The organism is Enterococcus raffinosus (assembly GCF_019175485.1).
GTDB lineage: Bacteria > Bacillota > Bacilli > Lactobacillales > Enterococcaceae > Enterococcus_A > Enterococcus_A raffinosus.
In genome coordinates this window covers 2,018,186-2,133,528 of record NZ_CP072888.1, presented here as the reverse complement: position 1 = coordinate 2,133,528, position 115,343 = coordinate 2,018,186, and the positions used below count along the sequence as shown (strand labels likewise).

Sequence of the window (115,343 nt, the reverse complement as noted above, 5' to 3'; positions counted from 1 at the left end):
AGAAGTTGTCAAGAATTCTCCTTCGAGTAAAAACCAAGTCGAAGCAGTCACAGGAGCAACCAAATCTTCTAATGCTGTAGCCACATCGGTCAAAGAAGCACTTGCGTTGTTTGAGCAAGTGACTAAGTCAGAGAAATAGGAGGGAGAACTAGTGGAAAAAGAAAAAGCATCAGCTATTTTTAGTAAAGGCTTAATCAAGGAAAATCCTGTCCTGCGTCTCATGTTAGGGACTTGTCCAACATTGGCAGTTACCACATCTGCTATTAACGGTATAGGAATGGGGATTGCAGCGACAGTAGTTCTTTTAGGCTCCAATGTCGTAATTTCTCTCTTACGTAAAGTAATTCCTAACCGTGTCCGTATTCCAGCATTCATTACCATTATCGCGGGCTTTGTGACGGTGGTTCAATTAGTAGTAAAGGCGTTGGCTCCCGCCTTAGATGCAACGTTGGGAATCTATTTACCTTTAATCGTAGTGAACTGTATTATCCTAGGGCGGGCAGAAGCTTATGCCAAAGACCACACAGTACTTCATTCAGCATTAGATGGCTTGGGTATGGGAGTCGGATTCACGATGGCGCTTCTTTGTATGGGAGGAATTCGCGAATTGTTTGGCAGTGGTACCTTGTTTGGGATGCCGATTACTGCAGGAGTGGTTCCGCCGATGACAATCATGCTCTTGCCGCCAGGTGGATTTTTCGTTTTTGGAATGCTGGTTATGGTGGCGAATAAATTAAGTGATCGCAAAACAAAAGAAATCGATTGTACAGCATGTCCCATCGCTGAAGCCTGTACGACAGTTTGTGATGAAAAGGCTGGTGATCAGTAATGCAGATTTTTGTAACGATTTTAGTAGCAGGGATTTTGACCGATAATTTTGTGTTATCGCAGTTTTTAGGTATTTGTCCATTTTTAGGAGTGTCTAAGAAATTAGATACGGCGGTCGGCATGTCATTGGCGGTAACCTTCGTTATGGTATTAGCAACATTAGTGACGTATCCAATATATGCTTCTCTATTGATTCCGTTGGGTTTGGATTATTTACAGACAATCGTTTTTATTTTAACAATTGCCGCATTGGTGCAGCTAGTAGAGGTTGTGATGAAACGCTACATGACTTCACTTTACAATGCATTAGGCATCTATTTACCTTTAATCACCACAAACTGTGCGGTATTAGGTGTAACGATTCTGAATTTTTCTAAAAATTATTCGTTCATACAATCAATGGTCAATTCCTTTGCGGCGGGTGTCGGATTTTTAGTTGCTATGGTTATCTTTGCTGGTGTACGTGGACGACTTGAAGGAAATGATATTCCAGATTCTTTGCAAGGGTTACCCATAACATTGATTGCTGCGGCTATTGTTTCATTATCATTTCTTGGTTTTGCCGGTTTGGCAGAAGGATTATTCCGTTAAGGGGGGAGAAAAAATGACAGAAATCATGATACCCATTGGCATTGTCAGCGGTATGGGATTGATCGCAGGGGTCATTCTTTCGCTCGCCACGATCATTTTTCATAAGCCGGTTGATGAAAAAGAAGAAGCTTTACGAGGTGCTCTACCCGGAATCAATTGCGGTGCTTGTGGTTTTTCTGGCTGTGATGGATATGCAAAAGCAATGGCAGAGGGGAATGCAGGGGCCACTAATTGTACCCCTGGAGGAGCGTCAACACGCCAAGCATTATCAGAGATTCTAGGTGTCGAAGTTGACGATGTACAAAAAATTGCGGCATTTGTCCGATGTAATGGAACTTGTGAGTTTACAAATAGCAAAATGGATTATACTGGGACGACTACTTGCTATGGAGCGAATCAAATTTTTGGTGGACCGCAGGATTGTCGATTTGGGTGTATGGGATTTGGTGACTGCGCGGCAGTTTGCGAATACGATGCGCTTCATATTATTGATGGGATTGCAAAGGTAGACCCAGACAAATGTGTTGGTTGCTTGAAATGTATTAACGCATGCCCTAAAAATTTGATAAAAATGCTGCCAGCAGAAAATACATCAATCGTTTCTTGTTCGAATCAAGATAAAGGCGGCAGTGTCCGAAAAATTTGCGATGTTGGTTGTATCACCTGCAATCGTTGTGTGAAAGCTTGTCCACAAAAAGCCATTAAAATGGAAAATAATGTAGCAGTAATTGATCCAGATATTTGTATTAATTGCGGCGACTGTATAGAGGCTTGCCCGCAAAATTGTATTTTGAAGATGCCAGTAAAAGAAAAGGTTCCAAATTGATTTCTTACTTAATTGGAGACTCTTTTCATTTTCTACTATTCTTTAAAGAAGGCAGGTATTGAATTGAGATTAATAGTAACAGAAAATTATGAGACATTAAGCCAACTTACGGCAGATATTGTTTTAATGAAATGGGCGGAGAATCGCCGTGTGAACTTGGCGTTAACTGCAGGTTCTTCTCCTAAGCGTGCTTATGAGATCTTGGCTGATCGGTTAAAGCAAGTGGACTTTGATAAGAGCTTGGCACATTTTTATAATTTTGATGAAATCACTTTGATGAATCAAAAATACGGGTTGACAATGCAAGCCCTACAAGAAGAGCTATATCACCCGCTAGGAATTAAAGATGAGAACATTGAAGTTTTAGACGCAGAGAACTATCAGATTTACGATCGGAAAATTGCTGAGGATGGCGGTTTAGATCTTGTATTGATGGGAATTGGTAATGATGGTCACTTTTGTGGGAATATGCCAGAATTTATGTCCTTTGATTATGGGGTGTATCGTGTCCCTATTGATCCTGCAGATGAGATGTACAAGCTAATCGATGGGATGACGCCTTATACACCAGGAAAAGAGATGGTCACATTTGGTACTCAAACGGTTCTAGGGGCGAAAGAATTAGTGTTAATTGCTAGTGGTGAAAAGAAGGCAGCTATTATTAAACAAGCTTTAGAAGGACCAATAACAGAGGATGTGCCGGCATCAGTTTTGCGCCTGCATCCTAATTTGACAGTGCTTTTAGACAAAGAGGCTGCAATTTATTTAGATTAAAATAATGTGTTAAGCTTTGAAAATGAAATTCAAATAATCTATAAAAGACTAAAGGGAACCCTCGATAGGTTCCCTTTAGTCTTTTATAGATTCTCTTCGCTTTCTTCCTCTTCTACTGTTTCAAAGTATTGTGAATGAACTTTAACCAATATAATTCCAATCAGGACCATAGCACTGGCAAAATAGAAAGTGTAGTTGCCCCCGAACTTTGTGCCGATCATTCCTGCGACAAACGGTGCTAATGAACCACCGAAGAAACGAACAAAGCTATAAGTAGAGGAAGCAATGTTACGTTTGATACCTGGAATTTCCATCGCGATAGTAGTCATCAGCGTATTAATGATTCCTTGGAAGAAGCCCGCTGCGATTAATGCCGCTGCAACAAGTGTCGGCTGATCCGCATTAATCCCCATTAACAGCAAGCAAATGACAAATCCAATAAAACCAATCATCAAAGTATAGAAGGTGCCAATTTTTCTTTCAAATCGTGTTGCTAGGAAAATTGAGGAAATTGCTAACAAAATTCCCCACCCAAAAAAGGTCATGCCAATTTCCATTTCTGAAAAGTTAGGCATCAAGAAAGGGGCATACGCGAGTAAAGTAAAAAAGCCAAAATTATATAGTAAGGCAATCAAACCGATAGAGCGTAATTTATGATTTTTTAAAGCTTTAGCACCGGCAAAAAAATCAATTTTTTCTTTGGTACTATCCTTAGGCTCTTTAAACATGATTGATATTGATAAAAAGGAGATCAGCATCAGAATGGATACACCAGCAAAAGGCAATCGCCAAGAGACAGAACCGAGTGAACCGCCAACAAGTGGTCCAATTGACATCCCTAATCCCATTGCAGCTTCATAAAGCATGATTGATTTTTCTGTTTGACCGATTAAAACACTAACGATTGCGGATAACGCGGTTGAAATAAATAACGCGTTTCCTAATCCCCAACCAGCTCTAAAGTAGATTAAAGCATTGATTGTATTAGATAATCCAGCAAAAAGAGCAAAAACGATAATAATAAATAGTCCTAACATTAAGGTTTTCTTCATACCGATTCGGCTAGAAACAAAACCAGTAAATAGCATAACAATTCCCGTTACCATCATATAACTAGTAAACAAGAGCGTTGTTTGAGCAGGTGTAGCTTGTAAAGATTTGGCGATCGAGTTCAAAATGGGATCCACTAACCCGATTCCCATAAAAGCGATCATGCAAGCAAATGCGACGACATACGCAGCTTTGCCATTTTCTTTTTCCGTTACTAAGTTTTCATTTAAATTTTCCATTAGGTCACCACTTTCCATTCAATAGTTTAATCATAATATTTATTTGTGTCAATATTTACATAAATAAATTTACATATAATTTATGATAAAAAAACACAGCTTTACTTTAAAAGCTGTGTTAACATGATTATTCAGTAAAATACTCTTCAATTCTTTCTTCTGCCCATTCGCACCAATAGAGTTCTTCCTTGCATAAACGAATCTTTCGTTCAACAATTAATTCTCTTCCAAAATTTTTTTTATACTCTTCTCCAGTGAGATCGTTCAAATTGTTCAGTACTTTTGAGTACTCATTTAATTGCTCGTTGAAGAGTTGTTTGCGTTCCATAATCAAAAATTTAGCAGTGTCACGATCTAATGCGGATATAGTAAAGATTTTTGCCAAGAACTCATCCTTTTGAGACGGTGTAGGACTTTTAATAAGTACCCATTCCTTTACTAATTTTTTTCCCGATGCAGTAATATCATAGACTTTACGTTTTCCGTCAGGAATATCAATAATTTCGATAAACCCTTGTTTGCGTAATTCTTTCAATGTCGGGTAAATCTGACTATGATGCGCCTCCCAAAAAAGATTCAAAAAACGCTTTAATTCATAGCCAGTTAGAGGTGACCGAACAAGCATAGCTAAAACAACGTAACTAATTGTATTCATGACATGCTCCTTTTGTGTGAAAGGTTTCGTTTTTAATTCTTGTTTATTGTATCATTATTTAGATAAATAGCATGAAAAAGAATAACTTTCAGACTTGCGGCGGATGTTTTTTCTTTTTATCTTTAATAAACTTGTTTTAGAGAGGAAGATCGTAATGAAAGTTTTATTTGTATTTGATGACCAAACTTGTTCAAGTTTTTTTGTCTATGACTTAACTAGCGGAGTAAACAGTTTGTTGCGGATTTCTCCAGAAATAAAAATTAAAAAAGTGACACTGGGTGAGTTGTATACTCAAGTGACGATTGAAAAATTTTTAGCCTATTTTTCACTCGCTTTTTCTATAGAAGTAAAAAAATATTTGATTTTAAAAAAAGAAGACAGCCTACTTGGTGTGAAAGAAGTGGGACTTGAAGAAGATGGTAAAATGCCAGTGACAGTTTATAAAAACTTTGTTGCTTTAAAAAATGGTCAACGGTTTACAAAAGGAAAACAACGAATGACACTAGAGGAAATTGATGCTTATATCAGTTATCAAATTGATGAAGATGGTCGAATGGATGTTTTTGAACGGCAAGAAGACATCATTCGATTGATGAAGCGAAAAACAGTGCGTCCTCGTTTATCATCTATCACTAATAATTATGGTACGGTCAAAGAGTATTCCGATAGTAATCTTAATTTAAAAGACATGTTGAAAATGGGTACAGGTTATTTAGCAAAAGGTAGTGCAAGGATGAATAAAATCAATGTACCAGAGCCCGATACTTTTTCCTTAAATGGTGATTTTCCATATTATTTAGATAGAGTGAATTGGTGTAAAAACAGCATAAAACTACGAACGGATTTGTTGAAATAAAAAAGTTATTCACAGGCAGAGATAAAAAAGCGTTTTTATCAATCAATTTAGCCGCTTACAATTACGAAAAAGTTTTTATATCAACGTTTTGTTTAGTTTCACAACTGCGAAACTTTTTTATGAAACTAATATTAGGCTATTGACAATAACCAAATATTAAAAATTAAACTGGATTTAGTATCAAGAATGGAGGGGTAATGATGATTTGGACATTAATAGTAGGTGCTGTCATTGGAGCGATAGGTGGCAGCCTTTCAGGACGTGGAAAGCAGATGGGTTGTCTCTTTAATATTATCGCTGGTTTAGCCGGTTCCTATATAGGTCAAGCGATTTTTGGTCACTGGGGTCCTCATTTAGCAGGAATGGCGTTAGTTCCTTCTATTCTAGGAGCTGTCGTAGTTGTAGCAGTCGTTTCTTTCTTCACTGGAAGACGATGATCATGAATTAACAGAAGTCGATTTTCGGCTTCTGTTTTTTTGTGAAGCTTCTATTGTTTTTCTAGACGTGTTCGTTCAGCTTTTTGACACTCTTTGTTATAATGGATAATGGGTGATAAGAATGATAAAACGAATTGAAAAATTACGTGCACTGATGAAAAAAGAAGTAATAGATGCATACTTAGTAACAAGTCCAGCTAATCTTCGTTACCTAACGAATTTTACTGGAACTGCTGGTTTAGCATTTATCACATTGAACAACGCTTTTTTTATTACCGATTTTCGTTATACTGAACAAGCGAGCGAACAAGTCCAAGGAATGACGATCCTTCAACATCAAGGGGACATTACAAGTGAGATACTCAAACTGATGGAAAGTGAGGGAGTCAATGTTCTTGGGTTTGAAGATTCGTATATCACTTATGCGGAGTATTCAATTTTTGAAGAAGCGATAGATGCTGAATTGGCTCCTGCAAGTGGACTAATTGAAAAATTAAGAGAGCAGAAAGACGCCGGTGAAATCGCCATTATTGAAAAAGCATGTGCCATTGCTGATGAAGGTTTTGAGCATGTTTTAAAAATGATTCGCCCTGGAATGACAGAGATTGAGGTGGCTAACCAGCTAGATTTCTTCATGCGTTCACTTGGTGCAACAGGAACATCGTTTGATACGATTGTTGCAAGTGGTGTACGTTCCGCTTTACCCCACGGTGTAGCCAGTGAAAAAATGATCGAGCAGGGAGATTTAATTACACTTGATTTTGGCTGTGTATATCAAGGTTACGTGTCAGACATTACACGAACTTTTGCGATAGGTGACCCTGGTCAAGAGTTAAAAGATATTTATCAAATTGTATTAGATGCGCAATTAAACGTTCTAGCTGCAGCACAAGTTGGTGTAACTGGTGCACAATTGGATGTCGTCGCTCGGAACATTATTACGGAAGCTGGATATGGTGAAGCTTTCGGACATTCTACTGGACATGGTATTGGCTTGGACATTCACGAAGGACCAAATATTAGCCGTTCCAATGAAGAGCCCTTAACGGTGGGCAATGTTATCACGGATGAACCAGGTATTTACATAGCTGGTTTAGGTGGTGTGCGAATAGAAGATGATCTAGTGATTTTAGCTGAGGGCAATCGAATCTTAACTCAATCATCAAAAGAACTGATTATTTTATAAACTTTTTGCTTTTTGTATCCCTTGTAAAAAACTTAGTGGAAACAAGGCTGTGTTTTTTGTTAAGAAATAGTTTCATTAAAAACGAATGACCTAAACAGAGTAGTGGTAGCGTAAGTAAACAAGAAATGATAAACTAGAACCAAATCTGTAAAGATGGGGTAATAGGTAGATAATCACTTCTTTTGATTATCTTTTAGTGAATTAGGAGGAAGTATCATGATTTCAGTAAACGATTTTAAAACTGGTTTGACTATCGAGGTGGATGGCGGCATTTGGCGCGTAGTTGACTTTCAACATGTAAAACCAGGTAAAGGTGCGGCCTTCGTTCGTTCAAAACTTAAAAATTTACGTACTGGAGCAGTTCAAGAAAAAACGTTCCGTGCAGGTGAAAAAGTAGCAAAAGCTCAAATTGATAATAAAAAAATGCAATACCTTTATGATGACGGAGATAACTATGTTTTCATGGATATGCAGAGCTATGAACAAATTGAGATGCCCAAACAACAAGTGGCAGAAGAAATGCTCTACGTGTTAGAAAACACTGAACTTACTGTTATTATGTATGGTAATGAGGTATTAGGGGTAGACCTTCCTAATACTGTTACTCTAGAGGTTGCAGAAACGGAGCCCAATATCAAGGGTGATACATCATCAGGTGGTTCAAAACCCGCTGTAATGGAAACTGGCTTGACAGTAAATGTACCATTCTTCGTAAACCAAGGAGATAAGCTGATTGTTAATACACAAGATGGCAGTTATGTTTCTCGAGCATAATCGTTTTTGCTGTTCTATTTTGATTAGTTGAAGATTTAGAAACGTCATTAATATTTAATTTCTTATGAATAGAGATTTTTAAATTAAATTAATTATGTATATTCTGTTAGATGATATACGATATCAGTAACGGCCTTATTTTTCTTTAGAGAAATAAGGATATTTGGAGGAATAAGGAGAGAGTAAGATGGCAGATGAAAAAAATTTAGTTTTAGGCGAAAGCCCAGAACTTGGTGAGATTATTATTGCGCCAGAAGTAATCGAAGTAATTATCGGAATTGCAGCCTCAAAAGTTGATGGTGTCTATGGCATGCGTGGTTCCTTAGCTAGCAATGTCACTGAATTGCTTGGTAAATCAGCACACGGTAAAGGCGTTTATCTTAAAAACGACGAAGATGGTTTAAAAGTCGATATCTATTCTTACTTCGATTATGGAACTTCTGTACCAAAAGTAGCGATGGCAATGCAGGAACGTGTAAAACAGCAAGTATTGTTCATGACTGATTTAGCTTTAAGTGAAGTAAACATTCATGTTGTTGGTGTAGTTGCGGAAAAATTGGAACAACCGACTCTAGAAGAATTATTTAATGATGAAGAGGAAAATAATGAGTAAAGAATTGTCACGTCACGAGATTCGGGAAAAAGCATTGCAGGCATTATTTCCCTTAGATTTTAATCAAGAGTTAACTAAAAAAGATGCGATCAACCATGCTTTAAGTATTGATCAACAAGAATTTGTCAGTGATGACGAAGAAGCATTTGTTCCCATCTATCTGGATGAATTAGTTGGTGGAGTTGTCGATCATCAAACAGAACTGGATGAAATTATTAAAAAACACCTGCGTTCTAACTGGACGATTCAACGAATTGCAAAAATGGATTTGATTATTTTGCGACTAGGAATCTATGAAATGTTGTACAACACGCAAGTACCCAATCGAGTAGTTTTAAACGAAGCAATCGAGTTAGCCAAAACTTTCAGTGACGACCAGTCAAGAAAGTTTGTCAATGGTATCTTATCTAATGTAATGAAAGAGATCGATGAAGCTGGGGCAAATAGCTAATAAAGCTATTTTTCCCAGCTTCATTTAAACTATACAGAAAAAGAAGTGGGGATTAATATGGCGCAAATTATCGATGGTAAAAAATTGGCAGAAAAACTTCAAAAAGAAACAGCAAAGCAAGTGAATACGTTGGCAGAAAAAGAAATTTATCCTGGATTGGTTGTCTTATTGGTCGGAGAAAACCCAGCTAGCCAGATCTATGTAAGAAATAAAGAACGGGCTGCTAAGAAAATTGGTATCCATTCAGAGGTAAAACGTTATCCTGAAAGTATTACTGAAACTGAGCTGATTAGAGAAATCGAACAATTTAATCAATCAGATGAATTTCATGGAATATTAGTTCAGTTACCTTTGCCAGATCATATTGATGAAGAAAAGGTTTTACTGGCAATTAATCCTTTAAAGGACGTTGATGGGTTCCATCCAATGAATATGGGAAGATTATTTGCTGGAATGCCCCATACGATTCCTTGTACTCCTTATGGCATTATGAAAATGTTTGAAGAATATGATATCCCTTTGGCAGGTAAACAGGCAGTAGTGATAGGTCGAAGCAATATTGTGGGTAAACCAATGGCGATTTTATTATTAGAGGCGGATGCAACAGTCACATTAACCCATTCAAAAACGAAAGATTTGGCAAAAGTAGCTAGTAAGGCGGATATTTTAGTTGTAGCAATCGGCAAAGGCCATTTCGTTACAAAAGAATTTGTTAAGCCAGGAGCAGTTGTCATTGATGTTGGAATGAATCGAAATGAAGATGGAAAACTAATAGGTGATGTGAAGTTGGATGAAGTCGAACCGATCGCTAGCTACATTACCCCGGTTCCTGGGGGAGTAGGCCCCATGACCATCACTATGTTAATGCAGCAAACAGTCGAATGTTGTGAGCGACAAGTACTGAATCACGAATAACAAAGAGGTGTTTAAATGGCACAAGAATATTTAACCGTCAGTGCTTTAAACAAGTATATTAAACGGAAGTTCGATGTAGACCCCTATTTAGAGCGGGTCTATTTGACCGGAGAGATATCAAATTTCCGTATGCGAGCAAACAGTCATCAATACTTTAGTTTAAAGGATGAACGTTCCAAAATAAGTGCTATTATGTTTAAAGGAGCGTTTCAAAAGCTGAGGTTTACGCCAAAAGAAGGTATGAAAGTATTAGTGGTAGGTCGCGTGGCATTGTATGAAGCTAGTGGCAACTATCAGATTTATATAGATCATATGGAGCCTGACGGTGTCGGTGCGCTCTATCAAGCATTAGCAGAATTGCGAGAGAAATTGGATAAAGAAGGATTGTTTTCTCTCCCCAAAAAGTCATTGCCTCGCTTTCCGAAACGAATCGCTGTAATCACTAGTCCTAGTGGCGCAGTGATCAGAGATATTATTACAACAGTAAAACGCCGATATCCCATTGTGCAACTGGTTTTATTTCCCACATTGGTGCAGGGAGATAAAGCTGCTGCAGATATTGTCTCAAATATCAAAAAGGCCGAGAAGTTGAATTTTGATACTATGATTATTGGTCGAGGTGGGGGATCGATTGAAGATCTTTGGCCTTTTAATGAAGAGATTGTCGCTCGAGCAATTGCAGCATCTCCGATTCCCGTCATCTCTTCAGTCGGGCACGAAACGGATACGACGATCGCTGATTTAGTTGCAGATGTCCGAGCAGCAACGCCAACAGCAGCTGCAGAATTAGCGGTACCTGTTTTATCGGAAGAAATTTTACGAGTTAAAGAGAAACAAGCACGTTTAGAACAGGCCTTTATGCATCAATTACAACGAAAAAAAGACCGTTTTGAACGTTTGCAGCAATCCTATATCTTTAGACAGCCTGCACGATTATACGAAGCGCAAAGTGTGCGATTGGATCGATTAGTGCAACAATTGCAACAAAATATGACTGTTTTAGTCAATCAGCGAGAACGCGAATTGATGCAGTACAGTAGTCGCTTGGCCCAAGCCAATCCTATCAATCGTTTGAAACAAGCGCAACAGCAAATGACATATTTACAGGAACGGCTACAGCAGCAAATGCAGGGATATATAGAAGCTCAACAGCGTAGATTACAGCAGGCAGTTATGTCTCTTGATTTATTAAGTCCACTAAAAACGATGGGACGAGGGTTTACATATACGACCCAAGATGACCAAGTAATTCGTTCTGTTAAGAATTTAAAAGAAAAAGAAATGGTCGTGCATTTTGTTGATGGAAATGTAAAGGCATCAATCTTAGAAATTGAGGAAGGGAAAAAATAATGGAAAATACAACCTTTGAAGAATCAATTACTCAACTAGAAAATATTGTGTCACAATTAGAACGTGGCGATGTGCCATTAGAAGAAGCACTTGAAGCATTTCAAAAAGGTATGGTTTTAAGCAAGCAATGTCAGGATACTTTAACGAAAGCAGAAAAGACATTAACCAAGATGATGAGTGAAGATGAAGAAGTGCCTTTTACAGGTGAGGAGGAAGCCTAATGTTACAGCAGCTTTCTGCTGAAGAGCTACCTAAAGTTGAAAAAGAAATAATTGATTTTATCAACACCTACACAACACATGAAGAGTTAAAGGAAAGTATGCTTTATTCAATTAATGCGGGGGGGAAAAGGATTCGTCCGTTAATAGTATTAGCGACAGTAAAAGCTTTTCAAAAAGAGTTGTCTTTGCCCGTTTACCAGACTGCGGGAGCATTAGAAATGATTCACACCTATTCATTAATCCATGATGATCTTCCAGCAATGGACGATGATGATTTACGACGTGGGAAACCGACGAATCATAAAATTTTCGGTGAAGCATTAGCAATTTTAGCAGGGGATGGTCTTTTAACGGGTGCGTTTCAACTGCTCAGTGAAACTATTTTAGACTCCACTGAAACTGTCTTGTTGATCCAGTTATTAGCAAAGGCTGCTGGGACTGGAGGCATGGTTGCAGGACAAGCGGGAGATATGGCGGCAGAAAAGCAGCATGTTTCATTAGACGAATTAAAGATAATTCATCGTGGGAAAACAGGTGCTTTGTTGACTTATGCTTTCGTAGCTGGAGGGATCCTTGCGAATCAAACGGAGTATGTGCTTGAACTTCTAAAAAAACTTGGTGGGCATATTGGTTTGGCTTTTCAAATTCGGGATGATTTATTGGATATTGTGAGTTCAACAGAAGAATTAGGAAAGCAAGTCGGTCAGGACGAAAAATCAGATAAAAGCACATACCCAGCATTATTGGGAGTTGAAGGGGCTATGCAGTCTCTGGTTGACGAGTTAAGTCAGGCTGAAGATACAATCCAACAATTATCAAAAGTGGCAGAAGTTCAGCCTGAAATTTTCGAAGATTTACTAGCGCTCTTTGCTCTTAAGAAATAATGTGTTGGATGAAGTTAAATCTATTATAAGAAATAGGAGATATCATGAAAAAAGAACGTGTCGACGTGTTGGCTTTTAATCAAGGACTTTTTGAAACCAGAGAAAAGGCTAAACGCGGCGTGATGGCTGGTTTAGTATATGATCAAAAAAATGAACGACTGGACAAACCTGGTGAAAAAATTTCAATTGAGACAGTTTTACAAGTAAAAGGGCAAAGCTTAGCGTATGTTTCTCGTGGTGGATTAAAATTAGAAAAGGCTCTAAAAAATTTTGATGTAGATATTGATCAAAAAATTCTGTTGGACATAGGATCTTCTACAGGCGGATTCACGGATGTTGCATTGCAAAACGGTGCTTTGTTAAGCTATGCCTTAGATGTTGGCTATAATCAATTGGCTTGGAAACTACGTCAGGATGAGCGAGTAGTTGTCATGGAACGGACGAATTTCCGTTATTCTAAGTTAGCAGATTTTGAGAAGGGACAACCAAATTTTGCAACAATTGATGTTTCCTTTATCTCTTTAAAGCTGATTTTACCTCCCTTACATGAAATTTTGATGGATAACGGAGACGTGGTCGCGTTGATTAAACCACAATTTGAAGCGGGAAGAGAATTTGTAGGGAAAAAGGGAATTGTTAAGGACCCAAAAACACATTTGATGGTGTTAAAGGAAATTACTGATTTTGCAATAGCGCATGGTTTTAATGTAGAAGAACTGACTTTTTCTCCTATTACTGGCGGGGAAGGAAACATTGAGTTTTTGGCTCATTTGAAAAAAGTACCTGAAACAGGTTGTTTAAAATCAGAAATTGATTTGGAAATGGTTGTAGCAGAGGCTCATCAGCAATTAGATAAATAATCAGGAGGAAAAGAAATGCGAAAAGACGAGCGCCATCGCATTATTACTAAGTTATTGAGCGAGTATGATGTGAGGAAGCAGGAGGAATTTGTAACAGTTCTTGCGCGAGAAGGTGTGAAAGTAACTCAAGCAACAATTTCACGTGATATCAAAGAAATGAAACTCATTAAGGTACCTTCTCCGAATGGTGGGTATCGATACAGTATGCCCCTTCAAGAACAGGAAGACGTGAATGAAAAACTGGCTGATTTGTTAAAAGATGCCATGGTTTCTATTGATCAAATGGAGAAATTTATCAGTGTTAAAACACTTCCGGGAAATGCGTCTGCCTGTGCAAATCTATTAGAAAAACAATTCATGAAAAATTTATTTACGACCTTGAATGATGATGATAGTGTTTTGATGATTGCAAGAACAGAAGACGATGCAAAATATATAAAACAAGATATCGTTGAAAAAAGCCAGAATAATTAGTAAGTCTCATTAAAAGGAGAATATGAAAATGTTGCAAGAGCTAACAATCAAAAATTTTGCGATCATTTCTTCGTTGCATTTAGGATTTACTGATGGAATGACAGCTCTAACTGGCGAAACAGGCGCTGGAAAATCAATTATTATTGACGCAGTTAGCTTGTTAGCTGGAGCTCGTTCATCCATCGAATATATTCGTCAAGGTAGTGATAAATGTTTAGTTGAGGGGCTTTTTGATTTACCTAAGCAACATGAGTTCAGTCTACTAATGGAAGAACTTGGAATTGAAGTAGATGAGGCAGGATTGATTGTTCAAAGAGATTTGAATATCTCAGGAAAAAGTGTCTCACGAGTGAACGGAAGAATTGTTACTTTGGCGAACTTACGAAGAATTGGTCAATTCTTAGTAGACATTCAAGGCCAAAACGACCACCAGGAATTGATGCATCCAGAATCGCATCTCCGTCTTTTAGATAGTTTTGGTGACTCGGCTTTTCAAGAGAAAAAAATTAGGTATCAGACCGCATATCATAGCTATATAACTTTAATGAATCAAGTTAGAAAATTTAAACAAAATGAACAATCTTTTGTTCAAAGAATAGATATGCTAACTTTTCAACAAGAAGAAATTGGAAATGCAGAGCTATCTATTGGTGAAGAAGAAAAACTGATGGAAGAGCGGGAGAAACTTACGAACTATCAGAAAATAGTAGATAGTCTTTCTTATAGTTACCAAGCTATGACAAATGAAGAAACAAACTCTTTAGATGCGATAGGTTCAGCTAGTCAGGAACTTCAAACAATAGCTTCTTTAGATACTGACTATGAAGGCATATCTGATAATGTTCATAGTGCCTACTATCTTTTGCAAGATGCGGTCAGTGAAATCGGGCGTCAATTAGATTTGCTAGAGTTAGATGAGGAGCGCTTGGATATAGTTAATGAAAGGCTTGAACTAATTCATCAACTGAAAAGAAAGTATGGAGATTCGATCGAGATCATTCTAAACTATTATGATCAGATTAGTGAAGAACTTTTGGATTCAGATTTCTCTGGAGACAAATTGGAAAGATTAGAAAAAGAACTATATGAAAAAGAAAATGAATTACAACACTTAGCTGAGATGCTACAAGCGGCGCGAAAAAAGATGGCGAAAAAATTAGAATCAGCAATCCAAAATGAACTGAAGGATTTGTACATGGAGAATGCTCGGTTTGAAGTGAGTTTTAAAGAGAGCTCTTTTAATGCAGAGGGAGTAGATGAGGTAGAGTTTTACATAACGACTAATCCTGGAGAGCCATTGAAGCCTCTAGTTAAAGTGGCATCAGGAGGAGAAATTTCTCGAGTCATGTTGGCTTTAAAGACCATTTTCTCAAAAACTCAGGGATTAACGAGTATTGTTTTTGATGAAGTAGATACTGGAGTGAGTGGGCGAGTCGCCCAAGCGATTGCAGACAAGATTTATCAAATTGGTCTGAATTCACAGGCCTTATGTATCACTCATTTACCTCAAGTAGCCGCTAAAGCTGATCATCAACTATTTATTCGTAAAGAGATAGTTGATGGAAGGACTTTAACTAAGGTAGAGGAGTTAACTGAAAGGGATCGTATTGACGAAATTGCTCGTATGTTAGCAGGAGCAGAGATTACAGATTTAACTGTCAAGCATGCAAAAGAATTATTGCAATTAGCAAAAAAATAGCCGGAGCTCATGCTCCGGCTATTTGCTTACATAATACTTAGTAGACTACTCAAAACCAATGAACCGATTGTTAAAATTAACATGGTCCAAATAACAACCTTGGTAACTTTAGAAAAAGTACTAGTAGATTTTTTGTTATTCATGCCGTCACCATCCTCAAAAAAATCTCAAATTCATCATACTTCATTTCTTGAAACTCCGCAAATAACTGAAAAAACTTTTAAAAAATACTAAGAAATCTTTTCGCGTCAATGTTGCGAATTCAATTGTTAAAACTTGCTAAATCCTTTATATTTTAAATGAATTGAAACACGAATGTAACGATAATGCAGTATAGTGAAGGTAGTAGTTAGAAGAGGAAGGACTGTATTTGTTGGCATCATTTTCACCAATTTTGTTGTTATGGTACATTTTCCCGATTATCGTCTTTTTAGCGTCTGATTATATCGTAACAACTTTTAAATTAAAACAACGCTTCAATTTGAAAACGCCAGATATTACTGTACCATTTTTAATCGTTGGAATGCACGAAATATCAAAAAGTATCAGTACGTTTTCAATTTTACCATATTTTTTGCTATCCATTCTATTACTGGGTATTAGCGTCGTCGTTTTCCAAGCCTATCGCTATCGTGAAATCATGTATGGTCGATTTTTCAAAATGTTTTGGCGCTTAACGTTTTTATTATCAGTTTTGGTCTATTTTATTTTGATTATTGCAAGTATTATTAATGCCTTATAAATGAAAAAAACTTTAAAAAAACTCTTTATTACCTACGTATTTCCCGATAAAACAATATGGTTAGAAAAGGTCAAGAAACTGTTATTTTTGTTTTTTGTAAAGTGTGGTAGATTGTGGGGGATTGTGGTAGACTAATCTCATGCGGTGGTAAAAAGGGGTGAAGTCTAGATGTTCATGGGTGAATTTCAACACAATATTGATGCAAAAGGTCGATTGATCGTCCCATCAAAATTACGTGAACAGTTAGGCGAGAAGTTTGTTGTTACCCGAGGTATGGATGGGTGTTTGTTCGGTTACCATTTAGCCGAGTGGAACCAATTAGAAACAAAGCTAAATGAAATGCCGCTTTCAAAGAAAGATGCGCGTGCATTTGTTCGTTTCTTTTACTCTGCTGCTACCGAGTGTGAGATTGATAAACAAGGTCGGATCAATATACCGGCATCTTTGCGTAGTCACGCTTCTTTGGAAAAAGAATGCGTCATCATTGGTGTAGCCAATCGCATTGAAATTTGGGATCAAGCTCGTTGGAATGATTTTACAAAAGAAACAGAAGCTAGTTTCGACGACATTGCAGAGACAATGGTCGATTTTGGATTTTAGAGAAGAGGATTATCAATGACAGACTTTCAACATACAACCGTTTTGCTTCGCGAGACAGTTGATGGTCTAGCAATCAAACCAGACGGTATTTATGTTGATTGTACATTAGGCGGTGCTGGTCACAGTGAGTACTTATTAAGCCAGTTAAACGCAGATGGACATCTTTATGCTTTTGATCAAGATCAAAAAGCGATTAATAACGCGAAAATTCGTTTGACAAAATATGTCGAAAAAAAGCAAGTGACTTTTATTAAAGCTAATTTCAGAGATCTAAAAGAAGAACTGAATTATTTAGGCGTGACAGAAGTCGATGGGATTTTATATGATTTGGGCGTTTCCTCTCCGCAACTAGATGAGGCTGAACGTGGGTTTAGTTACCATCAAGATGCTCCATTGGATATGCGGATGGATCAGGATGCTCCCTTGAGTGCCTATCAAGTTGTAAATGATTACTCTTACCATGAATTAGTAAAAATCTTCTTTCGTTACGGAGAAGAAAAATTCTCTAAACAAATCGCACGTTTGATTGAACGCAAACGTGAAGAAAAGCCAATAGAAACTACAGGCGAGCTCGTTGATATAATTAAGGAAGCTATTCCAGCTCCGGCAAGACGAAAAGGCGGTCATCCTGCAAAAAGGGTTTTCCAAGCTGTTCGGATTGCTGTGAATGATGAGCTAGGAGCAATTGAGAGTTCTTTGGAACAAGCGATTGATATGCTATCTGTTAACGGAAGAGTCAGTGTAATTACGTTTCATTCATTAGAAGACCGAATCGTGAAGACCATGTTTAAAGAATTTAGCACACCTAAGGATATGCCACCTGGCTTACCAATGGTACCGGAAGAATTTCAGCCAATGCTAAAATTAGTTAATCGAAAACCAATTATTCCTTCAGAAGAGGAATTAAATGAGAACAATCGTGCGAGAAGTGCAAAATTGCGGATCGCTGAGAAAGTGAAGAAAGGATAGGAATTATGGCAGAATTAAAAAATAAACAACCATTTCAATTTGATTCTCAGCAAAATGAGATTCAACAAACGCCAGATTCTTTCAAAGTCTTCGTTTCTCCAGGAGATCGTTTAAAGAAAATTACACGAGTAGAAAAATTTGCCGTGTTAGCTTTCTTAGTGATGTTAATTGGGCTGTCAATCGTGATGGTAAATTATCGTAATGAAATCAGCAAAACACAAAATGAAATTACTAGTATTCAAACCGATATTGATGCGAAAGAAAAAACGGCGACGCAATTACAACAAGAAAAAAGTGAATTGTCTCGATCTGATCGTTTGAAAGAAGTTGCGGAAAAAGCGGGTCTTTCTATCAATGACGCGAATTTAAGGAAAGTGAAGTAAATGAGCTTTAAAAGGCTAAGAAGAAAAATCCGAAAAAAGAATTTGACTCCGATGAACAATCGCAAAAAAGTAGGCGTTATTTTGTTTGCTACGAGTATTGGATTGTTCTTTTTATTTGCCGTTCGCATGATTTATGTGGTGGCAGGTGGACATGTAGCAGGAACATCATTAAAAGCTAAGACGGAAGAGCTTTATCATGGTGGTGAAGTTGTTAAGGCTAAACGAGGGACGATTTATGATCGTAACGGTGAGGTTATAGCAGAAGATGCTACCTCTTATTCCGTTTATGCAATTCTTTCGGAAAGCTATGTTTCAGGAAAAGATAAACTTTACGCCCAAGAGAAAAACTTTGATGAATTAGCTTCTATATTACATAAGTATTTAGGAATTAAAGAAAAAACAGCTTTGAAAACATTAAAGAGCGGCATAAATAGTGACGGGACAAGTAAGTATTACCAAGTTGAGTTTGGCAATAAGGGAAAAAACATTTCCGAGGAGACCAAACAAAATATCGAAGATGCGATGAAGAAAGCTAAAATCAAAGGACTATATTTCACCGATCACACTGATCGAATGTATCCGAATGGAAATTTTGCTTCTCACTTCATAGGTTATGCTCAACCAGATAAAAATGAAAATTTAGTTGGGATGATGGGTGTCGAAGCAGCTTACGACGATGTTTTAAAAGGGAAAGATGGAAAAGTAGTTTATCAAAAGGACGAAAACCAACGCCCAATTCCTGGTAGTGTTGCAGAAGAAAAGAAAGCAGTCGACGGAGAAGATATCTATACTACTTTAGACGCAGGCTTACAAAGCTATTTAGAAACGTTATTGGACAAAGTGAATTCAGAAGCCAATCCTACAGAGATGACGGCTATGCTGATGCAGGCGAAAACAGGGGATATTCTAGCAATGTCTCAACGACCAACATTCAACCCAGAGACTAAGGAAGGGCTCGGAGAATCTGACGCATGGCGAAACTTCTTAGTAGAAGATAGCTATGAGCCAGGATCAACTATGAAGGTTTTTACCACTGCCGCAGCCGTTAACGAAGGCGTCTTTAATGAAAATGAAAGCTACGTTTCTGGAAAGATCCAAGTGGCTGATGCGACCATTAATGACTGGGACTTAGGCAAAAAAGGAATATTAACAATGCGCCAAGCGTTATCTTGGTCTAGTAATGTCGGAATGGTGAAGTTGGAAGAAAAACTTGGGGATCGTTGGCCTGAATACGTGAAACGCTTTGGATTTGGTCAAAGTACTTATTCTGGTTTGCCTGGTGAATCAAAAGGAACTCTGCCGACGAGTAATATCGTTGACCAGGCGATGAGTTCATATGGACAAGCTATTGGGGTAACGAATTTTCAAATGATGCGCGGCTTTACTGCTGTTGCAAATGACGGGAAAATGCTGCAACCCCATTATGTTGAAAAAATAGCTAACCCTAATACAGGTAAAGAAATTATTACAAAGCCAGAAGTCGTAGGTGAACCAATTACGGCTGAGACCGCACAAAAGGTGCGTGAATACATGCGTGATACCGTAGAAAGTGAAAATTACGGTTCTGCTTATGATCAATATAAAGTACCCGGATATCATATTTCTGCTAAAACAGGGACCGCTCAAATTGCTGAGAATGGTAGATATTTGACAGGTGATACAAACTATATTTATTCAATTGCGTTGATGCTTCCTTCAGAGGATCCAGAATACATTTTATATTTAACAATGAAGCAGCCGCAGGAAAATAAGGCAGGTATTTTGGGAGACATCGCTAATCCTTTATTGAGTCGTGCAATGGAATTCCAAAATAATGAATCTGATTCTTCAGAGGAAGAAAGTAATACTAAGGTTACTGTTGAAGATTATCGTAATCTTTCAACATCAAAAGCTGCAGCAGATGCCAATAAACGTGGACTGACAGCTGTAGTAGTTGGCGATGGAGATAAGGTTGTACAGCAGTCTGCCAAACCAGGTGAAAAGGTAATGGCAAATGAACATCTTATTTTGTTGACAGACGGCAAGAAAGAGATGCCTGATGTTCGTGGCTGGTCTAAAGCAGATATTTTGAAATTGACTAATTTGCTGGATATTGATGTCACATTTAAAGGGGACGGCTACTGTGCGAAACAAAATATTGCTCCCTATTCGGAAATATCGAAGAAGAAATTGAAAATTACGTTAGGTTAGACTGGAGAGAAAAAAATGCAACCGGCACAACTATTTATCGCTTTTGCCAGTAGTTTCGCAATTACTGTTGCAGGCATGCCATTTATTATTGGCTATTTTAGGATGAAGAAACAAGGACAAGAAATTCGTGATGAAGGGCCAAAATGGCATAATACAAAAGCTGGCACACCAACGATGGGTGGTTTAGGTTTTCTAGCCGCTGCAGTGATTACATCAATCTGGTTTAGTCTTTGGACGCAGCAAATGACAACCTCGTTATTAATTCTGGTTTTCGTATTATTACTTTATGGAATCATCGGATTTCTGGACGATTTTATCAAATTAGCTAAGAAGCAAAATGAAGGATTAACTTCAAAGCAGAAATTCATTGCGCAAGTTGTTGTTGCGATAGTCTTCTATTTAATCTACCGAATGGAAGGTTATCCAAATACGTTGAATTTCTTTGGCATCGATTTACCCTTAAATATTGTCTATGGACTTTTCGTGATTTTTTGGTTGGTTGGTTTCTCAAATGCAGTAAATCTAACTGATGGAATCGACGGGCTAGTTTCAGGCCTAGGAACAATCTCATTTGCAACATACGGTATTATTGCTTGGAACCAACAACAATATGAAGTTTTAATCGTGTGTCTAGCTGTAATGGGTGGATTAGTCGGTTTCTTTCCTTACAATAGAAAACCTGCGAAAATTTTTATGGGAGATGTCGGTTCTCTTGCTTTAGGCGGATTGTTGGCAGCTGTTTCAATTGTTCTACATCAAGAATGGACGCTGCTATTAGTCGGTCTGGTATATATTTTTGAAACAGCAAGCGTGATTATTCAAGTTACTTCCTTTAAAATGACAGGGAAACGTGTTTTTAAGATGTCACCGTTGCATCATCATTTTGAGATGTCAGGTTGGTCCGAATGGAAAGTAGATACTGTATTTTGGGCAATCGGACTGATTGCATCTATTATTGTTTTATTGATCGTACTGTAGGAGATGACTAGGAAATGAAACAAATCAAACAATATGAAAACGAAAAGGTATTAGTGTTAGGATTAGCGAAGAGTGGATTTAGTGCGGCCAAGTTATTAAACGACTTGGGCGCACTTGTTACGGTAAACGATGGAAAACCTTTCGAAGAAAACCCTGAAGCACAAGGACTGTTGGAGCAGGGTGTACGAGTGATTACAGGTCACCATCCAATCGAATTACTAGATGAAGATTTTTCATTAATGGTAAAAAATCCTGGTATTCCTTATGATAATCCCTTAGTGGCGAAAGCCGAAGAATTGCATATTCCAATTTTGACCGAAGTGGAGTTGGCTTATCAAGTCGCAGAATGTCCTATCGTTGGTATTACCGGAACGAATGGGAAAACGACAACAACTACCATGATCGGTCTATTATTGAATCAAGAGAGAAAGACTGGTAAAGCACACTTAGCTGGGAATATTGGTTTTCCTGCTAGTGAAGTAGCTTCTAAGGCTACAGCAGATGACGACATCATTATGGAATTGTCGAGTTTTCAATTGATGGGAATTAAAAGCTTTAAGCCACAAATAGCAGTTATTACCAATATTTATGAAGCGCATTTAGATTATCATAAAACGCGTGAAAATTACGTAGCAGCTAAATGGGCAATCCAACAAAACATGACCGCAGATGATTATTTAGTTTTAAACTGGAATTCAACAGAATTACAAGAGTTGAGCACACAAACTGGGGCACAAATTGTTCCTTTTTCTACAATAGAAAAGTTAGATAACGGGGCTTACCTATCAGATGGACAGCTGTGTTTCAAAAAAGAAAAGATTATGGCTGCTTCTGATTTAGGTGTACCTGGCGCTCATAATATTGAGAATGCTTTGGCAGCAATTGCAGTAGCAAAATTAAAAGGTATTTCTAATGAAGGAATTCGTAAAGCGTTAAGTAATTTTCATGGTGTTCCTCATCGAACACAATACGTGGATACGATCAATGGACGCAAGTTTTACAATGATTCAAAGGCAACAAACAGCTTAGCAACCGAAATGGCGCTAAGTGGCTTTGATAATGATCGTTTAATTTTACTGGCGGGCGGCTTGGATCGTGGAAATGAATTTGATGAGCTGATTCCGTCATTAGAAGGTGTCAAAGCAGTGATTCTTTTTGGCGAAACGAAGGACAAACTGGCTGATACTGCAAGAAGAGCAGGGATTCAGACAGTTATTTTGACCTCTAATGTTGAAACGGCTGTTCCTTTGGCCTATGAACAGAGTGAAGATGGCGATAGCATTTTATTATCTCCTGCAAATGCAAGCTGGGATCAATACCCAAACTTTGAAATACGCGGAGATAAATTTATGCATGCTGTGAAACAACTAGAAAAGTAGGGAAATGAAATGAGAATACTTGTTACAGGCGGTGGCACTGGTGGACATATCTATCCAGCTCTGGCATTTATCCGTTACGTACAAAAAATCCAACCTGATTCTGAATTTCTATATGTAGGGACGCATCGAGGTTTGGAAAATAAAATCGTGCCTGAAACAGGCATCTCTTTTAAGACAATTAAAATTCAAGGATTTAAACGGAAACTTTCGTTTGATAATTTAAAAACCGTACAGCTCTTTCTAGAAAGTATCAAACGCTCGAAGGAAATATTGCGAGAATTTAAGCCAGATGTTGTGATTGGTACAGGTGGATATGTTTCTGGATCGGTTGTTTATGCCGCAGCAAGAATGAAAATTCCGACGATCGTTCACGAGCAAAATAGCGTACCGGGTATTACAAATAAATTTTTGAGCCGTTTTGCTGATAAGGTGGGCATCTGTTTTCCTGATGCTGCTCAATATTTTCCGGAAAATAAGACTGCATTAGTGGGAAATCCTCGAGCGCAAGAAGTAGTCACTAGTGGAAAATCAGACGTATTGGAACAATACAAATTGTTGCCAGATACCCCAACAGTATTAATTTTTGGCGGCAGCCAGGGTGCGCTTAAAATAAACCAAGCAGTCATACAGGCGTTACCCAAATTCTCGCAAAAAGATTATCAGGTATTATACGCTTCTGGAGACCGTTATTATAACGAGATTTCTGAAAAAATTGATGTAGAAAAAATCAGTCGCAACTTGTCGCTTCAACCTTATATAAAAAATATGACGGATGTTATGGCAAATGTAGACTTATTGATAGGTAGAGCTGGAGCAACATCCATAGCAGAGTTTACTGCATTGGGACTACCAGCCATCCTAATCCCGAGTCCATATGTTACCAATGACCACCAAACAAAAAACGCACAGAGTTTGGTAAACGCGGGTGCTGTTAAAATGATTGCAGATGCTAATTTAACAGGTGAAAATCTTGTTGAAGCGGTAGATGAAATCATGAGTAACAATGAAAAAAGAGAAATAATGGCAAAAGCTTCTCGTCAAGAAGGAATTCCTGACGCAGCTGAACGCATGTGGTCATTGGTAAACGAGATCGTTAAATAATTATTGGAGGTGAGGATCATTAGTCGTGAAGAGTTTCCAGAAGAAAATAAAGAAAAAGAAGAAAAAACAAAACAAGAGAATTTGACTCCGTGGCAACTAGCAAACATGGAGTATTTAAAGCAAAAAGCGCTCGAGAAGGGCGAACCTGAAACACCGCCGAAATCTTCTGAATCGTCAGCTGAAAACACAAATACTAGTGAACCCGCCGATGAAAAAAGAGAAGCAGCAGATATGGATGATCCACCGACTATTGATGAGGATCTGGAAGATACAGAAGAAAAAGAAGCACCAGATTCTGCCAAAGGTCCAAAAAACGGTTCGTTCTTAGAGCGTCTCCCCAATATTAAACATGAACGAAATCGTCGTCTCGTTCGAAGATCTTCCATTTTAATTGGATTATTTTTAATCCCGGCGATACTATTATTATATTACATTTCACCCTTAGGTAAGTTAGGTGGAGTAAGCATTACTGGGAATGAAAAAATTTCGGCAGAGATAATCAAAAAAGAACTCAATTTTTCAGTTGGAGATAATCTTTGGAGTCAATATTTTGATCGTAGTGACAATGTGAAAAATTTGAAAAAGCAAGAACTTCAGATTGAGGATGCGGAAGTTCACATCGATGGCTTCAATCATTTTGAAGTGAAAGTGAAAGAGTATCCAGAGGTCGCCTATTTAGAAAGTGATGGGAAATACTCACCTGTAATTTCGAATGGAAAGATTATTCCAGTCGAAGTTGAAAAAAGCGATGGAGAGCTGCCAATTTTGGAGAACTTCACTGGATCAAAACGAATATTGAAAGTTCTTGAAGGATATAAAAAGTTATCTGAAGAAGTAAAACAAGGAATATCTCAGATAAAGTATGCTCCGACAAGTGAAAACAAAGAGTTACTGGAAATTTTCATGAATGATGGGAATAAAGTGTTGGTTAGTATCGACGATCTAGGAGATAAAATGAAATACTACCCTCAAATTGCTAAAGAAATGAGCGATAAAGAGATTAAAGGCGTAGTTGACATGGAAGCTGGAATATATAGCTATCCGTACACTGAAAATTCAGCTACTGAGGATTCAACGCAAGGCTCGACAGAACAATCTGAAACGCCAGTTGGAAATGATTAAATTTATTACAAGAAAATGTTGAATCTTCTTTTTCATTCTAGGCAAAATGTGTTAAAATTGAAGGCAGTGAATTACTTGCAAAAAATTATATTTCATGCTTAACAGTAACTTAAAATATTAAATCTGAATAAAGCATTTATTTGAAAATAGGAGGGAATCCCATTCATGGCAAAAGCAGGAATGTATGTAGGCCTTGATATCGGGACAACATCGATAAAAGTTGTTGTAGCCGAGTACATCGATAGCCAAATGAATATCATTGGTGTTGGAAACGCAAAATCAGAAGGAATCAATCGTGGGATTATCGTAGATATTGATAAAACAGTACAGGCGATTCAACGAGCAGTAAAACAGGCCGAGGAAAAAGCTGGGATTCAGATTAAAAGTGTCAGTGTAGGATTACCTGCCAACTTATTAGAAGTTGAGCCTTGCCAAGGTATGATCGCTGTGAATAATGAGTCTAAAGAGATTATGGATGAAGATGTTCGTAATGTCGCTTCAGCAGCAATGGTTCGTTCGGTTCCTCCTGAAAGACAAATAGTTGCACTATTGCCTCAAGAGTTTACCGTTGATGGTTTTGAAGGAATTAAAGATCCACGCGGTATGATCGGTGTACGTCTTGAGATGTTCGGATTAGTATTTACTGGTCCTAAGACAATCATTCATAACATTACCAAATGTGTTGAAAAAGCGGGCTTGTCTGTTGCTGAGACAGTAATTACATCTTTGGCTCTGACAGAATCTACATTATCTGATGGAGAAAAAGATTTTGGTACGATTGTTATTGACATGGGTGGCGGACAAACAACAACGGCCGTTATGCATGATAAACAATTAAAATTCACCCACGTGGATCAAGAAGGTGGAGAATTTGTTACTAAAGATATCTCGATTGTTTTGAACACGTCATTTAACAATGCGGAAGGATTAAAAATTAACTATGGAGATGCTTACCCAAGCCGTACATCAGCGGATGAAGATTTCCCTGTAGATGTGATTGGTAAAACAGATCCGATTAAAGTCGATGAGCGCTATTTAGCTGAAATCATTGAAGCACGTTTAGAACAAATATTCCGCAAAGCAAAAGAAGCTTTAGATGAAATCGAAGCGCTTGACTTACCAGGTGGAGTCGTGTTAACTGGTGGTGCTGCAAGCTTGCCAGGCGTAGTTGACTTAGCTGAAGATATTTTTGGAACGACAGTGAAACTGCATGTACCAAACCAAATGGGCTTGAGAAATCCAGTCTTTACAAATGTCATTAGTATCGTTAATTATTCAGCTGAATTAAGCGATGTATATCATTTGGCAAAATCAGCTGTGACCGGTGAAAAAGTTTCTTTATCTGCTTCACCTCAAACGAGCGCTGTCTCGACGGCACCTGTGTATGACGATTACGAAGCTTCAAATGATTACGAAGAAGAATCAAAACCAAAAAATGAAGAAAAAGTAACCGGGAAGATTAAAGACTTCTTCTCTAATATTTTTGACTAATTTGTAGGAGGAATAGAAAATATGGAATTCTCAATAGATAACAATATTAACGAAGGTGCAGTTATTAAAGTTATCGGTGTTGGCGGTGGCGGTGGCAATGCCATCAACCGTATGATCGAGGAAAACGTCAAAGGCGTTGAATTTATCGCGTCAAACACTGATGTACAAGCTCTTAAAAATTCAAAAGCAGAAACAGTTATTCAATTAGGCCCTAAATATACACGCGGTTTAGGTGCTGGTTCACAGCCTGAAGTTGGTCAAAAATCAGCAGAAGAAAGTGAACAAGCAATCCGTGATGCATTAGAAGGTGCTGACATGGTCTTTATTACTGCCGGAATGGGTGGGGGAACTGGTACTGGTGCAGCACCGATTGTTGCGAAAATCGCTAAAGATTTAGGTGCATTAACAGTAGGAGTCGTTACTCGTCCATTTAGCTTTGAAGGACCAAAACGCGGACGTTTTGCCGCAGAAGGCATTTCATTGCTTAAAGAAAACGTTGATACACTATTAATCATTTCAAACAATCGTTTACTTGAAGTTGTTGATAAGAAAACGCCAATGCTTGAGGCCTTCCGTGAAGCAGACAATGTTTTACGTCAAGGAGTGCAAGGGATTTCTGATTTGATTACAGCTCCTGGCTATGTCAACTTGGACTTCGCTGATGTGAAAACAGTTATGGCTAATCAAGGTACTGCTTTGATGGGTATTGGTGTTGCTAGCGGTGAAGATCGTGTTGTCGAAGCGACGAAAAAAGCTATTTCTTCTCCATTATTAGAAACATCTATTGATGGTGCAGAACAAGTATTGTTAAATATTACTGGCGGTTTAGATATGACGCTATTTGAGGCACAAGATGCTTCTGACATCGTTGCTAGTGCAGCTACAGGCGATGTAAATATTATTTTAGGTACATCAATCAGCGAAGAATTAGGCGATGAAATTCGCGTGACAGTAATTGCGACAGGAATTGACCCAACAAAAAAGGAGCGTAAGGCTACACGTAACACACAACGTGCTAGTCAAATCCAATCAGTTCCACAAAAGCAAAATTTAGATATCGAACCTTCAAGAAATAATGAAGGGCAATCTGCATTTGGCGAATGGGATATTCGTAAAGAAGAAAATATCCGCCCGAAGGTTGAAGAAACACAATTTGATAACATCGAAAAGAAAGAATTCGAAACCTTCAATCGTGAAGAAGTAAAACCTGAAAAAGACGAAGAACTAGATACACCACCATTCTTTCGCCGTAGAAAATAAAAGGGGGAGAGCACATGATCGCTGAAAACTTGCATAAAATCGAGCAAGAAATTCAGGAGTCGTGTGCTCTTGTTTCACGTAACCCAAAGGATGTTACAATGGTTGCGGTGACCAAGAGTGTCGACTCCAAAACAGCAAGTGAACTCGTTGAGTTGGGAATTTTGGATTTAGCGGAAAATAGGGTAGATAAATTACTAGAGAAAAAGCAAAGTCTTTCACAACATCAGCAGATTAAATGGCATCTTATTGGTAATTTACAGCGTCGCAAGGTAAAATTGATTATAAATGAAATTGATTATTTTCATGCACTGGACAGTTTGCGTTTAGCACAAGAAATTCAAAAACGTGCGGAACATCAAATAGATTGTTTTATTGAGATAAATGTTTCTGGTGAAGAATCGAAGCATGGGCTCAACCCAGCAGAGCTTCATTCTTTTATTCAGGAAATAGCAGGGTTGGATAAGATACGAGTGATTGGTTTGATGACCATGGCTCCTTATGAAGCGAGTGAGCAGGAAGTTCGAACAATTTTTTCAACCTTGAAAGATCTTCAAGAAAGTGTGAAAAAACTAAACTTGCAATACGCCCCATGCACAGAATTGAGTATGGGAATGAGCCAAGACTTCAAAACGGCAATTGAAGAAGGCGCCACATTTGTTCGAATTGGAACGGCATTATTTAGGAAAGGTTAGGTAAAGTTAATGGGAATTAGTCTAGCAAAGATCACTGATTTTTTTGGTTTAGCAGATGATGACATGTATGAAGAAGTAGCAGCACCTGCCCCAAAGAAGCAGGTTAGCCGCCCACAAAGCGCGCCTAAAAAAGAACGCGTAACGGCACGTTCAACATACCAAAAGCAAGAAAGACCAAAAGAAAGAGTACAGCAAAAAGTACAGGAGCGAGTACAACAACCAGTTGTTGAAACTCCTACGAATCGACGGGCAGAGGCTGTGATGAAAAAAGCAGAAAGTATGCCTAAGAAAAGTGAAAAAGTCGTGTCTATGCCAAACAATAACAGTCGGGCACAACGACTTGCTCCAAGAATGGAAGAAAAGAAAAAAGACCGCATCTCAGTGGTTGAACCAAGAGCCTATAATGAAGCGATGACAATCGCCAAACGTGTTGGACAAGGCGAAGTGGTTCTAATTAATTTTCAATCTTTAGATGAGATGAAGGCAAGACGTGTGGTTGATTTTCTAACGGGCGCGGTATTTATGATTGATGGCGATATTAAGCGTGTTGGCAATGAGATGTTCTTATGTACGCCGACAAATGTTGAAATTACGAATACTGCATTGAGCTCAATGGTTGATGATGATATTTATGGATTAGGAATGTAAAGGAGCCGCTTATTTGAATCTACTTATTACACTTTTTTACTATTTAAATCGTTTAGTTTATCTCTATACGATACTTTTAGTTGTTTATGCGTTGATGTCATGGTTCCCAGGAGCCTACCAATCTAGATTTGGTCAGCTTTTAGGCCGAATTTGTGAGCCGTTTCTTAATTTGTTTCGACGGTTGCCATTACAATTTGGCGGGATTGATTTTTCAGTGATGGCTGCGATTTTAGCGTTAAATTTTGCAATGGGGGTATTACAAAGAATTCTGATAAATATTATTTATTAAGGAGGTGGCACTATGAATGCGAATGTCTATCAACATTTTAGACCAGAAGAGCATCCATTTGTTGACAGTGTTGGCGATTGGCTAGAACAAGTTGAAAGCCAGTACGCTCCTTATTTGACGAATTTTTTAGATCCTCGTCAGGCGTATATTTTAGAAACATTGATTCGTGAAAATAGCGAATTAAAATTTTCTTTTTATGGCGGTTATGAAGATGCAGAACGTTGTCGCTGCATGATTTATCCTGATTATTACGAGCCGCAGATCGATGATTTTGAACTGGTGATGATTGAGATCAATTATCCGCAAAAGTTCACTGAACTTTCTCATGGAAAGATTCTGGGGACGTTGATGAATGCGGGAATTAAGCGTGATTATTTTGGGGATATTATTTCTGACGGTGATCGTTGGCAAATCTTTTTAGCAAAAGAATCTGCTAGCTATATCGTTAGTCAAGTAACAAAAATTGGTCGTGTGACAGTTCATTTAGAGGAACGGCCTTACACAGACATTATTATTCCTAAAGATAGCTGGTTAGAAGAAACTACTACAGCAACTTCTCTGCGACTGGATGCAATTATTTCAACCGTCTACAATATATCGCGTCAGCGTTCAAAACAGTTAGTAGAAGCCGGCAAGGTGAAAGTCAACTGGTCAGTAAATGAACGCCCAGATTATTTGCTAGATTTATTAGATGTCGTTTCAGTCCGGGGATTTGGTCGAATTCAGATTCAAGGATTAGAGGGAAAAACAAAGAAAGAGAAATTTCGTTTGCGTTTAGGCGTTTTGCGAAAATAAAATTTATGAGGTGAACAAAAAAATGGCATTAACTCCATTAGATATTCAAAATAAGAATTTCTCCACGAAAATGCGTGGCTATAACCAAGATGAGGTCGATGACTTCTTAGATATGATCGTTCGCGATTATGAAGACAGTATCGCCAAAAATCGTGAATTAGAAAAAGCATTGAAGCATTCAGAGGAAAAATTAGAGTACTTCAATGAATTGAAGGAAGCGTTGAACCAATCAATCGTTGTAGCACAAGATACCGCTGATAAGGTTAAATCTTCTGCAAGCAAGGAATCTGAAGTAATTGTCACATCTGCTCAAAACCGTGCAGATGAACTGATTTCTAATGCAATGCAAAAGGCTAACTTGTTGACGACAACTGCCGAAGACAAAGCAAAAGAAATTCTAACTGATGCTACTTCTAAAGCTCGTCAATTAGCTGCGGAAACAAATGACTTGAAAAAGAAAACGCGTGTTTTCCATCAACAATTATTGTTGCTGTTAGAAACACAAATCGATCAAGCGCGCAGTGGTGATTGGGAAGAAGTCCTAAAACCAATGTCTTCCTATGTGGGAGATGGACATGAAGTTCTGAAAGAAGTTTTAGCTAATGAACTTGACAACGATGATGTGGTTGCAGTAGACTCAGATGAACCAATTATTACTCCTGAACCTGAAGAAGATATGGGATTAACGATTGACATTCCTGAATTAATTAAATCAGACGAAAACTAAGCTAATCTAGAATAGAAAAGCTGATTAGATTCTTTTAGCGAGCCGATGATAGTGGAAGTTCGGCAGACCCTCTAATTAGAAAGATCCTCTAGATCATGCGGTTGTGAAATATTAGTAGCAATCGACGGGTCATTCCGTTAACAATGATTAGAGGAAACTTTTTGGTTTCAAATTTTGGGTGGTACCACGACAAGCTCGTCCCTTTGCGGACAAGCTTGTTTTTTTGTGTTTTTAAACTTTTGATTTATCAAGGACTATTCAATCTTGAGTAGTACCTTAAAATAGAAAAAGGAGACGATTGATAGTGAAGACAAAAGAGACCCTTCAACTAGGTAAAACTGGGTTCCCGATGCGTGGCAATTTGCCAAATCGTGAAGGACAATGGGAAAAAGAATGGGAAGAAAATAAAATTTACGAAAAGCGTCAAAAATTAAATGAAGGAAAACCAACCTTTGTTCTCCACGATGGCCCTCCATATGCTAATGGAAACATCCATATTGGACATGCACTAAATAAAATTAGTAAAGATATCATCGTGCGCTCAAAATCAATGTCAGGTTTTCGTGCACCTTATGTACCGGGCTGGGATACACATGGATTGCCAATCGAACAAGTTCTTGCTAATAAAGGAATCAAACGAAAAGAAATGACGATGGCTGAGTATCGAAAAAAATGTGAGGAATATGCGCTATCACAAGTGGATAAGCAGCGAGATGATTTCAAACGGTTAGGGATCGCTGGTGAGTGGGACAATCCTTACATCACTCTTACTCCTGATTACGAGGCAGCTGAAATTCGTGTGTTCGGTAAAATGGCAGAAAAAGGCTACATTTATAAAGGATTAAAACCAATCTATTGGTCACCATCTAGCGAGTCATCATTGGCCGAAGCGGAAGTTGAATACAAGGATGTTAAATCGCCTTCTATTTTTGTTGCATTTAAGGTTAAGGATGGTAAAGGAATTCTGGATACAGATACTTCATTTATTATCTGGACAACGACTCCATGGACTTTACCAGCTAACCAAGGAATTTCTGCAAACCCAGCGTATACTTACGTGGTGGTGGAAGCAGATGGGAGAAAATTTGTTGTTGCGAAAGACTTATTGGCAAATGTTGCTGAGGAGTTGGATTGGACAGATCCTAAGGTTATTAAAGAAGTTAACGGAAAAGACTTAGAGTATATGACTGCGCAACATCCATTTTATGATCGAGAATCTCTAGTCATCTTAGGCGATCACGTCACATTAGATGCCGGTACTGGACTGGTTCATACAGCGCCTGGACATGGGGAAGATGATTATTTTGCCTGGAAGAAATATCGTAAAGACATCATTTCCCCCGTTGATGATCGCGGTGTTATGACTGCTGATGCGCCTGGATTTGAAGGAGTCTTTTATGACAAGGTCAATCCAATGGTCACAGAACTGTTAGAAAAAAATGGGGCTTTATTGAAATTAGAATTCTTTACGCATAGTTATCCTCATGACTGGCGTACAAAGAAACCAATCATTTATCGTGCAACGCCTCAATGGTTTGCTTCTATTGATAAATTCCGTCAAGATATCTTAGATGAAATTGAAAAAGTTGATTGGATCATCCCATGGGGAAAAACTCGTTTGTACAATATGATTCGTGACCGTGGGGATTGGGTCATTTCTCGTCAACGTGCATGGGGAGTTCCATTGCCAATCTTCTATGGTGAAGACGGTGAGGCAATCATCACACCGGAAACAACAGAACATGTGGCACAGCTTTTCGCTGAGTATGGTTCTAACATTTGGTTTGAACGTGAAGCGAAGGATTTATTGCCAGAAGGCTTTACTCACCCAAGTTCACCAAACGGAGAATTTACAAAAGAAACAGATATTATGGATGTGTGGTTCGATTCAGGATCTTCTCACGAAGCGGTGTTACGTCAACGTGATAACTTAACATTCCCAGCTGACATGTATTTGGAAGGTTCTGACCAGTATCGTGGCTGGTTCAACTCAAGTATTACGACTAGTGTAGCTATTAATGGCGTTGCTCCATACAAGTCAGTTCTTTCTCAAGGGTTTACTTTAGATGGTGAAGGCCGAAAAATGAGTAAATCTCTAGGAAATACAATCGTACCGGATAAAGTAATCAAGCAAATGGGTGCAGATATCTTGCGTCTATGGGTCAGCAGTGTGGACTATGAAGCGGATGTTCGAGTATCAATGGATATCTTGAATCAAGTATCGGAAGTTTATCGTAAAATCCGTAATACTATGCGTTTTTTATTAGCGAATACGAGTGATTTTGAACCAACAAAACACGCAGTAGCCTATGATGATTTACGTTCAGTGGATAAATACTTGTTAGTTCGTTTGAATCAAGTGATTAAAACTGTTCGTGAAGATGGTTATGAAGCATACGACTTTACTCAAATTTACAAAACAGTCGTGAATTTCTTAACGGTTGATTTGTCTTCGTTCTATTTGGATTTCGCGAAGGATGTTGTTTATATTCAAGCGGAAGACAGTTATGAACGCCGTTGTATGCAGACAGTCTTTTATCAAGCGGCAGTTGCATTAACAAAATTATTGACGCCGATCATCCCTCACACAACGGAAGAAATCTGGAGCTATTTGAAAGAAGAAGAGGAGTATGTTCAGTTAGCAGAATTACCAAGCTATGATGAATACCCTAATCAAGCTGAATTGTTAGATACATGGAAGGCCTTTATGGATTTCCGCGACAACGTCTTGAAGGCTTTAGAAGAGGCCCGTAATGAGAAAATTATCGGTAAGTCTCTAGAAGCGAAGGTGACCATCTATCCAAATGAACAAGTAGGTGCTCTATTAACAGCACTAGATGCGGACCTTGCACAGTTATTGATCGTATCGCCAGATTCATTCAGTATTTCAAAAGAAGCAGCACCTGAAAATGCCATGACATTTGAAGATGTCGCGATCTTAGTTGAAAAAGCTGAAGGGGAAGTGTGTGATCGTTGTCGTCAAGTACGTACGACAGTTGGTGAAGATGAAAAACTTCCAAATTTATGTGCTTCATGTGCGCATATCGTTGAAGAAAATTATCCTGAGGCAGTAGCTGAAGGATTGGAATAACCCTTTATAATAGAAGAAACCCGTGTTGATTTGCGTCACACGGGTTTCTTGACGTAGAAAAAAGCTTACGGTTTTAGCCGTAAGCTTTTTTTGAATTATTCTAATTTTCCACGTTCACGATACCATTGATCCGGCTGCCACGCCCATTCGTGACCATTTTTAGCTAAGAGATCAAAGGCACATTGTGGTCCCATAGTTCCAGCAGCATAGTTTGGAAATCCTGGTGTAGTCTGATCCCAGGTAGTACGAATGCGATCAACAATCTCCCATGAGTTTGCTACTTCATCCCAGTGAGAGAAGTTAGTGCTGTCGCCGTTTAATGCATCTAATAGTAATTTTTCATAGGCTTCAGGACTATTTTCAGTGACCTCGGCACTCTGACGGAAATCCAATTTTACTGGTTCAGTATTGAAGCCTTGTCCAATTTTCTTTCCATTTAAGGTTAAGGAGAAGCCTTCTGTTGGTTGGATATAAATGGTTAAAATATTTTGTGGTAACTCTTCTCCATCGACTTCTGCTTGTTCAAAATTAAAGACATTGACGGGAACCTGTTTAAAGACAATATTGATGCGGGTGCCTTTTTCTGTCATCCGTTTGCCAGTTCGAACATAAAAAGGAACACCTGACCAACGGAAGTTGTCAATTAAAAATTTACCAGCGACAAACGTTTCCATTAAAGAATCTTTTGAGACATTTGGTTCATCATGGTAGGCGACGAATTGTTTATCATCTAACGTACCCGCGTCATATTGGCCGCGGACAAAATTTTGTAACACTTCTTCTGAGTTGTAGCGACGAATGGCTTGCAAAACTTTTACTTTTTCCTCACGAATAGATTTGTTAGAGAAAGAAGTTGGGACTTCCATTGCTAGTAGAGCAACGACTTGCAGGATATGATTTTGAACCATATCTTTTAATGCACCACTATGTTCATAGTAGCCACCGCGGTCTTCTACACCAAGGGCTTCGGAAAAGGTAATCTGTACATTTTCGATATATCGGTTATTCCAAAGGGATTCAAAGATATTATTCCCAAAACGAATCACGGAAATATTTTGAATCATTTCTTTTCCTAAATAATGATCAATTCGGAAAATATCTTGTTCGGGGAAAACTTTTCGGATCTGATTATTCAGTTCATTCGCAGAATCGTAGTCAAAGCCGAACGGTTTCTCGATCACTAATCGGTTATACCCTGTGGTGGTTAAAATTTCTTGCGACTTCAAATGGTTAACGATTGTACCAAAAAATTGAGGTGCCATGGCTAAGTAATATAGACGGTTGCCCTCTAAACCATACTTTTCATCTAATTCATCCGCTAAATCCTTTAATTGATCATAATGTTCTGTATCATTCACATCATGTGAAAGGTAGAAAAAGTGATTAGAAAATTCTTGTGCCTCTTCATCAGTAAGGGCAATATCTTTGATCGTATCACGCACAATTTCGCGATAATGCTCATCGCTCCAAGGTCTTCTAGCCGTACCAATGACGGCGAAATGCTTTGCTAAATTTCCTTTTTTATATAAACGAAATAATGAAGGGTAAAGCTTTCTCTTTGCTAAATCACCTGTACCGCCGAAGATGGTGAATAATGCTGCTTGTTCCATATGATTCACTCCTAGTTCCTAATAATGTATTCATTTTTAGAGCATCTACCATCCAAAAGAGCAGAGCTTATTTTTATCATTTGCGTTGTCAAAACTGCAAAGGGTGGACGGGGACTCATTCTATAATGAATCAACAAAAATTGTTGACGCTGCTTTGTAACTAATTGAAACCTCTTTTTGGTCATTTTGTAAAGTAATTGGACCTTCATAGGCCGCGATCGTTGAAATTTCGTATTCTTCATGGATTTTTACGCCGAGATCCATCAAATAGTCAAGCAGCTCTTTTTCATCCAAAACACGGGCAATACGTATTTTCGTACCGACTGGATAATTTGTCAGTGTTTGGCGGTCTTCTTCGTGGACGGTTTGATCCTGCTGCGGAATCATTCCGCCATGAGGACAAAAGGTTGGATGGCTCAAGTAATTATCCAATTTCTGTTCCAATTGTGAGGAGGTCACATGCTCTAATACTTCTGCTTCATCATGGACTTCATTCCACGAATAGCCAAGATGATCGACTAGAAAAACTTCCCATAATCGATGTTTACGAACGAGCGTGCTCGCTTTTTCCAAACCTGCAAGTGTCAATTGAACACCTTGATAAGGAGAGTGTTCAACTAAGCCTTCTTTAACTAGTTTATTAATCATCTCACTGACAGAAGCACCAGAAATGGACAAACCTGCAACGATTTTTTTATTGCTAACTTTTTCTTTGTCGCCACCTAATTCTAATATTAATTTTAAGTAATCTTCGCGATTCGGTGTCATTGATGTTCATCCTTTCGTAACGAAGCATATCAGATTAAGTTTACCAAATATTTTTTATTTTTTCCATTTGATTGGTCTTTTCTTTTTTAAGTCTCAGAGCCGTAATAACACAGGTAATTAAAAAAAATTTCTAAGAACACTTGCCTATCTTTTTAAAAAAAGGTAGTATATTAAAAATAAATGAGAATTGTCAAACTATTTAAAGGATTGATGTCAATGACAAAGCAACAAGTAACAGCGGCCCCGACCATGTATGATCCCTCTTTTGAGAAGGATGCATGTGGTATGGGCTTTATTGCTCAGATGGAAGGTACAGCTTCACATCAATTAGTGAAGCATGCACTAACAATGTTAGAACGAATGAACCACCGCGGCGGAACTGGTGCAGAACCAGAAACTGGTGATGGGGCAGGAATATTAGCGACGATTCCAGATAAATTCTTTCAACGTGAAGCAAAAACGGCAGGTGTATGTTTGCCTGATCGTGGACAGTACGCAGTAGGTATGTTCTTTTTACCTGCAGAAGAAGAACATAAGAATGGCTTGCAGCAGGCGCTTGTAAAAGAAATTGAAGCTGCTGGTTATTTGGTCCTTTGGCAGCGAGACGTACCGTTCCAGTATGAAAATTGTGGCCCTGGTGCCCAAAAAGTGATGCCTAGCTTTGTGCAATTATTCATAAAACGTCCGCTGGAAGTACAGACAGATCGAGATTTTGAGGATCGGTTGTATCGCTTGCGTCGTAAATTGGAGAAAACATATCACGCAGGAGAAATGGCGATTTGCAGCTTATCTAGTAAAACGATTGTTTATAAAGGAATGCTGCATGCTTATCAGGTTGGTATTTTTTATGATGACTTGCAGGATGAGGATTTTGCAGCCAGCATCGCAGTCGTTCATTCTCGCTTTTCAACTAATACATTCCCAAGTTGGGATCGTGCTCAGCCATTCCGTTTCTTAGCTCATAATGGGGAGATCAATACCCTGCGTGGATCAGAAAACTGGATGAAGAGTCATGGCATCGAAGTATATAACGAAGAGGATTCTGACTCTGCAAAGCTAGAAAATTGTATGGAGTATTTGTATCGTAATGGACGTGATATTCCTCACGCTTTAATGATGATGGTACCAGAGGCTTGGTCGGAAGAAGCAGGATTAGGCGAAGAAATGACCGCCTTCCAAGAATACAATGCCAGCTTTATGGCGCCTTGGGATGGACCGGCGGCCTTATGTTTCACGGATGGGGAAATGGTTGGTGCGACGTTGGACCGGAACGGGTTACGACCATCTCGCTATTCTATAACAAAGGATGGCTTTGTTCAGGTAGCATCTGAATCAGGTGTCGTGGATTTTGCTCCTTCTAATGTGATTGAAAAAGGTGTGTTAGGACCTGCGAATATGATCTTAGTTGATACCATCAATGGGAAATTTTACCGCAATCAAGAGATCAAAGAAAAATATGCAAAGGCTCATACCTACAAAGAATGGTTAGCTGAAAATCGTATTGAGCTTTCTCAGCTTGCTGAAACAGAAGTTCAAGAAGCCGCAGTTACGGGCAAAGAATTGCAAAGAATGTGGAAGCTGAACGGCTATACAGATGAAATTATTCGCGGAGCCTTGCTGCAAATGGCAGGGAAGGGAGAAGAGCCGGTACTTTCTATGGGGTATGATTCTCCGTTAGCTGTTTTGAGTGACAAGCCGCAATCATTGTTTACGTACTTCAAGCAGCAGTTTGCTCAAGTGACGAATCCGCCGATTGACGCGATCCGTGAACAATTGGTTATCGGAACAGAGATGTTCTTAGGACGTGACGGCGATATTCGGGTAGACGATGCTCATAACTGTCAAAAACTAAAAATTAAGAGCCCAGTTCTCAGCAGCGCTGATTTTCTAAAAATCGCTCAGTTAAATACTAAAGAGCAAAAAGCCGTAACCATTTCAACACTGTATCCTATCGGGAATAGAAATGCTTTAGAAGATGGCTTAGAACAGATGTTTAAAGAGGCTGAATCTGCGATTGATAAGGGCGCTACGATCTTGATTTTAAGTGATCGTGGGGCTGTTCAAGAAAAAATGGCGATGCCTATTCTATTAGCTGTATCAGGGTTGCATAATCATTTGGTCCGTAAAGGAAAAGCATCTTTGGCAAGTTTGGTTGTTGACTCTGCGGAAGTTTGTGAGGTTCATCATTTTGCCACTTTAATTGGATATGGTGCTAGCGGTATCCATCCTTATGGTGCGTATGCGACGTTAACTGACTTTAACATTGAAAACGGTCTGGAAAATTATCGTAAAGCTGCTGAAAAAGGGATCGTGAAGGTGATGTCCCGCATGGGTATTTCGACCATTGCTGGTTATCATGGTGCGCAGTTGTTTGAAGTTGTAGGAATCAGTCAGCCAGTAACAGATAAATACTTTACTGGGACTGCCAGCCGTATCGGCGGATTGTCGCTTTATCAAATTGAAGAAGAGTATTTGCAGCGTCATTCTCTAGCCTATGGTCCACAACAAAATGATTTGTTGGCTTCAGGAGGAAGCTTCCAATACAAGGCGGATGGCGAACATCATTTATTCAATCCGAAGACAATTTATAATTTCCAACAAGCCGTTCGAGCAGGGGATTATCAATTATTCAAACATTATGTTGAACAAATGAATCAGGAGGCCTTAGACGAACCAACAAATTTACGAGCGCTTTGGGAATTTAAAAAGGACCGTCCGGCAGTGAAACTTTCTGAGGTAGAGCCTGCTAGTAAAATCGTGAAACGCTTCAAAGTAGGAGCTATGTCTTATGGGTCGTTAAGTGAGGAAGCTCATCAATGTATCGCTGAAGCCATGAACAGTATTGGCGCGAAATCCAACAGCGGTGAAGGTGGAGAAAATCGTAAACGATTCAAACCGCAAGCAGATGGTAAGAATTTCAACAGTAAAATCAAGCAGGTCGCTTCGGGTCGTTTCGGTGTAAATGCGGAATATCTGATGAGTGCCGAAGAATTGCAGATCAAAATGGCGCAGGGAGCAAAACCAGGAGAAGGCGGGCAATTACCTGGCAATAAAGTTTTCCCTTGGGTAGCAGAAATTCGCGGATCTACACCAGGTGTGCGATTGATTTCCCCACCGCCGCATCATGATATCTATTCGATTGAAGATTTGGCTCAGCTGATCTATGACCTGAAGGCAATCAATCCGTATGCGAAAATTAATGTCAAGCTGGTTTCAAGCACAGGGGTTGGGACCATTGCGACAGGTGTAGTTAAAGCTGGAGCAGATGTTGTCGTAATCTCTGGCTATGATGGCGGAACAGGCGCTTCACCGCGTAATTCGATACGTGATGCAGGACTGCCATGGGAAATGGGTGTTGCTGAGGCACACCAAACATTAGCTATGAACAATTTACGTCAGCGGATGACACTAGAAACTGATGGCAAATTAATGACGGGCCGCGATGTGGCGATGGCGATCTTATTAGGAGCTGAAGAATACAGCTTTGCTTCGTTAGCTTTAGTGGCGATCGGTTGTGTGATGATGCGTGTTTGTAGTTTGAACACCTGTCCAGTGGGGGTAGCGACACAAAATCCGGCATTGCGGAAATTCTTTGTGGGTAAACCGGAACACTTAGTGAATATGATGTATTTCATCGCGGAAGATTTACGCGAAATTATGGCGGAATTAGGCTTCAGAAGCATCGATGAAATGATCGGTCACACAGAAGTTTTAGCGCCGCGCTTTATTGCGAAGGGTAAGGCAAAATCGTTAGACTTCTCAAGAATTCTATCGACAAGCGTTGGTATTGAACGGAAAACAGAAGATCCGTTCAAAGAAAAACGTGAATGGCCTGAATTGGATCATTTTGCTGAGGGAGCCATCAAAAATGGGGAGCAAGTAGCGATGACTTATCCAATCAATAATGTCAATCGAACAGTTGGCGCACGAATGGGCGGCTGGATCGCTGAGCGATTTGGAAACTACCAGTTGACGCCTGGTCAGATCAAATACACTTATACTGGTATTGCGGGTCAAAGCTTCGGCTCGTTCATCACCCAAGGCATGGAATTAAAGCTTATCGGTGAAGGAAATGACTACGTGGCGAAAGGTCTTAGCGGCGGTCGTGTAATTATCGTACCGCCAAAGGATGCAGCTTACGATGTAGAAAATTCACCAATCGTTGGGAATGTGGTCTGCTTCGGTGCAAATCGCGGAGAAGGATACTTCCGAGGGAAAGCAGGCGAACGTTTCTGTGTCCGTAATAGCGGGGCGAATGTGGTCGTCGAAGGCGTCGGTGATCATGGCTGTGAGTATATGACTGGCGGAGTTGCGGTCATCTTAGGGCCAACTGGTCGAAACTTTGCTGCGGGAATGTCTGGCGGGGTGGCCTATGTTTATGATCCGACAGGGACTTTTGCCGATAAATGTAACTTAGAGATGGTAGATCTTTTCAAATTAGGTGAAGCTGGCGATGATGCGGTCTTGAAGGAAATGATTGAGAAGCATCTTGCTTATACAGATTCATTGAAGGCAGCAGAATTATTGAATGATTGGGAAAATGCTCAAAAACATTTTGTCAAAGTGTACCCAAGAGAATACCACGAAATGATTCGAGTAACAGAGGAATTAGCGAAAACAGGTCTAAAAGGTGACGAATTAATTGAGAAAGCCTTCATCGAAGTGATCGGCGAACAAACGGTACCGGCTGGAAAGGAGCGTGGCTAGGATGGCAGATCCATTTGGATTTTTAAAATACCCCCGAAAGGACAATCCTTATCGTCCAGTCGAAGAACGTATTCAGGATTGGGAAGAATTACAAACACCCCTCAGTGTAGAGGAGCGGAAAGAACAAGCGGCTCGTTGTATGAATTGCGGAATTCCATTTTGTCATACAGGAATTTTTTATGGCGGCAAGCGTGCAGTATCAGGTTGTCCTAACGATAATCTGATTCCTGAATGGAATGATTTTGTTTTTCGTGGCGATTTTAAGAACGCCTTTGATCGATTGGCAAAGACTAACCCACTACCAGAGATGACAGGTCGAGTATGTCCTGCGCCATGTGAAAAATCTTGTACAGAAGGATTGAACGGTTCTGGCGTGGCGATCCATGATAATGAACGCTTCATTATCGATCATGCCTTTGAAAATGATTGGGTCAAAGCAGATGGGCTGCCGGATGAACGGACAGATTTTAAAGTAGCGATCATTGGCTCTGGTCCGGCTGGACTTTCAGCCGCGTGGCGCTTAAATCAGCTGGGCCATCAAGTAACGGTTTATGAACGTAGTGACCGTGCCGGCGGCTTGTTGATGTATGGGATTCCCAATATGAAGTTGGATAAAGAAATCGTTCAGCGTCGAATTGATGTAATGAAGGAAGTCGGAATCACCTTTGTTTTAAATACCGAGGTTGGAACAGATATTAGTGCCCCTGACTTGCAAAAAGATTATGATCGTGTCATTATTGCCAGCGGTGCCGGCGTGCCTCGAGACTTAAAGATCAAAGGACGTGAACTGCATGGCATTCAGTTTGCGGTAGATTATTTAACGGAATGCACGAAAACTGTTTTACAGCAAGGAAAGAAAGTAACGGATCAGAAGTTAGCAGGCAAGCATGTGATCGTTATTGGCGGTGGAGACACAGGAAATGACTGTATCGGATCAGCAATTCGTCAAGGTGCTGCTTCTGTCAAACAGCTGGAAATCACGCCTCAGCTACCTTCAAACCGAACACCTGATAATCCTTGGCCAGAATATTCTATGATCAATCGCCAAGGGTATGGCCAAGAAGAGGGAGCGTTGAAAAATGATGCGCTAACGACTTATAGTACCTCCACAACGTCCTTTATCGGTGCGGAACGAGGACAGGTAATTGCGATTGAAACGACTCAGGTCGATGCACGCTTCCAGCCAATCAAGGGTACGGAGAAAACCCTGAAGGCAGATTTAGTATTGCTGGCGATGGGCTTTACAGGTGCAGAGAAAAATCTATTGGACGCCTTCGATGTTCATGAGATTTATGAAGACTATACAACAAATAATGAAAAAGTATATGTGGCAGGCGATGCTAGAAGGGGCCCTAGTCTTGTGATCTGGGGAATTCGTGAAGGACGTAAAGCTGCAGAAAACGTGGATCAGATCTTACGGTCTTTGATTCATCAATAAAAAAAGAGGCTCTTCGTCAATGAGTGTTGGTGAAGAAATTCAATAGAATAATCAAGTCATTCACACGGCTAGGCAGCTCTTCTGTCTAGCCGTGTTGTCGTTCTGGTCTTGTTCATTTGGGTGGTTTTCTTGAAATACTTTCCGCGATACAAAAAGATTCGTTCTCGGTAATTTTGGAAGTTTCTAAAGCCATAGGCCATTCGTTTTAGTACTTTGATATGGTTGTTCAAACATTCCAGTGGCTCGTTGGAATAGGGAACCCGCAACGCGCGTTTGATTTCTGTTTGGTACTTTTTGAAGGTCGTAATCACTGGTTGGTAGTGTTCTGGTAACTCTTTGTAATTTTCCTTTAAAAGTTTCGTGAAATCAGGAACATCTCGTCTTCTGATAGCGGACAGAAAGTGTTGGTAGACTTCGTATCCTTGCTTTAGGGAGTCATCGTAAGACAACAGGCGATCGACGATTTCTGCTTCCGTTAGATGTGCCCGAAAAGAAGGTCGCCAGTAGCGGTGTCTCCCCTTCAATTCCCACGCATTCTTCTGAAGCAGTTTCCAGTATTTCTTTAAATGTTTTGATCGACTGTCGCCTTTTCTAAAGGACTTCATTATCTGAATTCGGTGGTTGGTAAATGCTCGGCCAATGTGTTGACTGATATGAAAGCGATCGGCGACGATTCGGGCATTCGGAAAACAATCTTTCACCAATGTACGATAGGGTGTATAGAAATCTGAAACCACTAGACGTACTTGTTCCCGTACCTTTCTGGGATAACGCAAGAAATAGTCGCGTAAAGGATCGAGTTGACGATTTTCCACAATATCGATCAGTTGATGGGTTTTGCCATCCATCATGACAAAGCTCATAGCACCCGAGACATTTTTCACTGATTTGAATTCATCAAAACACAACACTTCTGGCAGTGGCTGGCTCAAAGAAATGGTTTTGGGCCGAAGGCTGCGAAGGATCCGAATAACCGTTGTTGGAGAAACGTGTTTCATGCGTGCGATCAAGGACATTGAAAGAGGCTCACTTAATAGTTCGAGAACGGCTTGTTTGACTCTGCGGGCAATGGAGCAGCGACGATCACTAACCGAATCTTCGGCTAAAAAAGTTTTTCCACAGTGTTTACACTTAAAGCGTTGCTTGTTTATCCGCAGAATCGTCTTGTAATTACTGACGTCATTTAATAGGATAGAGACTTTCTTCCAGCCCCATTTAATGATTGTTTGATCATTTTCATAGCGGCAATGAAAGCATTCCTCTGGTCGATAGGTTAATGTGCCATCAAAAACAAAACAGGTCTCGTCCTTGATTCGCTCTTTGCGAAAGGCATTCTCATGAAAGGTAAGATTTAGGTCTAGAATATCTAGTAACTCTTTGGTAAACTCTGAATAGGACATCTTGAAACACTCCTTTGAATGGTTTTCGTCGACTTTATTCTAAAGGATTTCAAGGTGTCTGTTTGCGTTTATTAAAAAAAGAAAAAGTGTTGGCAACAGAAGGTGTCACCAACACTAGATATTATAGAGCCAAAAAGATGCCATTAGGCATCTCAGACTGTAGACAAAGTCCATTTTATGGATGCTGTCTACAGTTTTTTCTTTTATAATGGATTTATGAAACCGAATACAGGAGGGATAGTTTATGATGTCCAAAAACAATACGAATGGTAGAAACCAATTCGCGATGCTCACGATTGACGATCTGGTTCCTCATGATCACCTTGTTCGAAAGATTGATGCGGCGATTGATTTTGAGTTCATTTATCCAATTGTTGAAGAGACTTATTCAACTTTAGGACGACCAAGCATTGACCCCGTTATTCTTATCAAATTAGTGTTTATCCAATACCTCTTTGGGATTCGCTCCATGCGACAAACAATTAAGGAAGTCGATACCAATGTCGCTTATCGTTGGTTTTTAGGATTTTCCTTCGAAGAAGACATCCCGCATTTTTCCACTTTTGGTAAAAATTATGTCCGGAGGTTTCGAGAAACCACGTTGTTTGAAGACATTTTTGCTTATATTTTGGGACAAGCAGTCAAAGCAGGCTTTGTGACAGAAGATAACTTATACCTTGATTCGACGCACATCAAAGCCAATGCCAATAAACATAAGTTCACGAAGGAAATGACTCATGACGAAGCGAAAGCCTATCAAGATGAATTAGAAGATGAAATCAATCGTCAACGAATCGAAGCGGGAAAACGCCCTTTTACTTTGGACTTAGAAAAGGAAGTGGAGCTGAAAGAAAGAAAAATAAGTAAGGCCGATCCAGAAAGTGGCTACTACGTCAAAGGCGAACGAGAAAAACAGTTTGCTTATTCTGCCCATACATCCTGCGATGACAACGGATTTGTTCTTAGCACGATCGTGACTCCCGGAAATATCCATGACAGTCAAGTCGCGTTCCAACTCGTCAAACAATCGAAGAGACTTTTTCCAGAAATCAAACGAGTGGTTGCGGATGCTGGCTATAAGACCCCGAAGTTTGTTCACTTTTTGACACACTGGAAACTTCGGCCAATTTTACCCTACTCACGCCCGAGAGGAAAGAAAGGGTTGTTACCAAAAAAGGAATTTGTCTATGATGAGTGTCACGATTGCTATCTTTGTCCTAACGATCAAATGTTAAAATTTTCTACAGTCAACCGAGAGGGCTATCGAGAATACAAATCAAATCCGAAAAAATGCATAAGTTGCCCGTTGCTAAGAAGCTGCACGAAAAGTAAAAATCATCAAAAAGTGATCACACGACACGTTTGGGCGAATTTGATGGATGAAATTGAGCAGCTTCGCCTGACAGATTTGAATAAAGAGATTTACAAAAAGAGAAAAGAAACGATCGAGCGAATATTTGCAGATGCAAAAGAGAAGCATGGGATGCGTTGGACCAAGTATCGAGGCTTGGAAAAAGTCGCGACGCATACGATGCTAGTGTTTGCTGCAATGAATTTGAAGAAACTGGCCACGTGGCTATGGAAAGGCAAAGAGCCTTTATTTTTTTTGCTCTGAATTTCGAAAGGAAACATATAAAAAGACGACCCAAACTCGAACTACGAGTTTGGGTCGTCTTTTGTCTACAGTCTGAGATGCCATTAGGCATCTTTTTTATTTTTTTACAGGGACGATAGGAAAGGACACGTCATCTAATTCATCATAGAGAGTGTCTGGCGTACCATTTTTTGTTTTAATCAATAAATGATAGCCATATTGATCTTGAATCGCTAATTTTTGTTCACTCAATTCAATCAGTTGGTAGATGATGGCTGTGCCATCTAAAATAATCGATAAGTCAGGGTAAATCGTTATGGTATGATGTTTGTGTTCTTTTGGATGAGTGAACTCCCAAGAACCGACATACCTGCTATTAAGGTCCTTCGCCTCACGTTTGCGGACAAATTTTGAACTCACTGCAGCTACACCGAGAGATGTCGCACTGAGGAAGACGGGCCATTTCAATCTCATCAAAAAACTCCTTTCTCAACCTTACGAATACCAATAAAAAATTGCTGAATAATTTTTAAGCCAGAATCCTGATTTGAGATCGTTCTAGCTAATCTCTAGTTCTCTGAAAACACTTGAAAAAGTTGTACAAGAATACTTTCACACGGGCTTTGTTATACTATATAATAAAGTCTGTCATCTTACCATCAGCCTTAAGGACTATTTAACTTTTTTTAGAAGGATTTTGATAAAAAATGAAGTATTCTGCCATTCACTTAGCTATTTTTATTGAAAGGAGCAATCGGTTTATTGCTCGCTGCCGCCTATTTGATTCAGGCGAAGAAATTGTCACCCACGTAAAAAATACTGGGCGTAGTAAAGAACTACTTGTTCCGAACGCTCTAGTAGCGGTGAACCATCAGCCGTCAGAGAAACGGAAAACGGCTTATGATTTGATCGCAGTCAAAAAGGGAGAGATGTGGATCAATATTGACTCACAAATCCCTAATGCTTTGGCAGCTGAGGGAGTTTTATCTGGAAAGATTACGTTGCCTGGATTAAAGGGGACAATTAATTATTTAAAACGGGAGTATACGTTTGAACGGTCAAAATTTGATATTTATTTTGAAACGGACCTTCAGGAAAAAGGGTTTGTTGAGGTGAAGGGATTAACCCTTGAAAATTATGGGATCGGTGCGTTTCCTGATGCGCCAACATTACGAGGTCTGAAGCACGTAGAAGAGTTGCGTCTGGCGCAAGCCATGGGGTATCATTGCTATCTATTATTCATTGTCCAGTTTCCGAACATTCAAGCGGCGACAATTCATCGTGTGATGCAGCCGAAGCTTTATGAGGCGGTAGAAATGGCTGAAGGAGACGGAGTTCAAGTTTTAGCGTATAATTGTGACGTGGATCAAGAAACGATTTCAATCAAACAGGCGGTTCCATTTGATTTAGAGCAAGCATTTATTGATCCTAATTCGTGAGTACACAGGGGTTAATAAGTTATCAAAAGTAAAATTATACGGATTTTTCAAAGCAAGAAAATTGAAAGACTCAAAAATAGGGAGGAAACAAGCATGATTAATTTAGGGATTATTGGAACGAATTGGATCACGGACCAATTTGTTCAAGCTGCGCATGAGACAGGACAGTATCAACTGGCGGCTGTTTATTCACGACGACTTGAAACAGCGCAAAAATTTGGTGAAAAATATGGCGACGTAGAGTATGCCACGGATCTTAAGACATTCTTTGACATTGAACATTTGAACACTGTGTATATTGCTTCACCAAATAGTCTGCATTTTGAACAGGCAAAGCAAGGCATCCTTGCAGGGAAAAATGTGATTGTTGAAAAACCAGCCTTCTCAACACCGCAAGAGATGGATGAAATTATCGAGTTAGCAAATCAAAAAAGAGTCTTTTTCTTTGAAGCGGCTCGTAATATCCATGAGCAATCTTTTAAAACAGTGGCAGACTTTCTTCCTTACAAAGATCGTATTATCGGTGCGGACTTTAGTTTTATGAAGTATTCTTCTCGCTACGATCAAGTGTTGGATGGACAAGAACCGAATATCTTTTCACCACACTTTTCTGGAGGCGCGTTAGCTGATTTAGGCGTTTATCCGATTTATGCGGCACTGGCTTGGTTCGGAATGCCTAAGGAAAGTATTTATTTTGGACAAAAGCTTTCGACAGGCGTTGACGGAATGGGCACCGGTATTTTACGTTATGAGAACTTTGATGTGACGATTCGAACAGGCAAAATTGGAGACAGCTTCCAACAGTCAGAAATCTATTTAACGAATGGAACGTTAGTTATGAATGCGGTGAATTCGATTAGCGAAGCTGTTTTTCATGATCGTGATCATCAGCGAAGAGAAAAACTGAACGTTCACCAATTAGAAAATCCGATGGTTGAAGAAGCTAACGTGTTTGCGCAGGTCATTCTAAACCCTACTGACCGCAAACTTGGGACGGATTATGAAGAATGGGTGGAATTAGCCCGTAATGTGAACCAAGTAATTTATGATATGCGAAAAAGTGCAGGCATTGTTTTTGATGCTGATAAGAAATAGAGGAAATTATGGATAATCAAGAGTTTGTACCATTTTTAAAGAAAAACTGGGATGAAGCAGGCTTTAAAAAACCTGCTTTGATCCAAGAAAAAGTCTATGCTCCTATTAGCGAGGGAGAAAATCTTGTTGGAATTGCACCGACTGGAAGCGGGAAGACCCTCGCGTACTTATTACCGTTACTTAATCGATTGGAAGCAGGAAAGGCTAGCCAAGTTTTAGTTCTGACTTCTTCTCAAGAGTTAGCTATGCAGGTAGTTGAGGTTGCACGCAAGTGGCTGGCAGGTTCTGGGATGAAAGTACAGGCTTTGATTGGCGGAGCAAACGTAAAACGTCAACAGGAAGCCTTAAAGAAAAAACCAGAATTATTGATTGGTACACCTGGACGTGTATTGGAATTAATTACAGCAAAAAAAATTAAGGCAGCTCACATTCAAACCTTGGTCTTCGATGAAGTGGATCAGCTGATCCAAGGACAGAGCCTTCAGCTCATTCAAAAAATTTTGAAAGCAAGTGATAATGAAGCACAGCATTTGTATTTTTCTGCCACAGCCGATGCTGTATTAGAAGAGCTGAATCAATTTGAGTCGGAGTTACTTGTTGTGGATGTTTCAAAAGAGGATAAGAGTCAAGGGGCTGTACAGCATTTCTATTTAGAAACTAGTGATCGAAAGAAAGTCGATCAATTACGACGTTTACTAAATCTGCCAGCCTTTTGGGGGATGATTTTCTTCAATCAATTGAATGACATGGGAAGTGCCGAAGAGAAATTATTGTATCATGAGTTACCTGTCGCAAGTTTGGCATCTGACCAATCAAAGCTATCTCGTAAAAATGCGATTGAACAATTCAAAAAACATCAGGCACTAGGTCTGTTGACGACAGATTTGGCAAGTCGCGGCTTAGATATTGAAGCATTGCCATTTGTAATCAATGCGGATGTTCCTTTAAGTGAAGAAAGCTATCTGCATCGTGCTGGACGCGTTGGTCGAATGGGGAATAGCGGTGTTGTAATTTCTCTGGTGACACCACAAGAAAAATCTGATTTAACAAAAATCGCGAAGAAACTAGAAGTGAAGCTTGCACCAATCTATTTATTTGGAGGGGAGCTTTTAACGGAAGAACCCACACGACAGAGTGAACCCAAAAAGAAAAAAAGCAAAAACAAAAAAGGGAAAAGACGAAAATAAGTCTTTTTCCTTTTTTTATTTTTTTAGGAGTATCGTTCATATGCGCTTTTTTGAATTCTTATTTGAGAAAAATTCATCTATTAGTAATTGGCGACTCGCAGTTTTTTTCCTTTTTTTAGCTTAGCTTCCTTAAATTTAAGTTAGCCACCTTGATAAAATAAGTTAAAATCGCTACAATAGGATAGGCATGTTCTCGTAGCTCAGTAGGATAGAGCGATCGCCTCCTAAGCGATAGGTCGCTGGTTCGATTCCAGTCGAGAACGTAGTAAAAATCCACTTAGAAAATTATTTCTAAGTGGATTTTTTGTAATTAAGCCCAATCACCATTTCTAAAAATTGGAACTTTTGAACCGTCTTTACGAATACCGTCGATGTTCATTTCCGCGGAACCCACCATAAAATCAACATGGGTTTGGCTGCTGTTTAGACCGGCCTCAGCAAGTTGGGTTTTATTCATTTCAGTACCACCCTCAACACTGAAAGGGTAAGCAGCACCAAGAGCTAAATGATTCGAAGCATTTTCATCAAAAAGCGTATTGAAGAACGTGATTCCTGATTGAGAGATTGGTGAAGGATCAGGGACCAAGGCAACTTCACCTAAATGTTTAGCGCCTTCGTCAATATCTAACAGCGATGCCAAAACATCCGTGCCTTCTTTAGCAGAAAATTCCACAACCTTACCATCTTTAAATGTAAACTTCATTTCATTTAGTGTTGTTCCGGCGTAACTTAACGGTTTAGTACTGGTAATATAGCCGTCAACACGATTCCGGTCAGGTGCGGTGAATACTTCTTCAGTCGGCATATTCGCCATAAACTCATTGCCGTCCGCAGCAAAACTGCCGGCGCCTTCCCAAACGTGGTTCTCAGGCAGTCCTATAACAATATCAGTCCCTGGAGCTGTGTAGTGAAGAGCATAAAACTGTTCTTTATTTAAACGCTCTGCTTGTTTTCGCATCGTTGCGTCATGCTCTTCCCAAGCCTTGACCGGATCGTCTGTATAGATGCGGGTTGTTTTGAAAATTTCTTTCCAAAGTCTATCAACTTGTTCTTCACTTGAAGCAAGTTCAGGGAATACTTTTTCTGCCCAAGCTGGACTTGAAGCCGCTACGACAGTCCAACGTAATTTATTGGATTGAGTTGCCTCCATTACAGCCTGCAGTGCTTTTCCTCTTGCTGCTTGATAGGCTGCGACACGGGTGGTATCAACCCCTAATAAAGCATCTGGATTTTGAGAAACAATACTGATACGAGTCACGCGCTTTTCGGCAAAAGTGTTGGCTTCATCAACCTTGTAGGGTGGGACTTCATTGATACGATCCTCTGCTGCATGACTTAAAAATTCTCGCTGAACCTCGTCATCATTCCATTGGACGATGACTTCTGCAGCGCCTAATTGATAGGCCTCTTTCGTCACTAGACGGGCCAATGATGCTTGTTCTACGCTGGCATAGACAACCACGGTATCATCCTTTTGTACGTTAACACCAACTTTTGTAATCAAATGTGCGTATTTATTTAAAAGCGTCTCAAAATTAGGTAAAACCATTTGAATCCCTCCATTTCGTTAGTTCCATCTTAGCATTTCTTAGATTTTCGTAAAAGAAAATGTGTTCAAAAAAAGATGCACCAGACATTACTGGCACATCTTGTTCGATTAATTAGGAAGCAGCTTCAACGATTTTTTTTGCAAAAGCTTCCAAGTTTTCAATGTCTTCCTCTTCAGCAGCCATCTCAACTTTTACACTGTCCGCACCACGAGTTGCCCCGGTTTTTGCGAAGGCAGCATCAAAATCATCAACGGATTTGCAGTATTGATCATAGAAAGTATCCCCAGAGCCGCAAACACCAAAGATTTTTCCGCTTAGATCTAATTCTTGTAGTTCTTCATAAAAGTCTACGATTTCATCAGGCAGATCCCCTTCACCGTAGGTATATGTGGCAACGACACAAATATCCGCATCTTCAAAATCCTCTGCGTCGACTTGTGTACATTCATCGATTTCAACGTCAAGATCTAGATTTTCGAAGGCTTCTGCGACGATGTCGGCGATTTCTTCGGTATTTCCAGTCATGCTGGCATATACGATTTTTGCTAATGTCAAAAAAATTTCCTCCTTATTTTTTGAATGTCGTAGCTCATACGACCTTTGCGTTCAAGTATTCATCTTTTGAAAAAATTACTTAATGAACGGCAAAAAGTCGAATGGACATCCTTAGCTTTAAGCTAAATTTATGGTCATTATATCAAAATAAAAATCAAAAGGAAATCACTCCTCTCTAACCATTTGTTCGCTTTATAGGGTTATGTTAAAATGGACAAGATGAAAAAGGATGTTCGTCCAGCTTTTCACAGACTATGCTTGATGAACGATAAAAAATATTTTCACCAAGAAAACTAGAGATAAAAAGTAAACGATAAGATATAAGGAGACGAGAACATGATTACATTGAAATCACCCCGCGAAATAGAAATGATGAACGAATCAGGCGAACTGCTGGCTGATGTCCATCGTCATCTACGGGATTTTATAAAACCTGGAATTACTAGTATGGATATTGAAAATTTTGTTAGAAACTTTATTGAAAGTCACGGTGGTGTAGCGGCACAAATTGGTTTTGAGGGGTATGAATATGCGACCTGCTGCAGCATCAATGATGAAATTTGTCATGGTTTTCCAAGAAAGAAACCATTGAAAAATGGCGATCTGATCAAAGTTGATATGTGCGTGGAATACAAAGGTGCGATGTCTGATTCTTGCTGGTCTTATGCAGTCGGAGACGTTTCGCCTGAAATTCAACGACTAATGGATGTAACAAAAAAAGCGATGTACTTAGGGATTGAACAAGCACAAATTGGAAATCGTATCGGGGATATTGGTCATGCGATTCAAACCTACGCTGAAGGGGAAGGCTTCTCAGTTGTGCGTGATTTTGTTGGGCATGGCATTGGGCCAACCATTCATGAAGAGCCCGCGATCCCTCATTATGGAGTTGCCGGAAAAGGCCTTCGTCTAAAAGAAGGCATGGTTATTACCATCGAACCGATGATTAATACAGGTGTATGGCAAATGAAGATGGATCCAAACGGCTGGACGGCTTACACACGCGATGGCGGCTGGTGTGCACAGTATGAGCACACATTGGCGATCACGAAAGAAGGGCCACAAATTTTGACTTCACAAGGTGAAGAAGGAACATATTAGAACGACGAGGACTTTATGGGACCAATAGATAAAATTAAAAAAAATAAAAAACTAATGGATTTTATCCAATCGATCCAAAAACATGTAGCAGAAACAGAAATAGGCGACCGCTCTGTGGTAGTCGCCTATTATTTGTTGCTGTCCTTTTTTCCAATATTGATCATTGTGGGAAACTTGCTGCCATATTTTAATATTACACCAGAAACAGTCTTGCCTTATTTGAGTGAGGCGATTCCGCCAAATGTTTTTAGCTTTCTAAAGCCGGCGATTACGGGTCTGCTGGAGAACACTTCCGGCGGAATGCTGTCGATCTCAGTTTTAGCAGCATTGTGGTCCTCCAGTCGAGGAATCAATGCGCTTCAAACAGCTTTAAATCGTGCTTATGGTGTTGAAGACCGCGGAAACTTCGTGATCAGTCGAATTGTATCGGTAGGAATCGTCGGGGTTTTGATGATGGCAATCATCGCCGTCGCGCTGTTTTTCAGTGCTGGACAGGTCATTCTAGATGCGTTACAGCAATTATTACGTTTTTCTCCAGATATTATTGATACATTTCTAGCTTTACGCTGGCCAGTGACCTTGATTGGGCTGTTAGTTATTTTAGGCGGACTTTATATCGTTATTCCGAATGCTCATGTACGAGTCAAGTATGCACTTCCTGGAACTATTTTTGCGACAGTTGGTTGGATTGTTTTAGCACAAGGTTTCAGCATTTATGCGCAAACCTTCGCTCAGCGCGTTTCTGGTTATCAAATCATCGGAAGTTTCATTGTATTAATGTTCTGGCTGAATTTTGCCGCGACGATCATTATTTTGGGCGGCGTGTTAAATGTGGCGATTGAAGAATACCATACGGGTCAGGAAGTTACCGAAGGATCAAATCGGGTCAACAAATGGTTTAACAAATTAAAAGATCGTTTCATTAAAAAGAAAAAATAATCTCAAGATTTTTGAAAGATTCTAGGAGAACCTTGTAAAGAGCAAGGAATCTTATATAATATTTTTAGTAAAAAGGCAGGTGGCAATATGTTAGTATCATTCGGATTAATCATCAAGTATTTTTTAACTTTTTTGATTGCATTGATTTTGACCCCGATTTTTAAAATAATTTCGGTTCAGACAGGATTGGTTGATAATCCGAATGCGCGCCGAATGAATCAAGTGCCGATGCCTAGTGCTGGTGGATTACCGATTTTTATTACTTTTGCTATTTCATCATTGATTCTGTTTCGTGAGGCGATTCCATTTGATTATATAAGTAAGATTCTGTTAGGTGGGTTAATTATTATCATTACTGGATTGCTGGATGATAAGTTTGAATTGTCGCCTAAACAAAAAAGTGTTGGCATTTTACTGGCCGCGTTAGTCATTTATTACGTTGCAGAAATTCGTTTTGATTTCTTCACTGCACCGTTATTCGGGCGAATCAATTTAGACTGGCTAAGTTTACCAGCGACCATTTTTTGGATTTTCGGCATTACGAATGCGTTGAATTTGATTGATGGTTTAGATGGTTTGGCTTCAGGTGTATCTATTATAAGTTTGACAACGATTGGTGTGATCGGTTACTTTTTCCTTCATTCATCCACTGTCTATATTTCCTTAGCTATTTTTTGTTTAGTTGCTAGTATCATGGGCTTCTTTCCATATAATTTTCATCCTGCTAAGATTTATTTAGGGGATACTGGCGCGTTGTTTTTAGGCTTTATGATGTCTGTACTGACTTTGCAGGGATTGAAAAATGTAACATTCATCTCCTTGATTACGCCATTGGTCATTTTAGGTGTACCAGTAACGGATACGTTCTTTGCTATGGTTCGACGGAAAGCGAAAAATATGCCGATTTCTGTTGCAGATAAGCAGCACCTGCATCATCGGTTATTAAATCTAGGCTTTACTCATCGTGGTGCAGTTCTAACGATTTATGCTATCGCCGTGTTGTTCTCATTCTCCGCGTTACTGTTGAATTATACTAGTCGTGTAGGTACGATTGTTTTAATTGTTGCTATGACTTTTGCCTTAACCTTCTTGCTAGAGCTGATTGGATTAATTAGTGAAAAATACAGCTTTATCACGAAGAGTTTCCGCTTTTTCGGGAATAAAGAGTACCGCTCACAGGTACTGCAAAAATATTTGAAGAAATGAGTGTTGTCGTCCGTTATGAATAGGAATGATATTAATGTGACTGTCAGCATCGTGACCCACAACAGTGACAAAATTTTTCTAAGCTTGGATTCATTGATTGAGACCTTAGGGGAGGATCAAACAATCCAAATCAAGCTTTTTGATAATGCCTCAGAATCAGAGTATCGAGAAAGATTGAGGAAGTATCTGGCTTATCCGTTTATTACCATCAATTTTTATGAAGAGAATAAGGGCTTTGGTTTTGGACATAATGCTAATTTATTAGGTTCTTCTGGGTACGGCATTATTTTTAACCCAGATATTATTCTCTCTGAAAATCATCTAAGAGAGATGGCAATTCATTTGGCGGCACAACCAAAGTGCGGGCTTTTAGCACCAAAGATTTTAAACGAAGATGGCACGACCCAATATTTAATACGCAATCAATTAAACGTTTTTGATTATATGCTGCGTTTCATCCCGTTTAAACTTGTTAAAAGACTGTTTGCCAAACGGTTAGCCAAGTTTGAATGTCGTGATCTGCCAGATGATCGAGATAGTTTCGTTCGAATGATTTCCGGCAGTTTCATGGTAGTAGATATAGATAAGTTTAATGAAATCAATGGCTTTGATGAACGCTATTTTATGTATTTCGAAGATAATGACTTATGTCGAAAAATGGAACAAGCAGGATATCAAGCGGTATATAGCCCACAATTTTCCGTTGTTCATTTATATGAGCGCGGGGCAGTGAAAAGCCGCAAGCTATTTTTTATTTTTTTACAGTCCATGAGAAAATATTTTCAAAAGTGGGGCTGGCAATTCTTTTAATTTTGGAGGTAGGGAATGCAAAAGCAGTCCAAGATGCGAATCTCTGTGTGTATGGCAACATACAACGGTCGCCATTTTATTGAAGAACAATTGAACAGCATATTCCCGCAGCTTTCAGAACATGATGAGTTGATTATTTCCGACGACCATTCAACAGATGGTACGTGGGAATTTTTATTAGAGTTAAAAGCGAAGGATCCCCGAGTGAAGCTTTTTCGAAATGATGGGAAAGGATTAATCGCAAACTTTGCCAACGCCATCCAGCAAAGCAGCCATCCGATTATTTTTTTAAGCGATCAGGATGACATTTGGCATGCAGATAAAGTGAAAAAAACATTGCCTTATTTCGAAAAAACTAAAACAACGGTCGTGATCTCTGACTTAGTTATCGTGGATAATGATCTTGAGGTTTTGGTTCCTTCCTATCAAGCGATGCGTCATACACATTCTGGTTTTTGGCATAACATCGTAAAAAGCAGCTATATTGGTGCAGGAATGGCCTTTCGGTCAGAATTGAAGGGAATTATCCTGCCGATCCCTGAAGGTGTTCCCATGCATGACATGTGGATTGGACTTTTGGCGGATTATTATCACGGTGTGGTTTTTATTCCAGAGCAATTGGTTTATTATCGTCGTCATGGTTTGAATGCCTCAGAGATTAAAACAACTGCTTCTCGGATCCAACAATTCAAATGGCGTTGGAATGCCTTGCAATTAGTTAGAAAAAGAATAAAAGAAATTAAAAAAAAGTAGCAAAACGATTTTTCTAGTACCCAACATCAGGTATAATGTGTTCGTATGTAAAAAAAAGGAGCGTAAGTATGAAAGGAATCATTCTAGCAGGGGGCAGCGGTACTCGTTTATACCCTCTAACCAAAGCAACTTCGAAACAATTAATGCCAGTTTATGACAAACCAATGATCTACTATCCAATGTCTACATTGATGTTGGCGGGAATCAATGAAATTTTGATTATCTCAACACCACAGGACACACCACGGTTTGAAAATCTTTTTGGTGATGGCCATGAATTAGGAATCCATATCGAGTATGCAGTGCAAGAAAGTCCGGACGGCTTGGCTCAAGCGTTTATTATCGGTGAAGAATTCATTGGTGACGATAGTGTCTGTCTTGTTTTAGGAGATAACATTTATTACGGCGATGGCCTTTCACGCATGCTGCAGCGGGCAGCGAAGAAAACTGAAGGCGCAACTGTATTCGGCTATCATGTGAATGATCCAGAACGTTTTGGTGTGGTAGAATTCGATGGTGATATGCAGGCTGTTTCTATTGAAGAAAAACCTGAAAAGCCAAAATCACATTATGCAGTAACGGGCTTATATTTCTACGACAATGATGTAGTTGAGATTGCGAAAAACATTCAACCATCCGAACGTGGTGAATTGGAAATCACAGATGTAAATAAAGAGTACTTGAAACGTAATAAGTTATCAGTAGAGGTGATGAGCCGTGGCTTTGCATGGTTAGACACTGGAACGCATGAATCTCTATTAGAGGCTTCTACCTTTATTTCGACGATCGAAAAGCGTCAAAACTTGAAGGTAGCTTGTTTAGAAGAAATTTCTTATCGCATGGGCTACATCACTAAAGAACAATTAGTTGAACTAGCTCAACCGTTGAAGAAAAATCAATATGGACAATACTTATTACGTTTAGCAGAAGAGGAATAGATATGGGGAAAATTAAAGTAACTGAAACAAATTTAACAGATGTTAAAATCATTGAACCGGCTGTGTTTGGTGATCATCGCGGGTTCTTCACTGAAAGTTATTCAGTTGAGGATTTCAAAGCCGCAGGCATTGATTTTGATTTCATTCAAGACAATCACTCACTATCGACACAACCAGGCGTCCTGCGTGGGTTGCATTTTCAAAAAGGCAAATCAGCGCAAACTAAATTGATTCGTGTAGTAACAGGTGCGGTACTTGATGTGATCGTGGATATTCGTAAAGGAAGTCCAACCTATGGAAAATGGGAGGGCTACATCCTTTCAGAGCACAACCATCGTCAATTACTGGTTCCTCGCGGGTTTGCTCATGGCTTTGTAACATTAACACCGAATGTTAACTTTATGTATAAATGTGATAATTACTATGATGCAGAAGCAGATGGCGGGATTTCATTCGCTGATCCAGATCTAGCCATTGATTGGCCAATTGACATTGAAAAAGCTATTACCTCAGAAAAAGATGCGAAACAACCGACCTTAAAGGAATTTGAGTCTGAAAATCCTTTTGTATATGGTGAAATTTAAGAACAGTCTTTATAGAAAAAGGGCAAGAAACGTGTTGAAAATCAAATCCATTTTCCGATAGTGGGAAATGAGTATTTTAATACCAAATAGGAGTAACGTACAGATGAAAAATATTATTGTAACTGGCGGAGCAGGATTTATCGGATCAAACTTCGTACATTATGTTGTAAACAATCATCCAGAAGTTCATGTAACAGTTTTAGATAAGCTGACTTATGCAGGGAACAAAGAAAATTTGGCTGGTCTGCCAAAGGATCGGGTAGAATTAGTTGTCGGTGATATTGCTGATGCAGAACTAGTGGAACGTTTAGTGCAAACTACAGATGCTGTTGTTCATTACGCGGCGGAATCACATAACGATAACTCATTAAAAGACCCATTTCCATTCGTACAAACGAACATTATTGGTACCTATACATTGATTGAAGCATGCCGTAAAAACAATGTTCGTTACCACCATGTTTCAACAGATGAGGTGTATGGCGATCTTCCTTTAAGAGAAGATTTACCAGGTCATGGTGAAGGAGCGGGCGAGAAATTCACGGATGAAACGCCTTATAATCCTTCAAGCCCATACTCATCGACAAAGGCAGGTTCTGATTTATTAGTCAAAGCGTGGGTCCGTTCATTTGGCCTGCAAGCGACTATTTCAAATTGCTCCAATAATTATGGTCCTTATCAACATATAGAGAAGTTTATTCCACGTCAAATCACGAATGTTTTAAGCGGGATTCGTCCAAAGCTATATGGCGATGGGAAAAATGTGCGTGACTGGATTCATACCAATGACCATTCTTCCGCTGTTTGGTTGATCCTGACTAAAGGAAAAATCGGTGAAACCTATTTAATCGGTGCCGATGGCGAAGAAGATAATAAGACCGTAATGGAGCTTATTTTAGGAGAAATGGGCCAACCAAAAGATGCCTATGATCATGTAAAGGATCGTGCAGGACACGATTTGCGTTATGCGATTGATTCTACGAAGCTGCGGGAGGAATTGGGCTGGGAGCCAAAGTTTACTAACTTCCGTTCAGGTCTGAAAGATACCATTAAGTGGTACACGGAAAATGAAGCTTGGTGGCGTGCTGAAAAAGAAGCTGTTGAAAGCAACTACGCGAAAAACGGCCAATAATACCAATTAAATGAGGCAGGTGCAACCTGTCTTTTTGTCAGTTATGCTTTGCAAAGAAACGGTTTAGCAGAATGACAGTGAGGATAAGACTGATCTTTTTGTTTTTAGAAAAATCAATACCTAAAATAGAACAAGCTGTCAGTTCTGTTTTTAAGGAATCAATTAAATAATTTACAAGGAGTCGATAGAAATGATCTTACTTACAGGTGGACATGGACAATTAGGAACTGAGCTTCGTCATTTGTTAGACGAAAAGAAAATCGAGTACGTTTCAACAGACGCAGATCAACTGGACATTACTGATAAAGAAGCGACATATAGCTTTATTACTGAGATGAAGCCAGAAATCATCTATCATTGTGCGGCATACACTGCCGTTGATAAAGCGGAAGATGAAGGCAAAGAGCTTGATGAAAAAATCAATGTGGAAGGTACGCGAAATGTTGCTGAAGCAGCCAAAGCTGCCGGCTCAACGCTGATCTATATTAGTACGGATTACGTTTTTGATGGAAAGAAAAAAGAGGGGATGTATCAAGTAGACGATGCAACCAATCCATTGAGTGAATATGGCCGGACTAAGCTTTTAGGAGAACAGGCTGTTCAAGAAATCATGGATGATTACTATATCATTCGTACTTCTTGGGTATTTGGTATTTATGGCCACAACTTCATCTATACGATGCAAAATTTAGCTAAAACGCATGATCGATTAACTGTTGTAAATGATCAATTCGGACGTCCTACTTGGACTCGGACCTTAGCTGAATTTATGACTTTTGTAGTTGAAGAAAAGGCACCATATGGTGTGTATCATTTATCTAATGAAAATAGTTGTTCTTGGTATGATTTTGCCAAAGAAATCTTAAAAGATACAGATGTAGAAGTAGCGCCTGTTACTTCTGAGGAGTATCCGCAGAAGGCAACACGTCCACAGTATTCTATTATGGATTTGAGCAAAGCGAAGGCATTAGGATTTGAGATTCCAACGTGGCAAGAAGCCCTAGCAAGCTTTTTAGAATTGGAAGCAAAACAATAAAAAAGGTGGTGTGAAGTTTGTTCGAAATAGTGGTGGTGTTATACAATATGACGGTTTACGAATCGTCAACGATCAATAGCTTGAACAAGCTTCTCACTTCTCATAGTTTTCCTGAAATAAAACAAGTGACAATTTTTGACAATAGTCCACAAGAAAATAAGCCTCAGGGATTAGAAGAACGTTTTCATTATTATCACAGTTCACAAAACGTTGGTCTGGCAAAGGCTTATAATCATGTACTAAAACAGGGGGATCCAACTAGCGAATGGTTACTAACTTTGGATCAAGATACTATACTTACACAGACCTATTTAGAAGAATTAGTCAAAGAGGCTTCTAAACAGCCACCGTCAGTGGTAGCTATAGCTCCAGTTATCAAAGACGGGGAACAGCAGATATCACCTGTCCGTAGCGATACCCTGCGGCCATTACATACTGAACTACCTAAAAAGGCTCACTTATATTCTCGAGATATCATGGTGATAAATTCTGCCACTGCACTTAGGAAATGCTTTTTAAAAGAAATTGACGGCTATAACGAAGAATTTCCTTTAGATTATTTGGATCATTGGGTGAGCTGGCGGATTTTTATAGAAAAAAAGCAAATAAAAATTCTCTCGCAAACACTGCAACATCAACTATCTGTCTTAGATTATACAAATTATATGAATTTTTCTCGCTATCAGGCAATTATTCAGGCTGAAAAATGCTATTATTCTTTATATGCAACACAATTGTTTTCACGCTATCGCAGACAATTATTACTTCGTGGATGCAAACAGGTGTTAACAGGAAAATTCAATTATGGAAAAATGACATTTAAATTTTTATTCTCAGGAGGAAGAAATGGACACAAGGGCACAAAAGCGAACTAGGGAAATACCAGATGAAAGAACGAGAACCAATCCTTTTGTGTGGCTCGTGGATCAGATTATTCATTTCCGCTATATAATTGGGCTTCTTTTTTTAATAGTAATTGTAGTATTGAATTTAAATGGAAGTTCAATCGGCTCTTGGGATAAGATCGTTTCAGAGCGTAGTGATGATAAGAAAACTGATGTGATATTTGGCGAAAATCGAGAAGTTCGTTCGGACGAGTGGATGGTTCAAACCCCTTTTTATTTTTCACAGGCTGAAAGTGATTACCCAGTTGTGAATAAACAGTATGGCAAAGAAGGGCAAAACATGATTATTGCCTACAATTCACCGGTAAAGGATTTAACGGTGATCGGCAAGCCTTTTAACTGGGGGTTTTTCTTTTTAGGAAAGGAACGCGGACTGTCTTTTTATTGGGGCTTTAAGATCATCGCAATGCTTTTACTAAGCTTTGAAATGGTGATGATCTTAACGAAACGAAACAAATACTTGTCTTTGCTTGGGGCATTTTGGATCACTTTTTCGCCTTCGATTCAATGGTGGTTCATGCAGCACGTAGGCGATTTGATGTTTTTCACCTTGGCAATTATGGTGGCCAGCCATTACTATATTGCGAAGCATAGGAATGTATTGATGCGGCTACTGATGATGAGCTTGATCGTTATTAATGGGATTGGATTTGTTTTAGTTCTATACCCAGCTCATCAGGTACCGTTAGCTTACCTGATTCTTTTTTGGTTGTTTGGGACGTTGATTCATTTTAGGAAAGAACTGGTGTTGGATGCATGGGACTTACCGATTATTATTGGTGGACTTGGAATTATCGGGTTTGTTCTTTTACATTTTTATAATACGTCAAAAGAGGCGATTGATGCGACGCTTAACACAATTTATCCGGGGCATCGAGAAGCTGAAGGTGGGGGGCGTCCGCCTTCTGATTTCTTCTTATTTTTAACGAACTGGAAGATTCCATTTGATAATTTCAATTTCCATGGAACAAATAATGGAGAAGTTGCTTCATATTTCAATTTTCTTCCGTTAACCGTTCTTTTATCTCCCTTTATTTTCTTCTGTAAACGAGGGAAAGAAGAAAAATATATGGGAGCAATATTAGGATTATTCTGCTGCTTCATTTTCGGCTGGACGTATTTTGGTTATAGTCATGGGATCGCGAAGGCTTTAATGCTGACCTACGTTACCAGTACCCGTAGTTTAGTAACCTTAGGGTTTGGTGCGGTTCTCTTGTCCTTATGGATGATCAATTTTATCTGGGAATACACAAAAATTCCTTGGTGGATAAAACTGATTTTCCTAGGTTTAGTCATGATTTTAGCTACCCATTCCGTGACATCTTCTATTATGGGACTGTATTTCAATAACTTTGAAATTTTCATGACCCTAGTAGTGTTTGCGCTAATCATGTTTGCGCTATTGTTCAAACTAAAGAAGTTCTTTATACTAGCAATGACGATCTTAGTATTGGTCTCAGGAATTACAGTGAATCCAATCGTTCATGGAACAGGCGCGATTGATAAGAAGACACTAGCAGAAGAAATCGTCAAGATAAAAAAAGAAGATCCAGATGCATTGTGGCTTTCGGAGGATAATCTGTATAACTTTACTCCAGCCTTGGGAGTCAAGACGATCAACTCAGTTCGTTTCTATCCAGATATGAAGTTATGGCATAAGATTGATCCAAAGCATAAGAATGAAGAAATCTATAATCGCTATGCGCATGTTCGGGCTTTTATTGATAAAGGAAAAACAGATTTTCGTTTAGATCGTCCTGATAATTTTACAGTCACTCTTAATTTCACAGATGCTGAAAAGCTTGGAATCAAATACGTAATCAGCAAGCGTCCATTAGAGGACTACAATCCATTGAATTACGCACAGTTTGAACCAGTATATGGTCCTGATAAGGATAAATGGACGATTTATCGCTTGAGTTTTACTTCAGATGAAGCGCAGGCAGAAGCAGCAGCAAATGTAGACCCGATCGGTGGAACGGACAATTACCAAGAGATCCCTCAACCAGCGCCTGCTGAAGACGGGTACATCAACTAATTAAAGTTCGGAGGAAAAAAATGGTAGAAATCAAAAAAGGTGCGTCAGATCTATTGAACCTCATTAGTGCCTGTATTCTGATTGGAATGACACTGTTATGCTTTTTCCTTTGGACGAAGGGCATAGGCACACAAGGAATGTTTAACATTTATGCCAGTATGAACCGTTACATGCCGATAGGAGCAACGGTCGTTTTAGTATTAAATTTTTATCGTATAAAGCTCGACGACCTCATTTGGATCGGAGTAGCGGTTCTTTCAGTCCTCTTTTTCCGTCAGTTTGATGGGTTGAGAGAAGCCGGCTTTTTACAGGACATTACGATCGCACTGATAATTTTTGTGGTGCTGGATTTCAAATTAGTTCGTTTTACAAAAGGATTGAGGATAGTCTTTGCTGGATTGACAGCAATGGTTTTACTAATTACCGCCTTTCGAATTTTTACAGAGATTCCTGAGCCGGCAGCCGGTATCAGCATTTGGGATAAAAGCAATAAGCTTCAGGAAATTTGGATTAATACCAATACAATCGGGAGCAGTGTCATGTGCTCTAGTTTCTTAACAGCGACGCTCTTACAATCGTTAGAATGGACGTGGGCCAAGCTGCTGAAATACCCTGTATACTTTGCCGCATTAGCTTGTACTTGGGTAGTTCAATCCCAAGCGGCCTTTATCGCAGTAGTCGTTTTCGTCTTTTTCGATTTGTGGCCCAACTTTTTAAAAGAAAAAGCGAAATGGGCCTATGGAATTGGCTATAGTATTTTTCTGATCGGCATTTTTCCCTTGTCGTTGTTTCTAGCAAATTCTAGTAATATTGATTTGTTTACTGGACGGGAAGATATTTGGAAGCATTTCTATGATACTTTGTTTAAAGTTAAAGAGCAGTTTTGGGTAGGAATGCCGCCGTTTACTTTTCAGCGTGGGCAGCAAATCTTAGGCAATCACAATAGCTACAATGCCACGCTGGGGCAATTTGGTTTAGTCGGACTAGTATTAATGAGTCTCTTTATCTTATACAATGTTTGGCTGATCCTTATTAAGGAGGAGACCCAGACAGCACAATTAAGTTTTGTTATCGCCTTTTTTGCAGTACTTTTGCAATCAACGATGGAAGATACATTGATGGCTCCTTATTGGATCCCAATCACCTTCTGTTTGCTAGGTCTGGCTTGGCAAAAGAATCCGGTATATGAAGAACCACTTGATTATTCGGTGAATGTATTCGGTCCGAGAGAAGAGGAAGAGTTTGAAATAAGTCCAACCACTCGGAAAAGCCGCAGAGGATAGTGAAAAAATAGAGCGTTTCTATTGAATTTGTTTTGAAACAAGTTTAATAGAAACGCTCTTTTGCTATGAACCTAAAGGAAACGTATTGTTAAATTAGAAAAATGCCATTTAAATCATTTAAAATGAGAATTTTGATTTTTATCATTATTTAATGAAACGAAAGCCGTTGGAAACAGTCCGTTTGTACAAGGTATTTCATTATCTTAATTCCAAATAAATAATAAGGGTTGAAAGCCTCGTTAAAAAAGGCTTATTTTAGTTGTGTAGAGCTCTCAGGTGAAAGTAATTATTAAAAAGGAAAAGGAGGAGACCATGGAAGATTACGGATTAAATCGCCAACAGCTGTTCCAGCTAAAAAGAGGGACACTGGAAAAGCGAGTAAACAATTATTTCAAAGAAACTCATGACGGTAATGGGACGATTCAATTATTATTAGTACTGTAGGTAAGAGATGAACTGTGTGAAGGGGACTTCTCGCTGCTGCTGAAGGATTTAGTGCAGTACATTTTCTTACACACGCGTTCATCGGCTACGATGCGACGTTTTTATCATTATTTTGCAGAATACTTCGATAAAAAAGAATGGCGTCTGTTATCTCTGAAATTATTTCCAGCGAAAAATTTTATTACTGAAAAAATAAAAGCGCTTTATTCACAAATTGTTAAAGAGCCATTGGCGAGATTAGTGAAATCATGACGATAGAAAAAGTTAGAAAAACACGAAAAAATTAGAGAGGAAGAAAGCGATGTTCACATTAGATGCAGAATTTGAAAATAGCGATGGGAAATCCCAGCATTTACGAATCAAACACTTTGACCCTACGAAGACTGGGGAGGAAATAAAAGCGTCCTTAACGAAATTAACCAAGCTGAACCTATTTGAAAAAAAAGGAGTCGGCTTATTTAAAAAGGTCAAGCACGCGACCTTGATCGAAACCATTGAGACAGAGATTTTTAATAACAATACTGATGCAGGAGTTACTCGATCATCTAATATAAATAATAAAACGGAAGAAGCCGAGCAAAATGTGACAGCTTCTGAAGAATCAGTAGTGGAATTTGGGGATGCTGGCACTTCTCAAGACTTTGTTGTTTGGGAGGAAAGACCAGAGCCTGGTGTGTTGGTTCAAAAGATCGAACTGCCTGTGGAAGTGAATCCTTTAAAAATAACTCAAGAGCAGGTTTTTGCCTTAGTAGTTGCTTGCATGCCTAACGAGTATGAATTGGAAAATATTCAATTCGATGAGAGTGAAAGGCCTGTAAAACTTATTTTGACAGAAAAGCTTAAAGAAAATCTGGCTGATCCTGCAGAGCTTCCAGCAGTTTCGTTAGATCCGCCTAAGAAAAAACGAAAGCGATTACTGGATCGCCTTCGAAAGCGAGAGTAGCGAAGTAATAATTTGAGATGACATGTTAAAAATCCAACGTTGGTGTATAGAAAATAATCAATAAAGTCAAAACTTAAGAGAAATTTTAGCTCGCTAATTTGGCGGGCTATTTGTCGTATCATGGATTCTCAAAAGCTTCTGACTAGGGACACGTCGAATGCTAAAACTTCCTGTGTAGATAGTGTTTGCTGAATAAGTAAAAATAAGCTTTCCAGAAGTAGTTGGATTTAACGAAGCTTTTCTTAATAATCTTGCTTTTACATATATCTTTCTGTAGAATAATAACGTTAATCAACTGTAGAAATAATAAATCAAGCGTTAGATGAGAGGAATAAAAATGTTCAAAGACTTACTGAGTTTTTTTAAAGAGATTTTTCAAAACCGCACCTTACTAAAACAATTTTCCGTTAATGATTTTAAGGCACGTTATGCTGGATCGGCTCTTGGGATCTTTTGGGCCTTCGCCAATCCGTTAGTGATGGTAGTGACTTACTGGTTTGTTTTCGGCGTCGGCTTTAAAGCAGCTATGACGGATGGAAAATATCCTTTTATTGTCTTCCTGTTAACCGGTTTGGTTCCATGGATGTACTTTTCGGAGGTCCTTGGGTCCGCGACGAATGTTTTTCGAGAATATAGCTATTTAGTAAAAAAAGTGGTATTTAATATTCGTATTTTACCATCTGTAAAACTCTTTTCTGCGTTGTATATGCATGTGTTTTTTATAATCATTGCTTTTATCGTAGGCGTATTTAATCATGTCACACCAGGATTGCACATTCTTCAGATGTTTTATTACCTTTTTGCTATGATGATGTTTTTAACGGGATTGACGTGGATCACTTCTTCGATCCAACCGTTCTTCCCAGATATTAATCAGTTTATTGGTGTGATCATGCAAGCCTTGATGTGGGGGACACCTGTCCTATGGAGCATCAATCAATTTGCGGCACATCCAACGATTCAATTTATTTTAAAATTCAATCCAATGTTCTATGTGGTCCAAGGATATCGAGACGCCTTCTTTGGCGAGCAATGGTTTTGGGAGAAGCCTTTGCTGACGATCTATTTCTGGGTCGTAACTTTGATTTTACTAGTGGTTGGAAGCATCGTGTTCAAACGCTTGAAACCACATTTTTCTGATGTTTTATAAGGAGATAAAGCTAAATGACTGAAACAGTAATTGAGATCAACCACTTAACGAAAAAATATGATATGTATAAAAAGCCTTCCGACCGTTTAAAGGAAGCATTGAGTCCGACAAGAAAAACGTACCATGAGGTTTTTTATGCCTTGAATGATGTCAACGTGGAAGTAAAAAAAGGTGAAATGATTGGTTTCATCGGTGAAAATGGTTCAGGGAAATCAACGATCTTAAAAATCATCACAGGAGTATTAACTCCATCAGAAGGTGAGGTCAAGATTGAAGGGAATATTGCAGCTTTGTTAGAGCTGGGATCAGGATTCAATCCTGAATACAGCGGCTACGAAAATATTTTTCTAAACGGGATGGTTTTAGGTTTTTCACGCGAAGAAATGCAAGACAAAGTAGATGATATTATCAACTTCGCAGATATTGGCGATCATTTGTATCAGCCGGTAAAAACGTATTCTAGCGGGATGTTCGTGCGCCTAGCTTTCGCTGTAGCTATCAATGTGGATCCTGATATTTTGATTGTCGATGAAGCGTTGGCCGTCGGTGACTTGGAATTCCAATTAAAATGTATGGAAAAATTTACGGAATTACGCAATGCAGGTAAGACGATCCTATTCGTTTCTCATGATGTGAATGCCGTTCGCCGTTTCTGTGACCGTGTGTATTGGTTGAAGAATGGTGTGGTCGAAGCAGAAGGTGAAACGATGGAAATTACTGAGACCTATGAAAATTTCTTGAAGAAGAAATCATTGAAGACAGTCGATCGAGACAATTCTAGTTCAGAAGACTTTTCTGCCTATGACATTGTAGAAGTAAAATCTGCAGAATTATTGGATGGTGATTTGCAGCCATTAGAGATCGTTGAGCAAGATAGCAAAGTTGTAGTTAAGGTAACATACAATGTCAAAGACGATTCAATTAAGAAGCCAGTACTTGGCGTGGCGATCCGAACGGTAGACAATAATTATGTATGTGGCTTGAATACGTTATTAGATGAAGAATCCATTCCTTGGAAAAAGGGAGAGAATGTCTTCTATTTAGAATATGAAAAAATGGCACTTCTAGGTGGCGAGTATTATTTCGATGTCGCCCTTTTTGAAGAAAATGCAACGGTGCCGTTAGTGTACAAAACAAGATATCTGACAATGTTTATCTCTGGTAAATATGTCGGCGAAGGCATCGTTGTTTTGGATCATAAGTGGAAGGATACGATTTAATTATGAAGTATGATTTTGATTTGTCGCTTGAGGAACATACAAGTGTGGGGAAAATCATCAGTCAGATTACGGATGGCTCTGCTGTTTTAGAATTTGGTCCCGGAAATGGGCGCATGACCCAATATTTAATCAATGAAAAAAAATGTGAAGTAGCGATCGTTGAATTTGATCCGGTCTTATTTAAGCACGTCATGGGCTTTGCCCAGGACGGCTTTTTAGGAAACATCGAAGAATATAAATGGAACGATCACTTTTCAGGTAAAAAGTTTGATTTCATTATATTTGCTGATGTATTAGAGCATTTAACGGATTCAGAAAAGGCACTTCAAGAGGCAAGTAAGTTTTTAGCACCAAATGGGGAAATTTTGTTAACTTTCCCAAATTTGGCGCATAACTCCGTGCTGATTGACCTTTTCAATAATAAATTAGGCTGGAAGCAATATGGCCTCTTAGACCAAACGCATAATAGTTTTTATACCCAGCATGGATTTGAAGAGTTGTTTGAGCGGATTGGGTTGTCGATTCGTCGAGAAGATTTCACGTATTCCCAGGTAGGACAAAATGAACTGCCGGCAAGCTATGAGGAATTGCCGCAAATGGTGCGCTATGATTTTAAAAATCGTCCCTTTGGTGAAGTCTACCAATATTTTTATGCCTTGCGTAAAGAGCCTGTAGAAGAGCCTGAACGAGTGGAACCAATCAACTCTAACTATAATAAGCAGATGCAGCTAGCTTATTTGATTGGTGGAAAGTTTGAAATAGAGCCGTATATTTTTAATAATCAGACAGATGAAAACAAAACAACGACTCATCACGCACCAGCGAATACAGAAAAATTACGAATCGTAATTGGGAAAGTTCCCGCTGCGATTCAATTGTCTGTCGTCGTTGACAATAAATTACTAGAGATCGAAGAAACCAATGCTTCTTGGTATCAAGAGGATCTTTTAATGTTTCCAGATATTACCGAAGAACCTTATGTAGTAATTGACGGTTCGAAAGTAGCAGGAAAAGAATATACCGTGAATGTCAACGTATTAAATGAAGAAGAATTCTTCCCTTCTGAAGTGAAAGTAATGGAAGATGTCGCAAATGAGAAAGCCAAAAATCGTTTGTTGACGTTGAAGTTAAACTATTTTGATCAGTATCAATACCAATTGAAGAATATTCCTTTTGTGGAAGCCAACGAGGAGCTCAAAGGAATCAAACTGACGATTGAGTCAATTGAAAATAATGAGAATGAGAACGAAGCGATTATCAAAGGCTGGGGCTTTTCAGAAAAGACACATCTGCCGTTAGATTATTTACTGGCTTACTCAATGAATCAGGTACAGGTTAACGCGATCTATCGTCCGGACGTGAACGAAGTCTTCGGCGTGGATTCAACAGAAAAATTCGGTTTTATTTTAACCATTAAAGAGCTGCAAATATTAGAAGAGATTAAACTGCTGGTAATAGATGATCAAGATCAGGTTTATCCAATTGTCGCGAAACAAGCAAAAGCTGCTACGACACCAGTCACAAGAAAAATTCGACACTTACTTGGTTCTATTCGGCGCAATGGCTTTTCTGGTGCGGTGAAAAACTATCAACGTTCAAAACAGCAAAGTGCTGACTATGAAGAGTGGATGACTAAGATCGAAGAACCTACACGCACGCAATTAATCGAAGTATCAAAAGAATTAGCGTTCCAACCGAAAATTTCGTTAGTGGTCCCTGTCTATAATGTAGACGAAAAATGGCTGCGAGCATGCGTGAAATCGTTGACGTATCAAGTTTATCCAAACTGGGAGCTATGTTTAGCGGATGATGCGTCACCAAAAGCGCATATTAAACCGTTACTGCAGGAGCTGTCAGCAGCGGATGAGCGAGTAAGAATCGTGCTGCGAGAAAAGAACGGACACATTTCAGAAGCGACAAACTCAGCGATCGAGATTGCTACTGGCGATTACATTGGCTTTTTAGACAATGATGATATTTTAGCGGACACAGCATTATTAGCCGTAGTGAAAGCATTAAATGAAGATCAACAACGAGAGTTTATTTATACAGATGAAGATAAATTATCCATGAGCGGCAAACGCTTCGATCCATTTTTCAAACCGAATTGGAATGAAACTCTGCTATTGGGGCATAACTATATTACTCATTTTGTAGTGGTGAAGCGTTCTATCGTAGAAACTGTTGGCGGTCTGAGAACAGAGTTTAACGGCAGTCAAGACTACGACTTTGTCTTACGAGCTACCGAAGCGGCTAAAAAAATCTATCATATTCCAAATATTCTTTATCATTGGCGCACCATCGAAACCTCTGTAGCGATGGATCCTCAAAGTAAAGAATATGCTTATGTCGCTGGACAGAATGCGGTACAGGCAGCACTTGACCGGCGTCAACTTGATGGTGTGGTTACTATGACTAAAAATTATGGCGCCTACAAAATTGATTTTAAGTATGAAAGAGAACCCAAAGTTTCCATCATAGTAAACGGACAATTAAGGGAGAAACAGCTGGAATCGCTGCTTGCAACAGAATGGAACGATTTTGAAATTCTGACAAATACTGCTAAAGCAACAGATGAGCGTGTCCGAAGCTTGACAGGCAAGAACGAAAATGAATTGGCTGATGAAGCAGCAGGTGAATTTTTAGTCTTTTTAGCAGAAGACCTAGCACCAACACAAAACACTTGGCTAAAAGAAGCGATGAACTTTGTTCGTTTACCACATACAGGCGCGGTTGCCGGTAAAGTCATCAGCAAAGATGACGCGATTTTGAATTGCGGTGTCATTATAGATCCTGCGAATGAGCGGATTGTTTATGAACAGCAGGGACTCTCTAATAAGACGATCGGAACCTATTTTCGTCCAGCGCTGCCGCGTGAGATCTACACGGCAACAGAAGATGCATTGATTCTTCGCAAGGAAGACTTTTTGGCATTAGGCGGTTTTGATCTAAACTTGCCAGCAGCAATTAAGGGAATCGATTTTTCTATTCGCTTAGCGCAAGGAAATAAGAAACTGATTTTTGATCCGTACTTTGAAGTTCGTTATCCTGGCGAAAATCATTTTTATGTAAAAAAAGAGGCCTACGAGGCTTTGACTAATAAATATTCTGAAGAATTGAACGATCCATTGATCAATCCAAATCAATTCAGCATAGGAGGCTAATCCGATGGCAAAAAATGAACAAGTTTGCATTGATCAATGCAGTTTTCATCCAGAAACAAAGCAGTTAGAGATCACTGGCTGGGCTTTGGATCTAGTTTCGAAAAAGGTACCAACGGTTGAAGTACTTGCTGGAAATACAACTAGCCAGAAAATCGAATGGTATTCTCGCTCAGATGTAGCTGCCGCACATAAAACCAGTGCCAGTCTGCAAATGGGTTTTAACCTTAAGGTCGAAGTCAAAGACCCGGCAGAACAAGTGTCCATCGAGTTCCAATTTGAAGCGGGAAAACAGACGCAAGCTTTTATCCCAAACGAAAATATCGCGAAAGAGCCGAAGCAGCCGTCTCAACTCCAATCTTTGTATGGGAAAGCACGTAAAGGCTTGGGCTATCTAAAACGCAATGGGTTAAAAAGTACGCTACGTCGAATCAAGTTGGAGCAGGACAAACAATCCGATGAAAGCTACCAACAGTGGATTGCTGAAAATGAAAATTGGGATATCGCTTCAATCAAAGCAGAAATCCAGGACTTCAGCTATCAACCTGTAATTTCTATTTTAATGCCCGTCTATAATGTGGAAGAAAAATGGTTAGCCAAATGTATCGAATCCGTTCAGAACCAATTCTATCCAAATTGGGAGCTGTGCATGGCAGACGATCATTCTACAGACGCCGCAGTAAGACCGCTACTAGAAAAATATGCGGCACAAGACTCAAGAATCAAAATTGTTTTCCGTTTAGAAAATGGGCACATCTCTAAGGCGACAAATTCGGCTTTAGAAATCGCGACAGGTGAATTCGTTGCTTTATTAGATAATGATGATGAGTTAGCACCGATTGCCTTGTATGAAGTAGCGAAGCGATTAAACGAAAATGCTGATTTAGACTTGATTTATAGTGATGAAGACAAGATCGATATGGCTGGCAAACGGTTTGATCCAGCCTTCAAACCCGACTGGTCACCTGATTTATTGTTGGGAACAAATTATATTTCCCATCTCGGTGTCTATCGCCGTTCAATCATGGAAAAAATCGGCGGCTTCCGTGTAGGCTACGAAGGTTCACAGGATTACGACCTAGTCCTACGCTTCACTGAACAAACATCCGCTGATCGAATCGCGCACATTCCGCAAATTCTATACTACTGGCGTATTTTACCAAGCTCGACCGCTGCCGATCAATCAACGAAGAGCTATGCCTTCGATGCTGGATTAAAAGCAGTGCAAGACGCGATCACCCGTCGAGGAATTCAAGCGACTGTGAATCATGCAGCAGGAAATGGACTATACGATGTAGACTACAAAGTCCTTTCCGAAGATCTAGTCAGCGTGATTATTCCTACACGCAACGGCAACGACGATGTGAAACGCTGTATCGATTCAATTATTGAAAAGACGACCTATTCGAACTACGAAATTGTGATGGCAGATAACGGCAGTGATCGGCCTGAGATGCAGGAACTCTATGCCGATTATCAAAAACAACTGGGCAAACGTTTTGTTGTGGAATCAATTGATATTCCTTTTAACTATTCACGTATCAATAATCTAGCTGCGAAGGTTGCTAAAGGAAAATATTTGCTATTCTTAAACAATGATACTGAAGTGATCACACCAGAATGGATGACAAAAATGGTATCCTTCGCGCAATTCGAACGAATCGGCTGTGTTGGTGCAAAATTGTATTATCCAAATAATACAATTCAACATGCAGGAGTTATCTTAGGAATGGGTGGGGCGGCCGGTCATGGGCATCATACTTTCCCAAGAGGAGACTTCGGCTATTTCGGGAAATTGGAAATAAATGTTGATTATTTAGCCGTTACAGCAGCTTGCTTAATGATTCGCGCCAAAGACTTTGCTGAAATCGGCGGATTCAACGAAGAGCTGACTGTGGCCTTCAACGATGTTGATTTATGCCTGAAAGAATACGAGAAAGGCCAAAACAATGTGTGGCTCCACGGAGCAGAATTGTACCACTTCGAATCTCAGTCTCGAGGCTACGAAAACACACCAGAAAAACAAGCACGATTTGAAAAAGAAACCAAGTATATGGAAGACACTTGGTCAGGCTATATTGAGAATGATCCGTATTATAATCCGAATTTGACACGGGTTGGCGGAGATTTTTCGGTGAGGTTGGGGGAGTAGCTTTCGATATATTAGATATCGAATTTTGTAATTTATTTTTAGACAAAAATGACTTCATATCTAGTATTGGTATGAAGTCATCTTCTTGAAAGGTGGGTGTAATTATATGAAAGTTACAAAAAGTAATAAGTATGGAATATTAACAATTGGCATGGCAACTATATTAATGATCATGCAACATGTCCTTGTTTCAGTTACAGTAATTCCTGAATATGCGCAAAATCCAAAAAGATTTTATATATATAATATTTTGGTAGGGCTTACTGCAATTGGAGGCAACCTTTTAGCTCTATACCTAGGATATCATGCGAATGAAATTAGAGAAAAGAAACCATTACAGCTATTACCAAAGTTCTACTTGATTTATCTAATACTTACGTTTGCAATCAATATATTTTGTAAATCTCTTAACTTGAGCGATTACTGGAAAATATTCTTTCCCATAAGTCAAAATATGTTTGGCTTTGCAGTTTCATTTATGCTTATTTTTCTACTCAGTTCTTTTCTTGTAACTAAATTAGATAAACTTTCTAATTCTCAAATGAAGAATATGCTTATCTTAGTTTCAATTCTTTTCGTCATCTGTCCAACACTATTTGGGAAAGATTTGTTTGGTTTCTCCGAGGGAAAAGGTATCTTGTGGATTGCTTATTTGTTCATAGTCGGATATGGAATACAACGCTATAAAATTATAGATAAATATCGAAATGTTTTTCTGAAATTGATTTTTAGCGGATTTGTTATTGCTTTTTTAGTGTTGTTGATGACTAACGTTTCATTGATTGTTCATAAGGATGTTAGTACCGCAACTCGATTCAGTGTGCCTTGGTCGTTTTTTTCTGCATTTTTTTCACTAAACTGTTTTATCTTTTTTCATACTTTAGAGGAACGATTTAATGTTTTCAAAGCTATATTTAAAAACATTTCTACTTATTTAGTTGTTTCTCAAATATTAATTCATTGGCAACCGATGACTAATTATATCTCGAAAAAATACAAAGAGGCATTTCCAGATTCTGCATTAGATTGGGTAATAAGAATTATTTTTGTAGTCCTTCTTTACCTATTTCTCTCTACCATAATTTCTGTAATTATGGTTATGCTCTTTAAAATACCTGTTTTAAAAAAAATAAAAATGAAAAGAGAAATTTCTGATTGGGATCAATTAATTAATCGTCTATTTAAAATTAAGCAATGGGTATATGAAAGAAGAAAATTAATTTATTCTGGACTATTTTTCTACTTGTTCACTGCTATGCAAATGCTGCTATTTTCAGAAGAAAAGGATATAAAATCGTTAATCAGAACGGCTTTAGTAACTTTTACACTTCGACAAACACAGTTAGTTTTGAACTTAATTATAATTATGCTTTTTTTCCTATTAATTTTCCTGATTACTAAACGTTTTTGGTACGCTTTTAGTTTTACTCTAACTATTGAGCTTCTTGTTACTGTCTCTAATTATTTAAAAATTCAGCTTAGAAGAGAACCCATATTACCATCTGATTTAGTTTTTATTTCCAATCTTGATGAGATATTAGGTATGGTTAGTCCTATAGTCATTTTCATCGCTATGGCAGTTTTAATCGTGTTAGCGATGTCGACATTGTTAATTCAACGACGTGCTAGTAAAATATATAATTTGAAAATAGACAATAAAAAAAGAATTACTAGCATTTTATTAATTAGTGTTCTTCTATCGGGACTTTTGTGGGTTAATCAACCAAATTCGCCTTCCAATGTAGTCTTTCAATTATTTAAAATTAATCGTATGTTCTATAATCAAAGATGGGGGGCTTCAGTTAACGGTCCAATAGTTCAGTTTATAAATAATATTGTCGGAAAAGCAATGGCTGAACCAGAAGGGTACACCAAAGAAAATTTAGAAAAAATCATGAATAAGTATAATATTAGTGCGCAAAAAATTAATGAAACTAGGAACGATTGGTCTAAAGATCAAACGATAATTTTTGTATTAAGTGAGAGCTTTAGCGATCCATCAAGATTACCGAATATGTCTCTAAAACAGGATCCAATACCATTTGTTAGGAACCTTTCGAAGGAAACAACCTCGGGATTGATGCTATCCTCAGCCTATGGAGGTGGTACTGCAAATGTAGAGTGGCAAACACTTACAGGCTTGGACTTGAGCAACTTAGATGCAACCTTGCCTAGCCCTTATACGCAACTAGTTATTAAACAAGATGTGGCTCCAAGTATTTTGAATCTTTTTGACACAGCAGTAGCCATACACCCATATTTGGGCTCATTTTATAATCGTATTGATGTTTTTGAAAAATTTGGTTTTAACAGTTTCCATTATCTTGAAAGTCCTGATGGGTTAAAATACACAGATAAGATTGGTAAAAACCCCTATGTTTCGGATGAGTCGGCATATAAGGAAACATTGGATGTAATTAATGACAACGATAATAAAACTCAATTTATTCAACTTTCAACAATGCAAAATCATACACTTTATAATGACTATTATGAAGAATATGATTTTGATTTTAGTGGAGCAGCTATTCCTGAAGCTAATAACTCTGCTATGAAAACTTATTTGAAAGGGTTAAATTATTCGGATATTGCGTTAGATAATTTTATTGCGGAACTTGATAAGATTGAAAAACCTATTACCTTAGTGTGGTACGGAGATCATTTTCCTAGTATCTATAATACAGAAGAAATAAAAAAAAATCCGCTGATATATAGAGAGACGGATTATTTTGTATATAACAATTCGTATATACAAAATAAACACAATGACAATTCTCATCAGTTAGTTTCGCCGTATTCATTTCCTGCTTTAGCTCTGGAGCAAGCAAATATAAAGGTAACCCCATATTATGCATTATTAACTGAAGTTATAAAGGAAATTCCTGCAACAACAAATGATCCAGATTCAAATGGCAATAGTAAAGATAATGATAAGAAAATATTTGTTAATTCAAAAAATGAAACATTCAACAATACTGATCTTTCAGAAAAACAAAAGGAACTGTTAAGTGATTATATGTTGATTCAATACGATTTAGTCGCTGGTAAACAGTATGCTGCAAAATGGGCTTCTAAAAAAACAATTGAATGAGAGTAAAGGTTAAATAATTAAAATAGCTGATTTCTCTTTTGGTAGTGCAATTTGATTATTATAGTAATTCTAGTTTTTATATCAGTTGAATAGGAAAAGCGACGCGATTTTTGTGTCGCTTTTTTATAATGATACATCCTTATATTAGTTCGTACTTTTTGCTACAATGTAGATATTAGGATGAGGGGTGTTGGAAAAATGGATTTTATTTTTTTAATCATTATTTTTTTTATTATATCAACTGTTACAGCAAATTCAGATTATTTAAATCAAAGCTTGTCAGTTGAAACTACGACGAATTTGCAAATTATAGCTGTTTTTTTTGTGATTTTACATCATTTGTCGCAAATTCTTAGAGACTATCCAGATTCTTTTTTATCCTCTAGGTTGATAATTGCAGGTAGATTAGCTGTAGGATTATTTTTCTTTGTCTCTGGATATGGATTAATCAAACAATATAAACAAAAAGCTCGTTCCTATCTAGATACTTTTTTCAAGAAAAAGGGCATGAGTATTTTTATTCCATTTTTATTAGCGATGGTTGTTTACTTTATTTACCGAAACCTGATTGGCGAACTAAACTTTTTTACAGCAATGTACTCACTAGTAAACGGAAATCCATTTGTTGGAAATGGCTGGTTTACTATAATGATTATGTATCTGTATGTTGCATTTTTCGTTAGTGCTTTATTAGGAAAGGAAAACGATTTACTGCTGTTTTTTGTTTTCCTTTGGGAGTCATTTGGGGAGCAAAAGAGTACGATATTACTAACTTTTTCTTTAAACGGTATCGAGTATCATTAGGATTCTTGGCAGTGTTATTTAGTTTTTTCTTATATACGGATGAAATATTTTACCATCCACTTATCCGGTCACTTTCAGTTCTTTTTTTTGTTGCTTTAGTAGCCCTTTTTAGCTATAAAGTAACCTTTAAAAGTCCAATATATTATCTATTAAAAAATTTCTCTTTTGAGCTATATTTGTACCAAGGATTATTTATTCAACTATTTCGCAGCGAAACAATTTTTATTGGAAACCGTTTGTTGTATGCATGTTCAGTCATTATAGCTACAATGTTACTAGCATATTTAATGCAGTTCATCGCTTCGGAAATAAGGACATTCATAAAAAATGAAATTCATTTATTTTAAAATACCATATGAAATAAATAACTTGATATTGATAAAACATAATCTTCCTTTACTGGATGTTGACGAAGCTTTGTTATTGAGGCTTATTCAAATTTTAATATGTATCCAGTTTTCTAAAGGTTTGAGATCAGAATTCTCAATCAATTATTGGAGTTATGTAGAGGGCATATCTATTTTTCTTTAATTAGTAATACTATCTTGATAGAGGTGATCGAATAGATAAATTTGATCGCCTTTTTGTTCTTTTCTTTTTCATTACTTTTCTTAGGAAAGCTACTCTTTTTTTTGGCTATATGGTAAGATGTGTAATGGATTATTTCGTGGATTAGGAGTGTTTGTATGAATAAAAGTGGCGAATGGAGCGCCGCCCGTCGAATTTTTATTATTTTGATGGATGTGATCGTTTATAACCTCTCTGTCTATTTTAGTTTTTGGCTAAAGTTTGACGGGGTCATCCCAATAAGAAACTTTCAAACCTTTGAGAGTTCTGCATTATTTATTTCAGTTTTCTTCATCATATTGAATGTCTTGCTCGGGACCTATGTTTTTTATAACAGAATAGTCAGTGATATTATTTTTGTTACAGTTATTGGGCAATTTTTAATGTCTTTGGGTGTTATGATTATTACTTTCGCTGGACGATGGTTTGCTTTTCCAAGGACAGTTATCCTAATTTCTTTTTTATTAGGAACAATTTTATTGATTATCTATCGAACAATTATTTATAAAGCTTATATGAGATTGAGTTCAGATAAAAAGGTAACGATTCTTGGTTTTGAAAAAGACGTTGCACCAGCAATTCAGAATTTTAGCTCACAAAAAAATAATAAACATAAGGTACAGTCTGTCGTATTGGATCGCTTTTCTGATAATTTGAGTAAAATCATTGATGATGTGGATATTGTCTATTTAGCATCAGAAATCGAAGAATCTGAAAAGATAAAAGTTTACCAGTTAGTTACTAAGGCGGAAAAGAAACTCTTCTTAAATACCACTTTTGAGAATTTGGTAACTATCAATCCCAATATTATGAACTTCGAAGATGAAAGTATTATTGAATCTTCGGGCTTTAGAATTCCATCAGAAGATGCCATGTTGAAACGTCTTTTCGATATTGTTGTATCGGTGATTTTGTTAGTGATTGCTTCGCCTTTTATGTTGATTACTGCTATTTTGGTGAAAGCAACTTCTCCAGGGCCAATCATTTATAAACAGATTAGAATCACACAAGATCAGAAAGAATTTCCCATCTATAAATTTCGCTCAATGAGTGCAACTGCTGAGTCCAAATCTGGACCTGTTTTGGCGAAAAGCAATGATGCACGGGTAACACCTGTTGGTAAATTCATTCGTGCTGTTCGTTTTGATGAGCTGCCACAATTGATCAATGTTCTAAAAGGAGATATGTCGATCATTGGCCCGCGTCCTGAGCGACCTTTCTTTGTTACACAGTTCAATGAGGAAAATCCTTACTATTACTTGCGACACAATGTTCGTGCTGGAATCACTGGGTATGCTCAAGTTTACGGGAAATATGCCTCTGACTATAATAGTAAGTTGAAATTCGATTTGCTGTACATTAAAAAATATTCTTTTATGCTAGATTTAAAAATATTGCTTCAAACTATTAAGATCCTCTTTGATAAAGTATCTTCACAAGGTTTAGAAGAAGAGGTATGTACATCGTTAGATAAAATAGATTTTCCAGAAGAGAAAATCTATAAATAGAAGGAGTGTTCTTTTTGCGAAGTGCTGATGTTAGTTTACTGATGTCTGTATATATAAAGGAAAAACCTGAATACTTTAGGCAGTCACTGAAAAGTGCTCTTGATCAAACTGTCAAGGTAAAAGAGATTGTTTTAATTTTAGATGGTCCCATCACAACCGAACTACAAAATGTAATCATTGATTTCAAGAAAAGTAATTTAGAAGTGTTAAAGGTTGTTCCATTGGATACTAATGTTGGATTAGGAAAGGCTTTGGCTATAGGTGTTGAAGTCTGTAAGTTTGACTTGATTGCTCGAATGGACACCGATGATATTATGCTTCCAGATAGGATTGAAAAACAGTATTCAGAATTTAGTAATGATCCTGAGTTAACAATTGTTGGATCTAATATAGATGAATTTTATGACTCTCCTGAAAGCATTGTTGGTAGAAGAATAGTACCAGAAACGAATGAAAAAATTCGAGATTTTTCAAAAAGACGTAATCCTTTTAATCATATGACTGTTATGTTTAAAAAAGATGCAGTTTTAGAAGTTGGAAATTATCAACCAATGATGGGATTTGAAGATTATTACCTTTGGGTAAGGCTGTTAAGAGCAGGTTTCAAAGGAAAAAATATACAAGAATCACTCGTATATGCAAGGACTGGTGAAGATATGTATGCGCGTAGAGGTGGTAAGAATTATTTTGTTAATGGTTTAAAGGGACGAAAAGCTATTTATCGTTCTGGATTAGGGTCATTGACAGATTATTTAGTTTCTTGCTCTGCTCATATTATTGTGAGCCTTCTGCCCAATAAAATCAGGGGACAAGTATATGAAAGAAAACTCAGAAAATAAAATGAAGCTTTCAATAGTGGTTCCAGTTTATAATGTTGAAACTACTATTGAAAGAGCTGTTCAAAGTTTGTTTGAAAATAAATACAAAAATATAGAAGTATTGCTAATTGATGACGGATCCACTGATAATAGTGGAGTGATTTGTAAGGGATTATCGAAGAAATCAGATAAGATATACTGTTATCATAAGGAAAATGGTGGATTGTCTTCTGCGAGAAACTTTGGGTTGAAAAAAGCTACTGGTAACCTTATAGCATTTTTAGATAGTGATGATTATTATCTACCTGGATGTATTGATAAAGTAATGAAAGATTTCCAAAAAAATGATCCGGACATCATATGTTTTGGCTTAAAAAAAGGTAAGACAGAAGAGGAATCTATTGAATTAATTGAGAAAAAACAGGCACGCTGTAACAATACTGAAGCTATCAAATTGCTCTTCAAGAGCAAAGCAGTGGATTTCTATGCATGGAATAAAGTTTTTAAAAAAGCTATTTTTGATGGTATCGAGTTCCCTGAAGGAAAATTGTATGAAGATATGGTGCCAGTTTATCATGCTTTTAAAGCAGCTAAAACTATTGATATTCTAGATTTTGCAGGAATATTTTATTTTCAGAATAGTAGTAGCATTGTTTATCAGGATTTTAATCCTAAACAATATGATAATGTTACACAAAGGAAAATTCTTTTAAAAAGTATAAAAATTGAGTTTCCACAATATTTAGACTTGGCTAATGCGAGATTAATAGATGGCTACTTATCTACAGGATTCAAAATTGGTCTTACCAAAAGAGAAAATCCTGAGAGAAAAAAATACTACGACATTTCGAAAATGGAAATCAAAAGCTTGCTGAAAGAAGTCAAAGGTAATAGGGAAGTTTCCTTTGCTAAAAGGATTGCATTATATTTGTACCTACTTAATTCAAATTTGTATTCCGTTTTATATAAACGAATTATAAAAAAATAATAGGAGCTGAATTATATGATAACTGCAGTAATTATCGCTGGTGGAGTAGGAAAACGAATGGGCCAATCTATACCTAAACAATTCATTATGATAAATAATAAGCCGATTATTATTTATACGTTGGAATCTTTTGAACATCACCCGTTAGTAGATAGAATTTTAGTAGTTTGTAAATCTGGTTGGGAAGAGACTCTCAAGGGATATATAAAAGAATTTGGACTAAAAAAAGTTGAATGGATTATTGAGGGAGGAAGTATAGGACAAGAGTCTATAAATAAAGGTGTTCAATTTTTAAAAGACTATTCTGAAAATGATGATACGATCATCATACACGATGGTATTCGACCTTTAGTTGACGAAATAGTATTGTCTGACGTAATCGTTAAATGTCAGGAATATGGAAATGCCGTAACTTCTTTGCCGTATAATGAACAAATTTTTATCAAAGATACTGAAGAAACGACAACATCTTACATTGATAGAAATACTATTAGAAGAGTTTCAACACCACAGGCTTATAAATATGATAAATTGTTAGCTTCCTATAATAGAGCTGTGGAAGAAAAAATCGGTATGACTGATTCTTCTTACACTAACACGATGATGGTTGAATTAGGTGAAACGCTTTATTTTGCTGCAGGGTCAGACAAAAATATTAAGTTAACTACAACAGACGATCTAGAGCTGTTTAAAGCTTATCTTAAAATGAATGATTAGGAGATGAACAAGTTTTGCTTCAATCCAACAGATTATACATGGATGATATTTCAACAATCTCTAAAGATTTAGCTAGTTTAAATGTCAAAAATAAACGTTTTTTAATTTTGGGAGCATCTGGATTAATTGGACGCTTTTTTATTGATGTGTTAATGCATGCTAATAAGATATACGGGTTAGAAAATACTGTAATCGGTGTTGGCAGAAGCAGAGATAAATTATTAAAGATTTTTCCTAGTTACATTGAAGATGCTTATTTTAATATAGTAGAAATTGATATTAACAAAAAAATTCCTAATGATTTAGAATGTGATTATATCCTGCAGGCTGCCAGTAATACTCACCCTAAGGCTTATGCAACAGATCCAATAGGAACGATTACTACAAATATTATTGGTACCCAGAATATTTTAGAATTTGCTCGTGAGAAAAAAGTTGAAAAAACCATTTTCTTTTCTAGTGTGGAAATTTATGGTGAGAATAGGCATGATGTCAAATATTTCGATGAAAGTTACATGGGGTATATTGACTGCAACACTTTAAGAGCTGGTTATAGTGAAGCCAAAAGAACTAGTGAGGCTTTATGCCAGGCCTATATATCTAAATATGATTTAGATATCGTTATTGCCCGTATAAGCCGAGTGTTTGGACCAACTGTTTCTAAAGATGATTCGAAAGCCTCCACTCAATTTATTTTTAATGGGGTAAATAAACAGAATGTCATCCTAAAAAGTAAAGGAGACCAATTATTTTCCTATAGTTATGTTGGAGATGTCGTTTCTGCTCTATTAGCATTGATAAGCAAAGGTGTTAAGGGCGAAGCATATAATATTAAAGGACTAAATAGCGATGTAACACTAAAACAATTTGCAGAGAGTATTGCAAATTACTCGAAGACGAAAGTCGTATTTGATTTGCCAGATGAAATTGAAAAAAAAGGATTTTCAACAGCTACTTTGGCATTATTGGATGATACAAAAATAAAAAATCTTGGTTGGACACCGAAATTTGAATTTGAAGAATCTTTAGAAAAGACAATTGAGATATTGAAAGAGGAGCTTTTTTCATGATTGCAGATATAAAAATTCACTCATACTTCGAACGATTTCGTTCTTTTTATGTTCTTTATTTTGGAACGATACTGATTTTGAAGGAATTTGGACCGTACGATTTTATACCGAAAATTTTGAATACGATTCTGGTTGTACCAGCAGGTATAATTGGAGTACTTTTCATTCTGTATGATTTAATTCAGATGATTAAAACAAAGAAATTTTCTTACAATATTCTCCTATTCTTATTTTTAATTATCATGGGAATTTCGAGTTTACTAAATTATCGTTATAGTATTGGGTCAAACATCAAAATACTATTAAATGAAAGTATATACTTGCTTGTAATATATGAGTTTAGTCACAATAGGAAATATTCTGAAATTATAGTAGAAACGTTTGCTAAGCTTCTAATCTCGATTTGGTTTGTAATGGTAACCATTTCAAATGTAATGTTCGTTTTTCAAATGCAGTATAGTGTAAAATTGCCAAATAGATTTCATCCGTTAAGACTTGGATTTCTTGAAAATAGATTATTTGGTGTTTTTTCTGACCCAAACTTTGCGTCCACGATTTGTTTGGTATCAATAATATTCTCTTTTATGTTTTTATTCCAAAAGCAAATTAAAAGCAGACTTTTACGTATTTTTCTTTATATTAATAGCTTTTTCTGCCTTAGTTTCATTCTATTGTCTGGTTCAAGGACCGGGTTAGTGGAGACTTTAGCAATTGTATTTATTGCTGGTTTTACTTTATTAAACCAATACTTAGTTAAAAAGGGGAAATCTGTGCCTTTTAGTTTGTTAATAAGTTTGATTGTTTCTACTATATTAACTGGTATTATTTTCTTTATTCTGAATGTGCTTAAACAGGGGCTTACATTGATTCCGGATTTTATTGAAAGCTTAAAAATGAGAACTGAGAATAACAATGTCAATATTCTCAAAAAAGAAAAGCCAGTTAATTTGACTAGGAATGATGTATCTGATTCTGATGATCTATCCAATGGTCGTTTTGGCATTTGGAAAGCAGGATTTTTAATGTTTAAGCAAAATATCTTGTTTGGTGTTGGTCCATCGCGTGAAGGTATAGTGAGTTATGCGAAAGCTTTTCTGCCGGAAACATATGTTGCAAAAACAGGTTTATCTCTTCATAGTTTTGTTGTTCATACGCTTGCTGGCACGGGAGCTATTGGATTTATCACCTTCTTTTCTTTCTATTTAAACAAAGCTTTTATAGCCATAAAAGCCGTTTTTTTAGATAAAAATCTATATAAGACAGTTTATTTTTATGATGTTTTAATCATTGCAGCAATTAGTATTAATGCAATTTTGTCGTCCGAGATTATTTTAGTGAATAAAATTGGAGCGTTTCTTTTCTGGTTATTATTAGGGCAATTGGTTTATCAATATTTTCCTAAAAAAAATTCTAAACATAGTGTTGCTTAAGAAAGAAGTGTTTTTTTGAGATCGAAACTAAAGATAGTTAGAGTAGTTTTTCTTAGAATCATCGATTATTCCATATTCTATTTGTGTTATCCACTTCTTCTCTTTTTTCCTGTTAAAAAGAATAAAATAGTTGTTTCAAATTTTTGGGGTAAGGCATATGGAGAAAATCCAAAATATATTGTTGACTATTTGTTAAAAAATTATTCTGATTTAGATATAGTCTGGCTTTGCAAACCAGAGATTATACAAAATAAGCATAGTGAGTTTCCAAATGAAATTCGTTTAATTAAGAACAATTCTTTGAAAGCCTTGTTAGAATTACATACCGCGAAAATTTGGATCGATAATTGTCGGAAAAACTTTTACCCTAGAAAACGAAAGAGTCAATTCTATCTTCAAACTTGGCATGCTGGGTTTGGACTAAAACGAATTGAACACGATATTGAGCAAGCTCTTAGCAAAAGATATGTTAGAGTAGCAAAAAAAGATTCTAAAATGTGTGACCTCTTAGTCTTCGAACATTCAAAATTATTTAAAAATTTACAGTATACGTTTTGGTACTCTGGAGAGTTTTACAGAAATGGCATACCCAAGAACGATATTATTGTAAAAAATGATGTTTCAACAATTGAAAAAGTATATATGTATTATGGAATTGACAAAAATAAAAAAATTTTGCTTTATGCTCCTACTTTTAGAGAAGATGGTAGTCTTGAGATTGATTCAAAAAGTCTTAAAAAGCTTAAGGAGAACATTGAAGCTAAATTTAAGTTTGAAATAGTTATACTCTTGAGGTTACATCCCAATGATATTCTGAGACACGCTGCGTTAATTCATGAATTAACAAGTGTGGATTACATTATAAATGCCAATGACTATCCTGATACTCAAGAATTACTTTGCGCATTAGAAATATTAATTACGGATTATTCATCTATTTTTGGTGAAATGTTAATCTCAAAAAAGAAGTGCTTTTTATATGCTTATGACTATGAGAAATATATGGAAAATCGTGGATTAGTATTAGAATTAGATAATTTACCATTTCCAGTTTCAAAAAGCATGAATCAACTTGTTAATCAAATAGAAACCTTTAACGAATTTGATTATTCTACTTCAATTGAAAAATTTAATCAGGAATATGAAGTTTTTGAATCAGGCGAAGCCAGTAAAGAACTAGGCGATCGAATTATTATAGAAATGAGTAATTAAAATTTTATAAGATAGGTTTGAAAATAATGGAACTACTGAAACTAATTGAGAAATTGCATCTTGGAGCAATAGTGTATCGGCCGAGAATTAAATATTCCAAATCTTTGGATGCAGATAGGCGAGCATTTAACGCATACAAGTATTTAAGTAAGAGATACGAACCACAGTACAAAAAAGAAGAAATGAATACTAGTAATTATATCTGGATTTGTTGGTTACAGGGTATTGAACAATCGCCAGAAGTAGTTCGTGCATGTCTAAACTCTGTTAAAAAAAACTGTAAAGGGAAAGAAATTATTTTTTTAGATGAAAATAATCTTGATAATTTTATCAATTTACCAGATTATATTCTAACTAAATGGAAGCAAGGAATAATTTCTAATGCGCAATTTTCTGATATTGTTCGTGCGGATCTATTAACTAGTTTTGGAGGAGTTTGGATTGATGCAACAGTTTTTCTAACTGCTCCCATAGAAGATTATATCAATGAAGCAGATTTATTTGCATTCAGAACAACTTTTAACGATAGTAAAGAAGCTCCAATCTTAATCTCAAGTTGGTTTATATCTTCCAAAAAGAACAATCCCATTATCACTGAAACAAGAAGATTGTTATTAGAATACTGGAAAGAGCATAATGTTTTAATTAACTACTATCTTTTTCATCTTTTTTTTAGCATGGTAATTAGAAGTTTTCCAAATGAGTGGGAAAATGTCCCTCGACAAACCAATGGCAATTCTCATCTCCTTCAATTTCGATTAAATGAGAAGTATGAAGAAAATGAATTTTCGAATTTGTGTAAGTTGACAAATATTCATAAGCTAACTTATAAAGACGTTCGATATAATCCAGGAACGTATAGTCATTTTCTTGTAAAAACGGTTGTGGATTTAGGAGATGAGGTATAGCATGAAAAATATTGCCAAAAACTTTTTCTCAAATGCATTTTATCAAGTCTTTTCAATTATTTTTCCGTTGTTGACAATGCCATATATTGCCCGTATTCTGGGCGCAGAAAAGATTGGAATTTATAATTATACTTATTCAATTGCAATTTATTTTGCTTTAGTAGTTAAACTAGGTGTTGACCATTACGGAAATCGATCTATTGCCAAAGTTGGAGAAGATATTGAAAGACGAAGTATACTTTTTTTTGAAATTTTTGGGATACAATTATTTAGTGGAATAGTTTGTATACTTCTTTATCTAGTTTATGTTTTTAATTTTGCTCAACAATATCAAGAAATTGCTTTGCTACAAGTGTTTCTTATTGTTAGCTATATGCTAGATATTAATTGGTTTTTCTATGGAATACAGCAATTTAATATCGTCATTGTTAGAAATATTTTAGTCAAGCTATCAACATTGATTTTTATTTTCCTGCTTGTAAAAAACCAAAATGATCTTTGGCTATATACCTTAATCATGAATGGTAGTGCGATTGCAGGATTTATAATCACTTGGTTTCAAGTTAAAAACTATATTTTTTATAAAAGAATTAAGCTATCTGAAGTGACAAAACACTTTAAGCCATCAGCAATTCTGTTTATTCCTATTGTTTCAGCAACTATTTATACTAGTTTTACCTCAGTATTTTTAGGGAATTTAAGCAGCATAAAAGATGTCGGTTTTTACAATGCAGGTAGCCAAGTTTTATCAATGCCTAAAGGTATAATTGCTGCATTAGGAACAGTAATGTTGCCTCAAATGTCTGCGATTTATGAGAGAAAAGACTCAAAGGCAGAAGCGACTAAATATCTTAATTACTCTGTAATTTTTGCTTTATTTCTTTCCATAGCTTTTGCTTTTGGGATATTGGGAGTTTCAAAAGACTTTGTACCATTGTTTTATGGAAAAGATTTTAATGCAAGCATTTTGGTACTAAATGGTTTGGCTTTATATCTTCCTTTTTATGCTTTAGGAAATGTTATTAGAACTCAATACCTGATACCACAATCTAAAGATAGACCATTTGTGGTATCAGTACTACTCGGAGCATTGACTAGTATTGTAGTGAACTTATTGCTGGTTAAGCCATTGGGATTACTTGGGGCGACTATCGCAACCTTTCTATCTGAAAGTGTTCTTGCAGTTTACCAAATTTTTGCTGCTCGAAAAGAAATATCGTTTAAAATATTCATTAGTCCATTTATTGTATTTTTTATATCTGGAATAGTAATGATGGTTATTCTAAACAGTTTGACTTTGGGAGGATTATCAATATTTGTTAGACTTTTAGTCAAAATAGGGATTGGCGTTATTCTCTATTTACTCATAACATTAATTTACTTTAGATACTCGAAAAATGATATTATTCGAAGTTCCAGAGAATGGATTATGAAAAAAGTGAGATAGGAGAGGATATTATATGGCGTATAACTATCTAATTACAGGTGGCGCCGGCTTCATCGGCTCAACTTTAGCAAATCATTTATCTAAGGAAAATTCAGTAATCGTAGTTGATGATTTGTCTATGGGAAAACAAGAAAACTTAGATGACAATTCAAATCTCAATTTTATCAAAGGTTCCGTTACTGATAAAAAATTAATGGAAGATATTTTTTCAAGCAATCAATTTGATTACATTTTTCATTTGGCAGCAATTGCAAGTGTAGCGGATTCAGTTGAACGCCCAGTTGAAACGCATCAAATTAACTTTGAGAGTGTTTTGATGTTGTTAGAACTAATTAGAAAATATCAAAAAGATTTGAAGCGACTGGTTTTCAGTTCATCGGCAGCAGTTTACGGAGATGAACCTACATTACCTAAGCATGAGGAATCCGTTATTCGACCTTTGACTCCTTACGCGGTAGACAAATTTGCTGCGGAACAATATGTGCTGGACTATAACCATCTTTATGGTGTTAAGACGAGTGCGGTGCGCTTTTTTAATGTATATGGACCAAATCAGAATCCAGAATCTCCTTACAGTGGTGTCATTTCAATTTTGGTTGATCGCTATAAGAAAATTCAAAAGGGTGAGGATACACACTTCACATTATTTGGTGATGGTTCGCAATCTCGAGATTTTGTGTTCATTGAGGATGTAATCCAAGCTCTGTTACTTGTGGCGAGCAAAGAAGAGTCTCTTGGGAAGCAATTTAACGTTGGTACAGGAAACGCGATTACATTGAATGAGTTGATTGAGGTCATAGATGAAACATTAGGCATTAAGTTGGCACTGAAACATGAATCTGAAAGGGACGGCGATATTAAGGATTCAGTTGCTGATATCTCTAGACTAAAGGGTTTAGGATATAATCCTAATTTTAGTGTTCAAGAAGGTATGAAAAAATATTTAGTTTCAGAAGAATTGATTTAAAAAGTCGGAGCATATCCGACTTTTTTTTGGTATTATGGTAGATAGTTGTGAAGTTAGGAGAGTAAACATGAACAATGAAAAAATAGCCATCCTCATCCCTTGCTATAATGAATCACTTACGATAAAGAAGGTGATCAATGATTTTCAAAGGGAATTACCTGAAGCGGATATTTATGTCTATGACAATAATTCTACGGATAATACGTATGAGATAGCTTTGAATGAAGGAGCCATTGTTAAAAAAGAACCGCGGCAAGGCAAGGGGAATGTTATTCGCCAAATGTTTTTTGATATAGAAGCTGACTACTATTTAATGGTGGATGGTGATGACACGTATCCGGCTGAGTACGCTCAAGAGCTGATTACAGCTTTGAGAGAGGAAAGAGCAGATATGGTCATTGGGGATCGTTTATCAAATGGCACATATTTTAATGAGAATAAACGAGCTTTCCATGATTTTGGGAATAATTTAGTAAAGAATTCGATCAATCGTTTGTACCAGGCAAACATTAAAGATGTGATGACTGGGTATCGTGGTTTTAATCGGATGTTTGTAAAAAGTTTTCCAGTAATGAGTTCTGGTTTTCAAATTGAAACAGAATTTACCATTCATGCGTTAGATAAACGTTTTAAGTTAGTGGAAATACCGATTGATTATCGTGACAGACCAGAAGGCAGTGAATCCAAATTAGATACCTATTCAGATGGAATGAAGGTTCTATTGACGATATTAAAGATGTTCAAAGATTACAAACCCTTATTGTTTTTCTCGGTATTTAGTTTAATTTTCTTTTTGTTCGGACTTGTTTTTGGAGTGCCAGTGATTAATGAATTTATCCGCACTGGTTTTATCACGAAGATTCCGTCTTCGGTTTTAGCGACAGGATTAATGGTGTTTTCTTTACTGTTGTTAATTACCGGATTGATCTTAGACACGGTTGTAACAAATACAAAAAAAGAATATGAGTTAAACTTGTATCGATTATACGAAGAAGATCTTCATAAGAAAAAAATATAATTTCCTTAACTAAATAAATTTTACATTTCACTCCTCTTTCATTTCATGTATAATGGTTTAAGTTATGACATGAAGTAAGGAGGAGTTGTTTTTGTCTGAGGATCAAAACCAACACTCAGAAGAAGGATCTTTTAAAGAGCAGATTATGCGGGCTTTAGAAGAAGGTCGAAAAAATCGTGAAGCTGACGCAACAAAGAAAACGCACACGAGACCGGAATCTTCGAAAGTAAAAAAAGATGCAAACGACGATGACGATTTGGCTTCGTCCTATGAGCGTTTATTTGGTAATAGACGAGATAAGAAGGATACAACCGCCTCTGAGCAGAAGTCTGAATCATCTGAAAAGGAAATAAAAAAAGAGGAGTCACCAAAAGAGCCAAAAACAGAAGCGGTTCCGAAAAAAAAGGTTTCGGATAGTGATTCTATTTCAAAGTCTGAAGAACGAAAAGAAAACAAACGAATTAAGGCTGAGAAAAAGAAAGCTATTGAAGAAGAAAAGAAATCTTCTAAAATTCAGAATAAAAAATCAACCACGCATTCTAACGATTCAAGAAAATCTGTGGCAGCAGTTCCATCAAAAAAGGAACCGAAAGCAGAAAGTGAAAAAGAATTTCTTACGAATGAGCATGTGGAAGAAGAACCATCAATTTTCCAGCGAATTGGCGAGAAATTTGAAGAATTACGTCAAATGGATGAGGAATTTGATGGGGATTTAAGTGAGGAGAGCAACTTGAAACGAGCAGAACGTCGCAAAGAGGATCGAGTCGTCCGAAAGATAGTATATATATTGACGATTGGTATTTTGATCGTCGCGGGCATTCTAGCAATCTCAGGATACAATTACGTGAGCGCTGGATTGAAGCCACTAGATAAAAATGATAAAAAATTAGTCCAAGTAGAAGTTCCTAGCGGGTCTTCTAACCGTCAAATCGGGGATATATTAGAAGATGGTGACGTCATTCGAGATGGGATGGTCTTCAACTTTTACACGAAATTCAAAAATTTGACCAATTTCCAAGCAGGGTATTATCAATTTTCACCAAATATGACTTTGGATCAAATTAGTAAAGAGCTGCAGCAAGGTGGAAGTGCTGAACCATTGGATGACGCTTCTAAATTAACAGTTCCTGAAGGCTATGATGTTGATAAAATCGCAAGTTTAGTTGCGAAGAAGACCGACTTCAAGAAAGAAGATTTTATCAAGGTAATGAAGGATGAGAAATTCTTTGATCAGTTGAAGGCACAGTATCCAGACTTACTAACAGATGCTGGTAATGCCAAGGATGTTCGTTATCGTCTAGAAGGGTATCTATTCCCTGCGACTTATAATGTGCATAAAAACAGGAGTCTGGAAGACTTAGTGACGCAAATGGTTGATACAACCAATCAAATCCTGACGCCTTATTATAGTCAAATTAAGGAAAAAGGGTTAAATGTCCAAGAAGTAATGACCTTAGCTTCACTAGTTGAAAAAGAAGGAGTTACGCAGTCTGATCGTAAGAAGATTGCACAGGTCTTCTTTAATCGGATCGAAGCTCAAATGCCTTTACAGTCAGATATTTCCATTCTTTATGCGTTAGGTGAACACAAAGAAGTTGTAACTATCAAGGATACAGAAGTAGATTCGCCGTATAACCTTTATACGAATACTGGTTATGGACCTGGACCGTTCGATAACCCGAGTCAAGAAGCAATTCAAGCAGTCCTTGATCCAACAAAGAATGATTACTATTACTTTGTTGCAGACATTTCAACAGGAAAAGTCTATTATGCGAAGACGTATGAAGAGCATATGGAATTAGTCGAAAAATATGTCAATAAAGAGAAATAAACAATTTACAATACAGTAATTACGTGGTAATCTTTTGTGGATTAAATCTATAAAAGATTACCTTTCGTAATTTAGTTGATTGAAGGAGAAGAAAAATGGTAGAAAAAACATATCCGATGACTCTAGAAGGAAAAGAAAAGCTAGAGCAGGAATTAGAAGAATTGAAAACAGTAAAACGTGGAGAAATCATTGAACGAATTAAGATCGCCCGTAGCTTTGGCGATCTATCAGAAAACTCTGAGTACGAATCTGCGAAGGACGAACAAGCCTTTGTTGAAGGCCGTATCAGCACTTTAGAAAATATGATCCGTTTCGCACAAATCATTGATAACGAGAATGTAGATTCTGACGAGATATCAATCGGAAAAACAGTGACTTTTGTAGAACTGCCCGATGATGAAGAAGAAGAGTACACGATTGTCGGAAAAGCGGAAGCAGATCCGTTAACTGGAAAAATCTCAAATGACTCACCAATTGCTCAAGCGCTGATTGGTAAAAGTGTTGGAGACGTTGTGACGATTGCGACACCGGGCGGAAACATGGAAGTTAAGATCACAAATGTGAAACAAAACTAGAAATGCATGAAAGAGGCGCTTGTCGCCTCTTTTCTTTTATGTTCGGATGTGAAAGAGGTTGCGACCTTAGACCGATAGTATTCCGAGTGTAAAAAAAGTAGAATAAGGTATAAATAAAAGTTGGGAGGAAAGATAAAATGAAAAGTCCATGGCGCTTTTTCATTGTAATTGAAGCCTTACTTGCAATTTTCTTATTATGGCAACTATCTTCAAATCCTGCGATGTTGATCATGTTACTCTTCGGAGTACTGAATATATATTGGGCATTGCGCAAACATCGCCGAAGTAAATTCCAATTGATCTTAGGCTCAGTGATTCTGATCATCTGTCTAGTAAATAGTCCCGCGACTTGGTTGATGTTGATTTTTGCTGTCATATTCCTTGGTTTGAAGGGCTTTGAAATTGCAGGTATTTCAATACCGAATCATTCTCTGAAGAATAAGAAAAGTATTGTGATGGTTGAGACGACGGATCCGACTAGCCACAATGGAGAACGAAAAAAACAAAGCTGGATTGGCAATGATCGAATTGGTACACAGGTCTTTGAATGGGACGACATCAATGTGGCGATCCTAGCTGGCGACACCATTGTTGATTTAGGAAATACCTTATTGCCAAAAGAGGACAGTATCGTGATTGTCCGTAAAGGCTTTGGTCGAACACGCATTCTGGTGCCTTATGGGATTGGCATTCTTTTTGAACATGCGACTCTATATGGCAAGGTTGAATTTGATGAAGAGACGCAAGTATTGCGCAATGAAACGATAAAAATGTATAGCGAAGATTATGATGAAAGTCCCCGCAGATTAAAAGTCATCACGAATACCTTAGTGGGGGATGTCGAGGTGATTCGCGTATGATGGGAAAATATTCCCGTTTACAAGTTTCCTTGTATTCTGGCCTGATTTCCTTTTTACTGATTCTCACGACTCTCTTTTTGTATATGTACGCTATTGGGAAAAAGCAATTGTTTGCACAATTGTTTATTGCACGAATTTTCTATATTCCCTTGTTTGTACACATAATTGTGATCGCTTTGACCGTAAGTGCGGTGGTCTACTTTTTAGTCACCTTTATAGAAAAACGTCAACTTGGGAAAATTGAAGGGAAATTACAAAGTCTTGCATCAGGTAATTACGATCAGCCTTCATTAGATGTGGCTATCTCACAAAATAAAGAAATGCTTTTAGTGGATCATGATATCAAGCGAATCAAAGAGAAGCTGGTCAGCATGTCACGAGAGTTGCAGCAATTAAGTAGTCAGCCACAAATGGTAGACGGAACGACCAAGGAAAAGATTTTAGAAGAGGAACGTCATCGCTTAGCACGAGAGCTGCATGATTCGGTCTCTCAGCAGCTGTTTGCGGCTATGATGATGATGTCCGCGTTAAATGAACAGTCGCAACATTCTGAAGAATTAGAGCCCTATAAGAAGCAATTAGCGATGGTTGCGGATATTATCAATGCGGCTCAATCAGAAATGCGTGCGTTGTTGCTGCATTTGCGTCCGATTAGTTTAGAAGGAAAAAGTTTACGACAAGGAATCGAGCAATTATTAAAAGAGCTGCAGACAAAAATTCAAATTCAGTTAAAATGGGATGTACAGGATATTTGTGTTTCTGCTAGCATTGAAGATCAATTATTTCGAGTGGTACAAGAATTACTTTCCAATACACTACGCCATGCAAAAGCGAATGAACTCGAAGTATATTTAAAAATAGTCGGGCAGAACATTTTGTTGCGCGTAATAGATGATGGTGTTGGCTTTGAATCAAAAGATGAGCATGCAGGTAGCTACGGTCTTCGTAATATACGTGAACGTATCGCCGGTGTCGGTGGTTCAACGAAGATCATTAGTTTTAAAGGACAAGGAACAAGCATCGAGATCAAGGTTCCTGTGGTCGCTGATACAAGTGCTGTAGCGGATAAGTCATTAGAAAATCAAGCAGAGTAGAAGAATACATTAATAGGAATTAGGAGGCAAAGGATGATACGAGTATTATTAGTTGATGATCATGAAATGGTTCGATTAGGCGTTTCTTCTTACCTATCGATCCAATCAGATGTCGAAGTGGTAGGGGAAGCTGAAAACGGCGAGGAAGGCTATGAAAAGGCGATGGACCTTCGACCTGATGTGATTTTGATGGACTTGGTCATGGAAGTAATGGACGGCATCGAGTCAACGAAGAAAATATTGAAAGATTGGCCCGAAGCCAAGATTTTGATTGTAACTAGTTTTATTGATGATGAAAAGGTCTATCCAGCTATCGAAGCTGGAGCATCTGGGTATTTGCTTAAAACGTCGACAGCTCATGAAATCGCCAATGCTATCCGTAAGACCTATAATGGCGAACGCGTTTTAGAGCCTGAAGTAACCACCAAAATGATGGAACAACTATCTAATCGTAATCGTCATGTTCTCCACGAAGAGTTGACAAACCGTGAACAGGAAATTCTATTACTGATTGCACAAGGGATGAGTAATCAAGAAATTGCGGATGAATTATTCATTACGTTGAAAACAGTGAAGACACATGTTTCCAATATTTTAGCAAAATTAGAAGTTGAAGATCGCACACAAGCTGCGATCTATGCCTTTAAACACGGGTTGATAAAATAGAGAGTCATTCTCTGTTTTATTGACCCGCTCTTTGTTATACTAAGACATGTAAGTTTTAACGAGCATCGATCAAATAAAAATTTTCGAATAGTTAAGGAGAAAGCATGAAACAAAGTTTTGTCATTATTGGTTTAGGAAGATTTGGCGGAAGTATTTGTCGCACATTGGTTGAATCGGGTCAAGAAGTTTTGGCTATTGATAGCAGTGAAGACCGAGTAAATGAGTATATGAATATCGCGACCCATGCGGTAGTTGCGAACGCACAAGATGAGATGACGCTTCGTTCTCTTGGTATCCGAAATTTTGATCATGTGATCGTGGCGATCGGTGAGGATATCCAAGCGAGTATTTTGGTAACCTTAATGGTCAAGGAAATGGGTGTGCCTAATATTTTGGCAAAAGCTCAAAATGAGTATCATGCTCGTGTGCTGGAGAAAATCGGTGCAGATCGGGTTGTTCATCCTGAACGAGATATGGGCCAACGAATTGCACACAATCTAGTTTCAAAGAATATTTTAGATTATCTTGAACTTTCAGATGAATTTTCCTTAGCGGAAATCAATGTGACCAATCGCAAGTTTTATGGAAAAACATTGGATGAACTCGATTTTCGTCAACGATTTGGTTTGAATGTCGTAGCGATTCGACGGGATAATCAAGATCCAATCGTAACACCCCCTGCTGAAGAGGTCGTACAGAAAAATGATCACTTAGTAGTAATTGGACGAGATGAAGATGTGGATTATTTAGATGAGAAAATGAATGGATAGGTGGGTTTCAGCATGAAATTAACGATAACGCCTCAAGCGCAAGAATGGTTCAAACGAGAACTTGAATTAGCAGAAGGCCAAGGTATTAAATTCTATGGAAAAGTATATGGAAAAACACAGGTTCATGATGGTTTTTCTGTTGGGATGTCCGTGGATATTCCAGAAAGTCCACTTGTAGAAACTAAGGTAGCCGATCAACTTTTCTACATCGAAGAATCAGATGAATGGTTTTTCAAGGGATACAATTTAGTAGTGGATTACGATTCTGAACTAGATGAACCTAAGTACGATTTTAATCAAGTTTAGGAGTGACTCGAATGATATCAGTAATTGTTCCTTGCTTTAATGAAGAGGAGGCTATTCCTCTTTTTTTTGCAGAAATGGAAAAAACGAAAAAAAAAATAGCTCATGATTTTGAATATATTTTTATTAACGATGGTTCGAAGGATGGAACGCTAGAGGTTCTTCGAGAATTAGCCCGAAAGCATAAAACTGTTCGCTACATTTCTTTTTCGAGAAACTTTGGGAAAGAGGCTGCTTTATACGCCGGACTGCAAGCGTCTAAGGGAGATTTAGTTACAGTAATGGATGTGGATTTACAAGATCCTCCGGAATTATTACCGCAAATGGTTGAAATGATTGAGACAACAGACATAGACTGTGTAGGCACAAGACGAGCAGATCGAAAAGGAGAGCCGCCTATTAGAAGTTTCTTCGCAAAAAAATTCTATCAACTAATAAATCGGATAAGTGATACTGAAATGGTAGATGGTGCTCGAGACTATCGATTGATGACTCGTCAGATGGTGGATGCGATTCTTGAACTTACTGAATATAACCGTTTCTCAAAAGGATTATTTAGCTGGGTAGGCTTCAAAACGGAATATATCTCTTTCGAAAACCGCGAACGTGCAGTGGGAGAGACTTCTTGGTCATTTTGGAAACTATTTAACTATTCAATTGATGGGATAGTTAATTTTTCTGATGCACCATTAAATATAGCGTCTTTTGTTGGAGCATTTTCTTGTGTGGCTGCTGTGATTGCAATGCTCTTTATCATAGTACGTGCATTAATTTTTGGTGATCCAACTTCTGGTTGGCCTTCATTGGTGACGATTATTTTATTCATCGGTGGGGTTCAGCTACTTTGTATCGGTATTATTGGCAAGTATATCGGGAAGATTTTTATGGAGACGAAAAAACGGCCGGTTTATATTGTTAAAGAGACTGAAAAAAAGTTGGAGCAGTAAGCCTAACTCAGAACACAGCAAAAGCAGGTATTAGTCTCAGCTTCTGAGAATAATACCTGTTTTTTTAATACCCCCGCTCCAACTCTACCTGATTCACCGACAATTCTTTATTCTCTACATAAGACTTTAGATTAGCCAAGAAGATTTTCATAAATTTATTTTGGAAATCGACAGTCATACCTGAGATATGAGGAGTGATCAATAGATTGTCAAGGCCCCATAATGGACTTTCTTTTGGTAAAGGTTCCTCTTCAAAGACATCAAGAGCCGCAAAGGCGAACTGTTTTTCTTCTAATGCGGTTATCAATTCTTTGGTATGAACGGTATCTCCTCGACCAACATTTATAAATACAGCAGATTTTTTCATCTTTTCGAAAATATCACTGTTGAAAATATGATAGGTCTCCTGTGTTCCAGGTAAGATTCCTACCACAATGTCCATTTCAGGGACAATCTTTGCCAAATTCTTGATGGAGTAGGTCTCAATGAATCCTTCAACTGGATGACCAGTGGTATTGATTCCATAAACCTTGATACCTAGGCTGTGAATAGATTTTGACAATTGTTGACCGATGTGACCCGTACCAACGACTAATAAGTTTTTTCCAGCTAACTGGTCGTAATGAATGGTATCTTGGACCCAGTCTCTTTGTTCTTGAGCTTTGACAGCTTGTGTTAAGCCACGATAATAGCTGAGTAGAACACCAATAATATGTTCACTGATAGAGAGGGCATGGATGCCGCTGCCATTTGACAATAGTATTTCTTGGTTAGAAAATTCATCTAGCGGCAAATAATCGACACCTGCAGAAATTGATTGAACCCATTTTAACTGTGGGGACTGGAGCAATGCTTCGCTATACTTCTTTGACCAGCCGACAGAAATTTCTACCTCTTGCAGTTCTTCCTCGTTAAGCGAGGTTTTTATCTGATAATCAGGAGCAATGGTTTGAATCTTTTCAATAAATTCTTCGCGAAATTCGCGCTGTAAGTAAATAATTGGTTGTGACATAGGAATTCCTCATTTCATTTTTACTTGAAATCTCGCATTCATTTTAACAAAAATAATGAAAAAAAACTGCTTACGGAATCGTAAGCAGTTATTTGGTGGGTAATTCGATTCTAGGAAAATAGTGTGTTACGCGGAAAAAGACAAATAAACTGATAAAGGTAATTAACAGACTTGAATCAAAATTTGGTTGGAACAATAGGATAATGGTTGCTAGAATCACCGGAATTGTTGCACAGAAAATGATGGTCTTAAAACATTCAAAGAAAGTGATTCGTCTTAAGCGTAGTTTAGCAACGATCATTCCTGCGATACCAGCAAATACTAACGTAACAAATAAATTGATAAAGGAAGGGTAAAGTCCTGCCAATAACATCACGAGCGGTGTCCAAATCGGCATTTCCAAGTCTTCCAAACCAGCTCTAAGCTTGTCGCCGGTCATGCTTTTTAGTGGCTCCTGTTTATAGGAGAATTTCAGCACGTTGTCTCCGAACATTGCCGAGCTGACACCGCCGTAATCTGGCAATACAAGTAATGCTTGATCCTTCAGTAATCCAACACTAAAATAATTTCCGACTAAGTCCTTTTCGACATCCTGCTGTGAACGCTTGCCGTCAGGGTCAAAGGTCAGAATGATCGAATCAGTCTGATAGATGAATCCTTTTTCCGGCTTCGCTGTCTTAATCTCGCCATTTTCAATTTTGAAATCGGGAATCTTTTCAACGATTTCTAAACTATCCGCTTTGATTTGATTCATCACTTGAAGTGCTTGATAAACACTTGGAATCGCCAGCAGCAGACTCAAGCCTAATAGATAGACAATGGACTTCCAAAAGGGCGTGTCCTTTGCTGATTTTAGATCTTCAAAACGAAAAAGAGATCCTTTGATTAATTGACGAAAGGTCATGTGATCGCTCCAATCTTTTTATACAAGAGCCATTGTAGCGAAGTAGGCTTGAAATAACAAGGCGATCTGTAAAAATGTAAAAAGAATGCAAGAAAGAATTGACTATTATTTCAAGCTTCGCTATCTTACATTAAGTAGAGAAGAATAAGAAAGTGAGCAATCATGAAAATCTATTATATGTTTAGAAACTATTTGGAAGAAAAAAAGCTTTGGGAAGTATTCATTTATTTATTTTTTGGCGGGCTAGCTACCGTTGTTAATATTGTAACCTTTGCTCTCGCTTACCAGGCTTTTCACCTAAGTTGGCCAGTGTCGAACGCCATTTCGTGGATTTGTTCGGTGCTATTTGCTTTTGTCACGAATAAATTATGGGTATTCCAGTCAAAAACGGAAAACTTTACAGCTTTAGCATGGGAGTTTGGTAAATTCATCTTTTATCGTGTGCTGTCCTTTGGCATGGATATGGCCTGCATGTATTTATTTATCGATATGCTGCATACAGGCAATTTAATCGCCAAAATCATTACGCAAATCGTCGTCGTTGTAGCAAACTATGTATTCAGTAAAGTATTTATTTTCAAAAAAGTCGAGATTATCGAAGACGAGAAAACGAATTCTTCGTCACGATAGGCATATCTATTGAAGAACCCTGCATTGTTTGATACAGTCAATATGTAAGATATTTTAAGGAGGAATTGAACAATGGCTTATACTTTACCAGATTTACCTTATGGCTACGACGCGTTAGAACCTTATATCGATGTTGAAACGATGCACCTGCATCATGACAAGCACCACAACACTTATGTAACCAACTTGAATGCTGCGATTGAAAAATATCCAGAATTAGGCGAACAATCAATCGAAGAATTAGTGACGAACTTGAATGAAGTTCCTGAAGACATTCGTACAGCGGTACGTAATAATGGCGGCGGACACGCGAACCACAGCTTCTTCTGGAAAATCATGGCGCCTAATGCTGGCGGTGAACCAACAGGTGCGATCAAAGAAGCAATTGATCAAGCTTTCGGCAGCTTTGAGAAAATGAAGGAAGAATTCAAGACAGCGGCAACAGGACGTTTTGGTTCTGGTTGGGCATGGTTAGTATTGAACAACGGCAAATTAGAAATTACATCAACCGCCAATCAAGATAGCCCATTGACGGACGGCAAGACACCAATTATTGGTTTGGATGTTTGGGAACATGCGTACTACTTAAAATATAAAAATGTACGTCCAGACTACATTGCAGCATTCTGGGATGTTATAAACTGGGATCAAGCAAATGAAAATTTAGCAGCAGCTAAATAATCAACTACGATTTTAAAGAAAGATTAGTTCTGCTAGTCTTTCTTTTTTTTGCGTTTATTTTTGTACCCTTCCAAAAATCTTCATATTTTTATGGTATAAATCGAATTTAAAGGGAACCGAGTAGTTAATACTTTTTAAGTTTCCATTATATAAAATTAATTATTTTTCGGCTGTGGTTGAACCGATGGCTGATCTATGAGAAAATAAAACGTAAAAAATCGTTGATAGAGGTGTGCTATGAGCCGTTGGAAAAAAGTTGTCGTAGGATTCTTGGTCCTACTAAATTTATTTATAGGTGGGATTACCTACTATGCTGTTCAAGTAACAAATGATGCCAGTAAAATGGTAGACAGCATTCGACAAACTGTTAAACGAACGAGTTTAAAACGAGAGGGCGACAAGCCAAATATCGACAATGCAGAACCTTTTTCAATTTTGCTTGCGGGAGTTGATACTGGGGATCTTGGTCGTTCGGATCAAGGGCGGTCGGACAGTATGATGGTGGTTACTATCAATCCGAAGCAGAAGAAATCAACGATTGTCAGTCTTGACCGAGATATTTTAACGAAGATTGTTGGATATGGAACAAATGATAAGTTAAATCATGCTTATGCTTTCGGCGGCGTAGAGATGTCGATGGATACCATTGAGACACTCTTAGATATACCTCTGGATCATTATGTTTCTATCAATATGCGTGGGTTGAAGGATCTAATCGACGCTGTGGGCGGTATAGAAGTCAATAATAAAATTGACTTTACTTTAGATGGCATTCACGTGGCTAAAGGAAAACAAACATTAGACGGAGAAAAAGGTTTGGCTTATGCTCGGATGCGTTATGAAGATCCAGAAGGCGATGTAGGTCGTCAAAGACGTCAACGTGAGGTTGTAACAAAGATTTTACGAAAAGCGATGTCTATTAACGGTGTCGGAAACTATAAGAAGATTTTGAAGGCCGTTGAAAAGAATATGAAGACGGATTTGGATTGGGACGACATGATGGATATTGGAACAAATTATCTATCAGCTTTTGATACCATCAAGCAAAAACAACTAGTAGGTAAGAGTCAGATAATCGACGAAATCTATTATCAGATTTTAGGAACCAACGAACTGTTAGACATTCAGAACACTTTGAAGAAGCAGCTGGGCTTGCCGACCGCCGATACATTGCCTAATTTGAAAGAAGCTGATGCAGACAGCTTGTTTTACGATGATTCAGATGGAAAAGCCAGTGAAGATACGAGTCAGTATGCACCAGGTTATGACAATCCTAATAATTACGACAATAGCGGTGTTTATGGGGATTCATCAAGTGCGAACAACGGGTATCCGCAGTATGGAGATACCACTCAGAACGATCAAGGCTATAGTGATCCTGGTTATACAGATCCAAACCAAACGGATCAAGGCTATGGTGGTGCCACTGATCCAAATGCGGCTTATGGAGAGCCAGCAGCCGGCTATTAAATAGGCGTGACCAATTGCGGTCACGCCCTTTTTTTTATTTTCTGGTAAGCTTTACTACGACTTCGCAGCGTGCTGTCTGCGGAAACATGTCTACAGATTGAAGATATTCGACACGATAAATTTTGGTAAGGCTCACAAGATCACGCGCTAACGTTGAGACATTGCAGGAAATATAGACCATTTGCGGACTAGGAGATTGTTCAATGGCTTTTAGCAATTGAGTATCTAAGCCCGTCCTTGGAGGGTCAACTACAATTGCATCCGGCGAAAAGCCATCTTTCAACCATTTTGGCAACAGGCTCTCAGCGGTTCCGACTTCATAATGAGTATTGGTCAGATTCATTGCTGCCGCATTTTTCTTGGCGTCATCGATCGCCTGAGGAATGATATCCATGCCACGAACTTCTTTGGCTTGCTTTGCTAAGGAAAGGCCGATCGTACCTACACCGCAATAAGCATCTATAACAGTTTTTGGTGTCGTTAAATCTAACGCGTGAATCGCTTCTTGATAAAGAATCTTCGTCTGCTGAGGGTTTAACTGGAAGAAGGCACGAGGAGAAAGCTCAAAGCTTACCTCATTGATCTTTTCATTAATGACCTCCTTGCCCCAGAGGTGGATGGTTTCATCGCCCATGATAACCGAAGTTTTTTTGTCCTGAATGTTTTGCATAATAGAAACAACTTCCGGCAAACGATGGGTGATTTCTCGGATCAAGGCATTTCCTTGCGGTAATTTTTTTGTTTTAGTAATCAAAACTAGCTGTACTTCCCCAGTTTCAATGCCAATCCGAACCATTAATGTTCGCATGATTCCTGAATTTGAATGCTCATCATAAATGGGCATATCATATTTTGTTAATAGATTTACAACAGTATTGATGACTTTCTGTGTCGTCGGCTCCTGAACGAGACAATCCTTGATGGAAACTAATTGATGAGATTCCGCTTGATACAGACCAGCTTCTACTTGCTTGGTCTTTTTGTTTTTGCGCAATTGAAATTGTGCCTTGTTTCTATAATGCCAAGGCTCCTCCATTCCGATCGTATCGCGGAGCTCAAAGTTTTGATAACCATCAGGTTTAAATTTTTCCAGAGCTTGCCGAAGCAAATCTTTTTTGAAATCTAACTGCTTATGATAAGCCAAGTGCTGTAGTTGGCAGCCCCCGCATTCTTCATAAACAGGACAAGGCGGGGTGATGCGATCAGGACTTTTTTTCGTAACTTTAACTAGGTGGGCTTCAGCAAAGCGTGGTGTTGCTTTTGTGATTCGTGCAACAACCGTTTCACCGGGTAAAGAACCAGTGACAAAGATAATCAAACGTTTATAATAAGCGATTCCTTCACCATTAATTCCTAGACGTTTGATTTTTAAGTTTAGTGTTTGATTTGTTTTCAATTGAACAGCCATAGTCAGCCTCTTTCTTAAAAATATTTTCAATTGTTCAGCGCAGTTCATTTTAGCATATTTTTATCGATTGGTTGATCATCTATGATAGAATTAATTTTTGCTAAGGCAATAATTGATGGAGAATTTGAGAACGTGAGAGCGTTTATTAAAGTAGAGGTATTGATTCGAATGGGAGGGATAAAGGATGTTAACAGTAGTAAAAATTAGCCAAGGGCGCGGACCTTTTTATAAAGTGGAATTCTCTAATGGTGAGAAGCTGCGATTATCTGAAGATACCGTTGTGCGTCATCGACTCTTGAAAGGACAAGAGTTAGAGGAGAAAACTTTAAATGAAATTAAGCAAGAAGGCAAAGAAGACATGGGCTATCAAATGGCCCTGAACTATTTAAGTTATCAGTTACGAACAGAAAAAGAGATTCGGACCTATCTAAAGGACAATGAAATTGAGAGCACAGATCGCCAAAAAATTGTTGATCGCCTTAAAGAGATGGATTTGCTAAATGATCTTGTTTACAGTGAAAGTTTTATTCGAACACAGATGCGTTTAGGGGACAAAGGTCCTCGAGTGCTGCAGCAGAAGTTAAAACAAAAAGGAGTGAAGGATAGCGATATCCAACAGGCTCTTTATCTTTACGAAGGCGATGAGCAATATCAGGTAGCATTGCATACTGCGCAGAAGGCTTTGAGAAAATTTCATCATAACAGTCAACGTGAAGTTCAGCAAAAGCTGCAGCAGTTGTTGATGACAAAAGGATTCAGTAGTGATATCAGTAAACGAGTTCTGGCAGAGATTGATTTTTCTGAGATTGAAGAGCAGGAAAATGATGCACTGGAATTGCAGGGTGAAAAATTATGGCGTAAAAATCAACGCTTTGAACCAGCGAAACGACGGCAGAAGGTTAAACAAAGCTTGTATCAAAAAGGGTTTCAATTAGATCAAATTGATGCCTTTATTCGTGGAAAAGAGGAAGAGGATGAATAAGGCTAAGGCTTGGGAAGAATGGACAGAGGAAGAGGTAACAAGTTTTCAGGATGCTTTTCTTACTTGGTATCAGCGGGAAAAGCGAAACCTTCCTTGGCGTTATAATCACGATCCCTATCGCATTTGGATTTCGGAGATCATGCTGCAGCAAACCCGCGTTGATACAGTGATTGATTACTTTTACCGCTTTATGGAGCAATTTCCAACGATTCAGGATCTTGCTAACGCACCAGAAGATAAGCTACTGAAAGTCTGGGAAGGCTTGGGCTATTATTCTCGAGCACGAAATATTCAGGCCGCAGCAAAGCAGATTATGGAGGAGTTCAATGGAGAGTTTCCCTCCACAGTTGAGGAGATTCGTTCGTTAAAGGGAATTGGCCCTTATACGGCTGGAGCCATAAGCAGTATCGCTTTTGAAATTCCTGAGCCTGCCATTGACGGGAATGTGATGCGTGTCGTCAGCCGCTTGTTTTGTATCGAAGCTGATATTGCAAAAGCCAGCAGCCGTAAACCCTTTGATGAGGCAATGCGGAAAATCATCAGTCAGGATCAGCCAGGAGATTTTAATCAAGCGATGATGGATTTAGGCTCCAGTATCTGTACACCAACAAGCCCCCAATGTGAGAGCTGTCCGATTCAAAGTTATTGTCAAGCTTATCGTGAAAATAGACAGACAGACTTTCCTGTAAAGTCTAAAAAATTGAAACCCAAAGACGTCTATTACGTGGCTGGAATTATTGAGAACAAGCATCAAGAATTATTTCTTCAGCAGAGACCAGAAACAGGGTTATTAGCAAACATGTGGTTATTCCCATTAGAAGAGGTAACTGCTGCGCGATTTAAAGAATTGCAGGAGCAATATGATCCAAGCGCTTGGGATTTGTTTTCCAGTAGCTTAGTGGCAGAAGATAGTCCCGACTTTTTTCCAGAACAGGCAGTCGTATGGCAGAAAAAGGTTCTTGGCGAGGTTAAGCATGTCTTCAGTCATTTACGTTGGCATATTCTAGTTTTTTATGGGCGGAGTACGGCAGCTCTAACGATAGAAGGTCAATGGGTGAAACCCAATGACTTTGAAAACTATGTTTTTCCAAAACCACAGCAAAAAATGTTGGAAGTTTTTGAAAATAATTTAGCAGACGACAAAGATTAGTAGGCAATCTTTCATTTTATTGCTATAATAATTCTGATGTCGGTGTGATAACACCCAAACAAATGCGAAATTTTCTTTCGCTGAGGGAAGGGTAGCTATGGGAGTTCCAAAAGAAGGAGAGTTTGTAACGATCAAAAGTTACAAACACGACGGCAGTTTGCATCGAACGTGGCGTGATACCATGGTATTAAAAACAAGTGAGTGTTCTCTGATCGGCTTGAATGACCACACGTTGGTTACAGAATCAGATGGCAGAAGATGGGTCACTCGCGAACCAGCGATCGTTTATTTTCATCAAAAATACTGGTTCAACATAATAGCAATGATTCGAGAGAAGGGAGTTTCTTATTATTGTAATCTAGCATCACCTTATGTATTAGATGACGAGGCACTGAAGTACATTGATTATGATTTAGATGTCAAAGTTTTTCCGGATGGGGAGAAACGTCTATTAGACGTTGATGAATACGAAGCCCATAGTCAGCAGATGCATTACTCTAAAGAAATTGATTATATCCTCAAGGAAAATGTCAAAATCTTAGTGGACTGGATTAACAATGAAAAGGGGCCTTTTTCCCAAGGCTATATTGATATTTGGTATGATCGTTATAAGCAATTGTCGCGAAAGTAGAAAGAAAAGGCTGTACCAAAAAGATGGTATAGCCTTTTTTGTGGGAGAGTTATAGGGATAGTATTACTTTACAAATTTATGTCGAACTATAGAATATCTAGTATTTTGATTATTTAAGCTTTATTTCATTCAGTCAATTGGTTTTCATACATTTCTTTGTTAAACTGGATAAAGATCATCAGAGATTAGGAGATTATATTTTGGAACAAATAAAAAGAAGTAGAAACAAATCGAAATCTAAATTTAAATTTAAGTTCAGTGGTGAAGCGGAAGTTATTTTATGCTTGAGTATTGCATTTATTCTTATAATACTGCCTCTATTTTTTACACCTGTTTCAAGTGACGATTTTATTTATGTCGTGAATAATTCAGATTGGTCTGATATGCATTGGCGATATATGAATTGGTCCGGTCGGTTGGTTGCAGATTTCGCCTCGCTAATATTACTTCAACTTCCTTCAATAATTTATATCATAATAAAAGCAGGAATTTGGGTGGCTTTGATAGCGCTAATTTCTCAATTACCTTCAATTTTTGCAAATAAATTAAATTGGAACTCAAACAATTTTATTATTGTATTTTTGCTTTATTGGATTGCCAATCCTAATTTAGGACAAACTTCTTTTTGGACAGTTGGATTCACAAACTATCTTTTAACAAATTTTTTTATAGTTTCTTTCATAGCATTAATTTTTTTCCTCAAAGGGAAAAAATTAAAAGCTTGGCATTTTTTTGGGAGCCACTGATAAAGTACCCTAGTTTCTACAAAAACTCAGATTAATGAACGGAAAAAGCCCGATGATCAGCCTACAAAGTTGATCATCGGGCGTTCTTTATTATTTTTCTTCCGCTTTTTCATCAATCAGCTTAACGATTCGTTTTAAATTAGTGACAAAGAGCGTACTGGCTCCTTGAAGCATCATGCCCTCAATGTCTTTAGACCAAGAAACATTGTAGCCATGTCTGTTTTTGATTTCACTATTCTTTCCTTCAATCATATAACGCATACGGTAACGTTTTTGGAACGCTTCCGTTTCCTGAAATGTCTGTTGGTCGCTATGTGCTTGGGATTGAATCGTCACACTGTACGTTTTACTTTTTGCCCCTTCTTTATAACAGTCCTCATTCAATGGACAAGCTTGGCACTTTTTTACATCAAAATAGAAGGTCAATCGTTGGTTTTCTCCTTGATTTTTCTTTCCTTGAACAGCTTTTCGAAAGGCCAATTGTCCATTGGGACAGACGTACATTCCAGCGTCCTTATTATATTCCCACTCCTGTTCGGGATCTCGTGTGCCATTTGAAATCACTGGATGAAGTTTTGAATAAAGTTTAATTTTTTCTTCTGCTGTAAAAAGTAAGTTGGCTTTTCCTGAATACGCTGTATCACCGATAACTTCCTTCACATCAATTCCGTTCGCACGTGATTTTTCAACTAATTCTTTTAAATATGGGCCGTCTCCAACATCCCCACCAGTCACACTTGCGGCTGCGATAATTCGTTCTTCGGTGATAGCCAGATGGGTTTTATAGCCGAAAAATTCTGTTTCTGCGGTTTTATGTCCAACCTTTGCGGACGTATCGTGAGAATAGACTTCATATTCTTGGCAATCTTCAACCGTTTCTTTTAACTGATTGACTGACTCCGCGACTGCAGGTATGACGGACCATTCTGGATGTTCCTCAATTGCTTTTAAGAGCGTCTTTACATAGTCTTTTTCTGCTTGGTACTCGTTTTTTTGATTTTTTTCAGGCATGATCTGTTTCGCTTCAGGTTTTACTGTATAAATCGCTTTGCGCACCTTTTTTGAATAAGAACGTAAGAGCTCTATTGCGGATTTTTTATTAAATCTAGAAGCGGTATGTGTGGCATCTACGATAATTCCTTTGCTTTTGATAATCTCTTTTTCGATCGCGAGCTGAACGGTTTTGTTCAATAAGAGATCTAGTAAATTTGAATCGTTCAAGCGTTGTCGTCTGAATTTCGTCAGTAGACTTGGATCAATGACCTCGTCTTCTGGAGCCAAGCCAAGAAAATATTTGTAGGCCATGTCTGTTTTACTGCGAGCAACGAGATCCACATCAGACGCGGGAAACATCGCTTTTAACATCAAATATTTGAATAACTTAATCGGATCATAGGCATTGCGACCATCGTTTAAACAATATTTATTTTCTAGTTCCTTGTAGACAAAAGAAAAGTCAACTAACTCATTGAACCGACGCAAAATATGATCGGCTGGGATGAGTAAATCATAAAGATCACTATATGGACTAAGTTTGGTTTGAACCATTTGTTTAAGCATGAAATCGCCCCCTAGATACTTCTAATTATAAAGATATCTGGACAACGAATCACTATCTAAAAGAAAAAATTGTCGAAAGAAAATGCCTGCATTCTCTTTCGACAATTTTTGTTATTGAACTTTATCAGTGGCTCCTTTTTTTGTAATTCCAATTTTGGGATTACTAGCAGGAAATTCTAATGAGAATACTTCTATCGTTGTCATTTTGCTTTTACTAGTTTTTTTATTAATAGAGAAAGAGAAAAAAGTATTTTTAATTGCTTTTCCCTTTTCAGTTATAGGAACTCTAAGTTTACTTTTATCTCCTGGACAACATGAAAGATTGCAACATTCAGCATTTCAAATTTCCCGCGAGCAATCTTTATTTCATAGGCTTTGGAATTATTTTTCTTCTCCTTGGTTTATTGAAACGTTTAAAAGTTTTTCATGGGTGTTTGTTGTATTTATACTTCTTGGTTTTATTTACTTTTTAAGAAAACAATATCCGCAAAAAAACAATCTTATTTATAGTTTGATATTTTTCTTCTCAGCAATTATTGCTAATGCTGCTTTTGGTGGTTCATATGTCTTTCCAGTAGCTCTTCGATCGCTAAATGGTGCATTAGTCTTGTTTCTGATTTCGATTGCTTTCTTTGCCAATGACTTACTATACGATAAAGTCTTAGTTTATAAGAGAAGTACAACATATTTGATTGCATTACTTTGTATCCCATTTATTTTCACCTATTACTATGCTACTAAAAGTGTAGTTTCGCTACATGGACAGTTTGAAGTAAGGGAGCAAGCTATTCTGGAGGGAAAAGAAAGTAATCAGAAGACTATATACATTCCAAATTATTACGTCGGGAAGTTATACAATCCTTCTGATAGCATTGACATGTTTCAAGGTGATCTCAATTCGTATTATGGTATCGATGCAGCCACTAGTATTGTTAAGTTCAATAAAGATTTCAGCTTTGATTATAGCAGTGATAAATTAATTAATACTAAACAAACTCCATTAAATAGATCCTTCGGTGAAGGAAGTAAATTAAAAGCTGTGAATATTTTCCCTGATGAACGCAATATTAATAACTATAGTATTAACTTGATTTTTGATAACAATCTTGTAAAAAAATATTCAACTGAAGATGTACTATTTATTCATGTTAATTGGAAAAGAGAAGCCACAAAAAATGTCATCACAATGTTCAATGCTGATACATCATTGAATAACCAATTGAAAGTTGATGATAAGTATATTTTTTCTTCACCAATAGGAAATATTCGACCTCAAGATATTGAGAGTGTAAATATAGGTATCTATGATCCAATAACAAAAACGAATTTAGTAGACACAACTATTCAGATTAATAAAAAATAAATTTCTATTGTCATCTCCCAATACTATATTAGTTAATGAAAAAAGAGGCTTGAAACTACTATCATAAAAGGTAGAAAACTGTTAATGAGTAGTTTGTACGCCTCTTTTTTGAATAAAAAATTTCAATGTGAAAGTTTCTTACAACTCTTTTTTCATATGCACATGATCGATTCCAGCATCCTGAAAGATCTCGCCATAGGCAACATAGCCCAATTTTTGATAAAAGGCCTCTGCGGTTAATTGTGCGCCTAATTCGATTGTTTTAAATCCCTGTTGCTTTGCGAAGCTCTCTGCCTCGGCAATAATCTCAGCACCAAGTTTCTTTCCACGATATTCCTTCAAAACAGCCATGCGCTGTAACTTAAATGTTTGGTCGTCCAGGGGCAATAGGCGAACAGTCGCGGCGGGCTTTTCTTCCACTGTATAAAGAACAAAATGAACGGAATAGGCTTCATTTTCGTCGATTTCTAGATTAGCAGGGACGCCTTGTTCTTGCACAAAAACTTTTTGACGGATTCGAACGGCGTCGAGATAAATGTCGCTCATTGTATCCTTAGTGATTAAAATTTTCATAATGACACCTTCCTCAAGGGGATTTTTCTCCACATGATGTATACTATAAACTAAATCTAGAAAAAGGAGTAGATGGATGTTTGAGAAAATTAAAAATTCAAAATTAATGTTTTGGTCAGTGGAACTTCTGGTCATCACCACGTTAATTTTTGTTTCATCAAAAATTGATTTTGTCTTTCAACCGATTGGGACATTCTTCACCACGTTGTTTGCACCGATCTTGATCGCCGGCTTTTTGTATTATTTATTAAATCCATTAGTCAATCTATTGATGAAAATGGGCGTGAAGCGTCTATTGGCGATCGCTTTGATATTTATTTTATTGATCGGTATGATCGTGTTGATTTTCATGAGTGTAATCCCTAATTTAGTGGAGCAGCTGGTTTCTTTGGCAAAAAATATTCCAGGATTTATCAGCAATATGCAGGATTGGCTGCAGCAGGCTGCGGACAATGCCACCCGTTTCCCACTCTTTAAAGAGCTGGATGTTGATAAATATATCAGCAACCTGGATGTATCAGCTGGCAGCATTATTCAGCAATCACTTACTAGTGTGACAAATGGGCTTGGATCACTTATTGGCAAGATCACGACAGTAGTCTTGTTATTAGTTACAGTCCCGTTCATTCTATTTTACATGTTGAAGGACGGCGAGAAGCTTGTGCCAAATATCGAGCGCCTTTTCCCAGAGAAGCAGCGTGACAATATTAAGGGGCTTCTACAGCAGCTTAATAAAACGTTGTCTGACTATATCAGCGGACAGGCAATTGAATGTTTGTTTGTAGGAACCTTCACCTTTTTAGGTTATCTCCTGATTGGTGTTGACTATGCCTTTCTATTCGGAGTGATTGCAGGCTTGACGAATTTGATTCCTTATTTAGGACCTTATTTAGGACTAGCCCCGGCGTTGATCTATACCTTTTTTGATTCGCCGACTAAAGCATTATTATGTATCCTTATTGTCTTGATTGTACAGCAGGTCGATGGGAATGTGATTTATCCGAATATAATTGGTAAATCATTGAATATCCATCCACTGACAATTATTTTGATCCTGTTGGTTGCTGGAAATCTTTCCGGAATTTTAGGCGTTTTTCTTGGTGTGCCGGTTTATGCTATTTTGCGTACTGTGGTGATATTTATCGTGAAAATAGTGAAGCAAAGCAAGCAGGAAGAGCGTGAACAAGAGTTTTTAAATTAGCCAAGAGCTCTTCGCTCGGAAATGATTGCATAAAAACAAGTGATGTGATACGATTTTATCGTGGCCTTTGTGCCACTTTTTTTACACTTTAAATTAAGGAGCGAATGCAATTATGAATGCTGACCCCGATAGTCAGTCGTTATTATTACAACTAGGTTTATTAGTAATTTTGACGTTAATCAACGGATTTTTAGCTGCGGCTGAAATTGCGGTGGTGTCGGTCAATAAAAACCGAGTAGAACAAAAAGCAGAAGAAGGAAACCTGAAATCAAAAAAATTATTGGAGGTTATTCAAAGCCCGAATAATTTCTTGTCCACGATTCAAGTGGGGATTACTTTAGTCAACATCTTGTCAGGGGCATCCTTGGCGGATAGTTTATCTGCTCGCTTAGCACCGTTATTAGGCGGCGGCTCAGCGGCACGACCAATCGCTGCTGCGATCGTCATGCTTTTATTGACCTATGTTTCGATTGTATTTGGAGAATTATATCCCAAACGAATTGCCATGACCAAGACCGAAGAGGTGGCACAATTTACTTCGGGTGTTGTTCGTAAATTAGGAATAATCACAAAACCTTTCGTCTGGTTGTTAACAGCATCAACAAACTTATTGGCAAAAATTACTCCAATGACGTTTGATGATGAAGATACGAAAATGACTCGTGACGAAATGCGTTATATGCTAGAAAATGAAGGTGTCTTAGACAATGATGAGATTGAAATGCTGCAAGGTGTTTTCTCATTAGACACAAAAGTTGCGCGGGAAGTAATGGTTCCTAGGACAGATTCCTTCATGATTGATATCAATGATCCAGTATTAGAAAATATCGATGAGATTTTAAATGAAAGCTATTCAAGAATTCCAGTCTATGACGAGGACAAAGATAAGGTTGTAGGAATCCTACACACAAAAACCTTATTAAAGGCTGCCCGTCAATTCGGCTTTGAAAATGTCGTTTTGCAAAAGATCTTACAAGAACCTTTGTTTGTTCCAGAAACGATCTTCATCGATGATCTGCTATATGAATTGAAGAAAACGCAAAACCAAATGTCAATCCTTTTGGATGAATACGGCGGTATGGTTGGGCTCGTAACGTTAGAGGACTTACTAGAAGAAATCGTTGGTGAAATCGACGATGAGTCAGATGAAATTGAGAAGCTTTATGAAAAGGTCGGAGACAACGAGTATCTGATCAACGGGAAAATGCTGATTGACGAGTTTAATGAAGAATTCGGATTAAATCTGCATATGAGCGATGTCGATACAATGGCAGGCTATTTGATCACCGCCTTAGGAACAATTCCTGATGAAGGTGAAAAGCTTTCCTTCGATGTGGACGACTTAACGTTGATCTCTGAGGAAATGGAAGGGTCGCGTGTTTTAACTCTGCGAGCAATTTTTCATCCTGAAGAGCATGAAAATGCTGAACCAGAAGAAGAACGCCGACTGTTTACCAAAGATTTCGATGATGACGAGCCGCGTCGTTAATACACCAAATCAGAAAACATTCTGCTTAGCAGAGTGTTTTCTTTTTGCTTTTATACTTGTGTATCACTTATCGAAAAAGAAGCAAAATTGACGACTGAGTTCAATGGAAAATCTATATGAAAATCAAAGCGATTCAACTTTCCAATAGACTAAAATCCATGCTATACTGATTGGGTTGGAATTTGAAAGATACTAGATATATGAATGGAGCAATAAAATGAACAATCCTAATTTAAAACAACAAGTAGACAGTCGCCGAACCTTTGCGATTATTTCCCATCCGGATGCGGGGAAAACGACGATCACTGAACAGCTTTTGTTATTTGGTGGAGCGATCCGTCAGGCTGGAACAGTAAAAGGAAAGAAAACAGGCAACTTTGCAAAATCTGACTGGATGGATATTGAGAAGCAACGTGGTATCTCAGTAACGAGTTCTGTTATGCAGTTTGATTTTGACGGAAAACGAGTAAATATTTTAGATACACCAGGGCACGAAGACTTCTCGGAAGATACTTATCGTACACTGATGGCAGTAGATAGTGCAGTCATGGTTATCGACAGCGCTAAGGGGATAGAAGCACAAACGAAAAAGCTTTTTCAAGTTGTAAAACGCCGTGGAATTCCAATTTTTACATTTATCAATAAATTGGACCGTGATGGTCGTGAACCGTTAGAGCTATTAGAAGAACTAGAGGAATTATTGGATATCGAATCTTATCCAATGAATTGGCCGATTGGTATGGGGAAAGGGTTGGAAGGTATCTATGATATCTACAATGAACGGATTGAGTTTTATCGCCCTGAGCAATACGAAGGAGAACGCTTTGTGAAGCTGACCAATGGTGAAATCGCTGGTCCACATCCTTTAAAAGAGAAATCTATTTACGAGGATGTTCTAGGAGAAGTGGAATTGGTGCGAGAAGCAGGCGATCAGTTCAATCTTGAAAAAATCGAACGAGGCGATCAAACTCCGGTCTTCTTCGGATCTGCGTTAACAAACTTTGGAGTGGAAACTTTTTTAGAAAGCTTTGTTGATTTAGCGCCAAAACCTCATGCACATAAAACGGAAGAAGGAGAAGCCGTTTCTCCTTATGAAGAAGAGTTTTCAGGTTTTGTCTTCAAAATCCAAGCAAATATGAATCCAAATCATCGTGATAGGATCGCTTTTGTTCGCGTTTGCTCGGGTACTTTTGAACGCGGGATGGATGTTATGCTTGGACGGACCGGAAAGAAGATGAAGCTGAGCAACGTAACGCAGTTTATGGCTGACGCTCGAGAAAACGTGGAAGAGGCTGTAGCTGGGGATATTATTGGTGTCTACGATACAGGAAACTATCAAATCGGGGACACTCTCTATGAAGGAAAATTGAAAGTCGCATATGAAGAGCTGCCTTCATTTACGCCAGAGCTATTCATGAAAGTAACTGCAAAAAATGTAATGAAGCAAAAATCCTTCCACAAAGGTATCTATCAGCTGGTTCAAGAGGGCGCGATTCAATTATACAAGACCTACTTAACGGATGAATATATCATCGGAGCTGTTGGTCAGTTGCAGTTTGAGGTCTTCCAGCACCGGATGCTGAATGAATACAACGCTGAGGTCGTAATGACACCGATGGGAAATAAAATTGCACGTTGGATCAACCCTGAGCAGCTGGATGAACGAATGAGTTCCAGCCGAAACATTCTGGCAAAAGATCGGTTCGATCAGCCCTTGTTCTTATTTGAAAACCAATTCGCGATGCGTTGGTTTGCTGATAAATATCCAGATGTAGAATTAAAGAGCTTGATGTAAAAAAGTGAGGAAAGGGACCTTTGATGCAAAAACAAATTAGCCGCACAGAAAAAAGGTTAAAAAAAATTAAACAGCCAGCTAACTTGATCTTGTTAGTTGTTTTGCTTAGTTTGACAGTCTTTCGTCTAGTGCTGAACGCCAAAGCTCCCTATTTCATCAACTTATTTGCCGGTTATGATGATCAGTTGTTCATACGGTATAGCGAAGAAATGCTTAAAGGGAATTGGTTGGGTGACTATTCGACGAAAACTTTATCTAAAGGGATTTCTTACTCGTTTTTTATGGTGTGGGCGAATAAACTTCATTTACCTTATGGAGTTTTTTTAGGCTTCTTTAATGTTTTAGCAAGTGGGATCGCTGCAATTGCTCTGCGCCCATTAGTAAAAAATCGATGGCTTTTAACGTTTATCTATGCATTCTTTTTGTATTCCCCAGTTACTCTGACGAGTGAATATAGCACACGAATTTATCGAAATACCTTGGTAGTTCCAGCAGTGATATTGGTCATTGCTTGTCTTGTAGGATTATATTTCAGAAGAAACGAAAGCCTAAGGTCGTTTGTTCCGTGGAGTATCGGTTTATCCTTAATTTTTCCATTTTATTGGTATATACGTGAAGATTCACTATGGTTATTCCCCTTATTGTTAGTAGGACTGTTGGTTATCTCTGGATCAGTCATCTTTGAAAATGATTCGAATTTTAAGCTGAAGACGTTTCGAGAGTCTATAAAAAAGTTTTTTTTCACGAAGAAGCAGCTGATTAAGCTACTATTATGTATATTGCCCTTTGTCATGCTTTTTTCCATGACCAAAGGATTGAAGCAGATGAATCAGGAACATTATGGAATATCTATAGTCAATGATCGAACGGGTGGCGCAT

The 115,343-nt window shown here is 38.0% G+C and carries 105 protein-coding genes, 1 tRNA gene, 1 pseudogene and 1 other annotated feature (2 of these 108 running past the window's edge); of the genes and pseudogenes, 93 read left to right on the top strand and 14 right to left on the bottom strand.

Annotation, left to right across the window (positions count from 1 at the left end):
- The 5 genes from J9537_RS10430 to J9537_RS10410 all read left to right on the top strand — a co-directional run.
- Window positions 1-139, top strand: partial view of an RnfABCDGE type electron transport complex subunit G gene (locus J9537_RS10430; protein WP_218256121.1) — the end only. It extends 425 nt beyond the left edge of the window; 139 of the gene's 564 nt are visible here — the last part of the coding sequence; its start codon lies off the left edge, out of view; the stop codon is at window positions 137-139.
- Between the two features lie 12 nt (window positions 140-151).
- Entirely contained in the window at window positions 152-829 is a 678-nt protein-coding gene (gene rsxE / locus J9537_RS10425; RefSeq protein ID WP_218256120.1) for an electron transport complex subunit RsxE, read from the top strand.
- On the top strand, window positions 829-1,419 hold the full coding sequence (locus tag J9537_RS10420) for an electron transport complex protein RnfA (RefSeq protein WP_010745893.1): 591 nt from the start codon (window positions 829-831) through the stop codon (window positions 1,417-1,419). The genes rsxE and J9537_RS10420 overlap by 1 nt, the downstream gene beginning before the upstream one ends.
- A 13-nt stretch (window positions 1,420-1,432) precedes the next feature.
- The gene (locus tag J9537_RS10415; protein WP_218256118.1) at window positions 1,433-2,245 is read left to right on the top strand and encodes an RnfABCDGE type electron transport complex subunit B; all 813 of its coding nucleotides are present in this window, start codon (window positions 1,433-1,435) and stop codon (window positions 2,243-2,245) included.
- 63 nt (window positions 2,246-2,308) lie between these two features.
- Window positions 2,309-3,019 (top strand): glucosamine-6-phosphate deaminase, encoded by a 711-nt coding sequence (locus J9537_RS10410; protein ID WP_010745895.1) that lies wholly within the window; start codon window positions 2,309-2,311, stop codon window positions 3,017-3,019.
- A gap of 83 nt (window positions 3,020-3,102) precedes the next feature.
- Here the strand turns inward: J9537_RS10410 and J9537_RS10405 are convergent, their stop codons facing one another.
- Together J9537_RS10405 and J9537_RS10400 are read right to left on the bottom strand one after the other, a co-directional pair.
- Window positions 3,103-4,326 carry an MFS transporter gene (locus J9537_RS10405; protein WP_218256117.1) on the bottom strand — a complete coding sequence of 408 codons (1,224 nt, stop codon included), beginning with the start codon at window positions 4,324-4,326 and terminating at the stop codon, window positions 3,103-3,105.
- 109 nt (window positions 4,327-4,435) lie between these two features.
- Window positions 4,436-4,963: a PadR family transcriptional regulator gene (locus J9537_RS10400; protein ID WP_010745897.1), complete on the bottom strand. Its 528-nt coding sequence runs from the start codon at window positions 4,961-4,963 to the stop codon at window positions 4,436-4,438.
- A gap of 154 nt (window positions 4,964-5,117) precedes the next feature.
- Between J9537_RS10400 and J9537_RS10395 the strand changes: the two genes are divergently transcribed.
- The 13 genes from J9537_RS10395 (at window position 5,118) to recN (ending at window position 15,683) form a co-directional block, all read left to right on the top strand.
- A complete protein-coding gene (locus J9537_RS10395) occupies window positions 5,118-5,819 on the top strand; it encodes a hypothetical protein (protein WP_218256115.1) in 702 nt (233 codons plus the stop codon).
- A 200-nt stretch (window positions 5,820-6,019) separates the two neighbouring features.
- A complete protein-coding gene (locus J9537_RS10390) occupies window positions 6,020-6,256 on the top strand; it encodes a GlsB/YeaQ/YmgE family stress response membrane protein (RefSeq protein ID WP_035019402.1) in 237 nt (78 codons plus the stop codon).
- A 121-nt stretch (window positions 6,257-6,377) separates the two neighbouring features.
- On the top strand, window positions 6,378-7,442 hold the full coding sequence (locus tag J9537_RS10385; RefSeq protein WP_218256113.1) for a M24 family metallopeptidase: 1,065 nt from the start codon (window positions 6,378-6,380) through the stop codon (window positions 7,440-7,442).
- A 216-nt stretch (window positions 7,443-7,658) separates the two neighbouring features.
- A complete protein-coding gene (gene efp / locus J9537_RS10380) occupies window positions 7,659-8,216 on the top strand; it encodes an elongation factor P (protein WP_010745901.1) in 558 nt (185 codons plus the stop codon).
- A 187-nt stretch (window positions 8,217-8,403) separates the two neighbouring features.
- Entirely contained in the window at window positions 8,404-8,829 is a 426-nt protein-coding gene (locus tag J9537_RS10375; RefSeq protein ID WP_010745902.1) for an Asp23/Gls24 family envelope stress response protein, read from the top strand.
- A complete protein-coding gene (gene nusB / locus J9537_RS10370) occupies window positions 8,822-9,280 on the top strand; it encodes a transcription antitermination factor NusB (protein WP_010745903.1) in 459 nt (152 codons plus the stop codon). The genes J9537_RS10375 and nusB overlap by 8 nt, the downstream gene beginning before the upstream one ends.
- 57 nt (window positions 9,281-9,337) lie before the next feature.
- Entirely contained in the window at window positions 9,338-10,195 is an 858-nt protein-coding gene (locus J9537_RS10365) for a bifunctional methylenetetrahydrofolate dehydrogenase/methenyltetrahydrofolate cyclohydrolase (protein WP_218256111.1), read from the top strand.
- 15 nt (window positions 10,196-10,210) lie between these two features.
- Window positions 10,211-11,545 (top strand): exodeoxyribonuclease VII large subunit, encoded by a 1,335-nt coding sequence (xseA, locus tag J9537_RS10360; protein WP_010745905.1) that lies wholly within the window; start codon window positions 10,211-10,213, stop codon window positions 11,543-11,545.
- Window positions 11,545-11,766: an exodeoxyribonuclease VII small subunit gene (locus J9537_RS10355; RefSeq protein ID WP_010745906.1), complete on the top strand. Its 222-nt coding sequence runs from the start codon at window positions 11,545-11,547 to the stop codon at window positions 11,764-11,766. The genes xseA and J9537_RS10355 overlap by 1 nt, the downstream gene beginning before the upstream one ends.
- Complete coding sequence (locus J9537_RS10350; protein WP_218256109.1) at window positions 11,766-12,650, top strand: polyprenyl synthetase family protein; 885 nt, start codon at window positions 11,766-11,768, stop codon at window positions 12,648-12,650. Before J9537_RS10355 ends, J9537_RS10350 begins: the two co-directional genes overlap by 1 nt.
- A gap of 44 nt (window positions 12,651-12,694) precedes the next feature.
- Window positions 12,695-13,510, top strand: coding sequence for a TlyA family RNA methyltransferase (locus tag J9537_RS10345; protein ID WP_010745908.1), 816 nt, complete (start codon window positions 12,695-12,697; stop codon window positions 13,508-13,510).
- Between the two features lie 15 nt (window positions 13,511-13,525).
- A complete protein-coding gene (locus tag J9537_RS10340) occupies window positions 13,526-13,984 on the top strand; it encodes an arginine repressor (protein WP_010745909.1) in 459 nt (152 codons plus the stop codon).
- Between the two features lie 28 nt (window positions 13,985-14,012).
- The gene (recN, locus tag J9537_RS10335; protein WP_218256108.1) at window positions 14,013-15,683 is read left to right on the top strand and encodes a DNA repair protein RecN; all 1,671 of its coding nucleotides are present in this window, start codon (window positions 14,013-14,015) and stop codon (window positions 15,681-15,683) included.
- Window positions 15,684-15,709: 26 nt separating this feature from the next.
- On the opposite strand, the gene J9537_RS10330 is transcribed toward recN, so the two are convergent.
- The gene (locus J9537_RS10330) at window positions 15,710-15,826 is read right to left on the bottom strand and encodes a DUF4044 domain-containing protein (protein WP_010745911.1); all 117 of its coding nucleotides are present in this window, start codon (window positions 15,824-15,826) and stop codon (window positions 15,710-15,712) included.
- A gap of 227 nt (window positions 15,827-16,053) precedes the next feature.
- Here J9537_RS10330 and J9537_RS10325 point away from each other — a divergent pair, with 227 nt between their 5' ends.
- The 17 genes from J9537_RS10325 to ileS all read left to right on the top strand — a co-directional run bounded on the left by J9537_RS10325 (window position 16,054) and on the right by ileS (window position 34,140).
- Window positions 16,054-16,425, top strand: a complete 372-nt coding sequence (locus J9537_RS10325; protein WP_010745912.1) for a DUF3397 domain-containing protein — start codon at window positions 16,054-16,056, stop codon at window positions 16,423-16,425.
- A 168-nt stretch (window positions 16,426-16,593) separates the two neighbouring features.
- On the top strand, window positions 16,594-17,025 hold the full coding sequence (gene mraZ / locus J9537_RS10320) for a division/cell wall cluster transcriptional repressor MraZ (protein WP_218256106.1): 432 nt from the start codon (window positions 16,594-16,596) through the stop codon (window positions 17,023-17,025).
- Window positions 17,026-17,040: 15 nt separating this feature from the next.
- Window positions 17,041-17,994, top strand: a complete 954-nt coding sequence (gene rsmH / locus J9537_RS10315) for a 16S rRNA (cytosine(1402)-N(4))-methyltransferase RsmH (protein WP_010745914.1) — start codon at window positions 17,041-17,043, stop codon at window positions 17,992-17,994.
- A gap of 5 nt (window positions 17,995-17,999) precedes the next feature.
- Complete coding sequence (ftsL, locus tag J9537_RS10310) at window positions 18,000-18,377, top strand: cell division protein FtsL (RefSeq protein WP_010745915.1); 378 nt, start codon at window positions 18,000-18,002, stop codon at window positions 18,375-18,377.
- Window positions 18,378-20,567 carry a penicillin-binding transpeptidase domain-containing protein gene (locus J9537_RS10305; protein WP_218256104.1) on the top strand — a complete coding sequence of 730 codons (2,190 nt, stop codon included), beginning with the start codon at window positions 18,378-18,380 and terminating at the stop codon, window positions 20,565-20,567.
- Between the two features lie 15 nt (window positions 20,568-20,582).
- Window positions 20,583-21,545, top strand: coding sequence for a phospho-N-acetylmuramoyl-pentapeptide-transferase (mraY, locus tag J9537_RS10300; RefSeq protein WP_218256102.1), 963 nt, complete (start codon window positions 20,583-20,585; stop codon window positions 21,543-21,545).
- 14 nt (window positions 21,546-21,559) lie between these two features.
- A complete protein-coding gene (gene murD, locus J9537_RS10295; RefSeq protein ID WP_218256101.1) occupies window positions 21,560-22,924 on the top strand; it encodes a UDP-N-acetylmuramoyl-L-alanine--D-glutamate ligase in 1,365 nt (454 codons plus the stop codon).
- A 9-nt stretch (window positions 22,925-22,933) separates the two neighbouring features.
- Window positions 22,934-24,025, top strand: coding sequence for an undecaprenyldiphospho-muramoylpentapeptide beta-N-acetylglucosaminyltransferase (murG, locus tag J9537_RS10290; protein ID WP_218256100.1), 1,092 nt, complete (start codon window positions 22,934-22,936; stop codon window positions 24,023-24,025).
- Between the two features lie 3 nt (window positions 24,026-24,028).
- Complete coding sequence (locus J9537_RS10285) at window positions 24,029-25,147, top strand: cell division protein FtsQ/DivIB (protein ID WP_218256098.1); 1,119 nt, start codon at window positions 24,029-24,031, stop codon at window positions 25,145-25,147.
- 165 nt (window positions 25,148-25,312) lie between these two features.
- On the top strand, window positions 25,313-26,638 hold the full coding sequence (gene ftsA / locus J9537_RS10280; RefSeq protein WP_218256097.1) for a cell division protein FtsA: 1,326 nt from the start codon (window positions 25,313-25,315) through the stop codon (window positions 26,636-26,638).
- 21 nt (window positions 26,639-26,659) lie between these two features.
- A complete protein-coding gene (gene ftsZ, locus J9537_RS10275) occupies window positions 26,660-27,898 on the top strand; it encodes a cell division protein FtsZ (protein WP_010745922.1) in 1,239 nt (412 codons plus the stop codon).
- Between the two features lie 14 nt (window positions 27,899-27,912).
- Window positions 27,913-28,590, top strand: coding sequence for a YggS family pyridoxal phosphate-dependent enzyme (locus tag J9537_RS10270; protein WP_218256095.1), 678 nt, complete (start codon window positions 27,913-27,915; stop codon window positions 28,588-28,590).
- Window positions 28,591-28,599: 9 nt separating this feature from the next.
- Complete coding sequence (locus J9537_RS10265) at window positions 28,600-29,238, top strand: cell division protein SepF (protein WP_010745924.1); 639 nt, start codon at window positions 28,600-28,602, stop codon at window positions 29,236-29,238.
- A 13-nt stretch (window positions 29,239-29,251) separates the two neighbouring features.
- Window positions 29,252-29,527: a YggT family protein gene (locus J9537_RS10260; protein ID WP_174520502.1), complete on the top strand. Its 276-nt coding sequence runs from the start codon at window positions 29,252-29,254 to the stop codon at window positions 29,525-29,527.
- A 12-nt stretch (window positions 29,528-29,539) separates the two neighbouring features.
- Window positions 29,540-30,322, top strand: a complete 783-nt coding sequence (locus J9537_RS10255) for a YlmH family RNA-binding protein (protein ID WP_010745926.1) — start codon at window positions 29,540-29,542, stop codon at window positions 30,320-30,322.
- A gap of 22 nt (window positions 30,323-30,344) precedes the next feature.
- The gene (locus J9537_RS10250; protein ID WP_218256093.1) at window positions 30,345-31,049 is read left to right on the top strand and encodes a DivIVA domain-containing protein; all 705 of its coding nucleotides are present in this window, start codon (window positions 30,345-30,347) and stop codon (window positions 31,047-31,049) included.
- Window positions 31,042-31,255, top strand: a binding site (T-box leader). It overlaps the preceding gene by 8 nt.
- Window positions 31,256-31,353: 98 nt before the next feature.
- Window positions 31,354-34,140 (top strand): isoleucine--tRNA ligase, encoded by a 2,787-nt coding sequence (ileS, locus tag J9537_RS10245; RefSeq protein WP_218256091.1) that lies wholly within the window; start codon window positions 31,354-31,356, stop codon window positions 34,138-34,140.
- A 95-nt stretch (window positions 34,141-34,235) separates the two neighbouring features.
- On the opposite strand, the gene zwf is transcribed toward ileS, so the two are convergent.
- Together zwf and efaR are read right to left on the bottom strand one after the other, a co-directional pair.
- The gene (gene zwf, locus J9537_RS10240) at window positions 34,236-35,750 is read right to left on the bottom strand and encodes a glucose-6-phosphate dehydrogenase (protein ID WP_218256089.1); all 1,515 of its coding nucleotides are present in this window, start codon (window positions 35,748-35,750) and stop codon (window positions 34,236-34,238) included.
- A gap of 120 nt (window positions 35,751-35,870) precedes the next feature.
- A complete protein-coding gene (gene efaR, locus J9537_RS10235; protein WP_010745930.1) occupies window positions 35,871-36,518 on the bottom strand; it encodes a transcriptional regulator EfaR in 648 nt (215 codons plus the stop codon).
- Between the two features lie 210 nt (window positions 36,519-36,728).
- Between efaR and gltB the strand changes: the two genes are divergently transcribed.
- Together gltB and J9537_RS10225 are read left to right on the top strand one after the other, a co-directional pair.
- The gene (gene gltB / locus J9537_RS10230; RefSeq protein WP_425333181.1) at window positions 36,729-41,225 is read left to right on the top strand and encodes a glutamate synthase large subunit; all 4,497 of its coding nucleotides are present in this window, start codon (window positions 36,729-36,731) and stop codon (window positions 41,223-41,225) included.
- Window position 41,226: 1 nt separating this feature from the next.
- Entirely contained in the window at window positions 41,227-42,663 is a 1,437-nt protein-coding gene (locus tag J9537_RS10225; protein ID WP_218256086.1) for a glutamate synthase subunit beta, read from the top strand.
- 68 nt (window positions 42,664-42,731) lie between these two features.
- Here the strand turns inward: J9537_RS10225 and J9537_RS10220 are convergent, their stop codons facing one another.
- Window positions 42,732-44,063, bottom strand: a complete 1,332-nt coding sequence (locus J9537_RS10220) for an ISL3 family transposase (protein ID WP_218256084.1) — start codon at window positions 44,061-44,063, stop codon at window positions 42,732-42,734.
- A 244-nt stretch (window positions 44,064-44,307) separates the two neighbouring features.
- On the opposite strand from J9537_RS10220, the gene J9537_RS10215 reads away from it, so the two are divergent.
- Entirely contained in the window at window positions 44,308-45,678 is a 1,371-nt protein-coding gene (locus J9537_RS10215; RefSeq protein ID WP_218255606.1) for an IS1182 family transposase, read from the top strand.
- A gap of 96 nt (window positions 45,679-45,774) precedes the next feature.
- Here the strand turns inward: J9537_RS10215 and J9537_RS10210 are convergent, their stop codons facing one another.
- On the bottom strand, window positions 45,775-46,131 hold the full coding sequence (locus tag J9537_RS10210; RefSeq protein ID WP_010745933.1) for a DUF4828 domain-containing protein: 357 nt from the start codon (window positions 46,129-46,131) through the stop codon (window positions 45,775-45,777).
- 233 nt (window positions 46,132-46,364) lie between these two features.
- On the opposite strand from J9537_RS10210, the gene sfsA reads away from it, so the two are divergent.
- From sfsA to J9537_RS10190, 4 genes are all read left to right on the top strand, one after another.
- Window positions 46,365-47,096, top strand: coding sequence for a DNA/RNA nuclease SfsA (sfsA, locus tag J9537_RS10205; protein ID WP_218256082.1), 732 nt, complete (start codon window positions 46,365-46,367; stop codon window positions 47,094-47,096).
- 93 nt (window positions 47,097-47,189) lie between these two features.
- The gene (locus tag J9537_RS10200) at window positions 47,190-48,191 is read left to right on the top strand and encodes a Gfo/Idh/MocA family protein (RefSeq protein ID WP_010745935.1); all 1,002 of its coding nucleotides are present in this window, start codon (window positions 47,190-47,192) and stop codon (window positions 48,189-48,191) included.
- Between the two features lie 8 nt (window positions 48,192-48,199).
- On the top strand, window positions 48,200-49,378 hold the full coding sequence (locus J9537_RS10195; protein WP_218256080.1) for a DEAD/DEAH box helicase: 1,179 nt from the start codon (window positions 48,200-48,202) through the stop codon (window positions 49,376-49,378).
- 189 nt (window positions 49,379-49,567) lie between these two features.
- A tRNA-Arg gene (locus tag J9537_RS10190) sits at window positions 49,568-49,641 on the top strand.
- A gap of 47 nt (window positions 49,642-49,688) precedes the next feature.
- On the opposite strand, the gene J9537_RS10185 is transcribed toward J9537_RS10190, so the two are convergent.
- Both J9537_RS10185 and J9537_RS10180 read right to left on the bottom strand, forming a co-directional pair.
- Window positions 49,689-50,927, bottom strand: a complete 1,239-nt coding sequence (locus J9537_RS10185; protein ID WP_218256078.1) for an aminopeptidase — start codon at window positions 50,925-50,927, stop codon at window positions 49,689-49,691.
- 112 nt (window positions 50,928-51,039) lie between these two features.
- Window positions 51,040-51,483 carry a flavodoxin gene (locus J9537_RS10180; RefSeq protein ID WP_028020300.1) on the bottom strand — a complete coding sequence of 148 codons (444 nt, stop codon included), beginning with the start codon at window positions 51,481-51,483 and terminating at the stop codon, window positions 51,040-51,042.
- Window positions 51,484-51,819: 336 nt separating this feature from the next.
- Here J9537_RS10180 and map point away from each other — a divergent pair, with 336 nt between their 5' ends.
- The 39 genes and pseudogenes from map (at window position 51,820) to J9537_RS09985 (ending at window position 96,869) form a co-directional block, all read left to right on the top strand.
- Window positions 51,820-52,584 carry a type I methionyl aminopeptidase gene (gene map / locus J9537_RS10175; protein ID WP_010745941.1) on the top strand — a complete coding sequence of 255 codons (765 nt, stop codon included), beginning with the start codon at window positions 51,820-51,822 and terminating at the stop codon, window positions 52,582-52,584.
- A 15-nt stretch (window positions 52,585-52,599) separates the two neighbouring features.
- On the top strand, window positions 52,600-53,523 hold the full coding sequence (locus tag J9537_RS10170; RefSeq protein ID WP_010745942.1) for a YihY/virulence factor BrkB family protein: 924 nt from the start codon (window positions 52,600-52,602) through the stop codon (window positions 53,521-53,523).
- 87 nt (window positions 53,524-53,610) lie between these two features.
- Window positions 53,611-54,729: a glycosyltransferase family 4 protein gene (locus J9537_RS10165; RefSeq protein WP_010745943.1), complete on the top strand. Its 1,119-nt coding sequence runs from the start codon at window positions 53,611-53,613 to the stop codon at window positions 54,727-54,729.
- Window positions 54,730-54,744: 15 nt separating this feature from the next.
- The gene (locus tag J9537_RS10160) at window positions 54,745-55,539 is read left to right on the top strand and encodes a glycosyltransferase family protein (protein ID WP_218256077.1); all 795 of its coding nucleotides are present in this window, start codon (window positions 54,745-54,747) and stop codon (window positions 55,537-55,539) included.
- Between the two features lie 15 nt (window positions 55,540-55,554).
- Complete coding sequence (locus J9537_RS10155) at window positions 55,555-56,292, top strand: glycosyltransferase family 2 protein (protein ID WP_218256075.1); 738 nt, start codon at window positions 55,555-55,557, stop codon at window positions 56,290-56,292.
- A 68-nt stretch (window positions 56,293-56,360) separates the two neighbouring features.
- Window positions 56,361-57,230, top strand: coding sequence for a glucose-1-phosphate thymidylyltransferase RfbA (rfbA, locus tag J9537_RS10150; RefSeq protein WP_010745946.1), 870 nt, complete (start codon window positions 56,361-56,363; stop codon window positions 57,228-57,230).
- An 11-nt stretch (window positions 57,231-57,241) separates the two neighbouring features.
- Entirely contained in the window at window positions 57,242-57,814 is a 573-nt protein-coding gene (rfbC, locus tag J9537_RS10145; protein ID WP_218257364.1) for a dTDP-4-dehydrorhamnose 3,5-epimerase, read from the top strand.
- A 103-nt stretch (window positions 57,815-57,917) separates the two neighbouring features.
- Window positions 57,918-58,946, top strand: coding sequence for a dTDP-glucose 4,6-dehydratase (gene rfbB / locus J9537_RS10140; RefSeq protein WP_218256074.1), 1,029 nt, complete (start codon window positions 57,918-57,920; stop codon window positions 58,944-58,946).
- 190 nt (window positions 58,947-59,136) lie between these two features.
- Window positions 59,137-59,982 (top strand): dTDP-4-dehydrorhamnose reductase, encoded by an 846-nt coding sequence (gene rfbD / locus J9537_RS10135; protein ID WP_218256072.1) that lies wholly within the window; start codon window positions 59,137-59,139, stop codon window positions 59,980-59,982.
- 17 nt (window positions 59,983-59,999) lie between these two features.
- Complete coding sequence (locus J9537_RS10130; RefSeq protein WP_010745950.1) at window positions 60,000-60,857, top strand: glycosyltransferase; 858 nt, start codon at window positions 60,000-60,002, stop codon at window positions 60,855-60,857.
- Window positions 60,829-62,925: a DUF7657 domain-containing protein gene (locus J9537_RS10125; protein WP_218256071.1), complete on the top strand. Its 2,097-nt coding sequence runs from the start codon at window positions 60,829-60,831 to the stop codon at window positions 62,923-62,925. Before J9537_RS10130 ends, J9537_RS10125 begins: the two co-directional genes overlap by 29 nt.
- Window positions 62,926-62,945: 20 nt before the next feature.
- Complete coding sequence (locus tag J9537_RS10120; RefSeq protein WP_218256069.1) at window positions 62,946-64,208, top strand: EpaQ family protein; 1,263 nt, start codon at window positions 62,946-62,948, stop codon at window positions 64,206-64,208.
- Window positions 64,209-64,520: 312 nt separating this feature from the next.
- A pseudogene (locus tag J9537_RS10115) lies at window positions 64,521-64,904 on the top strand (hypothetical protein).
- A gap of 49 nt (window positions 64,905-64,953) precedes the next feature.
- Entirely contained in the window at window positions 64,954-65,595 is a 642-nt protein-coding gene (locus J9537_RS10110) for a DUF2922 domain-containing protein (protein WP_218256068.1), read from the top strand.
- A gap of 337 nt (window positions 65,596-65,932) precedes the next feature.
- Window positions 65,933-66,745 (top strand): ABC transporter permease, encoded by an 813-nt coding sequence (locus tag J9537_RS10105; RefSeq protein ID WP_010745955.1) that lies wholly within the window; start codon window positions 65,933-65,935, stop codon window positions 66,743-66,745.
- A gap of 14 nt (window positions 66,746-66,759) precedes the next feature.
- A complete protein-coding gene (locus tag J9537_RS10100) occupies window positions 66,760-67,965 on the top strand; it encodes an ABC transporter ATP-binding protein (protein WP_028020287.1) in 1,206 nt (401 codons plus the stop codon).
- A gap of 2 nt (window positions 67,966-67,967) precedes the next feature.
- On the top strand, window positions 67,968-71,129 hold the full coding sequence (locus J9537_RS10095; protein WP_218256066.1) for a glycosyltransferase: 3,162 nt from the start codon (window positions 67,968-67,970) through the stop codon (window positions 71,127-71,129).
- A gap of 4 nt (window positions 71,130-71,133) precedes the next feature.
- The gene (locus J9537_RS10090) at window positions 71,134-73,278 is read left to right on the top strand and encodes a glycosyltransferase family 2 protein (protein ID WP_218256064.1); all 2,145 of its coding nucleotides are present in this window, start codon (window positions 71,134-71,136) and stop codon (window positions 73,276-73,278) included.
- Window positions 73,279-73,384: 106 nt separating this feature from the next.
- A complete protein-coding gene (locus tag J9537_RS10085; protein ID WP_218256063.1) occupies window positions 73,385-76,369 on the top strand; it encodes an LTA synthase family protein in 2,985 nt (994 codons plus the stop codon).
- Window positions 76,370-76,567: 198 nt separating this feature from the next.
- Window positions 76,568-77,173: an acyltransferase family protein gene (locus tag J9537_RS10080; RefSeq protein WP_218256061.1), complete on the top strand. Its 606-nt coding sequence runs from the start codon at window positions 76,568-76,570 to the stop codon at window positions 77,171-77,173.
- A 686-nt stretch (window positions 77,174-77,859) separates the two neighbouring features.
- On the top strand, window positions 77,860-79,248 hold the full coding sequence (locus J9537_RS10075) for a sugar transferase (RefSeq protein ID WP_010745962.1): 1,389 nt from the start codon (window positions 77,860-77,862) through the stop codon (window positions 79,246-79,248).
- Window positions 79,249-79,262: 14 nt separating this feature from the next.
- Complete coding sequence (locus J9537_RS10070) at window positions 79,263-80,087, top strand: glycosyltransferase (RefSeq protein ID WP_010745963.1); 825 nt, start codon at window positions 79,263-79,265, stop codon at window positions 80,085-80,087.
- Window positions 80,065-81,054, top strand: coding sequence for a glycosyltransferase family 2 protein (locus J9537_RS10065; protein ID WP_028020459.1), 990 nt, complete (start codon window positions 80,065-80,067; stop codon window positions 81,052-81,054). Before J9537_RS10070 ends, J9537_RS10065 begins: the two co-directional genes overlap by 23 nt.
- Window positions 81,055-81,069: 15 nt before the next feature.
- Entirely contained in the window at window positions 81,070-81,771 is a 702-nt protein-coding gene (locus J9537_RS10060) for an IspD/TarI family cytidylyltransferase (RefSeq protein ID WP_010745965.1), read from the top strand.
- 14 nt (window positions 81,772-81,785) lie between these two features.
- Window positions 81,786-82,841 carry an NAD-dependent epimerase/dehydratase family protein gene (locus tag J9537_RS10055; RefSeq protein ID WP_010745966.1) on the top strand — a complete coding sequence of 352 codons (1,056 nt, stop codon included), beginning with the start codon at window positions 81,786-81,788 and terminating at the stop codon, window positions 82,839-82,841.
- A complete protein-coding gene (locus J9537_RS10050; protein ID WP_010745967.1) occupies window positions 82,838-84,271 on the top strand; it encodes an O-antigen ligase family protein in 1,434 nt (477 codons plus the stop codon). Before J9537_RS10055 ends, J9537_RS10050 begins: the two co-directional genes overlap by 4 nt.
- Window positions 84,272-84,286: 15 nt before the next feature.
- Window positions 84,287-85,483, top strand: a complete 1,197-nt coding sequence (locus J9537_RS10045) for a CDP-glycerol glycerophosphotransferase family protein (protein WP_218256060.1) — start codon at window positions 84,287-84,289, stop codon at window positions 85,481-85,483.
- 26 nt (window positions 85,484-85,509) lie between these two features.
- The gene (locus J9537_RS10040) at window positions 85,510-86,391 is read left to right on the top strand and encodes a capsular polysaccharide synthesis protein (RefSeq protein WP_010745969.1); all 882 of its coding nucleotides are present in this window, start codon (window positions 85,510-85,512) and stop codon (window positions 86,389-86,391) included.
- A gap of 1 nt (window position 86,392) precedes the next feature.
- On the top strand, window positions 86,393-87,838 hold the full coding sequence (locus J9537_RS10035; protein WP_010745970.1) for an oligosaccharide flippase family protein: 1,446 nt from the start codon (window positions 86,393-86,395) through the stop codon (window positions 87,836-87,838).
- A gap of 13 nt (window positions 87,839-87,851) precedes the next feature.
- Complete coding sequence (locus J9537_RS10030) at window positions 87,852-88,805, top strand: NAD-dependent epimerase/dehydratase family protein (RefSeq protein WP_010745971.1); 954 nt, start codon at window positions 87,852-87,854, stop codon at window positions 88,803-88,805.
- 67 nt (window positions 88,806-88,872) lie between these two features.
- Window positions 88,873-89,823 carry a glycosyltransferase family 2 protein gene (locus J9537_RS10025; protein ID WP_010745972.1) on the top strand — a complete coding sequence of 317 codons (951 nt, stop codon included), beginning with the start codon at window positions 88,873-88,875 and terminating at the stop codon, window positions 89,821-89,823.
- A gap of 688 nt (window positions 89,824-90,511) precedes the next feature.
- A complete protein-coding gene (gene mltG, locus J9537_RS10020; protein ID WP_218257363.1) occupies window positions 90,512-91,654 on the top strand; it encodes an endolytic transglycosylase MltG in 1,143 nt (380 codons plus the stop codon).
- 95 nt (window positions 91,655-91,749) lie between these two features.
- Window positions 91,750-92,229, top strand: coding sequence for a transcription elongation factor GreA (greA, locus tag J9537_RS10015; RefSeq protein ID WP_010745974.1), 480 nt, complete (start codon window positions 91,750-91,752; stop codon window positions 92,227-92,229).
- A 137-nt stretch (window positions 92,230-92,366) separates the two neighbouring features.
- The gene (gene liaF / locus J9537_RS10010) at window positions 92,367-93,089 is read left to right on the top strand and encodes a cell wall-active antibiotics response protein LiaF (protein WP_010745975.1); all 723 of its coding nucleotides are present in this window, start codon (window positions 92,367-92,369) and stop codon (window positions 93,087-93,089) included.
- On the top strand, window positions 93,086-94,183 hold the full coding sequence (locus tag J9537_RS10005; protein WP_010745976.1) for a sensor histidine kinase: 1,098 nt from the start codon (window positions 93,086-93,088) through the stop codon (window positions 94,181-94,183). The genes liaF and J9537_RS10005 overlap by 4 nt, the downstream gene beginning before the upstream one ends.
- Before the next feature lie 33 nt (window positions 94,184-94,216).
- Complete coding sequence (locus tag J9537_RS10000; RefSeq protein ID WP_010745977.1) at window positions 94,217-94,849, top strand: response regulator transcription factor; 633 nt, start codon at window positions 94,217-94,219, stop codon at window positions 94,847-94,849.
- Between the two features lie 104 nt (window positions 94,850-94,953).
- On the top strand, window positions 94,954-95,619 hold the full coding sequence (locus J9537_RS09995) for a potassium channel family protein (protein WP_028020455.1): 666 nt from the start codon (window positions 94,954-94,956) through the stop codon (window positions 95,617-95,619).
- Between the two features lie 12 nt (window positions 95,620-95,631).
- Complete coding sequence (locus J9537_RS09990; RefSeq protein ID WP_218256058.1) at window positions 95,632-95,925, top strand: HesB/YadR/YfhF family protein; 294 nt, start codon at window positions 95,632-95,634, stop codon at window positions 95,923-95,925.
- 11 nt (window positions 95,926-95,936) lie between these two features.
- On the top strand, window positions 95,937-96,869 hold the full coding sequence (locus tag J9537_RS09985; protein WP_218256056.1) for a glycosyltransferase family 2 protein: 933 nt from the start codon (window positions 95,937-95,939) through the stop codon (window positions 96,867-96,869).
- Between the two features lie 64 nt (window positions 96,870-96,933).
- Here J9537_RS09985 and J9537_RS09980 read toward each other — a convergent pair whose 3' ends face one another.
- Both J9537_RS09980 and J9537_RS09975 read right to left on the bottom strand, forming a co-directional pair.
- Window positions 96,934-97,881, bottom strand: coding sequence for a phosphoglycerate dehydrogenase (locus tag J9537_RS09980; protein ID WP_218256054.1), 948 nt, complete (start codon window positions 97,879-97,881; stop codon window positions 96,934-96,936).
- Between the two features lie 88 nt (window positions 97,882-97,969).
- Window positions 97,970-98,785: a DUF1189 domain-containing protein gene (locus J9537_RS09975; RefSeq protein WP_010745982.1), complete on the bottom strand. Its 816-nt coding sequence runs from the start codon at window positions 98,783-98,785 to the stop codon at window positions 97,970-97,972.
- 162 nt (window positions 98,786-98,947) lie between these two features.
- Here J9537_RS09975 and J9537_RS09970 point away from each other — a divergent pair, with 162 nt between their 5' ends.
- The 3 genes from J9537_RS09970 (at window position 98,948) to J9537_RS09960 (ending at window position 101,566) form a co-directional block, all read left to right on the top strand.
- Window positions 98,948-99,415, top strand: coding sequence for a GtrA family protein (locus tag J9537_RS09970; protein WP_218256053.1), 468 nt, complete (start codon window positions 98,948-98,950; stop codon window positions 99,413-99,415).
- A gap of 72 nt (window positions 99,416-99,487) precedes the next feature.
- Window positions 99,488-100,096: a superoxide dismutase gene (locus tag J9537_RS09965; RefSeq protein ID WP_218256051.1), complete on the top strand. Its 609-nt coding sequence runs from the start codon at window positions 99,488-99,490 to the stop codon at window positions 100,094-100,096.
- A gap of 237 nt (window positions 100,097-100,333) precedes the next feature.
- Window positions 100,334-101,566, top strand: a complete 1,233-nt coding sequence (locus tag J9537_RS09960; RefSeq protein WP_218256050.1) for an LCP family glycopolymer transferase — start codon at window positions 100,334-100,336, stop codon at window positions 101,564-101,566.
- A gap of 34 nt (window positions 101,567-101,600) precedes the next feature.
- On the opposite strand, the gene rlmD is transcribed toward J9537_RS09960, so the two are convergent.
- Entirely contained in the window at window positions 101,601-102,974 is a 1,374-nt protein-coding gene (gene rlmD / locus J9537_RS09955; protein WP_218256048.1) for a 23S rRNA (uracil(1939)-C(5))-methyltransferase RlmD, read from the bottom strand.
- 184 nt (window positions 102,975-103,158) lie between these two features.
- Between rlmD and recX the strand changes: the two genes are divergently transcribed.
- From recX to J9537_RS09935, 4 genes are all read left to right on the top strand, one after another.
- A complete protein-coding gene (recX, locus tag J9537_RS09950; protein WP_218256046.1) occupies window positions 103,159-103,956 on the top strand; it encodes a recombination regulator RecX in 798 nt (265 codons plus the stop codon).
- A complete protein-coding gene (gene mutY, locus J9537_RS09945; protein WP_218256045.1) occupies window positions 103,949-105,106 on the top strand; it encodes an A/G-specific adenine glycosylase in 1,158 nt (385 codons plus the stop codon). The genes recX and mutY overlap by 8 nt, the downstream gene beginning before the upstream one ends.
- A 97-nt stretch (window positions 105,107-105,203) precedes the next feature.
- A complete protein-coding gene (gene ntdP / locus J9537_RS09940; protein WP_010740416.1) occupies window positions 105,204-105,737 on the top strand; it encodes a nucleoside tri-diphosphate phosphatase in 534 nt (177 codons plus the stop codon).
- Window positions 105,738-105,937: 200 nt separating this feature from the next.
- Window positions 105,938-106,483 carry a DUF6056 family protein gene (locus J9537_RS09935; RefSeq protein WP_218256043.1) on the top strand — a complete coding sequence of 182 codons (546 nt, stop codon included), beginning with the start codon at window positions 105,938-105,940 and terminating at the stop codon, window positions 106,481-106,483.
- A 90-nt stretch (window positions 106,484-106,573) separates the two neighbouring features.
- Here the strand turns inward: J9537_RS09935 and J9537_RS09930 are convergent, their stop codons facing one another.
- A complete protein-coding gene (locus J9537_RS09930; RefSeq protein ID WP_218256041.1) occupies window positions 106,574-108,043 on the bottom strand; it encodes an IS1182 family transposase in 1,470 nt (489 codons plus the stop codon).
- A 127-nt stretch (window positions 108,044-108,170) separates the two neighbouring features.
- Here J9537_RS09930 and J9537_RS09925 point away from each other — a divergent pair, with 127 nt between their 5' ends.
- The gene (locus tag J9537_RS09925; protein ID WP_280640427.1) at window positions 108,171-109,406 is read left to right on the top strand and encodes a DUF6056 family protein; all 1,236 of its coding nucleotides are present in this window, start codon (window positions 108,171-108,173) and stop codon (window positions 109,404-109,406) included.
- A gap of 138 nt (window positions 109,407-109,544) precedes the next feature.
- On the opposite strand, the gene J9537_RS09920 is transcribed toward J9537_RS09925, so the two are convergent.
- The gene (locus J9537_RS09920; RefSeq protein ID WP_218256037.1) at window positions 109,545-109,979 is read right to left on the bottom strand and encodes a GNAT family N-acetyltransferase; all 435 of its coding nucleotides are present in this window, start codon (window positions 109,977-109,979) and stop codon (window positions 109,545-109,547) included.
- A 76-nt stretch (window positions 109,980-110,055) separates the two neighbouring features.
- On the opposite strand from J9537_RS09920, the gene J9537_RS09915 reads away from it, so the two are divergent.
- The 4 genes from J9537_RS09915 to J9537_RS09900 all read left to right on the top strand — a co-directional run.
- A complete protein-coding gene (locus J9537_RS09915; protein ID WP_218256036.1) occupies window positions 110,056-111,180 on the top strand; it encodes an AI-2E family transporter in 1,125 nt (374 codons plus the stop codon).
- 112 nt (window positions 111,181-111,292) lie between these two features.
- On the top strand, window positions 111,293-112,669 hold the full coding sequence (locus J9537_RS09910) for a hemolysin family protein (RefSeq protein ID WP_028020446.1): 1,377 nt from the start codon (window positions 111,293-111,295) through the stop codon (window positions 112,667-112,669).
- A gap of 217 nt (window positions 112,670-112,886) precedes the next feature.
- Window positions 112,887-114,464, top strand: a complete 1,578-nt coding sequence (locus tag J9537_RS09905) for a peptide chain release factor 3 (RefSeq protein WP_218256034.1) — start codon at window positions 112,887-112,889, stop codon at window positions 114,462-114,464.
- 23 nt (window positions 114,465-114,487) lie between these two features.
- A protein-coding gene (locus J9537_RS09900) for a hypothetical protein (RefSeq protein ID WP_218256033.1) crosses the window boundary here: on the top strand, window positions 114,488-115,343 show its start. Its footprint extends 929 nt past the window's final position; 856 of the gene's 1,785 nt are visible here — the first part of the coding sequence; its start codon is at window positions 114,488-114,490; the stop codon falls past the right edge of the window.

Bases quoted from the DNA above. Each gene is read 5' to 3' on its own strand.
- J9537_RS10420 (WP_010745893.1), top strand. From the start codon at position 829: ATGCAGATTTTTGTAACGATTTTAGTAGCAGGGATTTTGACCGATAAT.
- J9537_RS10415 (WP_218256118.1), top strand. From the start codon at position 1,433: ATGACAGAAATCATGATACCCATTGGCATTGTCAGCGGTATGGGATTG.
- J9537_RS10405 (WP_218256117.1), bottom strand. From the start codon at position 4,326: ATGGAAAGTGGTGACCTAATGGAAAATTTAAATGAAAACTTAGTAACG.
- J9537_RS10400 (WP_010745897.1), bottom strand. From the start codon at position 4,963: ATGAATACAATTAGTTACGTTGTTTTAGCTATGCTTGTTCGGTCACCT.
- J9537_RS10395 (WP_218256115.1), top strand. From the start codon at position 5,118: ATGAAAGTTTTATTTGTATTTGATGACCAAACTTGTTCAAGTTTTTTT.
- J9537_RS10390 (WP_035019402.1), top strand. From the start codon at position 6,020: ATGATTTGGACATTAATAGTAGGTGCTGTCATTGGAGCGATAGGTGGC.
- J9537_RS10385 (WP_218256113.1), top strand. From the start codon at position 6,378: ATGATAAAACGAATTGAAAAATTACGTGCACTGATGAAAAAAGAAGTA.
- efp (WP_010745901.1), top strand. From the start codon at position 7,659: ATGATTTCAGTAAACGATTTTAAAACTGGTTTGACTATCGAGGTGGAT.
- J9537_RS10375 (WP_010745902.1), top strand. From the start codon at position 8,404: ATGGCAGATGAAAAAAATTTAGTTTTAGGCGAAAGCCCAGAACTTGGT.
- nusB (WP_010745903.1), top strand. From the start codon at position 8,822: ATGAGTAAAGAATTGTCACGTCACGAGATTCGGGAAAAAGCATTGCAG.
- J9537_RS10365 (WP_218256111.1), top strand. From the start codon at position 9,338: ATGGCGCAAATTATCGATGGTAAAAAATTGGCAGAAAAACTTCAAAAA.
- xseA (WP_010745905.1), top strand. From the start codon at position 10,211: ATGGCACAAGAATATTTAACCGTCAGTGCTTTAAACAAGTATATTAAA.
- J9537_RS10355 (WP_010745906.1), top strand. From the start codon at position 11,545: ATGGAAAATACAACCTTTGAAGAATCAATTACTCAACTAGAAAATATT.
- J9537_RS10350 (WP_218256109.1), top strand. From the start codon at position 11,766: ATGTTACAGCAGCTTTCTGCTGAAGAGCTACCTAAAGTTGAAAAAGAA.
- J9537_RS10345 (WP_010745908.1), top strand. From the start codon at position 12,695: ATGAAAAAAGAACGTGTCGACGTGTTGGCTTTTAATCAAGGACTTTTT.
- J9537_RS10340 (WP_010745909.1), top strand. From the start codon at position 13,526: ATGCGAAAAGACGAGCGCCATCGCATTATTACTAAGTTATTGAGCGAG.
- recN (WP_218256108.1), top strand. From the start codon at position 14,013: ATGTTGCAAGAGCTAACAATCAAAAATTTTGCGATCATTTCTTCGTTG.
- J9537_RS10330 (WP_010745911.1), bottom strand. From the start codon at position 15,826: ATGAATAACAAAAAATCTACTAGTACTTTTTCTAAAGTTACCAAGGTT.
- mraZ (WP_218256106.1), top strand. From the start codon at position 16,594: ATGTTCATGGGTGAATTTCAACACAATATTGATGCAAAAGGTCGATTG.
- rsmH (WP_010745914.1), top strand. From the start codon at position 17,041: ATGACAGACTTTCAACATACAACCGTTTTGCTTCGCGAGACAGTTGAT.
- ftsL (WP_010745915.1), top strand. From the start codon at position 18,000: ATGGCAGAATTAAAAAATAAACAACCATTTCAATTTGATTCTCAGCAA.
- J9537_RS10305 (WP_218256104.1), top strand. From the start codon at position 18,378: ATGAGCTTTAAAAGGCTAAGAAGAAAAATCCGAAAAAAGAATTTGACT.
- mraY (WP_218256102.1), top strand. From the start codon at position 20,583: ATGCAACCGGCACAACTATTTATCGCTTTTGCCAGTAGTTTCGCAATT.
- murD (WP_218256101.1), top strand. From the start codon at position 21,560: ATGAAACAAATCAAACAATATGAAAACGAAAAGGTATTAGTGTTAGGA.
- murG (WP_218256100.1), top strand. From the start codon at position 22,934: ATGAGAATACTTGTTACAGGCGGTGGCACTGGTGGACATATCTATCCA.
- ftsA (WP_218256097.1), top strand. From the start codon at position 25,313: ATGGCAAAAGCAGGAATGTATGTAGGCCTTGATATCGGGACAACATCG.
- ftsZ (WP_010745922.1), top strand. From the start codon at position 26,660: ATGGAATTCTCAATAGATAACAATATTAACGAAGGTGCAGTTATTAAA.
- J9537_RS10270 (WP_218256095.1), top strand. From the start codon at position 27,913: ATGATCGCTGAAAACTTGCATAAAATCGAGCAAGAAATTCAGGAGTCG.
- J9537_RS10265 (WP_010745924.1), top strand. From the start codon at position 28,600: ATGGGAATTAGTCTAGCAAAGATCACTGATTTTTTTGGTTTAGCAGAT.
- J9537_RS10255 (WP_010745926.1), top strand. From the start codon at position 29,540: ATGAATGCGAATGTCTATCAACATTTTAGACCAGAAGAGCATCCATTT.
- J9537_RS10250 (WP_218256093.1), top strand. From the start codon at position 30,345: ATGGCATTAACTCCATTAGATATTCAAAATAAGAATTTCTCCACGAAA.
- zwf (WP_218256089.1), bottom strand. From the start codon at position 35,750: ATGGAACAAGCAGCATTATTCACCATCTTCGGCGGTACAGGTGATTTA.
- efaR (WP_010745930.1), bottom strand. From the start codon at position 36,518: ATGACACCGAATCGCGAAGATTACTTAAAATTAATATTAGAATTAGGT.
- gltB (WP_425333181.1), top strand. From the start codon at position 36,729: ATGTCAATGACAAAGCAACAAGTAACAGCGGCCCCGACCATGTATGAT.
- J9537_RS10225 (WP_218256086.1), top strand. From the start codon at position 41,227: ATGGCAGATCCATTTGGATTTTTAAAATACCCCCGAAAGGACAATCCT.
- J9537_RS10220 (WP_218256084.1), bottom strand. From the start codon at position 44,063: ATGTCCTATTCAGAGTTTACCAAAGAGTTACTAGATATTCTAGACCTA.
- J9537_RS10215 (WP_218255606.1), top strand. From the start codon at position 44,308: ATGATGTCCAAAAACAATACGAATGGTAGAAACCAATTCGCGATGCTC.
- J9537_RS10210 (WP_010745933.1), bottom strand. From the start codon at position 46,131: ATGAGATTGAAATGGCCCGTCTTCCTCAGTGCGACATCTCTCGGTGTA.
- sfsA (WP_218256082.1), top strand. From the start codon at position 46,365: ATGAAGTATTCTGCCATTCACTTAGCTATTTTTATTGAAAGGAGCAAT.
- J9537_RS10200 (WP_010745935.1), top strand. From the start codon at position 47,190: ATGATTAATTTAGGGATTATTGGAACGAATTGGATCACGGACCAATTT.
- J9537_RS10195 (WP_218256080.1), top strand. From the start codon at position 48,200: ATGGATAATCAAGAGTTTGTACCATTTTTAAAGAAAAACTGGGATGAA.
- J9537_RS10185 (WP_218256078.1), bottom strand. From the start codon at position 50,927: ATGGTTTTACCTAATTTTGAGACGCTTTTAAATAAATACGCACATTTG.
- map (WP_010745941.1), top strand. From the start codon at position 51,820: ATGATTACATTGAAATCACCCCGCGAAATAGAAATGATGAACGAATCA.
- J9537_RS10170 (WP_010745942.1), top strand. From the start codon at position 52,600: ATGGGACCAATAGATAAAATTAAAAAAAATAAAAAACTAATGGATTTT.
- J9537_RS10165 (WP_010745943.1), top strand. From the start codon at position 53,611: ATGTTAGTATCATTCGGATTAATCATCAAGTATTTTTTAACTTTTTTG.
- J9537_RS10160 (WP_218256077.1), top strand. From the start codon at position 54,745: ATGAATAGGAATGATATTAATGTGACTGTCAGCATCGTGACCCACAAC.
- J9537_RS10155 (WP_218256075.1), top strand. From the start codon at position 55,555: ATGCAAAAGCAGTCCAAGATGCGAATCTCTGTGTGTATGGCAACATAC.
- rfbA (WP_010745946.1), top strand. From the start codon at position 56,361: ATGAAAGGAATCATTCTAGCAGGGGGCAGCGGTACTCGTTTATACCCT.
- rfbB (WP_218256074.1), top strand. From the start codon at position 57,918: ATGAAAAATATTATTGTAACTGGCGGAGCAGGATTTATCGGATCAAAC.
- rfbD (WP_218256072.1), top strand. From the start codon at position 59,137: ATGATCTTACTTACAGGTGGACATGGACAATTAGGAACTGAGCTTCGT.
- J9537_RS10125 (WP_218256071.1), top strand. From the start codon at position 60,829: ATGGACACAAGGGCACAAAAGCGAACTAGGGAAATACCAGATGAAAGA.
- J9537_RS10120 (WP_218256069.1), top strand. From the start codon at position 62,946: ATGGTAGAAATCAAAAAAGGTGCGTCAGATCTATTGAACCTCATTAGT.
- J9537_RS10110 (WP_218256068.1), top strand. From the start codon at position 64,954: ATGTTCACATTAGATGCAGAATTTGAAAATAGCGATGGGAAATCCCAG.
- J9537_RS10105 (WP_010745955.1), top strand. From the start codon at position 65,933: ATGTTCAAAGACTTACTGAGTTTTTTTAAAGAGATTTTTCAAAACCGC.
- J9537_RS10100 (WP_028020287.1), top strand. From the start codon at position 66,760: ATGACTGAAACAGTAATTGAGATCAACCACTTAACGAAAAAATATGAT.
- J9537_RS10095 (WP_218256066.1), top strand. From the start codon at position 67,968: ATGAAGTATGATTTTGATTTGTCGCTTGAGGAACATACAAGTGTGGGG.
- J9537_RS10090 (WP_218256064.1), top strand. From the start codon at position 71,134: ATGGCAAAAAATGAACAAGTTTGCATTGATCAATGCAGTTTTCATCCA.
- J9537_RS10085 (WP_218256063.1), top strand. From the start codon at position 73,385: ATGAAAGTTACAAAAAGTAATAAGTATGGAATATTAACAATTGGCATG.
- J9537_RS10080 (WP_218256061.1), top strand. From the start codon at position 76,568: ATGGATTTTATTTTTTTAATCATTATTTTTTTTATTATATCAACTGTT.
- J9537_RS10075 (WP_010745962.1), top strand. From the start codon at position 77,860: ATGAATAAAAGTGGCGAATGGAGCGCCGCCCGTCGAATTTTTATTATT.
- J9537_RS10065 (WP_028020459.1), top strand. From the start codon at position 80,065: ATGAAAGAAAACTCAGAAAATAAAATGAAGCTTTCAATAGTGGTTCCA.
- J9537_RS10060 (WP_010745965.1), top strand. From the start codon at position 81,070: ATGATAACTGCAGTAATTATCGCTGGTGGAGTAGGAAAACGAATGGGC.
- J9537_RS10050 (WP_010745967.1), top strand. From the start codon at position 82,838: ATGATTGCAGATATAAAAATTCACTCATACTTCGAACGATTTCGTTCT.
- J9537_RS10040 (WP_010745969.1), top strand. From the start codon at position 85,510: ATGGAACTACTGAAACTAATTGAGAAATTGCATCTTGGAGCAATAGTG.
- J9537_RS10035 (WP_010745970.1), top strand. From the start codon at position 86,393: ATGAAAAATATTGCCAAAAACTTTTTCTCAAATGCATTTTATCAAGTC.
- J9537_RS10030 (WP_010745971.1), top strand. From the start codon at position 87,852: ATGGCGTATAACTATCTAATTACAGGTGGCGCCGGCTTCATCGGCTCA.
- J9537_RS10025 (WP_010745972.1), top strand. From the start codon at position 88,873: ATGAACAATGAAAAAATAGCCATCCTCATCCCTTGCTATAATGAATCA.
- mltG (WP_218257363.1), top strand. From the start codon at position 90,512: ATGGATGAGGAATTTGATGGGGATTTAAGTGAGGAGAGCAACTTGAAA.
- greA (WP_010745974.1), top strand. From the start codon at position 91,750: ATGGTAGAAAAAACATATCCGATGACTCTAGAAGGAAAAGAAAAGCTA.
- liaF (WP_010745975.1), top strand. From the start codon at position 92,367: ATGAAAAGTCCATGGCGCTTTTTCATTGTAATTGAAGCCTTACTTGCA.
- J9537_RS10005 (WP_010745976.1), top strand. From the start codon at position 93,086: ATGATGGGAAAATATTCCCGTTTACAAGTTTCCTTGTATTCTGGCCTG.
- J9537_RS10000 (WP_010745977.1), top strand. From the start codon at position 94,217: ATGATACGAGTATTATTAGTTGATGATCATGAAATGGTTCGATTAGGC.
- J9537_RS09995 (WP_028020455.1), top strand. From the start codon at position 94,954: ATGAAACAAAGTTTTGTCATTATTGGTTTAGGAAGATTTGGCGGAAGT.
- J9537_RS09990 (WP_218256058.1), top strand. From the start codon at position 95,632: ATGAAATTAACGATAACGCCTCAAGCGCAAGAATGGTTCAAACGAGAA.
- J9537_RS09985 (WP_218256056.1), top strand. From the start codon at position 95,937: ATGATATCAGTAATTGTTCCTTGCTTTAATGAAGAGGAGGCTATTCCT.
- J9537_RS09980 (WP_218256054.1), bottom strand. From the start codon at position 97,881: ATGTCACAACCAATTATTTACTTACAGCGCGAATTTCGCGAAGAATTT.
- J9537_RS09975 (WP_010745982.1), bottom strand. From the start codon at position 98,785: ATGACCTTTCGTCAATTAATCAAAGGATCTCTTTTTCGTTTTGAAGAT.
- J9537_RS09970 (WP_218256053.1), top strand. From the start codon at position 98,948: ATGAAAATCTATTATATGTTTAGAAACTATTTGGAAGAAAAAAAGCTT.
- J9537_RS09965 (WP_218256051.1), top strand. From the start codon at position 99,488: ATGGCTTATACTTTACCAGATTTACCTTATGGCTACGACGCGTTAGAA.
- J9537_RS09960 (WP_218256050.1), top strand. From the start codon at position 100,334: ATGAGCCGTTGGAAAAAAGTTGTCGTAGGATTCTTGGTCCTACTAAAT.
- rlmD (WP_218256048.1), bottom strand. From the start codon at position 102,974: ATGGCTGTTCAATTGAAAACAAATCAAACACTAAACTTAAAAATCAAA.
- recX (WP_218256046.1), top strand. From the start codon at position 103,159: ATGTTAACAGTAGTAAAAATTAGCCAAGGGCGCGGACCTTTTTATAAA.
- mutY (WP_218256045.1), top strand. From the start codon at position 103,949: ATGAATAAGGCTAAGGCTTGGGAAGAATGGACAGAGGAAGAGGTAACA.
- ntdP (WP_010740416.1), top strand. From the start codon at position 105,204: ATGGGAGTTCCAAAAGAAGGAGAGTTTGTAACGATCAAAAGTTACAAA.
- J9537_RS09930 (WP_218256041.1), bottom strand. From the start codon at position 108,043: ATGCTTAAACAAATGGTTCAAACCAAACTTAGTCCATATAGTGATCTT.
- J9537_RS09920 (WP_218256037.1), bottom strand. From the start codon at position 109,979: ATGAAAATTTTAATCACTAAGGATACAATGAGCGACATTTATCTCGAC.
- J9537_RS09915 (WP_218256036.1), top strand. From the start codon at position 110,056: ATGTTTGAGAAAATTAAAAATTCAAAATTAATGTTTTGGTCAGTGGAA.
- J9537_RS09910 (WP_028020446.1), top strand. From the start codon at position 111,293: ATGAATGCTGACCCCGATAGTCAGTCGTTATTATTACAACTAGGTTTA.
- J9537_RS09905 (WP_218256034.1), top strand. From the start codon at position 112,887: ATGAACAATCCTAATTTAAAACAACAAGTAGACAGTCGCCGAACCTTT.